A 115,343-nucleotide genomic window follows, 5' to 3' on the forward strand; every position below is an offset into this window, starting at 1 on the left:
TAACAAGAAATGGGTTGGTTTTGTGGTAAAAAAGAGCGGTCTATGTTTATTCCAATCAACCGCTCAATCAATAATGCTACCCAAATTCTATCACAGTTGCCTTAAGAATTATCTAAGTGAGTCTCAACTTCTCACCCTAGAAATTTTACTGTGGCTGCTTCAAGTACATAAACAAGTCAAGATTGAGAGATTAGCCGCGCTCTTTCCTGTACCCATCCTTTATCAAAGTAGGAGGAAACATCTGCAAAGGTTTTTAGTTCTTCCCAATCTTAGTCTACCATTAATTTGGTTTCCGATAATTAAATATATATTAACATCAACAGCTAAGTGAGTTGGGTTTAACTCCAGGGATGAAGTTATTTCATTCGGGAGTTAATTATACAAAGAAAAAGGGGTTTGGTCGTTTTAATTTAGCCGCTTATTGGAAACGAAAGTATCGAGGTAAAGGAAAAAAAGGGCTGGTTTATTCTAACCAATTTAAGTAGTATTGATGAATTGATTCAGGTTTATCAATCTCGAATTGGCATAGAATCCTTGTTCAAAGATTGTCAGACAGGTGGCTATAATTTAGAAGGGACTAAGGCATGTATAGAACGTTTAAATCGTTTAGTCTTGTTAATTGCCATGGCTTATACTATAGCTTTTTTAAAAGGTAACAAAACTCGTTGTCAAAGACAACAAAAATATATTTTTCGTCTCAAAGAGGTAGCAAGAAGCCAGAGACGACATAGCAATTTCTGGATTGGTCTTTATGGATTGACTTGGACTATTGGATGGGATTTTTGTCGAGTAATGGTTGAGAAACTTATGCACCTTAATCGCTCTAAAATCCATTACTTTCAACAAGGATTAAAAGCCATGTACTTAATTGAAAATCATTAACTTTTTGGGTTGGGTGGAAACTGAGCTGGCTTTCCTGGGGACAATGATGAATTCAAATAATTCTAACGCCTTACAGATAATTTGAGGGAGTATCCCGTTGGGGACAAAGCATTACCTAATGTAACGCTTTTTGCTTGGGTTTCAGCCCTATTCAAAGAGCAAACGTGCCAAATTTGGATGCTCCCTAATTTGATGATTCACTTAGATTTAATCCAAGTAAATTTGCGGAAAATATACGCAAATTTGTTTTTGTCCGAAAAAGACAACCAAGATACTCAGAGAATCAGGTGATTATCATTCTCATTTCATTTTTTATTATCAATAAACCTGTCAATAAGCTCTCATCTTTTTTAAGCTTGAGAGGAAAAATGCTTTGTCTACCAAGCTTTTGAGCTGCTTGTCACCCCTTCAGCTCGCTAGCGGTGTAAAATTTCCTGGTAATTTGTGCTGCCAAAGACTCATTTTATTGACCAACTAAAGGAAGCAAAAGCTGACGAGTTTCATCTAGGATGATATCTGCTGCGATTGGTCCACGCATATTACTCCCCCAGGTGTAATATTCAACAAAGTACACCCGACCTTCTTTACTGGCTTGCATAGATTGGGTGAGAGGATTTTGCTGCCAAACCTGTTTAACTTGCTCCATCGCATCGTTGCGGCGATGATTTGACACGATGACAATGATGATATCTGCCTCAAGTTGTGGCAAAACCTCCAAAGAAATGGGAATGTCGCTAAACTCAGCCTTCTGATTTTTGGGCAATACCAGCTCAAACCCTAGCTCTTGAAAGAGTAACCCGCTGATACTATCGCCAGTTCTCACGTAAATAGAACCAGATAATTGAGAAGTTGAAAATAGTAAAACTCGTGGATAAGTCTCTGTGACAGGTGCTAATTCTGTGCGAAGTTTAGCTAACTTTTGATTATGTGATTCGATAACAGTTTGTGCCTGCTCTTCTCGATCAAAAACTTGGGCAATTTTAGGAATACTGCGTTTCCAGTCATCTTCTTGGCCACTAAACAATAGAGTTGGCGAAATTTTTGAAAGCGTCCCGTAGTCTTGTCCATCTTCTCCCAAAATTAAGTCGGGCTTCAACTGTACGATCGCTTCTAGGGAAGGAGTATTGCGAAGTCCCAAGTTAATTGGATTGCTAGTAACACGCTCCCCCAAGACAGGTATCTCTGATACCGGATTTCCAATCCCTTCTGTGTACCACTCTGCATATCCAGCAGGTTGTATTCCCAAAGATAACAAGACATCAAGCATATGAGGTCCGAGAACGGCAACCTTTTTGGGTATGCCGCAGATTTCGGTTTCACCTGCATCATGCTGAATGATTCTGCATTCAGATGTTGACGCCTTTTCACTTTGAGACACCAGATTTTGAGAAGTCTTGCTGTGGCAAGCCGAAATTAACCAGAAAGTTAGCGTTACAAGAAGCAAAAGCTTAATAAACCGATGGAGCCGTTGTATCATCTTCATACTCCAACGCTCAACGGTTCAATTTCTATCAAATTTTGAACCTGAAATTGAGGGGTTTTCTCAGCTTGATTTCCTTCACAATCTCCAATCAAATAAAGACATTTATTCTCATCTTCAACAACATCAGCTCGATATCCTTTCAGCACACCATCAGGTGTTTTAAAAATCAACTCGATCCGGCTAAAAGTTTCTTCTTCGTTTTGCTCAATAATCTGACAATTAACGCTGTAATCAAACCATTCCCATCCATATCGAAATATGAGTTCTCGCTCTAAAACCTGTGCCAAATACGGCAACAAACTCCAGCCGCGATAAATATCCTTGAAACAATTAATATCGCCCGTCTTAGTCAAGACTGAAGTCAATGAAGTAGCGTCGAGCCTAGCGTAGTATCGGCTTTCGGGAAAATCGATAATCGTCGGCGCAAAACGATGACCACCAAAATGACTGCATTCCCAAATCCGCACCTGATCAAGAGATAGTTGCTCAACCGTTGCTAAAGCCTGGTAGTAGAAAGGCTTGCCATATTTAGCACAGCATTTGTCATGAGTACCGTGGGTACAGACCAAAATATCGCGAGTTTGGGGTTGAGTGTTTTTACTACGACGTTCCCAATTGACTAAGCAGTCTTTCACCGCTGGAGCCACTTCTTGGAGATCGGAGACTTGCAATTCTTGTCGTTCATAAGTTGTCGCTAATCCTTCAGGTTTCCGAAAAATTAGCACCCTTGTGTAGTTCTCTTGCTTGAGACGATGACTGTGAATTAACAAAAACCTCACAGACAATTCCGCCTGTTCTATTTCCTCTTTTAATTGTCGTAAATTGGCAGGAATTGACTGAGACGTTAGTGCCATCGCAGCCCAAGGTGGAGGACATTCTATCAGCACATAGAGGTGTTCATCTCCTGCCATACCAATCGGTTCTTCACCGGCTTGACGCGATTCATGAGAGCAAAAGAAAGGTTCCATGACAAACGTTATGTTTAACAGTATTTATGGATCATTTAGCTGTAGGGTGTGTTGCGGTTTTAGCCCAACGCACCCCCCAGATAAAATTCCGGTGCGTCACTTACCAAGTAACGCGATAGCCAAGACTCAAGGTTCTGCCCGGTGCAGCCCGATTTTGTACATTGGAAAAGCCTCCTGGTATTTGCGATCTCAATGGAAAATATTGATTGTCAAACAAGTTTTGAATGCCGATTTGTATTTCTCCTGTGCCTAGTTGAATACTGCTGATGTAATCGACGACAAAGTAGCCCTCAATCGGCTGAGGATCGCGGTCGGCATCAAAACCGCGATCGCGATCGCCCACATATAATGCTTGCAATCGATTGCGCCATCCCGGTAGGGTTTCGTTTTCCACATAGACGGAGATTTTAATCGGCTGAATGTCTCGCGTACTCAGCGCCACAAAGTCGCCATCATCATCTTGCTTGTCTTCCCCTTCATTCCAACTGATTAAACCGCCCAGTTGCCAGGTTGGATTCGGTTGCCAATCAACGGTTGCTTCAACCCCATAGATGCGCCGTGGCGCGCGAGCCACCCTAACTTCAGTAAATCCATCACCTATTTCAACCACGTTGAAACTAACCCCGGAGTCGGAGTAGTTGTAAAAACCAGCCAGAGAAAACTGCACGTCCTGCCAATTTCCCCGAATGCCCAGCTCGTAATTGTCAATTTTTTGAGGCTGGGTAAAGATTAGATCTTCATCTACGGATCTGAATCCGCTTGGTGGACTGCGGAAAATGCGCCCTAAGTCGGGCACGCCAAATCCTTGAGCAAAGCTGGCAAATAGACTCAATTCATCAGTGACTTGGTAGACGGCACCCACATTAAAGACAACGTCATCGGCGTTAACGCTTCCCCCTTCAATGTCTCGGTCGGGTTCAAACCCAATCCCAAAAACAGTATAGTCATCAACGCTAGCGCTAATGTTTTCGTACCGGGCTCCACCACTCAGCAAAAGGCGATCGCTAATGTCCCACGAGAGCTGAGCAAACAACCCCAAGTTTTCAACTTCATAGGGAGGCGTGGTGAAATTTTCTGCAATAACTCGAAAAACTCGTCCGCCGCTTCGATCAAATTCATCAACATCAAAGAATTGCTGAGGTTGAGACAGATTTTCCTGACTGTAGTCGGCTCCCCATAATAAACTCGCTGCCTCTGAAAAGGGCGTATCAATTTGTAGTCGTCCGCCCCAGCGCTCGGAATCTTGTTGATTAAACGCAACAAAAGGGGGATCGCCACCAAAGTCTCTGTTATCAAAGGGGAGTCCAATCACACCAAAATTTTCTCGATAGAACCCCTGTAGAGCAACTTGTGACCCCAGTAAATTGTCGTGAGTGTAGTTCAAATTAACAACTGTATTGACTCTCCTGGGATCGCCGTCTATCCCGATGAACTCAGGTTCTTCAATCCTTAATGCCTCGGCTTTGCGAGTAGCCGGCGGGAAGTCATTCAGACTTGGATCGGAAGTAAACTCGACCTCTTGCGTATCGCTGAAATGGTTGACGCTGATTTGTAGACGTTGATCGTCTGAGATATCAAAGCCAAGTCTGCCGAGAACATTGATTGTGCGTCCATTCTCTTGGGCATTCTCAAAGTTGGGAATGCGATCGCCTTCGGCATCAAAAGAGTAGCCAAACGTTTCCCATGAGAGATTAAACAAACCGTCAACAGGACCGCCTAATGGACCGGAAAAACCATACTCAACATACGTCCCAAAGCTCTCTGCTGCCAAATCCCCCCGAGAGGTGACGCGAGTTTCTACCGTCGTCCTAAGTTCGTCTCCGGGTCGGCGCGTGATGATGTTAATAATGCCGCCGGTTGCGCCTTCCCCAAAAACTGCGGAGGGACCGCGTACCACTTCAACCCGTTCAATAGCACTGGGGGCAATACTTCTGAATTCTTGATTAAATGCTGTATTTTGATTCGTACTAATGGGTACGCCGTCTACTAAGATTTGAATGCCGCGTCCCCGCAATGTTTGAAGAGCATTTCTGAAGCTCTGAGTCGGTGGCCCCAAGCCTGGAACAGTTTGTCCGAGAATGTCTTGGAGATTAGTAGTTAAGTTGCTTTGCTCTTCAAGCTCCTCACGGTCAATCACCGTCACAGATCGCGGAATATCCTCTTCTTCTTCTGCGGTACGAGTGGCAGTAACAATCAGTTCAATTTCCTCAACTTCCTCCGCTTCCTCTGGCATCATCCCCGGTACCACACTCAGCACCAAATTTCCTGCCTCTGTCCTCACGTCTGCGGTAGGCGGTGCCTCTGTACCTGTAATCGATACCTGCACCTGCTCTCCTGGTAAGCTTGTCACCCTCACTAGCCCAATTCCTGGGGCTGGGTTAAACTGCTCAAACGCTTCCCCATCTGGCAGTGCCAGCACCGCATTGGGAATCTCTACAATTAGAGCATTTCCCACCACCTCTGTACTCGGTGTCACCACTTCGCCCTCTGCTGTTTCCAGCACCACCTCAATGCCATCCGTTGTTGGGTTAATTTGTATCCCTGTTACTTGTACAACTGAGTCTGACTCTACCTGAGTGGGAGGAAAATCTTGACTCAACCACTCGGCACGGGTTAAGGGAAACTCAATCTCTGACAGGCGTGGCGTTTGGGACGTTGATGCATCGGTTGAGACTCGGGTCATCTCTGCCCTGACTGACCCCGCCGCGATCGCTGAAATTGCACCTGTTAAGTATAGAACTTGAAGCAATTGCCCTTTTTTCACACTTGACACCCTCACACTGAATAATGACCGAAATTGTGATGCCCCCTGTCCTCTGACCTGAAAAAGCCTTGTCAAATCAGTGGGGCTATTAATTGAGATTTAATCTCAATTATAAGATTTAAATTATAGATGTCTCTATGGGGTTTTGGCAATAGGAGAATTGGAAAATTATCCCGAACCCAGCTAGAGGTCTTGACCTATACTCCGGGTATTCAGCTTAATTAACCCGAAATTAGCGATCGCTTTACATCGGGCGATCCAGTCAAGCTAAGGGGGGTAGCTAATTGATATATTATTTCAATTGAGTGGTTACTTATCCACTGCTCATACTGATGAGGATATCGATTACATCATTCAAGCCGTGAAGGATAGTATAGGGGAACGGCGATAGGGAGGGTATTTGCTCAGCTTAAAGGGGAATTGCATTATCCCAGATGTTCGGAATATTTAAGCTGAAGTTCCCCTTTGACTACAGCTTCATGACTCCTGCCCCGCTACCAAATACTTGAATAAATCATCAATCACAGCATCCGCTGCGAGAGGATTGCCTCCACGCCACGTAGCAAGATTGACAGGATAAACCTTACCCTCCTGCACCGCTTCGAGTTTGTTCCAGAGCGGATCATTTTTTAGTTGCTCAAAGGCTTTTTCAGAATCATCATCGTCATCGACAATGGCAAAAATGATGTCTCCATCTAATTTTTCAGCGATCAATTCTTCTGAAAAAATAACTAGACCACCTGGTGCTGAATCTTGGGATGGAGGACGACGTAGTCCAACATCATTGAGAATGATGCCACTAAAGGAATTTTTCACGTCGCTAGCTAGGTTGTTGCAACACACTCTTACAACTGATACATCGATGTCTTGATAATTATCACCCAAGGCTTGCCTAAGTTCCTGAATGCGTTGTTCGTAATGCGCCCAAACTTGCTTAGATTCCTCAGTTTTTCCTAACACTTCAGCGACAAAGTTGAAATGCTCTTTCCAATCCGAATAACCGTACCAATTATCTACAACTGTTGGCGCAATTTGAGACATTTGATCATAGGATAATTCTGAATCATTCATGGCTATGATTAAGTCAGGCTCTAGGATCAATATTTTTTCTAAATTGGGTTGATTGCCTGTTCCCACAATTTGAATTCCTTCTAATTTCCCTTCTAAATAGGGAGGAGGAGCCTTTTGATCAAAGTAGAGGATTGTCCCTACTGGCTTAACTCCAAGGAAAATGGCATTTGCCATTGTCGGAACACCCAGTACAACCGGACGTTGAGGATTCAGCGGAATGCAGGTTTCTCCAGCCAGATGATCAACCCTACGGCAATTCGTTGAGGTTGAAGTTTCAGAGACCGAAGAATGATTACAAGCCACAACCAAAACCGCCATAAACCCAAATAAGACTATCTGTTGATAGATACGTTTTATCTGAGATTTTGCACCATACCCAAATTGACTTCTCATAAAACTCATTAAAATCTTAGGGGTATTGTAATACGTTAATGCTTGAGGCGAGCCAGACGCTCCTCTCGACTCATCAGGGGACAGTTACCGCAGTAGCCTTCACCTTCAGGCATTCTAAAGAGTAAGCAGCAAACTCGACGAATGGTAACAGGTTCTGAGAAATTTGGCTCTTCAATGGATTCGCAGACGACTGTTTGATACAGCGGATTGCGTCCGATTCCAGCAGGACTGTCGAATTGCTCAAAAATTATAGCTCTATCTTCCTGAGTGGCAGTAAAAGTTCCTGGGCAGTTGCTCAACTCTTCATACAAATAGTCACAGATGTTGCCCGTATTCCCCCACATGACTGAACGGGGGAGCTTAGTCAGAGCATTCACTTGTTTGTTTAAGAAACGCAAATGCTCAAGCAGAGATGTAAAGACAAAAGCATGGAGTTGAGAGAGTTCCGTAACTGTTGGGAGATTTGATGCTGTAGTTTCCTCGAAGCGGGGAGGATAGACTACTGTTCTATCCAATCGGTTCAGCACAATCGCCTTTGGTGTTTCATCCTTGAGAATTAGGCTGACGTTCTCTAGGGAGGCATCTAAGCCGATGCCCAACAGTGTCATAGCAGGTAGTATGGCTGGAATGAGTGCATTATTGTAATTCTTGTTCCATAAAGAAGTGGCTACAGGTAAATCAGGAATACGATGCACTTTTGCAAAGATTTCAAGGCTCGTTTGGAGGCGCTCTGGTGCTAAATATTCCCTGGCAGATATAACCTCAATGGATTCTGAGGGTGATGTTAGCTGTAAGCGGTTTTGCAAAAACTCATTGAGGTAAGGAGAAAAACGAGCGAGTCGAGTTTGTAAAACTTCAGGAGTTAGCATGATGAGATGGATTTAATCCAACAGATGTGTAAATCGACCGTCTAGTATTGACATGAAACCCAAAAAAACAATCGCTCTACAATCAGGGCGACTGCCGCTAGGAAAAAACCGAGTAGGGGTCAAGCGACGATTCCGCCTGCCTGGAATAATGGGCATAGCCTCTCTTGCAACTTTAATTTAAAAAGCTCAGCCAGCTTTCCAGGATACTGTGGGAGAACAAGTTGATAATTATTTTCAATAAAAATATCGCTAAATCGGTTTCTTTGTCAAGGAGTTGAGCGAAATATTTTTTGGTGCGGGAGAGTCAGCTAGGATGTTCAGCGATCGCCCACCCAGGAAAAACCACGGATAAGAGAGCTTTTGGCGACTATTGCCGAGAGAAGACCTCTACACCGCCGGAACTCTTCCCACTTGACATCGGTGGCGAATAGTTGTAATTATTCTAAAATTATTAAAAATAAGTTGCAAAAATTTTTTATGGCTAGTCGTGACCAAGCTGTCATGGTATGCTTGCCAAGTTCATTTATCGTTTCACACTTAATGCAACTTATATGCAATAATTTGGAGCAGTTGATTACATCATTCAAGCGGTGAAGGATGGTATAGCGGAACTGCGTCTTTATGCCACTACTGCGTAATCTTCTTTTTATCTGCAATCATGGGATTGGGGTCAAATCTTTAATCATTATGACCAGTTACCAATTTCCAGAGGAGTTCTGCTGGGGAAGTGCTACCGCTTCCTATCAAATCGAAGGTGCAGTAAACGAAGGTGGGCGCAAACCCAGTGTCTGGGATACATTTAGCGCTACCCCTAGACGTACCCTGAACGGTGATACAGGTGCTGTGGCTTGTGACCATTATCATCGCTACGAACACGATATAGACTTAATGGCACAACTGGGTATTCAACACTATCGGTTTAGTATCGCCTGGTCACGAATTATTCCCGATGGTCGTGGTACGGTGAATGAACAAGGGATTGACTTTTATAAGCGTTTGGTGGATTGCCTGCGGGATAAGGGAATTACGCCCCACGCGACTTTGTTTCACTGGGACTCCCCCCAAGCGTTAGAAGAGGCTTACGGTTCCTGGCAAAGTCGGCAAATGGCAATCGACTATGCTGATTATGTTACCACCGTTGTCAGTCGATTAGGCGATCGCATTACCCATTGGATGACGCTGAATGAAATACCCTGCTTTACTCACTGGGGTTATGGGGTTAATTCTGATCCGCCTCATGCACCGGGAACGCGGGTGAGTTCACTCAAGCAGGTGTGGCAAACTTCTCACCACGCCCTTTTAGCCCATGGTTTAGGGTGTCAAGCCATTCGCGCCGCATCTCCTGTTCCCTGTTCAGTGAGTTTAGTGGATAATTTTGCAGTAACCGTACCGATTAATGAATCTCCTGATCATATAGAGGCGGCTAAAAAAGCATTTCATACTGTTGGAAAAAATGGTGGGATTATTTTTCCCGCCTTAACTGGAAAGTATAGTCCGGCGTTGTTGGAACAGTTAGGCGAGAATGCGCCCGATATTCAGGATGGAGACTTAGAAACCATTCATCAACCTTTAGATATTCTGGGGTTTAATGTTTACTTCGGTGACTATGTTCGCGCTGTTGATAATGAATGCGGATATGAGGTTCTCAACTTTCCAGAACATTATCCGAAACTAAATATGCCATGGTTGCATATTTTACCCGATTGTATTTATTGGGGCATTCGCCATATTAGTGAAACAGTAGGGCGTCCCGATTTACCCATTGTGATTACTGAAAACGGTTGTGCTGTTGTGGATGAGTTAAATAGTCAGGGGGAAGTGATCGATATTGACCGCATTTTTTACCTGCGTCAGCATTTGCGATCGGCTCATCGGGCTATTTCTGAAGGATATCCTCTAAATGGATATTTCCTTTGGAGTTTGATGGATAACTTTGAATGGTCTTATGGTTATGATCGTCGATTTGGATTGATTTATATCGATTATCGCACTCAAAACCGGATTCCGAAAGCCAGCTTTGATTGGTATCGAGAATGTATTAGAACCAATCGCGTGGTGTAGGATGGGATTAATTATACCAAATAGGGCTTTCTCCACCTTGAAGTTTATGTCCCTCTACTGGCGTGGCACAGCTAACATGGTGGTAGAGATTTTACCATTGAATCGGGCGCAAGTCTTTGCGCCCCTACAGTTTCGCGGCGTAAGGTTAATTCCTAAAATTCGGTGGTCACGCCACTATTTAGGGATTGCTGAATCAGTTTGGCGGCGGGAGTAGGGAGCAGGGAATGTTGTAGAGACGTTCCACCGGAACGTCTGGAAGTTGGAAAAGCTGCAGTACATTTTCCCTGCTAGCAGTGTAAGGGGTTTGATGAATTTTACCCTCTTTCTTTGAATATGATCCAATGTCAATCCCAACATAATAAATTATAGTTGACTTTTATAAACGTCATCTACCCATAGACATAAATGTTTTAATGAACTATTAACAATGACTGATTTAGTCTATTTTATTTTTCAAAAAGTAAAGCTTTATAAACCTTTCTAGCCTATCGCCAGAACAGTTAAGAATCAGCGGTAACATGATACCGTTCAAATTCAAAAATTAATCATGTTCAAGAAACTGACGATCGCGGCGGCGGGAACTGCATTAATGGCGTTTGGTGTCTCAGAAACAGCACAAGCAGCCAGCTTTAACGTTGACGTATTAGCCAGTGGTTTAAATAGTCCCAGAGGTTTAACGATTGGTTCTGATGGCGCTCTCTATGCGACAGAAGCTGGTAAAGGGGGTTCAGGTGCCTGTATTCCCTCGCCAAGTCGCCCTGATGTTGACCTGTGTTATGGAGCAACAGGTAGGTTACTCCGCATTCAGGATGGAGTCACAGAACCGATTGTGACGGGTTTACCCTCGATCGCATCACCACAGGATGGCACGGAAGCCACAGGTTCCCATGATATTGCCTTTGATGGGACGGGACAGGCTTATGTTTTAGTAGGGTTGGGTAGTAATCCAGGGAATCGTGATCAACTCCCGACGTCTGACTTTGCTCAGTTACTGGCGATTAATGACCTGAATGGAGAACCGTCTTGGACTGCGATCGCGGATTTGGCGGCGTATGAAGCTGTCAATAATCCCGATGATGGAGATCCGGCAACTGGGGGAATTGATACCAACCCTTATTCTCTGCTAATTGAAGATAGCACAGCTTACGTAGTTGATGCAGGTGCGAATGCCCTCTTAAGTGTAGGCTTGGATGATGAAGAAATTGCCACAGAATCTGTCTTTAGCGATCGCTTTGTGACTAATCCCTTCAGTGGTGCTATGATTCCCATGGAATCGGTTCCCACATCGATTGCCGTTGGTCCAGACGATGCCTTTTATATGGGCGAACTGACAGGTTTCCCCTATCCCGAAGGAGGGGCGAGGGTTTTTCGCCTCAATTCAGAGAATCAGCCAGAGGTGTATGCTGAGGGCTTCACGAATATTATTGATCTGGATTTTGATCCAGAGGGGAATTTATTGGTTCTCGAATACGCCGCTAATTCCATATTGTCTGGAGATCCAACAGGTGCTTTAATCCAGATTGCCCCTGATGGAACTCGGACAACTCTACTGGATCAGGAATTACGTTTTCCCACTGCCCTAGCCGTAGGTTCTGATAATTTTATTTATGTCTCGAATCAGGGCTTTGTTGGTGGACAAGGGGAGATCCTGCGAGTTGATCTGACTGATGAAACTTCAGTTCCCGAATCAACTTCTATTGTGGGATTATTTGCGATTGGTGCTTTCGGTGTCGTTGCCCAGTTGCAACGCAAGCAAAAGTCGGCTACTGTGATAAAAAAGTAAGATGCAAGCGAGATATCGCGTGTAAACTTAAGACTTTGTATCACTAACCCTCAAGGTTTAGATCCCCCTAAATCCCCCTTCAAAAGGGGGACTTTGATTACAGCGCTTTTCACGTTTATGGAATACAAAATTGTATCGGTTTGCTTTTCAGCGCAATGATCGTCTGTAGTCTACTAACTTGAAAACTGCTGTAATTTCCGGTTCCCCCGTGCAACAAAAAGCGAAGCATCCGCCAATTTAACAACAAACAAGGGCGTGAAATTGCTGTTGTGCATAATTTTTCTATTATTCGTAGTTTAGTATTAACTATCTTGCGCTACGATGGATATTCATCTATAGCCACTGGAATTCGCCTAATTCATCAGCACTGGGGATTGCTATGATATCGCTTTTTTTCACTCCCTTTATCCCTTGGGTACTTTTGCCTTCTACCCCTTCTGCCCTCGTGCTGAAGCCTTCTGCCTTGTCCCAACCCAAACAGGGAGAATTACCCAAATTGAATATGACAGCCAATTCTCAGAACTTAATTTCAGTGTTACGTCACGGTTTGATTGTCTCTTGTCAAGCCCCTGTTGACTCACCACTCCATGATCCATTGGTGATTGCGGCGATGGCGCAAGCCTCTGTGAATCAGGGCGCGGTTGGTGTGCGAATTGATACCCCTGCCCATGTTCAAGCGGTGCGGAAGCAATGTCCGACAACGCCGATTATTGGGTTATGGAAACAGCAAATACCGGGTTCTGAGGTTTACATTACTCCTCAGTTTAATCATGCCCGTGCGATCGCGTCAGCCGGGGCTGATATTATTGCTATTGATGCTACGTTACGACAACGCCCCGGCGGGGAAACCCTCTCTGACTTAATTCCCCGAATTCACGCGGAATTGGGTAAGCCAGTTATGGCGGATATCGATACGATTGAAAGCGCAACCGCCGCCGTGAACGCTGGGGCTGATGTTGTAGGAACAACCCTATATGGTTACACCGCCTCAACCCAACATCTTCAACCACCGGGATTTGAACTTTTGTCCCAAATTGTCGAACAGTTAGACGTGCCAACCATCGGTGAAGGGGGGATTGCTTCGCCCCAGATGGCACAACAAGCCCTCCAGTTAGGCGCTGATGCTGTGGTGGTAGGTACGGCGATTACGGGGATTGATTGGCAGGTTAAGGCTTATCAAAAGGTGATGAGGGATGGTTATGAATGATGAATAATGAATTTGAATTTCCTATTTTATCGGATTTACGGTAAAATGGGGGATTTTTTTCAGGTATTTCTATTGCCCATGCGATCGCAAAAGTGAAAAAATGTAAATAGAGCGGTAGTCCGCGACTAGGGGTATTCGAGTTCAGGTGCGAAACAGTCCCAGGTTCAGCGCAGGGTAGTAGCGATTGGCACACAGACTTGCGATCGCTCAACCGGGCGTTGACCAAGATTGTAAAGAATTGCAACTAATGTGCATAACCTCTAGCCAAGTGGACGTATGAAATAGTGGAGGTGATGGTTATGCTGACATTCTTGATTTTGATTGCCTACCTTACAGGTTCTGCAATTTTCCTCGATGTGTTGTTTAAAGAAGAGTTAGAACATTAAGGAGGTAGATGCGGCGACAAATTTTTCCGAATTAGGCAGTGGGTTGTTCGGGTTTAGTGCAACTTTTCCATTCTAGACTTTGGTTCAGTTATCAAAACGCTTGGTATCTTTCATGACCCATACTATAAGACGGCGGTGGGGTAGCTTGTCTTTCATTCAAGAAACGGGCTTCCCCGCCGTCTTTTTAGGGTGTGGCGGTTGAACTGAATAAGACAGCGCTTTTGGTAGTAAGTGAGGTACTCTAGATCCCCGACTTCTTAGAGAAGTCGGGGATCTGGCTTGGATATATAGCACTACGCATTGAGGTTAGGACAATAAAATTGGGTGAAAAGGCAACAGGCAACAGGCAACAGGGGAATGTCCTAACGTATCCTCGTAGTGCTATACTACCCTTTTATCGTTGGTAAATTGTACAAAAGTTGTTTAAACTGTTCCTGAAAAGCATCTCGGCTAAATTGAGCCAGACATTGTTCTCGCAACCACTTCCCATCACAGCGCTGATCCTCTCCTTTAAGGATTTCAATACAGGCTGCTGCTACGGCGTCCGGATCACGGTGGGGGACTCGCCAGCCTAAGCGCCCATCCTGTAAGGGATCAGCCGATCCATCGGCGTCCCCAGCTAATACAGGTTTACCACATGCCATGGCTTCTAGATAAACAATACCAAAGCCTTCTTGAGAGGGCATGATATAAGCATCAGCCACGCGGTAATGTTCCACTAAGTCAGTGGTGGGAACAAACCCAGCAAAAACGACGCGATCGCGAACACCGAGTTCTTGAGTTAGTTGTGCTAATCTAGGCTGGTCATCACCGCGCCCAATGACTAAATAGTTCACCTCTGGGAAAACCGCCGCGATTTTGGGGAGGGCGCGAATCGTCACATCCACTCCCTTGTAAATATCCCCTGACCACAGACGTGCTACAGTCATTAATACTTTAGCCCCTGCCAAATCATATCGCTGAATTAACCCTGGAGACTTGTCACCCGGAGTAAAGGCATCACCATCCACCATACAGGGTAAAATCTTTATCTGAGAGGGATTTAAGTCATTCGCCGCACAAGCGCGATCGCGACTGTAGCGACTAATTGTCCAGATTTGAGCCGCCCCAGCTAACGCCTGACGTTGGGAATCAGGTAATGGCTGCCAAACTTCCTTACCATACGTCAAAACGGTGTAGGGAATACCCAATGGCTGACAAAGAAACTGCATCAGAGGGGCTAAGTTAATATGACCACAGAATACATGCTTGGGGCGTTTTTGCCACAAACGAAGCCCCAGCGCTGCGGCTAGCCTGAGACGCCCTAACATTGGGGGTTTGGTTTTCAGGTAATGGAATTGTAGACAGGGAACATCAAACGGATTGTCGCAATCTGGGCTATCCCGGAGTAAAAATACCTCAGTCTCTATCTCCGCTTCAGATTGAGCCTGAATGGATATATACGCTTGTAATATATTTTTGACGTAGGATTGAATACCGCCTTCAATGGCAAAAATTTCTAGAAAAACAAATACATCATGAGTTGGGGTATTCTTTAGAGTTGTCAATTGTGTCTGTGTCCCCTACTGACAAGTTCAACTGAAGAAAGCGGAGTGTCCTATCTGTCTCAACGACGGTTCAGGAAAGGAAGAGCAAGTTCCAAGTGAGGTATATTGCCAAGGGCGCAAGCCTTGCGACCCTACAGTTGGTTGTACCCCATCGGCTTGGAAACCGCTATATGCGGTTTGACACTTTCTCGATGGCGCACCCCCACAAGAAACTCTACACTTAGAATCATGCCACACTTTAGCTTTTTCTCTCCCATATCACTGGCGCTTCCGAAGTGAAAGTGATAAGAAAATCTGATAAATCTAGCTAAAGCACCACGGTGTAATGCTTGTCGGTTGGGTTGACAAAGGAAACCAATCTTATTAGCCTGAGAAGCTGGGTTTTCCTCAAATCAAGCTAATCGACACACACATTAGTAAAATTTATAACCCTAAGTCAGGTAAATCAATGGCTTTGCGTTATCACCAAGCTGATCGAACAACTAGCTGAACCAGGAATAGGATTCTTGTTCAATTACGTTAATCCGTGTTTTCACGGATGTACAACCGATGACTATACCGTATGTTAAAAAAATAAACCTTCTAACTTTCTCTCAAAGGAGGCAAAAATTACTGTTACAACTACTGTTACAACTAATACAACTAATTTCTGGCGAGATAATAACTTTCGTCTTGAACCTTGGGGGACTGACTACGAACCCCCGATTGAGCTGAATCAAGAACTTTCTATCTCGGAAAGCGAAGTTGATCCCACCGTCGAAACAAAAGACTGGACAGCATTTAAACCTCGACAACCGCCTGCACTCCCCAATCGGCTCATCTTTATTGATGGGCGTCGCCGTATCGATGCGGCTGTTGTGGGTGGAGAGAGAGACAGCATTTATTACGGAGCCTTTGGCACGATCGCAGTTGGTGCTGTAGACGTGTATCGAGCCACAGGTACAGCCACCTATTCAAACTTGACAATTCGCAGGATTGTTGGTTTTGGTGGCAACCAACAAGCTGAACTGACTCGCATTCCTTGCCCTCTGGGTAGCCAAGCTGAATTAGTCTACGAACCCATTCCGCCTAGTGATGAAAATACGCCTCAAGTTCGCAAGTCTCTGATCCAGAATGTCATGCTCAAAGCCGAGGATCGACTGGCGGCGGAATTGTTGGCAAAGCAACCGGAAACCTTAATTATTCGGGATGGGCATTTGCGCTGGTATGGTCAACCGGATACCACACTAGGTTACGTCAAAACGATGCGTAAAACCTACCTATCCGGAGACTGTGCGGCTCTCCTTTGGACGTTGGCACCCGGAGAGAGAACTCCAATTTTCGCGATTCGAGACAAAAGTGACTTAAGACGACGCTGGAGTTGGTACCTACGCTCTGGCAGCTCCGATATCTGCCTGAAGCGCTTGGGTTATCATGAGCTACAAGGACTTGTCCGCTTAGAGTTGTATAGCGAAGCGGTTCCCTTAGACCAGGCAGTAGAAATCGCTGACCAGAGTACCGACCTAATTCCCCAGTATGCCTCCCATCCTTGCCGCGATCCCCGCGCCCCACAAAATCTGACTCCCGTTGGTGCCTTGGAGCGAGAGTTGGGACGACGGATGGGTGATAGAGCTGTGATTGAACGGCGTCTGCGAGGTTTCTTTGCCTCTTTAGGAGTAATGTCATGACGACAACTATTGGTTTTGTTCTCGGCACCCTGGAAGCCACTCCTTTGGAGTTTTGGGTTGCCGTTTCACCGGGTCATGTTTTGCGATTAGATGATGTGGTGGAAGTGCAAACGTCTCGTCCTGATGGTGCAGGAGTGGTTCGCTTTTATGGTGTGGTGGATTACGTCCGCACCATGTATGAAGGAGCGCAATTTGATACTGACACATTCTTGGTTAAAAGTGGCAGTTTACCAGCAAACATATCCTACGCGGCTCATGTCCAAGTAACCCGGATTGAACCGGAGGACTACTTACCACCTCAGCCTGGAGATCCTGTCGATCTAGCTGTGGATGAAAATTTGAAGCGTGCCTTACACTTTGATGGCATGGAAAAACGCATTCCAGCAGGCATGATGCGTAACAGTTTTCCGGCTTACTTGAACTTTGAATTTATCAATGGCGAGAAGGGCGCTCACATTAATATTTCTGGAGTATCAGGCGTCGCAACCAAAACATCTTATGCGTTGTTTTTGCTGCACTCCATTTTTAACTCGGCGGCGCTTGGCGCTCAACGAGCCAATACGAAAGCCCTGATTTTCAATGTTAAGGGTGAGGATTTATTTTTCCTGGATAAGTCTAATCGCAAACTCCGAGCTGAAGATTACGCCAACTATCAGACATTGGGAGTCCCCGTCGAGCCGTTCAACGATGTCCGCTTCTGTGCCGCTCCCAGGAAAGGTTCTCACGATGTCGATCCCCATTTAGACCAGCGTTCCGATAATATCTCAGTATACCTGTGGAGTATCCGAGAACTGTGTCGCGATCGATTGTTTAGTTTTCTCTTTGCTGGAGAAGACTTAGAACGCGGTAATTTGGGCTTTTTAGTGGCGGGTGTTCAGGAAAAACTGGCACGGTTAGCCGAAGATAATGACCGAGCCGATAAAAAAGCGAACCGTCAATTGGGTGTACGTTTGGACGTTGAACCTTTTGGCGCTCTCGATAAACAAGAGATTGAAACCTTCAGAGATTTACTGGAGTTTCTAGAAGACAAACTGGTAGAAAATCCTGATAATAGCTGGTTGGGGCGTAATGCTGCGGCTACGGCTGAGGCATTAATTCGCCGCCTGTGGGGAATTCACAACGAAATGGGTCATTTGATTCGGGGAGACTTGCCAAGAGAGCAACTGAGCAAATAATGCGTCTAATTCATACCTCTGACTGGCATTTAGGACGACGACTTAAAGGTGTTGATCGCACCCCAGAAATTGAGGCAGCACTCAACGAATTACTGGAATCAGCCAAAACTCTAGACGTTGATGCTGTCTTAGTCGCTGGTGATATCTTCGACGTACCTAGTCCCACGGCTGATGCAGAAAAGGTTGCTTATAACTTCTTTTGCCAACTACGAGATGCTAAAATTCCAGCGGTTGTTATTGCTGGAAATCATGACTCAGCTTTTCGCATTGATGGCGTATCCAGACTCCTTTCTCATGTGGGTGTTCATGCCTTAGGTAGACCCCGAAAAGCCAATCAAGGGGGAGTTATTCAGCTCGATACATCTAGCGGTAAATTGTCTGTAGCTGCGATGCCTTTTGCCTCAGAACGCAGATTGCTGAAATCTGAAGATTTGTGGGACAAAGATGACTTAAAACAACGCCAACATTATAAAGATAGAGTCAAGTATTTACTTAAAAATTTGGCTAGCATTTTTAGAGAGGATAGCGTCAATATCGTGATGGCACACCTGACCCTTGATGGTGCGATCAGGGCGTATTCGGAAGTGGACTATTACACACGAGATACCTACAGTCTGGCTGGGCAAACTCTACCATCAGAAGCTCAATATATTGCCTTGGGACATATTCACAAACCTCAACAGATTTCCAACTCGGCTCCTACCTATTATTCTGGTTCGTTGATTCAAGTAGATTTTGGGGAAGCTGGAGAAGAAAAGGGCTTTAATTTAGTGACCGTTGAACCCGGAAGACCCGCTAAAGTTGAGTTTAAGCAAATTTCCTGCCAAAAACCGTTAAAGGTTATCCGATGTGATGAAACTAACCTAGATGAAACGTTGGAAGCGAATCGAGAACATCCAGGTTTTTTGAAAGTAATTATTGAACTTAATACCCCCAAAATTGGTTTAGCAGACAGTGTGCGAAAAGTTTGTCCTCAAGCCTTGATTATAGAACCACGCTACCCAGAAGCTAAAGCACAAAAGCGGCATCAGTCCCAAAGCGCTAATCAGTTTGACGCGGTTGAAGAGTTCCGCAACTACTGGCGCGATCGCCAAGGAACAACGCCCGATGATTCGGTTTTAAAAGAATTTGAAACGTTATATCAGGAATTAAGCGATGCGACCCATTAAACTTACACTAGAAGGATTTACCAGCTTCCGTACTCGTCAAACTCTCGACTTTTCTACCCTTGATTTATTTTCAATTACAGGATTAACTGGAGCTGGGAAGTCATCATTACTGGATGCCATTACTTATGCGTTGTACGGAAAAGTTGCTCGAAAATCCAATATCGGTGAACTGGTGAGTCAAGGAGCCAGTGAGTTAAAAGTAGAGTTTCAGTTTTTTGTCAAACAAACCGAATATAAAGTAACCAGAACGTGGCGGTATCGTCCCAGTACTCCCCTTACAAAACTTCTGTTGGATAAAGGGCAAAATGGGACATGGGAACGCTGCGATCTGAAGATAGAAGACATTTTAAGTATGGACTTCGACACCTTCACTCGCGTTATTGTTCTGCCACAAGGACAGTTTGACGAGTTTCTCAAAGGAAACGCCACCAAGCGTCGAGAACTTCTGCGTCAGTTAGCTGGATTTGAGATATTCGAGCGGATGCGAAAAGAAGCGAGTGATCGTGTTAAAGGCTTTAAAACTGAAAGCGAAACAAGAGAACGATTATTAGCTGAAATTAAAGCGCCAACAGAAGCTGAGATCCAGGAAAAGCAAGCGCAACTGAAAGCTTTAGAAGCAGAAATTCCTGGATTAGCTGAAACAGCTACCACTGCCCAAAGATTACTCGATGATCAGGAAAGATTGTATGAGCAAATTAAGCGTAAAACTGAATTGCAAGAGGATTTAGCGAAGCTAAAGGAGCAAGCGCCTAAAATTGCGTCGTTGCAGCAAAAATTAAATGAAGCTCAAGCGGCTAATACTCTTCAGGCGGATTGGAGATTACTACAAGAGGCTAAAACTCAAGCTGTAAAAGCAGAAAATGCTGTCAAAGCCGCTGCTGAAAAACTGACTCAAACTCAAGCCGATTTAGAATCTCAGCGTCAAAAATACGAGCGTTTCCAAACTCAGCAAGCAGAAAGAAGAGAACAGCTAGAAGTTCGCAAACGTAACTTAACGACGGCTAAAGCTTACGAGGAACAACGTCAACAGTATGAGCAGGAGGTGACACAGGTATCAAAAATTTCTAAGTCAAAAGAGCAAAAATGTTCGGAAGCGGAGAAAGAATTACAATCGGCTCAGAAAAAAGAAAAAGCGGCTCAAACACAGCTTGTTGCGGCTAAAGAAACATTAGCCAAGTCATCTCCAGGAGGCTCTCGCCTAGAGATACTTAACCAAGTTATCTCCTCGTTAACTCAATGGGAAGCCATCAATAAAACCACCCAAGCAGTCTGTAAGAAATGGGACAAAGCTGCTAAAGAGCGGCAAAAAGCTGAAAGTGATTTGAAAAAGGCTACCTCGCAGCACCAACAAGCTGAGGCTAATTTTCAAGCAGCTAAAGCCTTACTCAAAGAAGCTGAAAAAGCCAATGTGATCGCAACTCGACACAATCATTCTGCTGCCCTGCGTGCTTCACTTCAACCCGGAGATATTTGTTCTGTCTGTGGTGGTGTTTACCCCGAAGCTGATCAACTTCCCCCACTGTCAGAATCGGCTGAAGTCGATATTACCCCATTGCAAGAATCAGCGACAGCAGCAGAACAGGTATACCATCAAGCCTCTACTGCACTGGCAAAGGAACAAACGAAGTTAGAAGCACTCCAGCAGCAAGAGTTGGAGTATCGCCAGGATTGGGAAAGCCATCAGGCTGAATTAACTCAATGTCACAGTGAAATTAGTGCTGTTTTAGATACCGAAAACTGGGAAATTTCCGCCCTCAAGCAGGAACATCAAACGCTGATTGATAGTAACACTCAACATCAAGAGGCATTAGCAGTAAAAGACAAGGCAGAGAATGAACTGGAAAAGTGGGAACAGAGGTTACAGTTTGCCCAGAAAACTTATGTCACACGATTAGAGGAGGTACAAGCTACTAGCCAAGAGGTTGAGCAGCGTCAGCGTAACCTTGAGGAAGTACAAGCCAAGCTAGATCAGTTGACGAATGGTAAATCTTACGAAACTCTACGCCAAACCCTAGATCGAGAGAAGAAAGATCTGGAACGCCAACAAAAAACTGTTGAGGAGGCTTATCACGCCGCGCAAAGACGTGCGATTCAAGCTGAAGAGACAGACAAACAAGCCAAAGAGGTAGCTGAATCTACCCGTGCTGAAAGAGAACAGCGTGAGGCTCAATGGATTAAGACATTACAATCCGTCAACTTTTCTGAGGAGAGCTTCCAAGATGCTCAAGTAACTCCGGAACAACAGGAAAAATGGCAGACTGCGATCGCGGATTACGAACGCCAAAACGTTCAGTTATCTACCCTTCTCCAAGAGATATGCCGCTCCACTGGAGAAAGGACAACCGACGAGGAATTAGTAGAGCAACACCGCCAAGCCAAACGTTCTGCCGATGATCAGGTTAAACAGGCATCTGCAAAACAGGCAAAACTATCAGCAGAAATGAAGGTTGCTCTAGACAGGCAAAAGCAAGCCAAAAAACTCTTAGAGGAGCAATCCCAGTTTGCCGAACAGGAACAGATTTATTACACCCTATCACGCAATCTCAAGTCAGATGAATTTCAAGATTACATCTTAGAGAATCTACAAGCCGAGTTAGTTACTTGTGCCACAGAGCGACTTAAAGAGTTAACCGATTCTCGCTATGCCTTGAGAATTCAAGATGGAGAATACTGGGTTGAGGATAATTGGAACGGAGGGGAAATCCGGCGGGTGCGAACGCTTTCTGGTGGTGAAACCTTTGCCACGTCTCTATCAATGGCGCTAGCACTATCGGAAAAACTGTCAATGGGCGTCGAGTTAGGCAGTCTGTTTTTAGACGAAGGATTCGGAACGTTGGATACAGACACCCTAGAAAGCGTTACCCAGATTTTGCGATCGCTGGGGCAGCAAGATCGACTGATTGGGGTAATTACCCACATTCGAGCCTTAGCAGAGCAATTACCAACCCAGGTTAAGGTTCACAAATCCCCAGAGGGTTCACGGCTGGTAGTCGAAGCATTGTAAAGCTAGTACAAGAAGGCAGAAATCCGAAGGCTCCAGGGCAGAAGGCTATAAGGAACCTATGGTAAGCTGTTCGGCATTTAAACCTTAATGTCAAGAATGGCTCTCATCCTTGTAGTGCGTTAAGCGAAGCCATGCCGTAGGCTTTGCATCTTGCTCGCTGCTAATATCCAATTTAAATGCATTACAGCTTAGCTGCTTTTAGGGAGCTTATTAACTGGTTAGTTATTTCTGCCACGATGCACTAGTTTTTTAAACACAATATAACACCTGTCATTGCCTTAGCTTGAAAGATAACTAAGACAGCGACAGGTGTTAAACTCAAATTCTTTGAACCGTTTAGAACAGACCCAAAGTAAACGATTTGTCAATGGGGAACGTCGCGCCAATACCCATCCACAGCGTAACCAGGGTACCAATCATAAAGACAGTGGTTGCTACTGGACGGCGGAAGGGGTTTTGGAACTTGTTGACGTTTTCGATAAAGGGAACCAGGATTAGACCAAGTGGAATCGCTCCCGTTAACGCAATCCCCAAGAGTTTATTGGGAACAACACGCAGAATTTGGAATGAAGGATAGAGATACCATTCCGGTAGGATTTCTAGGGGAGTGGCAAACGGATCAGAGGGTTCGCCAACCATAGCTGGATCGAGGACAGCTAGAGCAACGCAGAGCGCGATTGTCCCCATAATCACGATTGGAAAGGTGTAAAGCAGGTCATTGGGCCAAGCGGGTTCACCGTAATAGTTGTGACCCATGCCTTGAGCCAGTTTTTCGCGTAATTTGGGATCGCTGAGATCCGGCTTTTTCAGAATTGACATGATTTTAAATGTCCTTAATCAACAAAGAGTAGCACGTCTTTGCCAGGAATCGCAGTTTAGAGGGGACCGGAGATACCCTGCTTACGAATCATGATAAAGTGCAGCAGCATGAAGACGGCAATGAGCCAAGGAAGAACAAAGGTGTGCAGGCTGTAGAAGCGAGTCAGGGTGGCTTGACCAACACTTTGACCGCCACGAATGAGTTCAACGATTAAGGAACCCACTACAGGAATCGCATCAGGAACACCGGAGACGATTTTGACCGCCCAGTAGCCCACTTGATCCCAAGGTAGAGAGTACCCTGTCACGCCAAAGGAAACGGTAATGACTGCCAAGATTACGCCTGTTACCCAGGTTAATTCCCGTGGCTTTTTGAATCCGCCTGTCAGATAAACCCGGAAAACGTGCAAAATCATCATTAGCACCATCATACTGGCAGACCAGCGATGGACGGAACGGATCAGCCAACCAAAGTTGACATCCGTCATGATGTACTGTACAGACGAAAATGCCTCTGTGACCGTTGGTCTGTAGTAAAAGGTCATGGCAAATCCAGTAGCGAACTGGATAATAAAGCAAACCAGAGTAATTCCACCGAGACAGTAGAAGATATTAACGTGGGGAGGAACGTACTTTGATGTTACGTCTTCAGCTAATGCCTGAATTTCTAGACGCTCCTGAAACCAGTTAAAAGCTTTTGATTCAGTTACCTGCTTAGAAAACATGAAGCCAGAATTTTTAGAAGGATATTGCTGTTTGTGTGTGAGCTAATCCTGGATAGGGTTAAGTCTATCAGGAAATGAGATAGCTCTGGGACTAGCGTTTAATACCGCTGGGGCGGAATCTAGATCAACGTATCGGGAACACTGACCCGATTTGAAATTGCTCTATGAGAAATGTAACATAACTTGACAAGAGTAGTCCTTTGTCATTCGTCATTCGTCATTGGTCATTCGTCCTTTGTTGAGGAAATCGCTTCCCCAGCTTCCCCAGCTTCCCCATCTCCCTCGGAAAACTGTACCCCTGGCACACTTATTTTCTCAGACTTTGCCAAACTAGATAAATGAGAGCATCAAAGCCTAGCGTTAATTTTTGTTGAGTTATGCCAAAACGATCATTCTGGGTTGGACTGATAATCCTTTGCCAAATTGTCCTGCTATGGGTGGGGTGGACTCCCTCAGCTTCAGCATCGACTCAAGAACAACAACTCTTTTCCGAAGCGTGGCGGATTGTCTCGCAAGCGTATGTGGATGACTCCTTTAACGAGCAAAACTGGTGGCTGGTGCGCCAGAAAACTCTGAAGAAGGATTTAAAGAACCGTGATGCCACGTATAAGGCAATTGAAAAGATGTTGGCAAGTCTGGATGATCCCTACACGCGACTGCTGAAACCGAGTCAATATCGCAGTCTTAAGGTGAATACATCTGGTGAACTGTCTGGTGTGGGGTTACAAATTGCCCTGGATGATGAAACTGGTCAATTAGCGGTTGTCGCGCCCATCGCTGGATCTCCCGCCGAGGAAGCCGGAATTCAACCGCGCGATCGCATTGTGGCAATTGATGGCGAAACCACAACCGCCTTAACCCTTGATGAAGCCGCCGCCCGGATGCGTGGACCCGTTGGCACAAGTGTTACCCTCTCGATTCAGAGTAAAGACGAAGAACCTAGAGTGATTGAACTCGTGCGCGATCGCATTGCCCTCAATCCAGTTTATGCCGCACTCGATTCTGAATCCAACAGCATCCCCATTGGCTACATTCGCTTAACCCAATTTAGTGCCAATGCGCCCACGGAAGTCGAAGCTGCCATTAACCAACTCGAACAAGAGGGAGCAAATGCTTACATTCTCGATCTGCGGAATAATCCCGGCGGTTTATTGCAGGCGGGTTTAGAAATTGCGCGTCTTTGGCTGGATCGTGGCACTATTGTCTATACCGTTAATCGCAATGGCATGATGGGCAGTTTTGATGCTTTTGGACAGGCAGTTACAAAAGCGCCATTAGTCGTATTAGTCAACCAGGGAAGTGCCAGCGCCAGTGAAATTTTAGCGGGCGCACTTCAAGACAATGGTAGAGCGGAACTTGTCGGGGAACGAACCTTTGGGAAAGGGTTAATTCAGTCCTTATTTGACTTATCCGATGGATCAGGTTTAGCCGTAACCGTTGCCAAATACGAGACGCCCAATCATCGAGATATCAACAAGTTAGGGATTACGCCGGATTGGGAAGTGTCTCTTGATCCGATTCCTGTGACTCGTGCGGGTACAGCCTCAGATCGCCAATATCAAGCCGCCGTGGAGTTATTGAGGGGGGATTCTGTCTTAGCCGCTAAAGCCGCATAAGTCAGAGATGAGGGAGATGAGGGAGATAAGGGAGATGGGAATGCAGCCAATTCTGTAGGGGCGGGTTTTACCCATAATGTTTTGGCATCAACCGATAACTGAACTAAACCCGCCCTTCTTGGGATTCAGGGGACGCAAAAGTTAAATTAGAACTGATCTGAACCGTCAAAATTTAGTCGGGGCGGGTTTAGTGACATCAGGGTGAGGGAAGAAACGGTAATAGTGAAACCCGCCCCTACACCATCAAACTAGGTCAATTTGAGACAGGCGTTGATAAGCCTGATTGATCGCGCCTTTCCCCCGCAGCGCCCCGGTGTTTGCCCCAGGACAAATATAACTTAGAGTATCTGGGGTAAAGCGATCCAGGATACCCTGGAGGCTGCGAAGTTGTCGTTGCCAGTGAAATGTTTTTGACACTCGTAACGGGACAGGTTCTCCTTCTGAATTCGGTAGCACATGGCGTCCAGTAAACAATACGCCCCCTTCCTGGTTGTAGTAAAGGCACGCTGAACCCGGAGAATGACCCGGTGTCCATAAGGCAGTACAGCGATCGCCAATTGCCAATTCTCGCTCAAAGGGAGTAACGTTGGCACTGGGTAGCAGGTAGGCTTCTTGTTCTTGAATCACCAGCTTACAGCCAAAGGCGTCCTGAATTTCCTGGGCTTTGCCAATACCGCCGCGATGGGTAATGAACAGACAAGAGACACCGCCGTGATCCCGCAAAAATTGGTGAGTGCCATCATGCCAAGCTGGACAATCAATCAACACTCCAGTCCCATTCTCTACAATGAAATAAGCTGTACCTCCTAAGGTGTCACGATTGGGTGGAAATGCGAAAATGTGATTAAGGACTAGGCGTGGGGATTTGAACACAGTAGCTTTTAGATTAGGCGACGATCTGGAACGAAAACCACGATGATCCGTTTGATACAAATCGGGTTGCACAATACGGATTGGTCTGTAATCATTAGCCACTTGGACTAATCGGACTCATCGGGGTCAAGATTTTGCTTTTATTACGAATGGGTATCTGTACATCATGGAACTCTGGTTACTCCTAATTTTACTTGTTTTCATTGCCTACTTTATTGGCAGGTACTCGGTTACCAGGATGAACCGGATGCCGACACCCCCTGACAACTCAGCGACTGGATCAACCGTTTCCCAGGCGGCTGAAAAGTTAGGGCTGCGTCCAATAACTAAGCAGGAAGAAACGGAACTGCGAAATTGTTTTCCCTGGGGGGTTTACTATCTCCAAAATCTGGAGTATCGTCCCCAAGCGGTTTTATGTCGGGGTAAACTCCGTACCAATCCGGATGCGGCTTACAAAACAGTGCGGAAAAATGTTGAGGCAGAATTTGGCGATCGCTTCTTTGTGATTTTTCAGGAAAGCTTCAGTGGAAAACCGTTCTTTGCCTTGGTTCCCAATCCCTACACCCAAGGTCGAGGGAAACGGTTGCATGATGAGTTAACCCGACCCGGTTTAGCATTAGCTTTGGTCGTCATTACCTTGTTTACCACAACCGTGGTGGGCGCGACTCAGATTGCTGGACTGTCTCCGGAACAAGTGCAATCCAACCCAGAGGCGCTACTCAGAGGATTGCCCTATGCCTTAGCCCTGATGGCAATTTTAGGGATTCACGAACTCGGTCATTACCTCGTCGCCCTGTATTATAAAATACGGACAACTCTGCCCTACTTTATCCCTATCCCCTTTTTCCTAGGCACATTTGGCGCATTTATCCAGATGCGATCGCCTGTACCTAATCGCAAAGCCTTATTTGACGTAGGCATTGCCGGTCCCGTGGCGGGGTTACTGGTTGCCCTTCCCCTTCTGTTCTGGGGGTTAGCCCATTCTAGTCCGGTTCCGTTGACAGAGGAATCGGGATTGGTGAATATCCAATCCTTAGATCCGCGTTTTTCCCTATTGCTGTCAGTCCTCAGCAAATGGGCATTAGGTAGTCAATTCATGCCAGATATGGCAATCAACCTGCATCCAGTCGCTGTGGCTGGGTATATTGGGTTAGTCGTCACGGCGTTTAATTTAATGCCCGTCGGTCAACTGGATGGCGGTCATATTATCCACGCCATGTTTGGACAGAGAACCGGTGCCGCCATTGGTCAACTGAGTCGCTTATTGATGTTGGTTCTGGCGTTCTTACAACCCGATTTACTCCTGTGGGCGATTATTTTAATCTTGCTACCCGTCATCGATGAACCCGCGTTGAACGATGTTTCAGAATTGGATAACTGGCGGGATTTTGCTGGATTGCTAGCGCTGACTGTTTTGGTGAGTATTCTCTTACCCGTTCCGGGAACCCTGTCGCAATGGTTGAATTTTTAGGCGTCGTCACTCCTGTAGTTTTCGATGTAGCATGAAAGAAACAACAAAATCTTATTTCTTCTACTCGCTAGAGCCTTCTCCAGGGACGCCTAATACAGAGTAGCTGCAAATCCTAACCTGCTAAAATATTTGTTGTCCCCTTGTCTCCCTTATCTCCCTTGTCCCGAAGAGTTGCGATCGCCCAATGGTTAAACTAGATTAAACCACTGTGGGTTATTCGCTTGTCGTTGTTACCGCCTTCGGTCAACCCAAGGATAAAAAAATGTCTCAAACACAAACGTCTCAATTCCATCAACCTCCAACCAACAACACGCCCAAGGACTCAAATCAGTCTTCAGAGGCTTCAGATGCTCAAGAAAGACACCTATTGCTGGTGGATGATGATAAAGGACGCCGAGTCTTTCAATTAGACGCGGAAGTCTATTCGATTGGTCGAGATCCGAGTTGCCCTATCCGCTTGTTCTCCATGTTTGTCTCTCGTCAACACGCAACGTTACGACGGATGACACTCGATGACGGTTCATTCCGTTACCAAATTGTCGATGGGAATCTTCAGGGTCAACGTAGCACTAATAAAATCTCGATAAATGGTCGCCCAATCAGTACTTATGAACTCAAAGATGGCGATAAAGTCATGTTCGGCGGTAATGCAGGCGTGAAGGCGGAATACTACCGACAGAAGGAAGATAACAAGAGTGGACCGCTCGACCCTTATGATGTTACTCTAATTGACCCCAGCACGTTAGACAACAATGAGGATGAGTTAAAACAAGGTAGCAGTATGGCAAGGGAAGAAGATAAAACTTCCGACCCTATATTAGCCAACGATGAGGATGAGTTAAAACCAGGTAAGAGTACGGCAAGGAAAAAAGATAAAAATCCTCACCCTAGGAATGTTTAGACTAACCAAACCCGTAACTTTTATCGGTGCTAGTCAGTCGTAAAACGCTTACTCGATCAAATCCGTTTAGGGGTTTGTTGTTATTGGTCATTCGTCACTGGGGAGTAGAGGTGACAACAAAAAAATTATGGAACAACAGACAATTCAGGTAATTGGTGGTGGATTAGCGGGTACAGAAGCCGCGTGGCAGATTGCCCAAGCAGGTGTGTCTGTGGTACTCCATGAGATGCGTCCGGTGCAAATGAGTCCTGCCCATCATACCGGAGAATTGGCGGAATTGGTCTGTAGTAATTCCTTTGGGGCGCTATCGAGCGATCGCGCGGCGGGGTTGTTGCATGAAGAGTTACGCCGTCTGGATTCTATTGTTATCGCTAAGGCGGATAACCATGCAGTTCCGGCTGGGGGGGCGTTGGCGGTGGATCGGGGGGTATTTAGCCACGATTTGACCGAAACCCTTGCGAGTCATCCCTTGATTGAGTTACGGCGGGGGGAAGTGCCACAAATTCCCCCAGATGGGGTTGTGGTGCTGACAACAGGTCCGTTGACGAGTCCAGCTTTAGCAACAGACTTGCAGCGCTTCACTGGAATGGACTATTTCAGTTTCTTTGATGCCGCGTCGCCGATTGTCGTTGGGGAGTCGATTAATCAAGATATTGCGTTTATGGCGTCCCGATATGACAAAGGAGAAGCCGCTTATCTGAATTGTCCCATGAATCGGGAGGAATATTTACGGTTTTGGCAGGAATTGTGTCAGGCAGAAAAAGCCGAATTAAAGGATTTTGAGCAAGAAACAGCAAAGTTCTTTGAAGGCTGTTTACCGATTGAAGAAATGGCGCGACGGGGGGAAGATACGATGCGCTATGGTCCCCTAAAGCCGGTGGGATTATTTGATAGCCGTCAGGGAGATTTTCGCGCCCCAGAAAATCAGAGTAAACGCCCTTATGCGGTGGTACAGTTACGCCAAGAAGATAAGGCGGGTCAGTTGTGGAACATGGTTGGGTTTCAGACAAACCTGCGTTGGGGTGAACAGAAGCGGGTGTTTCGGTTAATTCCAGGATTGGAAAATGCCGAGTTTGTGCGGATGGGTGTGATGCACCGGAATACATTTATTAATTCGCCAGAGTTGCTGTATCCCACGCTACAGTTTAAAAATCGTTCGACCCTATTCGCGGCGGGTCAATTAATGGGAACAGAAGGGTATACGGCTGCATCGGCTGGGGGGTGGTTAGCGGGGACAAATGCAGCGCGGTTGGTGTTGGGATTGGAACCGATTACGCTACCGCCAACGACAATGATGGGGGCATTATTTGAGTTTATTAGTTCCGCCTCACCGAAACACTTTCAACCCATGCCACCCAATTTTGGTATTTTACCACCGTTGGGAGTACGGATTAAAGGCAAAAAAGAACGGTATGGGGCGTATCGCGATCGCGCTTTAGCTGATTTGCAGAGTTGGCGACAGAAATGCCAAGTCTCGGCGGCTTGATTTAGACCAAATTGGCTTCGAGGTATCCCTGACGATGCTGATTCAAGAAACTAGAATCGCTGCTTCTATTTCTGCTGAATAAGTCTCAGCATAAGCCCAAAAAGTCACTCAGTCACGCTACGCCAAAGGCAAATAAATATTACATTCGTAGATATGACTTGACTCTTGAACTGTGGTGATACTCATCACTTGACTGAACTGATATTACCATCACAATAATAATTCATTAACTGGGCAACTATCAGAACCACTATTTACACAAAACGCAAACGAAAAAAAAATACTTTTATCTTCTTCGACAGCCTTATAAATGGCATCAAACGTGTGGTAAATGTGACCAATTTTAGCCTGTTCTTGAAGCGGCTTTTCTGAAAACCCTTCACGGGAAGTAATTATGTTGAAAGTTATGTCTTGATTCTTGGCATATTCTAAAGTCAGCCAGGAAACAAGTCTTTGTTCGGATGGCGATAAGCCTTTATACCATGTTGCATAGAGTCTGAATAATTTTTCTTTTTTGTGGGACTGATCATCTTCATCCTCTTCATCCTCTTCATCATCATCTCCATTAATCCCTAAAAAATCTGTGATTTCATTTATCGTTTCCCCAGTGCGATTAATTTCCTCAATTCCATCATTTATGCTGTCTATAATATCGTCGATTTCCTCCAGGGGAAGTGCTAAGACTGGACTTTGACTAAACGTAACTGAGCAAATAAGACAAAAAGAGATAAAGCTTAATAAATCGAATTTACTAAACATCATTTCTTGCTTCATGACAATCCCGACAATAAAACAGGATAAAAATTTGCCAATTTTTAAGGATATATATCCTCCTAGTCTAGTTTAATGTAAAAACACCCCTCGAACTTAGGTATAATTACTTAAGGATTAGGTGACTCGTAATTGTCAGCGGGTAGATACCTCATTATATTGACAAAAGAACCTTTTGCTCTTCGCCATCGAGTCCCTCAATTAGTTCGCGATCGCAATATATAATGAGTTGTCCAGATATTATTGTTATTGGTAGCGGTATCGGCGGTCTAAGCTGCGCCGCAATGCTTGCCCGCTATGGCTTAGATGTCACGGTTTGTGAAAGCCACTCGATTCCCGGTGGGGCTGCACACAGTTTTACCCGCAACGGTTATACCTTTGATTCGGGTCCCTCGCTATACTCTGGTTTATCCTATAGTCCTTCTCCAAACCCCTTACGCCAAGTTCTGGATGCGATTGGTGAAGAACTCCCCTGTCTGACTTACGATACCTGGGGATGTTGTTTACCGGAGGGAGATTTTGACACCTCAGTGGGGGCGTCGCAATTTGCTGAGGTATTGGCAAAGTTACGCGGAAATCAGGCGGTAGCAGAATGGCGTTCATTACAACAGGTAATGGAACCTTTGGGACAAGCTGCGATCGCAATTCCCCCAGCGGCGGTACGCTGGGATTTGGGGGTAGCGTTGACGGTGGGGCGATTTGCGCCATCAATGTGGCAACATGGGCTGAATGTGATGAAGCTGACGGAACCCTTTAGCCAGATTATGGATGATGTGGTGGTTGACCCCTTCTTACGCAACTGGCTAAATCTCCTCTGTTTCCTCCTATCGGGACTCCCAGCCAATGGAACCAGCGCCGCAGAGATGGCGTTTATGTTTGCGGATTGGTATCAACCCGGTGTTGTCTTAGATTATCCCGTGGGGGGAAGTGGCGCACTTGTGGAAGCCTTAGTACGGGGGTTGAAAAAACACGGGGGTCAACTGAGATTAAATGCACATATCGAGCAAGTTTTGGTAGAAAATAATCGGGCGGTTGGGGTGCGATTACGCGGGGGAGAGGAAATCCGGGCGCGTCAGGGGGTGGTGTCCAATGCCTCGGTTTGGGATACGCTGAAATTGATACCCGACGATGCGGTTCCCAAAGCGTTTCGCCAATCTCGACAAGCTACACCCACTTGTGAGAGTTTCATGCATCTGCATCTAGGAATTGACGCCCAAGGATTACGTTCAGATTTAGCCTGTCACCATATTGTGGTCAATGATTGGGATAAAGGGGTGAGTGCGCCGCAAAATGTGGTGTTGATCTCAATTCCTTCGATTCTTGACCCCTCCCTCGCGCCACCCGGAAAACATACGATTCATGTATATACACCGGGGAATGAACCTTACGAACTTTGGCAGGGACTTGATCGCCATAGTGAAGACTATTTACAGCAAAAGCAAGTGCGATCGCAAGTGATGTGGCAAGCCTTGGAAAGAATTATACCCGATGTGCGATCGCGGTGTGATTTAACCTTAGTGGGTACACCGTTAACCCATGAACGGTTTTTGCGACGGTATCGGGGTTCTTATGGACCAGCGATTCCAGCCGGGGTGGGTTTCTTTCCGGGAGTGGGTACACCTTTACCAGGATTATACTGCTGTGGCGATTCCACGTTTCCCGGAATTGGGTTACCCGCAGTGGCGGCGAGTGGGATGATTGCAGCGAATACCCTTGCATCGGTACAGAAGCATTTAGATATGCTAAGAGAGATTGGCTGTATTAGAGGATAGTTGATGGTTCTCGTAATAAGTGAATCAGCGATCGCGGATTAGTGGGTTTCGATTTGGGCGATCGCCTCTTCTGGTGATGCATCTCCCTGAATCACAGACTTGATTCCCGGTAGATATTGATCCATCATCGCCACGTTGGTGTCAACCAAGCGCTTCATTTGAGGAAACGTGAGTGTTGACCCTTCAACGTCAATGCTGGTTTTGTAGGCAACTTCTCCTTCAGCAAAGTCCAACTCAAAATTGCCAATAACCATGCCATAATTGGCTCTAGCGATGAATTCTGCTAACCCTCGACGCTTGGCTTTGGGGACTGTAACTGGGCAAATTGAGTAAAAGACGAATTGTTGTTCATTTTCTCTGGCTCTAGCGTAGCAAGTCCATTGACCATTTTTTCCCTGGAATCCCATTTGTAATACAGGTTGTCCTTTTATCTGGTAAAAAGACCAGTCGTCCTGTTTGAAGAAATTGACCATTTCCGCCAAAATTGGGATGCTGGATGGTTCTGGTTCGGTAATGGTGTTAGGTACTTGCTTTTCTATGGCATCCAGACTGACATCAGCTAATTCATCGAAGAAATTGGTTATTCCTTCAAGCATCTGGGAAGTGGTTTTCTGCGTTACTTCAGATAGATTAGCCTCTGTCCAATCTTTGAAGAAGGTAGTAATTGCTTCTGCAATTTCTTCGCTTGAACCTGAAGTCGTGGCTTGAGCAAGGGCGGCTGGACTAATATAATCCCAGAGGGTGCGGTAGCCTGTTTCACCTGATTCCTGTTGCTGTTTGACGGATAGGGCTAACCAATTCTCAGTAGAGAGTAACGGGTGATTGGGTTGTTGTTGGCTGAGATTCAGGATATAGGTGGCAGCTTCGTCAATGGTTGTAGTGTGTCGTGCTAGGCGAGGCAGCAAGTCTGGCTTTAAAATGGTTTCGATTTGGATGTCGGGTTCGGGTAGGAATTCGACCGCCGAGAGGGGGTTACGCACTTCCGGCTTGAGATTGAATAGTGCTTCTGTGTCGATGCGCTGGTAGAGTTGGGGGTTGACGTGGAAGGTGAGACGACATTCAATGAGTTCGTTGTCTTGTATGGTTAGGGTTAGGGTTATTGCGTGGATAGGTAGGGGGGATGGAGTGCGATCGCGTAGGATTAACTCGCTATTTAGGTAACAAGTTTCAGTCTTAGTAGTCATGTTTAGTCGGGGCGACACCATATTTGATTGTCTAGGCTAAAACCCGCATTTATCAAAGCAGCGTTACCTTCACGACCAAAGATATTACCTTGTAAATCCAACTCGACAAGTTTTGAGAGATGAGAGGATTGTGCAAGAGCTACCACACCCTCATCCCCAATCTGGGCAAAAGCTAAATAAAGTCCTTCCAAACTGACAAGGTGGGTAGACTGAGCAAGTGCCGCAGCCCCCTCATCTCCAATTAAGTTTTTGGACAGATCCAACATAGTCAATTTTGAGAGGTTTGGAGATTGGGCTAATGCGGTTACACCTGTCTTTGTAATTGCGTTATCAAATAACTCCAAGTGGGTAAGAGTGGTTAAGTAAGGTGATTGCGCCAGTGCAATTGTGCCTTCATCACCCACCTTATTGTTATACAAATTGAGTTTGGCAAGCTTGGAGAAGTTAGTTGATTGAGCTAGTGCCTGCATTCCGTTGAAACCAATCTGATTATCAGGCAGTTCCAATTTTTTCAGGTTAGTCAGGTAAGGGGAATGTGCTAGTGCGATCGCACCAACATCAGTAATTTGGTTATCTTCCAGAGAGAGTATGGTCAGATTTCTAAGGTAAGGCAATTGGGCAAGCTCTGATACGCCCTCATCACCAATTTTACGGGCGAACAGACTCAACTCTCGCACAATCTGCAAACGGGGATTAGGCGGCTGAAGAATGTTTTTTCGCCAAGACCAAGGTGCTTTGCGGTAAAAATCAAACCAGTTTGTCAACCGTTGCTCTGCATAATCAAGTGCTTCAGCTAATCCCTCATTTTCAGACCAAGTATCCAGCAACTCACATAACTCATTCCAGGTTTTGTCACTGGGTTCCTGATTTAAAATCCTCTGAAGTTGGGCTAGTCGTTCATCGGTTTTTTGGAACTCATTTGACATAATTTCATCTCCTTGGAAGACATAGAAGTAGGAACAGGAATCAATTCTGCCTACTCAGCCTCATATTCCTTCAGATGCTCTGGATCTGTCGGTGCCTGAAATTTGCGAACTTCAACAAGTTCACCCAACTTATCCAATTTGAGACCACCTCGCCAATTCCAACTGATACCGTTACCTGGATCGCTGGAGACATTATACTGGGATACGATTTTCAACCCATTTTCTGTGTTGGCAAGATAAAAACAAGTAGAATAGGTACTCCGTCCGCGAAGTGTGGAGCTGACATAGCAACGGTAGAGATTCCCGTGGGTGGGATGTTGGTATTTCTTTACCTGAAAGAATATTCTTGGTTGCGTTTGCTCTAGCTGTTCTTTTCCCTCTTCAAAATAGGACTCATCAACTTGTCGAGGTCGGTATATGTCCGACTTTAAATCCCCCTCATACAACGTATTAAGTTCTGAGCGCTTGGGTCTGAACACATTATTGTCAGGCTCACTCCAACAGGCAACCCATGTCTCATATTCTTTATCAATAAAATTACGTATAAATGTGATTGCTTCTTCCATAATTCAATTTCCTATGAATGATTTAGTCCGAGCCAAACATCTGCTCCTATGTTTCTACGGAAGGTTACAGGCTTGTTAGTGACTCCATTTACCACAGTAACTTTATATCTCACATTCATACAACGTTTAAAGTTAGGCTGAACACGATTTACAAAAGCTTGCACTTCATCCCTGACTTCATCCTTATCCTTTTTGGGTAGTTCCTCAAGAATTTCCTCTATAACCTCCGGAGAGCTTAGTTTACCCCAAGTTACATTTACCTCCATATCAAACTCAACAGCGTTGTTTTCTTGGACAAACTCTTTAATGGCATCCTCTGCTCCTTTCATAACCACCTGGTTATAGTGGGCACTCGTGGTGATCAGGTTTGCACTATCCTTGTATCCTGAACCCAAAAACTGATCAGCAATCAAGTGACTGGCATTAAGATTCTCATTTCTTTCGTATCCAGGTGATCTCGCAGTATAACCCCGCCCTGTTACTCCAGCATCAGCCTTTAGTTTGAGACTTGTACCCTGAACAGACTTGACCATTTTGTTTGGAGCAAGCTCTACCCGGAAATGAGCGCCACCATGGGTATCATACTCGATCGCTGTTGAGCCATCATCACCTACGTCATACCTAGTTAAGTTTTTCGGCTCATACAGATTGTGGGTAGATTCTTTGCCACTGAGTAGATTACCCAAGAACTCATCTATGAGAATATCTTCAGCTTGGTTCCGTTTGCCCGCGTCAAAGATGTGTTCTTGGAGACGAGTCTTCGATTGTGGAAAACTCCCTTGGCGATTGTGCAAAGAACCTTTATGATCGCTCACATACCCACCGGGATTGTTTTTTGCTTTCTCCGGCACTGGCTTACCCTGGCTTTCCACGTCTTCAACCGCTAGTTCGAGAGCTGGAACCGCCATATTGTTATGCCCATAGGTACCGTAATCATGGTCTAAATTCAGCGGACTCTGTAGCATCTTGCCTGCCTTATTAGAAGTTCCCGATGTCATAAGAGTGTTCTTAACGGCATTCCAGTCTGCATAATCTCCACCAGCTTCTTGCAGTTGTTCTAGTCCAGTCTGCAAGCCTGCCTTAGCTTGTGGAGCAGCGGCTTGTAGCTGGCTGGAGAAACGTTCGACTAGATTAACACCATCGAGAGTATCACCGAACAAATCACATAGCTGCTTGAGTACATCTGCTAGAGTCTCTTGCGCCGCCTCCGTCTGATTATCTGCCTGTTCCGCCTCATTAATAGCCTTCTCATCTGTTGAGTTTTGCTTCGCCTCCTCCATTTCTTTAGCCGTCTTTTGGGCTTTTTGCTCCGTTGTACCCAGATGCTGACGAGCCTTACCCAGCAATGACTGAGCCTGTGGGCGCTTCTCTTCTGGCACAGAATCGAGCTTTCCTTGCCACTCATTCAGCTTCGCCTCAACAGGAGTGGGGGTACTGGCAACCATTACAGTAGTTGAGGTTCCCTGAGTTTTTATCCACAGACGATGACTTTCATCTCCACCACTGAAGTTAACGGTTTTACCAACTTCACTATCCTCAAGCTGCTCACCCTCGTTTTCACCTTGCTGCTCACCCTCTTTCTTACCTTTGTTTTTACCCTTACCAAATCCAAGTTTCTTACCAATCTTCTTGGCAAACTTCACCGCTTGAGCAATTAGCCAATCAATTGCCTTATCAATCGGCTCTTTCACCTTCTGAATAATTTCCTGAATCTTCTTACTAATACCACCTAAGCCCAACAGACTCGCCATGAAGCTAATCACCACAGGTAGCGCCTTAGACAAAGCATTCTCAATCAACTTCGCGGCTCCACCCAGCGCCCCATTCGCAATTGCTTTTACCGACTCCATCACCGCGTTCACCAACTCCACAATCTGGCTACCGCGCTCAATGAAGAACATGATGATGTCGTAAATCATCTTACAGGCTTTGGCAAATGCTGAAGCTGGGTTCAACAGGCTAATTACCCACAGCACACCCTGCTTAATCACACTCTCAATCACAAAATTCTGGATGGTATCAACTACCATCACTTTCAGGTCACCAATCTTATCCTGAATGAACTGCCACAGACCCGCTAATCCCTCATTCTTCAAGATAACGAAGACTTCAAAGGTCTTTTCTAACCCATTGAACATCTTCTCTCCGTTCTTACCCAGAGCCTTGATTGTCCGTGACTTAATTGAGTCATACGCTAACCCTAGCACCTGCATCACTAAGGTGAAGATGCCTTTGAGGTCAAAGCTTTCTGGCATTTGAATGCCTGCCTTTGCCATCGTACCCGTCAGCCAACCCAACAACCCTTTCTTCAGATGCTCCCAGATATTACCGACAAAGTTTTGGAATCCTTGCTTAATTCCGGAAACCAAATTCCCTAAGAACTTAATCGGGTCGAGAATAATTTTCTCCACGGCACCAGCGGCTTTTGCCAAGACGCCCATCAGCATATCTTTCAGTTGCATGATGGTTTGAACGGTTCCCACAATGGCGTCTTTCGCTTTATCTTTCAGACCCTTATTTGCTTCTTTCCGTTTCTCAATGTCGGCATCAAGCTCTTGCAGGTTCTCACTGTATTTTTGTGCCAGGGAGTCAATTAACTCATCTTGCTTACTATTAACACTCTCTTCTAATTGCTCAAACTTTCCTTGAATGTTCTGTGCCGCGTCCTGTCCGACTTTCCGGAGATTTTCCGGCAAACCCGCAACGTGTTCCTGAATTTTCTGCTTGCCTTCAGCAATTTTCTGTTTAGCTTCATTCAGTTTTTGGGCAACAAAATTAGCAATATCGGTCAGGGTTCCATCCATTGAATCGAGATACTTTTGCCGCCCATCGACAAAGAATTGATTGACCTCCGGTGGCAACCCATGCCAACTATCACTAATTCGCTCATCCCATCCAGTTACGTCATACCATTCACCATAGCGCTCATCCTCCCACGCCTCCATTTTCTGGTCAACGTAATTCTCAAATATCTGCTTGGCAGTTGCAGCACCCGCATCAAACTTCTTGGTTACTTCGTCATCTATGTTACTAAGAACGTCTTCAACCTTTTTCTTCGTATCTTGGTAGATACCATTAATATGGTTGGCAATTTTAGTCCGTTCCTGGGTATCCTTGCCCTGAGTTTCACTCTGAGCGCCCATCACCTGATTCAACAGTTGTGAACGCTCACCATGCATTCCCTGGAGCTGAGTTTGGCTCGTCGTTTGTGCCTCAGCTTCAGCCTTATTGATAGTGGCTTTTTCATCCCGACTATAGGTTTGTGGGGCTTCTTTAGCGTGGGTTTGTGCTTCTTTCTTCGCACTTAGCGCGTCCACAAACTGTGGTTCATTTGATTTTTCCAGTGTCTCTTCCGGGACTTTCGCCTTGGCTAACTCGTCATCTAGTTCTTGACTATTTGCCTCAAACGGTGCGGATACTTCAGAATCAGGTTTTGGCTTAGGTGCAGCTTTCTCGGCATTAATATCAGTTGGCGCTGCTCCCGCCTCTGGCGGCTGCATTGGCGTGACGGGTTTCGGTTCAACACCACTGGTATCCGGGGCGGCTTTGGTTTTCTCCTCAATCGGACCGGCTGCTTTTTTCTCCTCGTCAGTTACCTGAGAGGAGACATCCTGCTTCACCGCATCAAGCTGATTACTCTCCTTGAATTTTTTAGCGTCTTCTTCGTTATCAGGAATAATTGCGCCAATTTTTTCCATCAGCTTTGCCTTGAAAGCCTTCGCATTAAAGGTTCCAGGCTGCTGCTGGTTCATTTCCCCAACTTGTTTGTCTTGCGCCTTACTCTCTACTTCGTTACCCGGAGGTTCAGCGGCGTCTTGGGCTTCTTTGGATTCAGCTTCGGCGGGGTCATGCTGTTTTTCTTTCTCAGCCACTCCCTTTGCCTTATCGACCACACCCTGGAATTCTGGGTCTTCTTCTGGGGAACTGGGAGATGTTGCTCCCCCGCCGCCTGGGGTAGCTGATGCCCCACCTGATGCTGCACTTTCTGCTGCCGTTTGTTGAGTATCACCTTCTGTTGTTGCTACATTGCCACCCGCTTCTGCCATCTCTGGTGCGGCTGCTGCACTCCCAGCTTCATTAGCTACCTGGGGAGTGGCTGGAGCGGCGTTACCACCGGATGCTGGCGCGGGTGCGGGTTGTGCTGGTTGGGGTTTATTCTCTTTTACTGTTTGTTCTTGGGGATTTTCTCGGCGTTGGATTTTCAGTTGTGTCGGAAAACCCGATACCAGGCGTTCTTTTGTCTGTAACTTATTTCCCTTTGTCCCAACTTGGCTATCGGTTTTCGCCTGAACTTGACTGCCATTTTGCTGAACAACATGAGTTAATTCATGCGCCAATAATTCCTGTCCTGGCTGATTATCCGGTTGATATTCTCCCTGTTTAAAGAAGATATCTGTACCTGTGGTAAATGCCTTGGCTTGAATTGACTCATTCAGTTTGTTGGACTTACTGTCAGTGTGAACCTGAACTTGACTAAAATCCGCCCCAAACGCCTGCTCCATTGGCTGGCGTATTTTATTAGAGATTGGCTGTCCGCTACCTCGTTTTTGTTCAATCTCCTGTTCTATATTTGGTGCAGCCTCGGCTTCACTGTCGGCTATTTCCTGACGCTGGATAGTACCATCTGATCCGGAACCATCGGAGGCTGCTGCTAGAGAAATCTCGTCACGCTCTTGAGTTTCTTCTTGCTCTTGAGTCAGAGGCAGAAGTCCCCCTGTTTAACCCCAGACAAGATAATTGGAGCAATCATTTTATTTGGTCAGCGGATGGACTATTCATCATCGGTTTAACCCCAGTTGGACGGACTACGGTTACAGCATTAGCCTTAAATCGAGAAAGAGTCATTAATATTCGTGCGGCGGATAAAGCTGTAGGGCGACATCCACCACCAGGCGATCCAATTCAGTCAGAAAATTGATAGCACTTGCCATCTGAAGCGATCGCGTATTCTAGATTTGCCGCGTTCGGTTACCGCATAACGAGAATCAGGTTGTTCGCTGCGATCGCGTGAGGCTCCGGTTATCTGTTCGGTCGAATGTTAAGATAGATGTCCGACATCCTACAAGATTAGCATCGAGCAGTTCCCTATTATGTCCCCTGAGCAGTCCCCACCCGATCGCCAAAATACTCTGGAAGAAATTCGTGCTACCCGTTTGGAGAAAGTCCAACAGCTTAAAGCGTTGGGAATTGAGCCGTATGCGTATCACTGGGAGTCTACTCACCAGGCGGCTGAACTGCAAGAGAAGTTCGCGGATCTGGGGAATGGTGAAGAGGTTGATTTTGAAGTTGCGATCGCAGGTCGTATTTTAGCCCGTCGCGTCTTTGGCAAGTTAGCCTTCTTCAATCTCCAAGACGAAACGGGAACGATTCAACTGTATCTGGACAAAAAGCGGATTACCGCAACCATGACAGATCTGCCGAATCCGTTCACCCCTCTCAAGCAACTCACGGATATTGGCGACATTTTAGGCGTCAAGGGGACAATTAAGCGCACCGATAAAGGGGAACTCTCGGTCTATGTCAGTGAATATGCTATTCTGACCAAATCCCTATTACCTTTACCCGATAAGTGGCATGGTCTCACCGATACCGAAAAGCGCTATCGCCAGCGTTATGTTGACTTAATGGTGAATCCCACCGTTCGGGAAACCTTCCGCCGCCGTGCTAAAATTACTGCCGCCATTCGCCGTTATTTAGAGGATCGTGGCTTTATTGAAATTGAAACCCCTGTCTTTAGTACAGAAGCAGGCGGTGCTGAGGCGCGTCCTTTTATCACCTATCACAATACCCTAGAGATGGAGTTGTACCTGCGAATTGCCACAGAACTCCACCTGAAACGGTTAATTGTCGGCGGATTTGAAAAGGTATTTGAGTTGGGGCGAATTTTCCGAAATGAGGGAATTTCCACGCGCCACAATCCCGAATTTACCTCAATTGAGGTGTACCAGGCTTACGCCGACTACAACGATATGATGACGTTGACGGAAAATTTAATAACTACCGTCACTCAAGAGAGTTTGACAACTCTGGAAATTACTTATCAAGGTGAAACAATTGATTTCACACCGCCCTGGCGTCGTATCACCATGCATGAGTTGGTGCAAAAGGTGACAGGGTTAGATTTTAATCAGTTCAAGACATTCGATGACGCCAAAGTTGCGGCTAAAAAAGTGGGGATTGAAGGGGTAGACGACTGTCCATCCCTAGGGAAACTCCTCAACGAATGCTTCGAGCAAAAATGTGAAGAAACCCTGATTCAGCCGACATTTATTGTTGATTTCCCGATTGAAATTTCTCCCTTGGCGAAACCCCATCGTTCTAAGCCAGGATTAGTGGAACGCTTTGAGTTATTTATTGCTGGGCGAGAAACGGCGAATAGCTTTTCTGAATTAACTGATCCGATTGATCAGCGGGAACGTTTAGAAGCGCAAGCAGCCCGGAAAGCGGCTGGAGACTTGGAAGCCCAAGGGGTTGATGAAGACTTTCTGGCGGCGTTAGAGTATGGAATGCCACCAACTGGAGGGTTAGGAATTGGCATTGACCGCTTGGTGATGTTATTAACGGATTCGGCAAGTATTCGGGATGTGATTGCGTTTCCCTTGCTCAAGAGTAGCAGCCGCGATGGTTCTCCTGCACCCTGAGTGAGTGATAAAAACGGAGGAATAACTGTGTGAAGAGATGGCTTGTCTTCAAAACTGAATCCGCCTCATCGCAGGGGTGGAAGGAGCGCAAGTTGCAACCTGCTGGACACTTAACCCGAATGCTGGCTGAGTATTTGGATTGTTCTGATAAGATGTTGCCAGAATCAGGCGATCGCCCGCGTGAGTTTGCTCGTTTTGAAGAGTCGGTTGATCCAAACTTCCCGGATGCTAGCACTCATGTTCGTTGGTCTGACTGGGAAGTGAGTCGGGTTGAGCGATTCAAGTCGGTTGATTCGGCTGAGTATGACGAGATTGTTGTGTGCTATTGCCGTTATTCACCCATTGAGCCGGAGTGGAAGGAGTTACCTAAGATTGGCGTTTTGCAAGAGGGTAAACTTTAACTTTTTGCTATTTGACTGCTTATTGGTGAGTGCGATCGCTCGCAAGGTCGTGCCAACGGCATTTGAAACCTAGTTCCGCAATGCTCTGCTAAAGTTGGGTTATAGCCTACCGAACTAGATGCTCCGAAGGGGGCGATCATGACTGTAACGACTAAGAAGCTAACCTTTGAAGAGTATCTGACCTACTCAGACGGGACTGATACCCGCTATGAGTTGGTGAACGGGGAATTAGTAGCAATGAGTATTGGCACCGGGCAACATGGAGAAATCATTGACTTTCTCTATCGGCAAATCGATGCTGAGATCGGGCGTAGCGGACGCGACTGGATTGTTAGACCCGTGGCGATTGGTGTGCGATCGCCTCGTGCTGGCAAGTGGGATACCTCTCGCATTCCCGATTTGACTATTATTCCTAGCCAGCAGTGGCGCGAATTAAGAACCCGTGAGGCTGTTATTGAACTCAACGAACCCCCTCCGATTTTAATGATAGAAGTCGTTAGCGAATCGACAAAGACCGCAGATTATCGGGCTAAGCGGGTTGAGTACAACGTTTTAAACATTCCAGAATACTGGGTCATTGACCCACTGACATCAAAGGTGACGATTTTTACCCTGGTTGAGGAACTGTATGAAGGTATGGAGTTCGTTGGTGCTGAGCAGATTGTTTCAGGCACTTTCCCAGAGTTGAATCTGACAAGTGAGCAGATTATTTGGGCTGGAGTGATTCCTAGCGCTGAAGAAAACTAATGAGATGCGATCGCTCTTTGGTTGTGCCGACGGCATCTTAAACCAAGTTCCGCAATGCTCTATTGAAGCTAGGTTACAGCCTACCGAACTAGATGCTCCGAAGGAGGCGATCATGACTTAGTTAAGGAGAGCGATCACCTTCGGTCGTAACAACGGTAAAGGTTATACAGCATTTCTCAATCTAGTGAGGTACAGTAACAAGACGAGGTTAGCCTCTGTGAGCGCAAAAGTCTTATTTTCAATGTACCTCGCCAGCATGGAAAACGCTGTATAGGAATTTGGCTTGAGTAAGCTGTCATACATTTAAATTGGGAATGGGTAGCGAGCAAGATGCTCGCACTACAAGGATTTCGCCATTATTGACATTAAGGTTTAAATGCCGAACAGCTTAAACTAGTCATAGTCGTTTATATACTCGTCCATTAGCTCGTATAAAATTCGTTCGTCAATATAAGTATAGTTAGCACTTTTTTTGCAGAACTTAGCCGCATTTAAAAGATCCATCCCGGCTAAATCTAAATGTTCAGCTAGGTAAAAATCTCTAAATTCAACATCATCATTTAAGTATAAATTTTGCAATCCATATTCCTTAATTAACTTAGACAATAAAGTTCTGTTTAAACCATCACAGTCATTATAATAATCTTTGGCTCTATAGCATTTAGAATTATCATATAAATCAAAAAACTTTTTTTCGTTAGAAATTTTCGTGTAAACCTTAAAATCGTCAACAGCGAAGCAATATTCTTGAATCATTGAAAAATCAAGTAACGATGCATCGTGATATGTCTCAGATCCCCATGCAATTTCATCAGATATATCTATCAGTTTTTGTGTATACCATAAGTCGTTAAACCAATTCTTGAGTTCTTTTATTCTTGACTCCTCTTTTATCTTAAGCATTAGTTCCATGTTGCTGGTAAGTCCATTTTTTGTAAAATTACTACTTCCTACATAGGCAGTACGGGAGGTATTGAAATCAAAGGCGTACATTTTTGCGTGAATTCTACCTTCGAGGTGGTACTTAACCTGCATTCCTCCTGTTCGTATGGCTTCTTTAAAAGATTTTGCTAAATTTTTTTCATTGTCATTCTTGGTATTATTGAAAAATTGAATAATTTTTTCTTTTTTTGATTCCATTCCTATGATTAACTTAGCATCCCAGTGTTGAGAAAATGAATCAGAATCACCGGAAAACAGGTTCTTCAACTTCTCCCATCCCCATAAAGTAAAATATCCAGTACAAATGCAAGCGGATATGCAAGGATTGAAATCGTCCGTGAATTGTAAGAATTCAGACTTGATATCATCGTCAAGTTTTGTATTAATGTTATCAATAATCATCGTTATCTCCTGTTTTAGGTCAGAGGTATCAATATTCTCATCGTTCATAGCATCAACTCTAGTCCAGTCGGTTTTTGAGGTATTGCTCATAGCGTTTTCGTTCATAAGATAATGCTTTTCGTAGTGAAATGATGCAAGTTGTTTTGTCGTCAGGCTCGGTGTATACAATAACTACAACTCGTCCATCCAGTAACCCAATACCAATCTATCGATCTTCGCCATAGTCTTCTCGGTCATCGAGGGCGATAAGCATTGGTAGATCAAAGACACGAGGGGCATCAGCGAAATCAAAACCATGTTTAGCAATGTTAATCTCGTTCTTGCGCTCGTCCCACTCGAAATTCATGGATTCAATTTAACACACGTCATGACTTAGTATCCCCTCTAATCGACAACGAAAGGTTTTAAGCAAAAAATCTCTTAGCTGATCGCACTATCCTCCTCAAAGTCCACTTCATCAAAGCCAAAGCAGCAAGAGAAGCGATTGCTTCCCATAAGCTACGATGAACCCAAACACCGTTACACAGAAAACCCATGTCTGAGCAAGTGCGTTATATTACCAACGAGCAGGGGGAGCGAGTTGGCGTCTTGTTAGATTTGGAAGCCTATAATCGACTAGCGAACCCATTAGCTCTAGATGACGAGTGCTTAATTGGCTTAAGCCAAGATGAGCTGCAAGCGTTAGCCGATAGTAAGCTAGCTCCCGCAGCACAGAATCAATTGAACGATTTGCTAATTCAGAATGCAGAATCTCAGCTTTCTGCCGACGAAGTTGCAAATCTAGACCGTTTGCTAGCACAAGTCGATCAACTGACAATCCTCAAAACCAGAGCTAGATATACTCTGCACTGCTTAGAAACCTTGGCAACAGAGGTAGTGGCATGACCCAGCTAAAATGGTAATGGTGCAATAGGAAATTAGCGCAAAGCCTTTCCGTAGAAAGAAACAATAGTTAAAAAGCTACAGTTGCGGCTAAGGTAATCTAAGCCCTTAACGGTAGCATGGTATGTTAATACAGCCCTTCCCCCTGTAAATGGACTATCAACCTAAGGCTGGTTAATGCTGCGGCTTCCCTCTCTTAAAAAACAGGTTGCAATACCTCCACCTGCTTCAACTCCAAGCCTTGCTCAAATATCTGATCAATCGGTAACATTTGATCCTCATCTGTCATAAACTTATGGTCTTTTGTCGCCCGAATCGTAGCACCATCCTCTAACAGATATTCAAACACCTCTTGTTCACCGCGATTATGCCATTGTGCAATGGGTTGCGTGTAAACATAACCATTCTCATCCACACTATAAACCGTACACTCAATCTGCTTTTCGACAATTTCCCCAATCGCCACAGCACCATATTCAACCGTGAGAATCTGTGTATCATAACTCAAGCAGTATTCAGCAAATAAGATCATCTGCTCGAATAACTCTTCCGCAATCCGTTTTGCTACACCATTTTTCGCCGCACCATCGATAAAAATCTCTCGATGTTTCTCCATTTCTGCCACTTTCTTTTTACCCATACAGTTATGAGCAATAAAATCATTGGCAATCAAGTTATGGGTCTGGGAAATACTTAAGTCGAAAACCTCCTCTTGACCAACATATTCAATCGAGACAATTTCATCCCAGAATACATCGGATTCCGCAATTGCTATCAGTGCTTTATCCTGCAAAGCCGTGGCAAAATTCTGGACTCGATAAGGACTCTTTGTCGAAAGATGACCATCACCTATTAGATAAGCAGTTAGCTTAATTTGAGCATCTGATATATCACTCTCGGTAGTCAGTGGCAATATCTTAGCTAGTCCAATCCGACTACCAACCTTAAACTGATCCAGAGGCTGCCATCCTAACAGCGAATAGAAACGATGATCCGCCGTCGCTCTAATTTTACGATTGGTTTTCGTGGTAATTTCCCAAACATCTCGCACCCCGTTTGGATGAATTTCGCTAATCGGTTGCTGAGTAATCTTTTGAGTCACCTGATCCAGAGACAACACCTCTCGTCCCAACCAATACTCAGGTTTGGATGCAATGTCTTTGAGAGACACTAAACGCCCCGTTTCTGCATCAATAATCTCCGTTGAACCACTCAGACATCGGCGTAGTAAATCCGCTTGACCCAGAGAATACCCCGCCAAATCCTGAGCCATTTTCATGATCTGCTCTTGATAACAAAGCGTACCATACGTTTCTTTTAAAATTGGCTCTAATAACGGATGTTGATATTCAACCTTTTCTTTGCCATGTTTCCGATTAATAAATTTAGGAATCAGACCTGCATCCAAAGGTCCCGGACGATACAATGCCAAAATCGAAGAAATATCTTCGATACTCGACGGTTTCAACTCCCGCACCACCTGGCGCATCCCCGATGATTCTAGTTGAAAAATTCCCTCTAACTCGCCTTTCTCTAAAACCGTATAAGTCTGTTTTATGTCATCGGGTATTTTCTTGATTTCCCCTTTTGCCACAATCTCAAACGCCTTACGTTCATCTAGGGGTAACTGATCCAGATCTAACGTTATATTTTGATGTTGGCGAATCAATTCTGCCGTTTTCTGAATCGTGGTTAAATTTTTCAGACCTAGAAAATCCATTTTCAAGAGTCCGAGGGATTCTAAGTCCTCCATAAAATACTGAGTAATCACCGCCCCCTCATTATTCACCTGCAAGGGAACAATTTCATCTAAAGGTTCAGCAGAAATCACCACCCCCGCCGCGTGAACGCCAAAGGTTTTGTTGGTTCCCTCAATCCGGATTGCCATATCCAGCCAGCGCTGCACTTCGGGGTTATTTAAGTAAGCATCTCTAAACTCTGGTGTGGGCGTTTTCTCAGAAATCATTACCTTTAACTTAGTGGGTTTTCCCCGTGAAACCGGAATCATTTTTGCCATCCGATCTGATTCCCCATAGGGAATATTCAACACCCTGGCGACATCTTTTAATACCGCCTTTGATGTCATCCGGTTAAATGTAATAATTTGTGCCACCCGATCTGCCCCATATTTGTGGGTGACATATTCAATTACCTCATCCCGGCGTTCAATACAGAAATCTGTATCAATATCAGGCATAGATTTCCGTTCCGGATTGAGAAAGCGCTCAAATAAAAGCCCATGATGAACCGGATCAATATTGGTAATTTTCAGAGAATAGGCAACTAAGGAACCCGCCGCCGAACCCCGCCCTGGACCAACAGGAATCTTCTGATCTCTGGCATATTTAATATAATCCCATACGACTAAAAAGTAGGTGGAAAATCCCATCTGCTGCATCATTTTCAGCTCATATTCCAGCCGTTCTTTATAGACGAGATCGATGTCACTGCGAGAACGACATCCCATGCGCTCCAATAATCCATCCCAAGTAACTTCTTCTAAGTAACTATCAGCACTGTGACCCTTGGGAACGGGATAATTGGGGATGCGTGGTTCCCCCATAATGTCGTAGCGTTTGACCTTATCCGCGACTTCTAATGTATTCGCGATCGCCTCTTGGATCACCTCATCGGGCAAATGATCCCGAAATAGCTGTGCCATCTCCTCGGCGGACTTGAGATACTCGGTTCCGGAGTAGCGCATCCGCTTCTCTTCTGAAATTAATTTCCCTATTTGAATGCAGAGTAAGGCGTCGTGGGCTTCGACATCGTAACAGGAGATAAAATGAGAATCATTGGTGGCGACGATTTTAATCTCTAACTCACGGGCAATTTTCACAATTTCTACGTTAACAATCCGGTCTTCAATTGACCCATGATCTTGAATTTCTAGATAATAATCGTCACCAAAAACCTCTTTATACCATTGGGCAAGCTCTCGTGCCTTTTGCACGTCACCCTTGAGAATCGCTTGGGGGACTTCTCCGCCCAAACAACCACTGGTGACGATTAATCCATCACGGTACTGTTGGAGGAATTCTTTATTAATACAAGGACGCTGAAAAATTCCTGTTCCTTGGATTCCTTTCAGATGAGAAATTGTCGTCAGTTTAACTAAATTTTTATAGCCTTGGGTATTTTTCGCCAAGACAACTTGATGGTATTTGCGCTGTTTCTTCTTCGTCTTATCTTGAATATCCCCATTAATCACATACATCTCATTGCCGATAATCGGCTTAATCCCTTTCCCCCGACAAACTTTAATCAACTCGATCGCGCCATACATCACCCCATGATCCGTCAGTGCGATCGCGGGCATACCCAATTCCACCGCCCGATCCACCAGTTGCGGGAGTTGGGACGCGCCATCAAGTAAGCTATAGTCACTGTGAATATGTAGACCGACGAAGGACATAGAACAAAGAGAGATAAGGATTCAGTTAAGGGGCGCGATCGCTCACCTTCATGGTAAGCTGATCGGTCTAATGGTATTCCCGATTCATCCAGATTGACTCTGGCTACCCCACATATAAGGATACATCATCCAACTACACCCTATATGTAGTCACACCCCCCATAGGCTTGGTAGGGGCTTGGTAACTAAGCCCCTACGGTTTAGGCGATCGCACTCGATAGTTCATGCCAGCGCTGATGCCACAATTGCTGCATCTTTTGCATAATCTCAGGTAAATCCTGAAACTCCTGACTTTGTTGATTGATTTCCCCGGCTAATCCCTGAAGTCGGTTAAAATCTCGGCAACAGTAGAGTACCCGTTTCCAAGCCCCATACCAATCCTGTGCAGCTTCCTGATGGGCGCGAATGGGTTTCAGGCGTTCTTCCTCGTTTCTGAGAGATTCAGCCTGTTTTGCCCACGCTTGACGCCAAGGTTGCACGGCTTCTGGTTGCTCATGCTGATCATACCAGTCACGTTCACGACGGAGGATTTCGCCTAATTCATCCAACTGGGAACGCGAGGTACAGCGCCCAATCGCTGTTAATCCGGCGTCAATCCACAGGGGCAAGTTGCGATAACTAACAAAGATGGCGCGGGATTCAACTAGCTTGACCCAGATTTGGTGGTGCCAGCATTCCACGCGATCGATTTGCTGGAGGGGAATGTTAAGAAATGTAGCGACTTGTTGGCGTACTTCGTCGAGAGAAAATTGGCAAGGATCAACAACTCCAGCCTTGATCAAGTTCCGGGACATGGTGAATCACTCCTGATTTGGGTATGAGTGGTAGCGTTGGCTTGATTTAGGAGAGTTGATGCTGGATTTGTGGCGATATCGGCTTTTTTGCCAGGAAAACGCCCAAATCCTCAATCCTAAATCAATTGACCCAAAATCTTAGCCACCCCGCACAAGTTGCCATAAGAAGTCGGAGTGGCTAGAGGAGTGTTAGTATTTCTTCTAGCTTCCAGACTGGTGCTTCAGTTTGGGGGTTAGCTGCTCAGAGCTGCGGGAACAGCTTTGAGTGGCGCTAAGAGTTTTCGGTTTAATTTGGATTATCTTAGCACTTTGAAGGATGGATGCCCCAGCGTCAAGGCTTTGTTACAAAAGTTTATTAGGCAGTCGTATTTTCATCCAAACTAGGACTTACGTAAATTTACGGCACATACTATATGTGTATGTGGCTCTTCAAAAAGTCTCGCTTGTGAATGGGATTCAGGACTGCCTACCCGACAACTACAATGAGAGAATGTTGAATTTTAATTTTGCTATGTATGAAATTACACTGTCCATATCTGAAGAAACAGTACAGGCACTGAAGCTAACTCCTGAAAAACTCGATAGTGAGATCCTTTTAGCCGCCGCCGTTAAGCTTTATGAATTAGGGCGACTTTCTTCTGGAGCCGCAGCAAATCTAGCCAGAATTCCACGAGTCGTATTTTTATCTAAACTTGCTGAATTCGGTGTTGATACTTTTCGCTTAACTGAATCAGAACTAGCGGAAGATTTAGCTAATGCCTGAAGTCATTACCGATACGTCACCAATCCAGTATCTTTACCAAACCAATTTACTGAACTTACTCCCTAGTTTATACAATCAAATTATCATGCCCCAAGGCGTTGCTGAGGAATTGGCTCAAGGGCGTTCTCTAGGTATAGCACTACCTGAACCTGACTTGCTTTCCTGGATAACCATTCGTTCAGCGCAAGAATCACCACTTTTGCCATCCGCCTCTGATCTGGAAGGGAGCGAGAAGCCTTAACCTTAGCACTAGAAGTTCCCGATTCTCTTGTCCTACTTGATGATGCTCTTGCCAGACGTTGCGCCCGTCAACTAAATATCATTTTTACAGGAACATTGGGTATAATTCTCAAGGCAAAACAGTCTGGATACATTGAGGCAATATCACCCATTTTAAATCAGCTTGAGACACTTGGCTTTCGGTGCGATCGGGAAACCCGCGCTGCTGTGTTGAATCTGGCTGGAGAATGACCTTGTGCGATCGCTCAAACTCTTCAAAAAGTCTCGCGATTACCTTCGGCAGTGTGCGAGAACCTACAATAGGAAGAGTCGTGAGGAATTGAGCTATGAGCGTTGTCGTCCCTGACGAAATTTTAACCATAACTCGCATGACTGAGGCTGAAATGCGTCAAGAGATTGCTGTCATGCTCTTTGAGCGGGAAAAGCTTACTCTTGCTCAAGCTAGCCGATTTGCCGGGATGCACCGTGTCGCTTTTCAACATCTACTGGCTAGCCGCCAAATCCCAGTTCATTACGGGATGGAGGATTTTGAACAGGACATTCAAACCCTGCGGGAGATGGATACCCGATACAGGGCGACCCGATCAGATTAATGGGTGGGTCGTGTTAATTTTGTGCGGCGGGTCGCCCCTACGAATGCATCTGCTTCCCCATCTCCCCCATCTCCCCTATCTTCCCTGTTTAGACGAGGCGATCGCAACAATACCATATACGGCTATTCCTTGCTGGCGTAACACTTCTGTGGCTGAACGGGCGGTTGCGCCTGTGGTGTAAATATCGTCTAAAATCAGTACGGGTGAATGATGTGAACGCTTGCCAAAGCGCTTACCCACAGCAAACGCTTCCGTGAGATTTTGCGATCGCTCTTTTGCAGATAAGCCAAACTGGGCTTCAGTTTCCCGAACTCGTTCTAAACCGTGGGGTTGATACTGATACCCTGTAAATTGACAAAAACTCTCGGCAAGGAGTTCGGCTTGATTAAATCCCCGTTGTTGGCGCTTACTGGGGTGAATCGGAATGGGTATGACAGTTAACTTTTTCCTCTGTCGCGCCGCCGTAGAGTTTAGCCACGCCTCACCCAACCAGAATCCCAAAGGACGAGCTAACTGGGTATGATTCTCATATTTTAGCGCCGCGATCGCCCGTTTCAATGTGCCGCCATAATGTCCCCAGACAAACACGGGTAACTCTCCTTGCCAAAATTGACTCGGATGCTTCAGTTGACAGCGCTGTAACTGACGCTGACAGTATTGACACAATTCAGCATCAGTGGCGCGATCGCATAATGGACAGTTTGACTTGAGGAATAAAGACAGTAAGCTATTTGTCAACTGTCCGATTCCTAGTTTCATCTCGTCTTGTCTTTAAATAACCTCCATAGAATTATACCTTTAGTTTTTTCCCCAGCTTCCCCAGAGCCCAGACGCGCCATGGCACGTCTCTACATTGCTTCCCCTGCTCTCTATTTCCTCAAGCCACATCCAATAAAAACATCGACAAAAACGCCAAATACAACAGAAGGGCAAGCAAAACCACCACAAATGGCGGTGTAAAAATCACCGGAAAACTCGCTTCTTCCAAAAGATTGGGTAAAAACCCTTGATAGCAGATCGTATCGCCACATGTCCCGTAATTAAATAGAATGACAAATGTTTGCAGTCCAATAATTTTTGGCAAAAAACTTCCCTTTATTTTTACCTTTGTGCGTCTCTTTGCTGTCCGAGCCGTTGCACTAAAAAATAAAAATATTGTTGTGGTGATGTAGAACAATCCCGCAAATGCAATGTAGAAAAAAATTGACATCCAGCCCCCCGATGTCATAAAAAAGAGTGGGATACTAATTAACGCATAAATCAGGTAAACAGTAAAGACCAGCCAGATATTGGTTGTAATCATTGAAGTTATAACCCTTACCGATTTACAAACAGTTTTGTTCCAGCCTCTAGAAAAATTAGAGCTGGATGTAAATAGGTAGAAGCTGAAGCCTGGTTTAGTAATTATTTGTACAAGATGCAATACTCATTTATTTCTTCAAGAGAGTGATTACAATCGTTTAGCCCATTAGATCTTGCACCATTAGATCATCGTTAGTTCCGCTAGTCTTAAAACCCCCAATACTTCGTCAAGTTAGAGGGCTTTATGTTTATACCTACTAATAAACGAACCATTATCCGGAATCACCCTTGATGTGGCGGAGTCGAGGTGCAGGGGAAGCAGGGGGAGCAGGGGGAGCTGGGGAAGCTGGGGGAGCAGGGGAAGCTGGGGAAGCTGGGGAAGTTAACTCAGAATTACAGCTCTTTGCGCTGTAATACAGTAGATCAAAGTCCCCCTTATAGTTCCCCCTCCCGTCCCCCTTCAAATGGGGGAAGCCACAGGATGCTTCGCTTTTTTGGCTTATGGGATTGAGGGGGATCGACAATGTTCCGCATAGCAGAGCAAACTGCTGTATACCTTACCTGATACCTGATAACTGATAACTGATAACTGATAACTGATAACTGATAACTGATAACTGATAACTGATAACTGATAACTGATAACTGATACCTGATAACTGATACCTGATAACTGATAACTGATAACTGATAACTGATAACTGATAACTGATAACTGTTCCCTTTAAATCGATACTTCCTCAATATCAGCTAAATTGGGTAATAAATTATCTTGGCTAACCTCACTTTCTCCCGTTCGTTGACAGCGCACCGCAAAGCTACAGTTTTCACATTTACCCGCCGATATAGGCACTTGAGGAAAGGGGATATGATCATGTTGATAGCGGTGTAACCATCCAGATAGTCGAGTCAGCAACTCCGTTAAATCCGCTCTCGTTTTTTCATGTTGGACTCTATCGTAGGGAAACGTCAGACATTGGGGACGAGGTTTAGATTTAACAAACCAGTACGTCATCGAAATCTGTTCGGGTAAATAATCACTGGTTTGAAGCAAAACATATCGGTATAAGCGCGTTTGCCAGTCTTTGGCTAACCGATGACGATTTGTCGGTAGAGGATAGGTTTTCCAGTCAAGTATTTGGGCGCTTTTTTCGTCTTCAATAAATAAGTCGTAAATAACCGTTAGTAAATAGCCTTGCATCGTTACCGTGCGACAATGTTCAGCATCACGAAAGGATTGAGAATGATGGGCAAATACCTCCGGTGCTGCTTCCATTAGCGCCGTCACCCAATGATTGAGTTGGGGATTATCCTTCAGCAACGAGTCTATCGGTAAGCCCAGTTCTCGTTGTTGCATTAACAGGTGAAAGTAACTTCCCCATGTCAAACGTTCTTGTTGTTCCGGTGAAACAGGACTTCCGCACTGATCCACATAAATATATTGAAATTTACGCGGACAGGTTTCTAATAGATTGAGTTGTCCTTGGGATAAGCGAGTTAGGGAAACCGCCGTAGTTTGAGCATTCATGGTTTGGTAAGGACAAATACACTGTCTTTATTCCCGCGTCCAATCCGCAGATTTTCGTCGAGATAAGTAATCTCCAACCAGCCCCGTTGCTCTCGACTTTCAATGTTAAAATCAAGCGCCTTAAATTTTTTACCCGTTTCAATTTGCTGGATAAAGTTAGTCGGAGATTTATAATCAATTAAGCGTTGTAATCCGACAACAGACCGATCAAAATTAACATTAACGCGGCGTTCGGAAACGGGTTCAAACTGCGCTCCAACACTGATAATTCCCTCTAAGTAAGGCAAGCTGGAAACCTCGGCAATGTTATAAATTTTAGCGTCGGCGGTGCGAACACATTGGTAAATTTGACCCAATTGCCACAGGGGAAACCGACCTAGGTTTAACAAATCGCTACTGGTTGTGTAGAGTAATCGCCAGTTCCCTTCCAGTAAGTCCTGCGCTTCCAGTGGACGTGGCGTAGGGTTGCGGTCTTCTAATTGGGCAACGGCTGCCAAAATCGCTGTTTTTTCAGTGTCCGTTGCCAACAACCCCCGATTTTTTCCCGCGATCGCTTCTAATAACGTGGCTTTGCTAACCATCTGTAGTCCTGACAATCCACCGTTAAATATGGTATCATTTTTATCGACTTACTGAAATTTATTATGTATAATCCTTCTTTGCGTGAAGAATCTCGTGAGCAACTGGCTCCAGTCATTGCCGTTCAACGTGAAACCTCAGTTTTAGAGTGGTTAGAATCAACGAATCGTCTGCTGGCGCGTGATCCGAGCGAGAAGGAGAGCGGCGATGATGAAGAGGAAATCACTGAATTGATGGGTGTCGAGGATAATGACTATGATGACGAGGAAGATGATGATCTAGATGAAGATTAACGGACGGGCTTAGAAGCTGTTGGCGTTATTTCTGCCTTCTTGTACTAGGGCGCGATCGCTTAATTCACAGCCTGCGCCCTGATCCACACAGCTAGCACCATCAAGAAAGCTAACCCCATGACTCCCGCGATCGGGTTAGAATCGACTCCGGTTATCCAAGGAGATACTTGACCCGAATACTGCACCAGTTGTCCCACATTAATCATGTAATAGCCCCAAACTAACCCCGCATGTAACCCAATGGGTAAACCCAAACGCCCTTGTCCTCGCTTTGCCCAAACTAAAGTTAATCCCAACAGCACTAATCCTGGAAATCCCGGTAACGTGCGAATAATTTCTCCGAGGGGTTTGAGAAAATGCAGCGTGGCAAAAATTAGCGCATCTGCCCAAAGAGATAGTTTATGAGAATAGTCTCGCTCCAACTCATCTAATAACCAACCCCGAAAGACTAACTCCTCCGCTAAGCCAATACCCAAAGCGCTAACCAATCCTTCTAAAATAATCCGCCCCAATTGTTCTGGAGGAGGTTGAAACGTTAGCCATCCTAATCCCCCCTCTAACGCAAACAAAGTTAGGGTAAATAATAAACCAATACTTAATCCATTGAGCCAGTCTATTCCATTGCGCCGAGAGATGTATAACCCATACTGCTTTAACAGTTGAGGTTCTCCATAAACAAAGCGTCCCCAAACTTGTAGTAGCCCTAAAAATTCCCCAAACAATAACGCCATCGTTAGAATAGTGACGAGGTTTGAGTCATCGACTAAAAGGTAGATTGGCGCAGCTAAGGGTAACCAAAATAGCCCTAGGGTAAAAACAAACAAACCCAGCCGCACAGGTGCTGGGTATTGAGCTAATTTCGGGAGGTTTTGTCTTAAAATGTTCAGGACTTACGTCTCCCTATTCATCCGGTTCAATCGTACTGGTTAAGCCGTGATTCTTCAACGTTTCACAATAGAACTCTGCATGTTCCAAAGCGCAGGTAATGACTAGAGCAATTCCTGAGTTATGCGCTTCCATCATAATATTGACAGCTTGCGGCTGAGTCAAACTCGGCACCGTCTGTATCAAGGCTTGCACCACATATTCCATCGGGTTGAAATCATCATTGTGGAGCAAAACACGATAGCGAGGTGCGGGTTTCCGAACGGTTGATGTTGAACGCTTTTCAATCGTTTCCACAGACACGGCTAGGCTTCTCCCTCTCGTTCAAGTGTTTACAAAAAAATAGTTGCCGGGATACAGTTCCCTATTTTAGCTTTTTCTTTATATTACTCAACAATTATCAGACCAATCACCCGATTTGGCGAGTAGAGATAGCCGAATCTTGACTCGATTCCACCATCCTTATAGTCTTACTGTGTGACTAAATAACGTAAAGTGACGTATAGTTTATCGTTTAAACTCAAGTTCTCCCAATGCCTCGCTCTTTTTATAAAGCTTTTTCTCTCAAAAATAGGAGTGCTTATCTAACAACTTTTGAAACAAGTTGTCGGAAGCCCAAAAAGATGTATTCTGAAGGCTTTGAACAGCAACAGGTAGATCGATCAATTTCATCGTTGCTGCTTGATCTAGAATTCCTAAGATACCCGTAATGGCAAACCCTCTTTCTGTCGCGGTACGCCTTGCTTTCATATCATCAAGTAACAGTAAATCTGCGTTGATTTCTTGGGCTAGAATAATAGCGGCTCGTTCTCCGGGATCGAGTAGATCAAGAATTGTATCCGAAGGTTGGTTGACAGGCTGGATTTTGAGCCAATCAGGTGGAGTGGCAATCCAATTTTGGACAGGTGAGGGCGCAGAGACATCGGACAGTTCGCGGTAGACGGCTTGGGGAATAATGATTTGTTGAAATAATTCGGGCAAAAGATGGATGTAACCAATCAAGATGAGGTAGTTGATTGGGGAGGTATTGGAGACAATAATCATTCTTGGGATAAAACATTGCGAATCGCTTGTGAATCCTGCTCTAGGTCGTCTTCCGTGTAAGGCAAGTAGGCTTTTTCACGCTTTAGAAATTCATAAGTTTCCCACCGGGATGAGAAGTTGAGCATCTGGCGCACTTGGGCGGCTCCAATGTGTCCTTTCCGATAGTTATCAGCCACGATAAGTTCTAAAAATCGGCGGGAAATGTTGGCAGGTTGTAGTTGTAGTTGATTGGCGATGTTGTCGGGAATTTCGAGCGTGATTTGCATGATTTATGCTCATTAACTTATATGATATTCGGGAAATAACCCATAATAAAAAAGCCTGCGACAATGGTGGTTACAGCATTGCTATTATGGGCAGTTCAGAGGATTTGATATTACGGTTGACCGTAACGTTTTTGCACGACTTCATAGAGGCAACGTGCCATTTCAACAGGAATTCCGGCAGGAGGACAGAGAATTTTTAGCCTTTCGATGCCACCTGCTAGGATAAATTTTATAAGGTCAGGAGTAGATTCAAGCCGCTCTAAGAATTTTTGGATAAAGGTCTGTTGTTGGGGTTCGGATGTAGGGGGATAGGTTTGAGCGAGTTGATTCAGCAGAGCTTGAATCTTTTGGGCAGCTTCAGCAAGATCCTGCTCGGAGATGTTGATATTCTGCTTGGCATGTTGAATGAATTTAATATTGCTGCCTTCGCTGGCGACATTAACACCGATGCTTGCTCCACGTTGATCGAAATTGTTGGTCATGTTATTAACTATTTTGATGCATTCATTTTCTATTTTATCAGTTATATTGAACTCTGGTGGTGAGTATTGAGCTATTTCGTAGTTGTAGAATCCGCAGCGTGATTGGATACCAGCGATCGCAGTAAGTAAATTTTCTCGAACTGTAATTTTTGGTTTTAACAGAAGCTTATTCAGTTGAGGTAACTCTTCAGAGTCCCAAATTTTACCTATTGCCTCAATAACCTTTGGATGAACAACAAGAGGATCAAGAGGGGTTTTAACTTCAATTGCTTGAAATAAAGCAGGAATTACTTTTTTGCTGCCAATTTCTCCCAATGCCTCAGCAGCACTGGCGCGAATCTGATGATTCTGATTTTCTAAAGCTTGCAATAGAGCAGGAATTTCATCTTCCCCTCCAACTCTACCTAACGATCTAGCAGCACTGGCGCGAATATTAGGATTTTTATTTTTCAAAGCCTCACATAAAGCTGGAATTGCACTCTTGCCAATTTGCCCTAACTCATAAGCGACGATACGACAAACCTCAGTATCTTCATCATCTAATGCTTCAAGCAGAGTAAGAATTGCCTCTTGATTACCAATTTGCCTCAAAGCCCTAGCAACCTGATAACAATTCTCGTGGGAGCAATATTTTAAGAATTCTCGAAGAGTAGGGATTGCTTCTGGGATGCCGAGTTTTCCCAATGCAATAGCAGCACTCCAACGGTCAGTATCTTCCTTTTTTTTCAAGGCGTGAAGCAGAACAGAGACTACTTCAGTATTTTTATTACCAATTTCTCCTAAAGCAATAGCGATACTCCAGCGAACACAAGGAAAATTATTCTCAAAAGCTGTGAGTAGATAGGGAATTTCTTCCTCACTGCCAATCTTACCTAATGCCTCGGCAGCTCTAGAACGAATAATACAATTTTCTACCTCCAAAGCGTTAAGCAGAGAAAAAATAGTAACTTGATGATCAATTTCCTTTAAATTGTCAATGGCTATTCTGCGAAGAAAGGACTCGTTCTGCTCCAAGGCAACTTTAACTAGAGTGAGAACGGCATCTTCAGCCTTAATTTTCGCTAGAGCAAAAATAGCGCTACTGCTAAACGAGTCATGAATACGAATAATAGGGTTGACATCTGTCTGAGAGTTCCAATCTTCCAGAGCTTGTTGTAGTGTAGGAATCGCAGCTTCATGACCCATTTTTCCTAGTGCAAGAGCAGCATATTTACGAACTTGGAAGTCTTGATGCTTCAAATGTTGAACCAGAGCCTGAATTACTGCTTCACCATTAATTGCTGCTAATGCAGAGGCAGCATTCTTACGCACTTCGAGGTTATCGTCTTCCAGAGCTTGGAGCAGAGCAGGTACAGCCTCTGGATTTGCGATTTGACCTAACGCAGAAGCCGCAGCAGCACGAATATGGGAATTTTTACCGACCAAAGCTTTCCTTAAATTAGGAATTGCTTTCTCACTACCTATCTTTCCTAAAACTCTAGCAACTGTGGAACCAAGCCAATAATTTTTATGTTCTAAAGCTTTGATGAGAACAGGAATTGTAGACTCGTTACCTACTCTTGCCAATGCTTCTATAACTCTGTAATGAAGACTAGAATTTTCGCTTACGAGTTCTTGCTCTAAAAGAGGAATTACCTTCTCAGAGCGAGTCATGCCATATAGATGAATCTTAAGAGAATGAGGAACATTCAATACATCAATTAAACCAACTGTCTCCTTCTGCCAATCAGGTTTTACTTCCCCTGCCAACCTTGCTCCTAAACATAGATCTACCTTCAACGCTAGGTCTATTATTTTTATTGCTTGGTTTTTAGCTGTCTCTTCATTTATTTCTAATAGCCCAAGCATAAGTGCAATTGGCTCTGTCCATTTCAGGTAGTTGAGATAATGACACTTCAGTTTTTTTACACCTTCCTCATCTCTCAGAAGATCAGGTACATATTCCAGCAAGTATTCCGCCGCGTAATATTCCTGAATTAGTTGATGGTGAAAACTAACTTCTCTATCAGAGACTCTTTCTAAAAGGTGATACTTAAGCAAGTCTTCAATCCGGGAGGAAGTACCATAACGCTCACCAAACCTTTCAGTAAGAACTTTTTCTGCTCGCTCATCAGAGATAATCAAGCCAGGATCGGTTGGCTCCGGATTGTTCAGCATTGTAAACGCCAGATGTTCCAACCAACGATTCCAAGCTTGACGACGCTCATCTGTAACGGGTGCGTCTTCCTTATATTTTTTGAAAGACCGGAAAAATTGACGGAATGCCTCTCCTAACGTCTCGACAACAGTGTCCTTTTCCTGAAACAATTGATACAGCATCCATAAAACAAATGGCGTGCGGCTCAACTCTCGATTGTCTCGGCTCAATAATTGCAATATTTGTTCCGCTTGAGCGGGCATACATTCTTGTAAAAAGCGATTGATTTCTGGAGGGCTAAGCGGTTGAACTTCTAACCTTCTTTTGATGCCCAAATCGCCGCTGCCTAGCTCTCGCGTTGTGCAAATGAATGGTATTTCTGAATCTTGGCACTCCTCTCGAAATGCTTTAAGTTCTGTACGAACTGTGTCTGCTGGCATCTCGTTCAAGCCATCCAAGAGCAGAATCAGCCGTTTCTGAAACAATAGTTCTTCAACTTCGGGAATTTTCAGTTGTAGTTGTGGCTTAAGAGCATTTCTAATTAAAGTCAATATCCCCGAAGGATCTTCAGAGTTAGAAAAACGGATATTGTACCTTTTCAACGGAACCAGCACAGGAATTCGAGGTTCTGGTTTTTCAAGCTCCTTTTTTGCCAAACTGACTAAACAACGCAAAAGCGCGGTTGATTTGCCGACACCGGGCGAACCTACCAGTAAAATATGCTCGGATTCAACATAATTCTGGATTCCTTTAAGTATGGGCAGTGAAACTATCTGTGGCTTCTCTTCTCGTCTCTTCTCTTCAGTTTGCACCATCTGCTCAAATGAGAAGGTTGCCTGTTTAGCCGCAATTGTTTCAGTCAACGCATCCACAGCCCACCACTGTTCGTAGCGGTGGCAGATGTTTCTTAGGTAATCCTGAAACTCGCTAGGGGCAATCATGGGAGAGTGATGTTATATCCATCTTAAGAGGAATGGCACGCTCAAATGAGGCTGGTGGGCAATGCCCACCCTACGGTCTATCAAGGGTTTCGACGATCCGAAAAGGCAAATTTTTAGTGCCATTCATCTTAAGAGAGTCTTCTCTATGATAGGCTAGCTATCTGGCATAATGCCTCGATGATTAAACTGGAGACAGTTAGGAAACTGTTTGTGATGGTGAATAGCTGTAAAAACCCAAGCCGCAGGGTGTCCCAACCCACAAATTAATCTTACCAAAGTCACCCCTAACTCTCCTGAGTTGCCCAGTATCCGGTTCATACAGAAGTTTGTGATCGCACGCTTCTAAAGCTACAACGAGGTGAATCTATGATCCAAGCCTTGCAACCGCCGATTACGTTTGATGAGTTTATTGAGTGGCTACCAGAAACCGCTGAATGCCGCTATGAGTTACACCATGGGGTAATTGTTGAGATGCCCAAACCGAGAGGTAAGCATTCAAAGTTGTCAGGGGATTTAGCTTACAACGTAGGCACTGCAATTCGTCAGGCTTCCTTGCCCTATTTTATCCCTAAAGAATGTATTGTTCGTTCTCTGGATGGTACTTCTGGATATGAACCGGATGTCATTGTCCTAGATGAACCTGCACTGATTGATGAACCGGATTGGGAAAGTGGTTCTATCATCACTCTGGGCAAATCGATCAAGATGATTATAGAAGTCGTTTCAAGCAACTGGCGGGATGATTACTTGATTAAGCTGGGAGAGTATGAAGCCTTGGGTATCCAGGAATATTGGATTGTGGATTATGCCGCATTGGGTGGGCGACGCTTCATTGGCAATCCCAAACAACCTACTTTAACGCTCTGTCAATTGGTAGAGGGGGAATACGAGTTACAGCAATTTCGAGCAGGCGATCGCTTGATATCGCCCACTTTACCAAACCTAACGCTGACTATTGATCAGGTTTTGAAAGCAGCCCAGTAGAGCGCGATCGCTCTTTTGAATACTTATTAGATTCGTCCGCCCCCATTCCTTAACGCTTACGCTATATTAAGATTAGTTAACGTTACTTAACATTATCGAGAACCATGCAGGCGACCCCCGTTGCAGCAACGGCTACTATTCCTGGCATCTATTGGCAGTGGCGAGGACAGTCCATTTACTACGTCAAAGCGGGTGAGAAGCGATCGCATCATCCTCCTCTGTTACTGATCCACGGATTTGGTGCATCGACGGATCACTGGCGCAAGAATATCGCTGAACTCCAACAAGACTTTGAAGTTTGGGCAATTGACTTATTGGGGTTTGGACGATCCGCTAAACCAGACTGGCAATATAGTGGGGAGTTGTGGCGCGATCAGTTGCATGATTTTATCACTCAGGTGATTGGTCAGCCTGTGGTATTGGCAGGGAACTCCTTAGGCGGTTATTGTGCGCTATGTGTTGCAGCACAACGTCCTGATTCTGCGGCGGGAGTGGTGTTACTCAATAGTGCAGGTCCGTTTACCGAGACGAAAGTTCCAGAGTCCGCGAATTCTGAGCGAAAGGGGTTCAAGAATATGACGCGATCGCTCTTATTGCAACCTTGGGCGAGTTTCCTTCTGTTTCAGTACCTGCGGCGACGGGCGATCATTCGCAGAACCCTCAAGCAAGTTTATTTAGATCACAGCGCCATTACCGACCAACTGGTAGAGGATATCTATCGCCCCTCCTGCGATCGCGGAGCGCATAAAGTCTTTGCCTCTGTCTTCAAATCGCCCCAAGGGGAAAAAATCGATGTGCTGCTTTCCCAATTACGCTGTCCCTTATTACTCTTGTGGGGAGAAGGTGATCCCTGGATGAATGCCAAACAACGGGGAGCAAAGTTCCGTCAGTATTATCCTCAACTGACAGAATACTATCTCCAAGCGGGTCATTGTCCCCATGATGAAGTTCCCGACCAAGTGAATGAACTACTACGGTCATGGGTGATTAAAAATTGCTAAAGATTCGGACATTTTCGTACCACAACGATGTTAGGTGGAATGGCACGCTCCTTAAGCCCTGAACTAAAGTTCTCCTCTTAAAGCTCAAACCCGTTAAAACGGGTTAAAAGCCCTTAATGTAGTAAGCTTGAGCTTACTTAAGCTTAAAGAGTGGAAAGACAAATAGCCTAGCACCGATGAGCCATGATCACATCCGAAAACCCACCCCCCCAGAATCCACCACCGCCTATTGTCACCGATCCTGGCATTCTCCAAAAAACCCTGTTTGACGATTTTATTCAATCGGTGTTGGCAAATGGCGAAATGGTCATGCCTTGTATCCCAGCATTAACCGAGTATTACATCTGGCGGATAGGGGCGCTGTTTCAGGCGATTGATTCTCGTTTTAGCCAGGAACAATTGCAGCAAGTGGGTCAAATGATTGCCAAGAATCTGGTCGAGGGATTTCGGATTTCTCCCCATAGCAGATTGCGTCTGAAATACGAACCCTCCCAACCCACGAATGAGGGATACAAGTTCAAAACATCAATACTGGCTGCATCAGTTGTCGAGGAGTATCAGAAATGGGTTGACTCCCGACAGCCTTTGTTGTTTGGATCTGAGCCAAATGCGAAAGTGATGCAAGTAGCGGCACAGTTTGAAGATCCGACAACGGTAACGGTGTTAGATGTCGGTGCGGGAATAGGTCGCCATACCTTGGCTTTAGCCAGACAGGGTTATTCAGTCGATGCGTTAGAGTTATCCCCAACCTTTGTTGAACGGTTAAAAAATGCCGCCTCAACTGGACAAATTAACGTTACCGTGGGTGATATCCTTGATCCACTGGTGAGAATGCCTCTGGCGCATTATCGTTTCGCGATCGGTGTAGAAGTCATTGCTGCTCATTGTCGAGATGTTGAGCAACTGCGATTATTTTTAGTCAAAATGTGCGATGTTCTCTGTTCAGAAGGACTATTACTCTTTGCTATTTTTCTATGTCAAGACGATTACGAACCTGATCCGTTAACTCGACAGATTTCTCAACTCCACTGGACTTCTTTCTTTACACCGCAAGACTTAGCCAGTGCTATGGAAGGATTACCCCTTCAGCTCATTTCTAATGAATCCTTTTTAGAGTACGAACGTGAACATCAATTGTCGGAAACAGGAACATTAACCGAGCAATTCTGCAACTGGGCAACAGGGGGGAATATATTAGTTCCTTCAGTGGAAAAACCTGTGGTGGAACTGCGATGGATTCTGGGTAAACGGATTTGATTCAGGGCGTAAAATGCTTCAATATGATGTTTTCAGATACACAAAAACTGTAGGGGCGCACTGACGTGCGCCCGCTTGAATTTAGTCCTGATTTTTGCGCTTGAGTATTTCTTGGTCGATATAGTCATCTAGATGGGGAATATATTGCATGGCTTCCGCTTGGAGAACCTGATTGAGGCGGCAGATAATAACTGGCAATAATTGCCACCATCAACCACCATACTGTACTCACCTGAGGACGATACCAAACTGTGTCCACTAAACCATGAGACAACATTCCCGCCATGGTAGCGATCGCGGCAATTAACCAGAAGCCTTGAGGATTTCGCAGGGTGCGGAGTCGGTTGATCAGTTGTACACCACGATTTACCGTAACCACAAGTAACCAGAGAAAGCAAAACAAGCCAATAAAACCTGTTTCTACCGCCACTTCCAAAAAGATAGAATAGGCACTCAACGCGGTATATTTAGGACGTTGGTACAAGGGATAAATCTTATTAAACGCATCATTTCCCGAACCAATACCAATAATCGGGCGATCGCGAATCATATCAATCACCGCCGCCCACACATTCATCCGGAAATTATTACTACTATCTTCCCGCCCCGCAAAAATACTTGCCACTCGCACTCGCACCGGTTCAACAAATAGCACCGCCAGAATAATTACCGCCGCACAACTCCCCAGCATCGCAGGCATTGCCCAAGAACGCCATTTTTCTGGTAATTGGATACTATACCAATACACGACCAGAACGGAGAAGATAAACAGACAGGCGACAAACCCAATCCAGCCGCCGCGACTAAACGTAAGAACCAGACAAGCGGAATTCACCACAAACATGGTTAAAGCTAACGCTTTTGGAAGCCATCTCGTCCAAGCAAACACCGCCGCTAAACTCAACGCCACAGCCGGAATCAAATAACCCGCTAATAGATTCGGATTCCCCAAATAGCTATAAACCCGCGTCAAATCCGCCGCCGCCGAATTAGTATCAGTCCAGGTTGCCAACGCTTCTGCGCCGAAAAACCACTGTCGTATCCCGTAAACGCTAACAATTAACGAAATATGCAGGAAAACGCCGATTACCCACGAACGCAGACGGGTTGATCGGAGTACCCGTGCCATTAGCGCAAAGAGTAATAAGTATAGCGTTAGTTTCACCAACCCCTGACGGGCTGCCACTTTCACCGGGGACATGGCTGTGGCAACAGTGGCAATTGACCAATACAGTAACACCAACAGATGAATCGGTGTCACCTGGGGGCGTTCTCTCTCATCCGAGACAGTCAGCAGTAGCCAAAACCCTGCACAAGCAATTAACAACACGCCGATGAGGGCGGTAGAGACAAAGGGCGCAAGCGCAAACACAATCGCCACAAGCAACGCGCCCAAGGGTTCCGCCCACTGAAGCAGCCAACTTCCCCGCCGCCAAGCTTGCAGCAATCCCACGACGCGATATAAATAGCTAGCGCCGCGCCACTGATAGAAACGTAAGTTCGATAGAGTAACCTGTTGCCACACTGAATTCATAGATTGGTGATTGGTTGATTGTTTCCGATTTAGCCCACGATCGCACCTAAAAGCGATGGCACTGAAAATTTACATTTGGGAATCGCCGAAACCCCTGATATACCGTAGGGTGGGCATTGCCCACCAGCCTTAATGAGCCTGCCATTCCACCAAGCGAGCGATGCGTAGTTAAAATCCTGAGTAAGACATTATTCAATCAGCTTACTCCAGATGAAGTTAATCGACTTCAGGATAAGTTTTGGCAAGAGGCGGTGAAGCCCTGGAATGGTGCAAGATTTCAGGAGATATCACATCTGAACGTAGGGGCGCATAGACATGCGCCCTGATTGATGACGCCGCTGTGCGCCCTGATTCAATCAACCCTATATCAGGAAAACATCTAACTCTCAAGCAACACTTTCTAAGACAAAGGGTTGAGTAAAGGGCGACCCGATCAAAGTGAGTGGACGCCGTTGTTCATTTGGGCAAGCGGGTCGCCCCTACAGGAAAACTTATACTCGATCATGATGCGATCGCGGATTCTAGATTCTCTGCCTTATCTCCCTGAATCCGGTTACTATAGGCAGATTATATTGATTCGGTAGGGACACGATACTATCGTGCCCTAATCTCATCTAATGTCTGACTCGTTCTAATAGCAACGCCTGAGTATCTCGCAACTCAAACGATCGCAGATCACTCACCTCCAATCCCGGAGAGGCGATCGCAATCTGCCATTCGTCCAAATCCAGTTGCAGCCAGTCTCCCAGCGTCACGGTAACTGGATCACCACCCATGTGAGACACCATCGCCATCTGATACGGCTGATCACTCGCCCCCTCCTCTGTCGGTTGTGTGCGTAAGCCATAGAAAAGGGTATAGTTATCCTCACTAATTCGATTAAACCGATCCAACCCCGATAAATTATGCCGCAGCCAGGGATGATCATGACGGAAACGCCGCAGGGTTAAATTAAACGCCGCTAATTCTGGCACCAAATACTCCTCATAATTCCATACATTACAAGCTTGGTGCATATCTTCCATAAACGCCCTAGCAAATACCTTCAGTTTCCCGACATCTAACTCAGTTAATACCTGGGATTTTTCTGGTACATTTAGCTTCTGTAATTGTGCCGCTGATTTCCGCTGGGTTGCTTCCTGTTTAACGTCTTCTTTCTCTGACTCCGCCCCCAGATAACGCTGACATAAACTTGCCACTTCTTCTAAATCATAATTCGTTTCTTCAATGGCGTCATAAAGTCCCCGCATAAACTGACGTAATTCATCAATCTTGCGGAACCCCATTTGCTTCAGCCGGGGGAAAATAGTGTCTTGGTCATTGTAAACATATTTTTCCACCTGCCAATCCAAAAATCCGGCTTCTTCCGCCGCCACTTTTACCCCATAGCGATCATCGGTATTGCGGAAAAAGCCCCAGGCGGATTCCAGGGTACAGTTAATAAAGTCCATCGGTAAACCGGGACTAAACCCATACACCCATAACGTCACCGCCGGATTATTATACGCCGTATTCAACACTTCCGGTAAACTTTTCCCCAAATTCCAATTAATCGGTAATCCGGGTTCTACCTGAGTTCCTCGGCGTAAGGTGTCATGGTTTCCACAGCCAGTAATCCAGTTTTCGCCAACCTGCATCACATCACAGACGCGACGCCATTTCTTATCCCAAAACTTCTGCAAACCGGGGGTATTATGGGCAAAGATTAACGGACCCCACTGAAATGCATCGGGCATAAATTCAACAATATCCCGATAGGTGGAAATCTCTTCCCACCCTTCAGCGGGCCAGGGGCGTCCATCTTCAAAAATAGCAAACAGTCGCCGCTGATGTGAGCCAATGTCTTGCACCACTTCGCCCATATCTTTGAGGTAGGCGTCATCATATTCGACTCGCCCGGATAAGGGGTTAAAAAACTTGAAATCTTGGGCACCATCTACGCGAATCCCATCAACGCCAAAATTATTTTTCCGCCGCTGCATTTCTAATAAGATAGCCCGCACAACTGGATTTTGATGGTTTACATCTTGACCGTACATATTCGGTCCCTTGAGGAAGCGCCCATTCAGGACATCTAACGCCTGGTTATCTGCATGACCATACACAATATCAAAGATGACTTGGATTGGACCCGTGGGGAAGGTGTGCAGGGTACTAATAAACTCCACTAATTCATCCGGGCGCAAGGTTTCCAGGACAGAGGGATTGGTCGCTGAAGACCCAAAAATAACGATATCATAACCCCAGTTTTGGATATCCGGTTTTTTCAGAGTGATTTTAATGTCCTCAGTTTCGTAATCTACCTGTTCAGTTTCCGGGTCGATTTCATCCAAGTCATCTTCATTGAAGATAAAAAAACCTTGTCCCAACTCATGTTCCATCCGATATTCTACCGTGGGTTCAATCGGGAGAAGTTGCACCGCGTCATAGCCGATGTAACATTGTTCGGCTGGGGTTAAAGCGTCATTGGCGTTAATTTTTTCCGCAATCCGTTGATAGATACGGGTTAATCCGGCTAGCGTTCCTTCTTTAGCGGCGGTGGTAATATGAATTTGTAAAATATTACGCGGTGGATGAACGCGAATAATCCCGGATTCATCGGCGTCCCCTTGACCTAAATACTCCAAGTCGCTACGTTTTTCTTGCAACTGATTCAGGTCATAGACTTCGGCGGGGGCGTAAACACCGTAAGGTAAGGAATAGGCTAAAACATCGCCAATGGTTTGGATTTCATTCTGGAAATCTAAGTATTTTAGCCAATAGAAGGAACCCATCTGGTCTTTGGTTCCCGGACGCATTCCAGAAACGACGCCCCAGAAATATTCGCCGTGTTTTTCTAGTTGCAGGTGTTCCCGATGAACTTTGACCTTTTGGTTGGGTAAGGTGGGGTCAATTTTGTTCAGGGGGGTGAGAACTTCTAGATAAATGTTCTTGGGTTGGAACATATCTGCCCCTAATTCCGGTGCCCAGAAGCCTATTTCGGTAAGTCCATCGGCACGATAATGGGCACCGAGACGGGTGGCTAATGTTTTGGCTTTGTGAAATATGGTGTCGTTGGATTGTTGAACGCTATCTGCCCAATCGAGGAGTTTTTGGGTTTCGTCGGCGATTAAGGTGATGGGTGTTCTTTTGGTTGCAGTTTTTGTCATGTTTCCCTGGTTATTGATTAACAAAAGATTCGTTTTTATCCTGTAAGCGGTGGCAGGATTTTTCAACGCAGAGGTTCGCAGAGGTTCGCGCAGAGGGGCGCAGAGGGTTTTTGGGTAAGGCTACATGACCGTGCGCCTACTGTCCAGTTAAACCTTTACAAAGGACAAATGACTAATGACTAATGACTCTCTCCGACTACTTATTCCGATCTAATTTCAGAATTAAAACGCCTAAGGGTGGCAAGCACAAGTCAATATAATAAGACCAGCGAGGATGAGACCATTCCCCTGTCCATCGACCCCCCATATTCCCCATATTGCTACCGCCGTAATCTTCAGCATCGCTGTTCAAGACTTCCGCATAGAAACCGGGTTCGGGGACACCCACCCAATAGTCGGGATGAGGTTGAGGGGTAAAGTTACAGACGGTGACGATAAAGTCATCCGAGTCTTTTGCTTTGCGAATAAATGAGACGACGCTATTGTCGGCATCGTTACAGTCAATCCACTCAAACCCTTGATGGGAAAAGTCTTGGCTATAGAGGGCGGGTTCACTTTTATATAGGTGATTTAAATCCGCCATAAATCGCTTCAGTTGTTGGTGGGGTTCATGTTGCAACGCGCCCCAATCTAAGTCTGCCCAAGCATTCCACTCATTCCGTTGTCCAAATTCCATGCCCATAAATAGGGTTTTCTTACCGGGATGGGTGTACATGTAGGCATATAAACAGCGGAGATTGGCAAATTTCTGCCAGTCATCTCCTGGCATTTTACTCAATAGGTTGCCTTTTCCGTGGACGACTTCATCATGAGATAGCGCCAGCATAAAGTTTTCACTGAAGGCATACATGATGCTGAACGTGACATTATTTTGGTGGTAGGGACGATACAGGGGATCTTTGGCAAAATAATCCAACATATCGTGCATCCAGCCCATATTCCACTTGAAGCTGAAGCCTAAGCCGCCCAAATAGGTGGGACGAGAGACGAGGGGCCAAGCGGTGGATTCTTCAGCAATGGAGAGGATACCGGGATAATAGCCGAATATCTGATAATTCAGATAGCGCAAAAAGTCGGCGGCTTCTAGGTTTTCGTTACCCCCATACTGATTCGGTACCCATTCCCCATCTTTGCGATCGTAGTCCAGGTATAACATGGACGCCACCGCATCCACGCGAATCCCGTCAATATGATAGCGGTCAAACCAGAACAGGGCATTGGCAACCAAAAAGTTGCGAACTTCATTCCGGGCGTAGTTGAAGACTAAGGTTCCCCATTCCTTATGTTCCCCTTTGCGGGGATCAGCATGTTCGTAAAGATGCGTACCATCAAAGAAGGCTAACCCGTGAGTATCTTTGGGAAAATGACCCGGAACCCAATCCACAATCACGCCAATATCATTTTGGTGACATTGGTCGATGAAATACATCAAGTCTTGAGGCGTGCCATACCGGGAGGTGCAGGTGTAGTATCCGGCAACCTGATACCCCCAAGACCCATCATAAGGGTGTTCGGCAACGGGGAGAAGTTCGACGTGGGTGAATCCCAGTTCTTTGACATAAGGAATTAGGCGATCGGCTAATTCCCGATAGGTGAGGAAGCGTCCTTCGGGTTTCTGGGAGACTTTCACCACGGGGCGAGTTTCCCCATCCGGGAATTCGGGCGGCGTCTCGGCACTCTCATGCAACCATGAACCCAAGTGAACCTCATAAACAGAAATGGGTTGTTCTTGGGGGTCAGTATGGCGACGCCGTTCTAGCCAGTCTTCGTCGTGCCAAGTGTAGTCTAGGCTATTGACAATTGACGCGGTTTGGGGTCTAATCTCCTGTTCAAAGCCGTAGGGGTCGGATTTGTGATAAATATGTCCGACGTGGTTTTTCACTTCATACTTATAGTGTTCTCCGACACCAATTTCCGGGATAAACAGTTGCCAAATCCCGTTCCCCAGTTGGCGCATCTGATGTTCGCGTCCATCCCAGTTATTGAAATCACCGATAACGGAAACATTACGGGCGTTGGGTGCCCAGACGGCAAAGTGAACCCCTTGGACGCCATTAAATTCTGTAGGGTGAGCACCCAATTTTTCGTAAATGCGATGATGATTGCCTTCGGCAAATAGGTGAATATCAAAATCTGTCAAACGCGGTGAACGAAAGGCGTAGGGGTCATAGATGACTCGTTCATGTTCGCCTTCTTTAATCCGCAGTTGGTAGTTGGCTAATTCCGGTATCTCAATCTCACATTCAAATAAATGAGGATGACTGACAGCCTGCATCGGGTATTCTTCCCGTTCCGTGGGACGAATCACCCAAGCGGCGTCGGCTTTCGGCAGGTAAGCCCGCACAACCCAGCTTGTTTTACCCTCCCGTTCAACGGGATGAGACCCAAGAATTTCAAAGGGATCATGGTGTCGATTACTCACAATCCGATCGATTTGATCTGGGGAGATGGTTATTGTCATGGCGTTACCTTGTTTAACTTCCCAGACTTAATAGTAATCAAGATTTCTCCACTGGTACAATTTTGGGGGATTGGGGAAGGTGAGAGAATTATACCAAATCCGAGGACAGAAACCCCCCTTATCCCTTGGCGGCTCTTGCCTGTTGCCTGTTACCTGTTGCCTGATAAAATCAGATAAAACACCATTTCCCAGGTCAACATTGAAACAACTCGTTGAATTTTCCCTAGACGATGACTCTACGTTCTTAGTCGAGGTAGATGAACCCGAAACGACGGCGGTTGAACGAGTCGCGTTACCCTCAGGACGTTTAGCCCTCAAAGCCCAACGTTCCTTTGATCAAGCACTAGATACGATTAAGCCTGTCGCCTCTAAAATTATTTCTAAACTAAACGATCTCAACACGCCCGCCGATGAAGTGGAAGTCAAATTTGGACTAAAGTTAACCGCTGATGCAGGGGCAGTCTTTACCTCAGTCGGCGGCGAAGTCAGCTATGAAATTACATTGAAGTGGAATCAGTCTCAGTCAAGGAAACGCGATGGCAGATAACTCCGCTTACCTAAATGCCTTTAAAACCGGGATTATTCGCATATCCCACGCCAATGGAGTTGTGGTTGGGGCAGGGTTTCTGGTATTTCCTAATTATGTGCTAACCTGCGCCCATCTGGTAGCTCAAGCGCTGACAATTCCCCCAAATACTCCCGATATGCCAACGGGTTTGATTGATCTAGATTTTCCTTTAATTGCACCGGGAAAGAAAATTAAAGCAAGGGTAGAGTTTTGGCAACCCGTGAATCCTGCGGTAGCTGGAGAAGATATTGCCGGATTAAAGTTGGAGGATAAATGTCCGCCGGGAGTGCAACCTGTGCGATTGGTTACAGCAGACGATGTTTGGCAACATTCAGTACGGGTGTTTGGCTTTCCCAGTGGACATCCTGATGGCGTTTGGGCGACAGGGGTACTGCGCGGGGAATTAGGCAATGGATGGATACAAATGGAAGCGGTTAATGTCCCCGGTTATCGAGTAGAACCGGGCTTTAGTGGTGCGCCCGTGTGGGATGAAACCTTGTCGGGAGTTGTCGGGATGGCGGTGGCGGCGGAACGACAACGGGATGGGGTTAAGGCAGCGTTTATGATTCCCACAAAGGTGTTGAGTCAAGCTTGGTCGATGCTCGGTCAATTTGTTCACACGGCAATGAAACCTAAACCCGCATTGAGTTTAGTTCAGCAAGCAAAAGCTAGAACTCGACAGAAAACTTTGGAAAGTTTAATAGCTGATTATGAAAATACTTATAATCAATTGAATTATACATCAAATGCCGCTGAGCGCAACATGATTAAACGACAGTGTGATGTTCTTGAGCAGGAAATGACCGAAGTCGCCAACGTACTTGATGCATTATGAATCATGAATTAAAATTTTCTATTCCCTGTATTTCGACCAGCCTGTTGGTAGAGACGTTGCAGGCAACGTCTCTACAATCTAGGAAAAAATGGTTCTATAATAATGTCAGATTGGGTATGATCAATGACCAATGCCATAAGCACTAAGAAAAAGATGCTTCAGGCTCGGCTTGACCAATTAATAGTGGATTATGAGAGTCTATATCAGCAATTAAATTACACCCAAAATCAAGCCGATCGCAATCAGCTTAAGCGACAAGCAGAGGATGTATTTCATGAGATGGAAAGGGTGGAAGCCCAACTGAATCAATGTCAGTCATCTAATACAACTTACAACGACAATTATAAGAACTGGGAAAACCATTTACCTAAGATTAATTATTCTCAAGCCAGTAAACTGTTTAATCGCATTTTTGACCACTTTGGCGAAAAAGGGGGCGCTGTCTTTTTCTTACTCCAGAATTGTCATCCCATGGGTGGAAAGTGGTGCATGGAAAAGATTAAAACTTCTCTCAAGGATAAAGGGGTGTGGAGTCCCCGTGCGGTCGGCTTTGCCGCCTGGGAACAGCCGAATCCCACAGATTTTATCCAGCGCTTGGGGGCTAGCTTTAACCTGGAAGATAATACCAGTCCGGTAGAAGTCGCGACTCAACGCCTAATCGATAAAATTTATAACTCTTTGCAAATTGACAGCACCGTATTTCTGGAGATTCGACTCTTCTCCCTGGATAGCCAATCTGACTTTTTAGCCTGGTTAATTCCTCAATTCTGGATTCCTTTAATCAGCCGCTTACCATTAATTCGCCAAGACCTTCCCTTGGTTAAATTTGTTACCGTTATGGTGGTGGAGACGAAAATTCCTCAAACTTGTCGGTCTCCCGCTCTATTTTGTCAAGGGGGTAAGTTGAGTAGCAAGAAGATTATTGAACTAAAATTAGGCAACTGGACGGAGAAAGAAATCAGAACTTGGTTATATCGATACTCCGGTTTGGCGACGCCTAATATAGGGCGGACGCCAAGGGAAATTGAGCAGATGTCTCGTATGGTTTACCAAGTGAGCCAAGGTAGACCGATTGATGTTTATAGTTACCTTATGAACGAGTTGACTCGGGCTTTCGGAGTTGGAGGGAATTGATGTCATGAATTCGACCACTGAATATAAGTTTCAAGGGAATCCTAACGCTCGACCGAAATCAGCTCATCCGGATTCTCCCCAAACCCCTGAACCGTATATTGCCCCGGATGAATTGATTCAGGCGGTAAATTTGGCAATTTATTTGCGGCGACCGTTATTATTAGAAGGAGAAGCCGGGTGTGGGAAAACGCGATTGGCTCGTGCGGTAGCCTATGAATTAGGATTACCATTTTATCGTTGGGATGTGCGTTCGACGAGTAAAGCTCAAGAGGGTCTTTATCACTATGATGCTATTTTACGTTTGCATGATGTCCAGATTCAGCAGTTAGAGACGCTGGACAAGAGTGACCAAAGCCGCAATCCCAGTAATCCCAAATACTATCGCAAATTGGGCGCATTGGGGAAAGCGTTTATTCTGAAATCCTGTCCGGCGGTGGTTTTAATTGATGAAATTGATAAGGCAGATATTGATTTTCCCAATGATTTGCTTGCGGTTTTAGATGAGCCGTGGGAATTTACGATTCCGGAGACAAGGGAAAAAGTTCAGGCTGATTATCCGCCTATTGTGATGATTACCAGTAATAAGGAAAAGGGGAATTTACCTGCACCGTTTTTACGCCGTTGTTTATATTATTTTGTTGAATTTCCCAGTCAAGAGCGCTTAAAAGAAATTGTCGCGATTCACTACCAGATGCAGCAAATGACGGCTCCGGCGAGGGAATTAGTGGAGACGGCAACAGAACGATTTATTCAAGTGCGTCAGGAGGGAGGGTTGTTCAAGCTTCCCGGAACGAGTGAATTTTTAGATTGGTTGAAAGCACTGCAAACCTTTGAAAAGACGCCCTATAAGGCGGAAAAATTAGCCAAGGAGAAGCGGCTTCCTTATCGGGAATTGTTATTTAAGCTGCGGGCAGATTGGCAAAACTATGCTGTGTAGGGTCATTTATCTTATGTCATGTATACGCAAAATCGTAGGGTGCGTTAGCGTTCGCGCAGCGTTCCCGAAGGGTAGCGTAACGCACCATTTTTCTAAAAACGATAGGTAAAAATCAACCCTGTAGGGGCGACCCGTTGCATCAATTAACAACACCAATCCACTCAATAGGCTTGGGTCGCCCTCTCTTCTCGCAATGGGTAGCGAGCAAGATGCAAAGCCTGCGGCATGGCTTCGCTTAACGCACTACAATGAAACGGGTAAACTCACCCCGACAATTGACGACAGACGTGCCATGGTACGTCTCTACATGATGTGAAAAACGATACCATTCAGCCCATCCTATCTCGCCTATTTAACCGCTTACGCCAAAGCGGATTCAACTTGGGTGTGGGTGAATATCGGGCAGCGCTAGAGGCAATTGAAGGGGGCTATGGGTCAAGTAGCTTAGAAGAACTCGAACGGGTGTTAACATTACTCTGGTGTCATTCCCGCGCCGAACAAAGCCAGTTTCAGTTCATTTGGGAATCGGTAATCGCAGACACCTCAACGGTGGAACCGAAACCACCACGCCGCACCTCTAAACCGGAACCCTCACCAGAACCCCAAGATAAACCGCTAGCCGCTCCCTCACCTCAACCTGTAGAATCCGTGCAACCCCAACCCGCTCTAGAGTTAGCGCCGTTGCCGATTCGCGCTCCCTTTACCCCGGTTGAAACGGAAGATACCCCCCAACTACAAACCGATAGACCCATTTCCCGCCGTGCGATGGTGTATAGTTGGCGTTATCTGCGCCGTCCGATTCTAGATGGTCCAGAGGATGTTGTGGATGAGCGGGCGACAGTGGAAACCGTGGCGCGTCAGGGATTTTTTCTCACCCCGGTTTATCGGCGTCGGGAACGGAATGCGGCTCATTTGCTGTTGTTAATCGACCAAGATGGGTCAATGACACCCTTCCATCGCTTTACCCGTGACTTGGTGGAAACGGCGCAATATGAAAGTTCGATTGGGCAAGTGGATGTTAGCTATTTTCACAATATTCCGGCAAAAAGCGTCTATCATGACCCCTATTTGACCCAACCTGTCCTGTTGGAGCGGGTGTTAGCCACCTGTGATAATAACACCAGTGTTTTCATCGTCAGCGATGCAGGGGCGGCGCGGGGATATCGGCGGTTAGAGCGAATTCGAGCCACGACGGAGGTATTATTTCAAATTAAGCAACAGACCAATCTGATAGCCTGGTTAAATCCCATGCCCCAAGAGCGTTGGGGGAGTACCTCAGCTCAACTCATTGCCCATCTTGTGCCAATGTATCCCATGGATAACGATGGATTAAGTCATGCGATCGATATTGTACGCGGACAGCCGTTGTCACCGTAGGGGCGCACCGACGTGCGCCCTTTACCGACGTGCGCCCTTTGCTGACGTGCGCCCTTGTACCCATTACCATGCCGCTATGGTGTGTTACCGTTTGCGAGCCAGTAGGATAAGGAAAACAATGATTAAATCAGGAACGGGTGACTCCTTGGATTATGACCCAACTAAAGAAAACGTTCACGCAGCAACTGATCCAGATAAATGTAGGGACATGGAACGCAGAAATGGGTGGAGATTAAAGAAAATCAAGCCAACACGCGATCCGACATTGAAAGTTGATTGCGTATTCTATGGTGAACAAACAACATTTGAAGATGAACGCTATGACTAAAGTTAAAGCTGAAACCTGGATTGTTTACAAAACCGAGACAATGAGCGCTCCCGGATGGGAAAATCGTCAACTGCTACCAGCCGGATCGATGACCGACATAATCAGCGAAGAATGGGATAGTTCCGGTCATCTCCCCAAAATAGGCGATCGCATCCGCGAGTATACAAATTTAGACAATCCAGAACAAGGCGGAATTACCCATAGTCGGGATGGAGACTGGGTTGTCACCACGATTCACCAGTTTTCTTCCCCCGACACTCCTACTCATATTGTTGTTTGTTACTGTTCTTACCAACCCATCACACCTAACTGGGTCAAACTCAAGCGCGGGAAACCGGTAAATGACATGCTCGAAACGGTTAGCACTGGGGTTGAGTGAACTATCACAAGAGAGCATGTCAAGGAAAGCAGATAATGTTTAGGCGTTGGGTGATTCACCTAAGAAGGCTGACGCTGCTTACGTCGCGATCGCGCTATATAGTTGTAGGTTGGGTTGACGCTTGTTACCCAACAGAATCTAGGGCTAAAGCCCTGACTACGAACGAGTTGTAGGTTGGGTTGACGCTTGTTACCCAACGGAATTTAGGGCTAAAGCCCTGACTACGAACGAACATGAATACCGCCACTGTAGCTAACCGAGATAAGGAAATTGCCAGACAACGGGTGAACCAATTTGTCCGGCGATTTGAGGAATCTTATCGGCTTTTGGCGTATCATGCGGCACTTCCTTTGGTGCTAACCCCGGAACTGCTCAATTATCTGCGGAATCAATTTCTGCGCGGACAAGTGCCTTGGCTGGCGGAAGTGGATTTGTTGCTGTCGGATTTGTGTAGTCCGGTGGGGTACGAACTCTATGCTATGGATACCGCCGTTCGTGCCTATTTGCTGGAGGAAATGCATAATGATGCGGCACTCTCCAGCCAACGGATGCAGGAGGTGGCTCGATTATTATTGGGGTATGTTCGCCATCTGGCACAGACGAATCCGTTTATTAGTAAACAGGAATTAGAGGCGCAACAGTGGGCGGCAATGGTGTACCTTGATAACCAGCGAGAAAATGCTGTGCGTCAGATTGTGCAAGCGTTTCAAGAGAGTCGGGCAATCGGGGGAAGTCGCTGGCAAACTGAAATGGCGCGTTTGTCCCGAATTACGCAGGAACTTGCCCCTCAATTAAGGGCTTACCCAAATCTGTTGGAGTATGCTGAGTTAATTACTCGCTTTGTGGCTGAACCTGAATCAGTGAATCCCGAAGCTGGGACGCATTCCTACTCAGTTCTAGGGGAAAATCTGGACATCCCGGAGGAATGGATTGCTGAAGGTACGGGTTCATTTCCTCCCTTGCAGGTGTTTGAGTTTGAGGTGGTGACGGTTGATAAACAGGGTAATATCATTGACAAAACTCAGGAGCAAGGGCAATATTTTCGGGAAGATTTGGGCAATGGTGTCACCTTGGATATGGTGGCGATTCCAGGAGGGTCATTTCTGATGGGTTCTCCCGATACGGAAGCAGGACACAGAGATAGTGAAAGTCCCCAGCATTCGGTAACGGTTCAACCCTTTTTCATGGGGAAATACCCGGTAACTCAGGCACAATGGCAGGCGATTGCTAATCTACCTCAAGTCGATAAAGAACTTGACCCTGACCCGTCTAATTTTAAAGGATCAGATCGACCCGTTGAGCAAGTATCGTGGTATGATTGTGTAGAGTTTTGTGCGCGGTTATCGCAGTACACAGGACGAGACTACCGACTTCCTAGTGAAGCCGAGTGGGAATATGCCTGTCGTGCGGGAACAACAACGCCGTTTCATTTTGGTGAAACGATTACTACGGATTTAGCCAATTACGACGGCAATTATACTTATGGTGAAGGTCATAAGGGTAAGTATCTTAAAAAGACTACCCCGGTCGGGAGTTTTCAGGTAGCGAACCCCTTTGGCTTATTTGATCTGCATGGAAATGTGTGGGAATGGTGTGCTGACCATTGGCATGATAGTTATGAAGGTGCGCCGCCGGATGGTCAAGCTTGGTTATTGGATGAGGATGAGGATGAAAATGATAATCATTCTCGGCTGTTGCGCGGTGGTTCGTGGATCCTCAATCCCAGGTACTGTCGTTGTGCTAGTCGCGACAGGGATACCCCTGTCATCAGGTTCAACTACTTCGGGTTTCGGGTTGTCTGTGGTGCGGCGTGGACTCCTTAGCCCTTGACACTTTTGCCCTTTTCCCCTCTGTCCTTTATTCTTTTCCCTTTTCCCGCCTGCGGCGGGTCGATTTTTTTTTTTGAGATTTATACGCAAGGGTGGCAATAATCGTCTGCCAGAATACCTCCTGTAACTTTTTAATGTACGATTGAGTCTGTGAGCGATTTACCGATTATCCAGAAAACCTACGATTTAATTCGCTGGTACATCCCGATTCTTAACCGCCTGCCGCGAAATCATAAATTTCTGTTAGGTACTCGGGTCATTAGCAGATTGTATGATCTCTTAGACAGACCGAGCATAAATTATAGCACGGTAATTTGTAAGGGTATGGCAATGCTGTACCCCTACCATTGGTAATACCAAACCGCCTTTGATATCATGTCCGGTCAAACACCCCTAATAAAAACGCCTGAAACCCCTGTTATTGCAGCATTGCAATTATGGGCAATCGTTAGGACATGATATGAAACCCCCTTTTTGCCTTGGCGACTGGAAGTCGCAGCTACACAAGCAAAGTCCGCCTGCGCGGACTAGATTATAAAGGGGGCGGCTAACCCGGATTTGGTATTAGATATCGGGGTATTTTCTCGCGTTATGAAGAACACGGAGGATATGTACCTGATTGTTTTTAACTCGGTAGACCACAAAATAGGGTGTCTTTGAGATAACCAACTCCCTTGTCCCTTCAACGCGCCCGGTTCTTCCCATATATGGGAATTTTGCTAACTGCTCAACCGCTGCTTGTATTTTTAAAACAGTATTTGTTGCAGCGTCTGGGTTATCTTCGCAAATGTAGGCATGAAGCTGCTCAAGGTTGCGTAGTGCTTTGCGTAACCATCTAACTTTCATGGGTCAACCGAGCAAAGACGGCGGTTACCTCGTCTTCACTGGCAAAATCCCCAGCATCAGCTTCAGCGATACCCTGCTGAATCTCTTTGAGTTGCCACTGATGCATTTCCAGGTAAGTATTAATTGCCTGATTCAATACGTAGGTTAAATTACGATCCATACCAGCAGCAATAGCATCCAGTGCAGCTCTTTTATCAGGATCAAGTCGAAAGGTTACATTTTCCTTGCTCATCAGACAGGTCCTTCGTTGAGGGTTGGTTGAAATGCAGCGGCACTCTTTTATCATGCACTGTATTGCATTGCATTGCAAGAAGAACGTTACCTGACTGGATTCGGGTACGAACCGAACACCTGCGCCGCGCCAGACGTCGCATCCGCTTACAAAGGGACTGCAATCAGGGTAACTTGAGAGGGCGCAGGTCCTTGCGCCCCTACCCAAGATACGATGTCACTCTTGAACGGTAGAAGTCACCGCATCCGCATCAAAAACTACCTCGAACTGTGCATCAGGTATCCACTTTGCCAGAAAGCGCTGGTGATTTTGGGCTTCTGTGCGACTGTAGAAGCGAGCAACCGTATAATGTTGAGCATTCGGCAAAAGCCTCACCAGTGTCCAAGGATAATACTGTTGACTCCAAAAGCTGTGGTTAGACTTGGGTGATGGTTCGGCTGTGCGCCCACATCCCCGATGCTCCAAAATAGAACGAATCATCGCTAAAAGTCGCTCTCGCTGTGGCGTTCCATCATTGGGTAACAAACTCCACTCGTTGATTGGTGTGGGTAGCCAAGTCAAGCGATAGGTCATCGAATCTTTGCGAATATGCCAAGACAGGCGGCGTGGCTGTTTGCGACAGTTGAACCCATCGGCGCGAAAAGACGCAACAATCCTGTCGCCTTCAGCTTGCAGGCGAAGCCATTGAGAATGTTTCATTGTTATGATGATTGTGATTGTTTTTTGAGAAAGGGCGATCAGGCACAAAACATAAGCGATCGCCCCTTATCTATGGAAGGCTTTCTCAAAACTTACACACGAGGCGATTGAAATCGCAGCTACACATAACATAAGTTTGTATAGCTCCATGATGGAACATGAGAGCAACGTGCTTCGTGTGAGAAACTACACCATAGAGAGACAGGGAAACAAGAAGTATCGGGACTTCTAATAGCGTTTCCCCCGTCAGTTTTTTGCTGTTAATGCACCACTGTGGTGCATTGCTAAGTATGATAATAGACGATCAGAATCCAGATTTCAACCCCAATGTGCCAACTCTCAAACAAGTTCGTGAACGCTTAGGTATGACCCAAGAGCAGTTTGCAGATGCACTAGGATTATCGCGAAACACGATTAATCGGTACGAACGCGGTATACACCAGCGCATTGCTCTTTCTGTGGGTCAGATCAAACGACTTGTCGAACTCATGAAGCAAGCAGGATTATCAATAGAAGACTTACCCGACGATATCGAATGAGTTAGCATCAGCTAGAGGCTTGAACTATAACTCGTTGTCTTTCCCATCACCTCCTAGTCTTGGCGTCGTGTGAGAAACTTACCCATAGACAGATAGGGAAACAGGAAGTATGGGGACTTCCCCAAACGTTTCCCCATCCTTTTTGTTTTGTTGTCCAATTAGGACAAGTTGTCCTTTGCTGATTAAAATGGTAGACGATACAGATTGGAATAGCAACCCTCACTTGCCAACTCTTAGACAAGTTCGTGAACGCCTGAATATGACTCAGGAAGAATTTGCGCGTGAACTGGGGACAACAACCAGAACCATTGGACGTCACGAACGAGGGGAACACAAGCTGAGGCTGACTTTAGGGCAAATCAAACGTTTGAAAGAACTTCTCGAACAAGCAGGAATGTCAATCGACGACTTACCCGACGATATAGATTGAGACAATATCAGTTCATCCGGTGTCTCAAGACTAGGCAGAAACAGGGATAGAGCAAGACTGAGAGACGGTATGCGATCGCGTGTTTTGGGGTGGAGAATGCGATCGCACATCCAGCCTTCCCTCGTTTAAGTGTGACAGATAGTCCGTAGACTGATCGTCAACTTTAGATGATCATAATTTTTATGAAAGACTCTAAAGTAAAAATCTTGAAAGCTTTGGGATTATTGATTAGACAGCACAGGGCATCTATGGGAATTTCTCAGGAAGAGTTGGGATTACGTTGCCATCTTGATCGAACATATATATCAGGATTGGAGCGTGGTGTGAGAAATCCTTCTCTGACTGCACTTGTTACTCTTGCCAACGGTTTGAACATGACCGTCGCTCAACTTTTAGAAAATATAGAAGTAGAAGCAAGGAATATCCAGTGAATCCAGAGTCAGCGGAGAACTTCAGAGCAAAGTTAAAAGTATGTAGGGTGGGCAAGAATGATAAATAGGGAAAGGTTTATATTATCATTTATTGCTTTTGCCCACCTCACGGGAACCGAAAATTATCCCCCGTCATTTTATACCAAATCCGGGGAACGCTACCCCCGTTAAAACCCAGTCCGCGCAGGCGGACTTTGTTTGTGTAGCAGCGATTTCAATCGCCATGGCAAAAGGGGGTTCCTTTATTTATCTCATATTGGCAGAAGTTGATAGATGAATAAGTTTTTTTAAGATTCTCAATACATCACCTAAACCATTTTTGCGATTGCCAATTCCAAACAAATCAGACATGGCATACATAGGGGTAGCGGCTTTGACTAATTTGAGGAATAGAAAACTCCCCTCAGGCAGAGAGAAGTCTAGAGAAAATCTGCTGTACAATGTGCCTATGATTCAACAGGCGATCGCACTCCTTAATCGGCTTCTGTGGGCGCACGTCGGTTATGGGTGTCAAGTTAAGCTACAGCCGCCACGCCTATGCCTGTTTCCCAAGGGTGACAGAGGAGGGCAATAGGGCAGACGTAGCCTCATTCTCAGGTTTGAGAAGGGAATGAATCGCCGCCAAATCATTGCATTTGTTTGCCTGGTAATTTTAAGCTTACAATAAACCCAGAAAGCCGTTCTATGAGCAGAATATGGAAGCCATCAATATAAAAGAAGAGGCACGACGATTGATTGATAGATTGCCAGAGAATGCGACATGGGATGACTTAATGTATGAAATTTATGTCAGAGTCGCGATAGAAGCGGGACTTGCTGATAGTCAGGCGGGTAGAATAACCTCTGTGGAAACAGTGCGTCAGCAATTCGGATTACCAACGTGAAGGTTTTTTGGACAGACACAGCCGTCAAGCATCTTTCCGGGATTTATGCCTACATCGCCCAAAATTCACCTCAATATGGGCGTCGAATGGTTGATCGTCTGACGAGACGAGACGTTTGAACAGATTGCTGCGTTTCCGGCTTCAGGTCGAATGGTGCCAGAGTTTGAGAGGGAAGAAATTCGTGAAATGATTGAGGGGTCTTATCGGATGATTTATTACATTAAACCTGAGCAAATCGATGTACTTGCTGTGATCCATGGTTCACAACAAATCACTGAAGATTATCGCCCATCATCGGAGTAAAATATTCTGATGATTCAACAGGCGATCGCACTCCTCAATCAGGTTGGCTTAGAACTTACGGCAGAAGAGATGCGCGGTTATCGCAGTACACAGGACGAGACTACCGACTTCCTAGTGAAGCGGAGTGGGAATATGCCTGTCGTGCTCGAACAACAAAACCGTTTCATTTTGGCGAAACGATTACTACGGATTTAGCCAATTACAACGGCAACTCTACTTTTGGTGAAGGTCATAAGGGTGAGTATCGTGAACAGACTACCCCAGTTGGGAGTTTTCAGGTAGCGAACGCCTTTGGCTTATTCGATATGCATGGAAATGTGTGGGAATGGTGTGCTGATCATTGGCATGATAGTTATGAAGGTGCGGCGTGGACTCCTTAGCCCTTGACACTTTTGCCCTTTTGCTCTCTGCCCTTTATTGTTTTCCTTAAAACTGATAGTTTAGCATACGCTTGTCCGGAAGACCCAAAGTTAGTCGTCACGCATAAGTCAAAAGGAACAAGTCAAAAGATGGAAGATTTAATATCTAAGTGTTATTGGTTTTGGAGAATTGCAGCGGATGATTCGATTACTGGGCTGGTGTTCTAGTTCCTCCGCGTACCTCTGCGCCACCCTCTGCGTCCTCTGCGTTAAAAAATATAATTCTGATACCAACAGATTTGATATCACCTAATGTGTGGATGAGCAAAACCTAGGAAAAGGGCGGGTTTTGTTGAAAAGTTATCAGTGATATGTTTATTGAATCCCTAAACCCGCCCCTACAGTATTTCTAAACTAATAAACCCTGGCAATACTTCCTCCACTGAGTCTGGCAATTCCAGATGACTACTTTAGCAATTAAGCTGGCTTCTCGGATACCATCTTCTCCACCAAAATGCCAAACCGCTTATTGTTTACACTCCCCCACAACTAACTACGAATCTAACTTAGGCAAACTGATGATATAACGATCGCCTGATTCCGACAAACCCTGTACCGACAGTTTCCCGTGGTGGAGTTCGGCTAAATGACAACTGAGAAATAAGCCCAAACTTTCACGCGAATCGGTTTTCAGTAGCATTTCCCTCCCATTCACCATCAAGGTTTTGGACATGGAGACACTGGACAGAATGGGCGTTTTCAATGTCGCTGCACCGGGGGACTCAGCCTTACCGTTTTGCTTGTGCTTCTCGCTGTCTCGCCCCATTAAGGATACATCAGTTAATTCCTCATACACGGTGGGAACGCCTTCTCCTAGCCATGGATGAGACACCCAAACCGCAATATTGAGCCTGTTTATTTTACGAGAAACATGAAGGCGAATTTCTCCTCCCGCTTCCGCCGAATAAATAACGCTGAGGATGACGTAGTACAGCATTTGCTGGGCTTTTTCCTTATCCAGCACCCAAAGCCGAGTTCCTGGTTCTATGGTCAAACGAATCTGTTGCTGATTTTGCTCAGCGGTTTCAACCAGAGAATGAATTGCCTTTTGACAAAGCATTTCGATATCGACTGGACTCAAATTCAGATACGGTGGATTATTAATTTCATCGAACACATCCAGAGCCATAATTTCCTCAACCAGGGAAACCAGATGCTGACCACTTTGATGGATAATTTCTAAATATTCTTTTTGTTTATCCGTTAGTTCACCATAAATTTGGCGATTGAGAACACTCGCCATGCCCATAATTGAGGTTAATGGTGTGCGGAGTTCTTGGGTTAGATGGGTGAGCAGTTGCAGCTTGATTGAGTGAGTTGAGCAGAAAGGAACAGAGGATTCGCTAACCCTACTCTGAGGGAAATTGGACTCATTGGGGGTTAGGGATTCACTCGAATGAGGAAAATCAGGTAGAATCGGGGTGTGCGATCGCAACATCTTATTTCGCTCAAATTCACTCAGACACCATCGAGCAGTCATTGCCAGAAACTCACTATCTCTAGGGGTAAAAGAGCGAGGGACTAAATCCATCACCGCCAACGTCCCCAAGCACAATCCATCGGCTGTGAATAAAGGCGCTCCTAAATAAGCGCGGATACCGTAGTAACCCACAAGCAAACTTTGGGCAAAAACCGGATTACTTGCTGTATCGTGAATCGCTAAAACCTGCTGACTCTCGACAACATAGGTACAAAAACTTTCCTGACGTAACAATTGACGAGATTGGGCAAGGGGATTCATCAAACCCACCCTCGATAAACCCACGGCGGATTGAATTAAAAGTTGATCACTTGTCAGAAAACCCAACCAACCGATAGGAACCTCTAAAAATCGCACCGCCGTCTGAGTCGCTTCCTGGAAAACGGCGATCCCTTCAGCTTCCAGTAAACCGAGTTCGTGGAGAGTCGCAAGCCGTTTCTGGTCTTGTGCGGTTGAGTTCAAACCATTCAGATGACAACCAAGTCTCGTTTCCAACTCTGCCATAACTCCCCTTTGCCTATAGACTCTAGAAATAGACCAATTCAACGTATCTAAGCCAACCCCTAGTGTTACGCTTCATACATAAGGTTCCCCTGTGAGGTAGAAAAACCAACATAATTTGTAAAAGCATGTAGAGACGTGCCATGGCACGTCTGGGGACAGGGGAAGCGGGGGAAGCGGGGGGAGTAGGCGAAGATAAGGGAGAGGGAGATAGGTAATATGAGGGCGCTAACTCAAAACCAAGAAGCGAAAAGTCAAAACCAGGTTCCCTTGAGCCAAGCGAAGGGTCAAAACTCAAAACTTCCCCAATCCCCTTAAATGGCAAACTGGAAATAATGCAAGTCCAGAACTTTCTCACTCGTTATCGCCAAGGAGACCGTGATTTTGCCCAGGTTGACCTGAGTGGTGTTAACCTGAAGGGGGCAGATTTGCGGACGATTAACTTAAGTGGGGCTAACCTGACGAATGCGAACCTCAGTTGGGCATCCCTTGACTACGCGAATCTCAGTGGTGCTTGTCTGCATCAGACAGATTTACATAACGCGATCCTAAAACATAGTAATCTTAACCAAGCCATCTTGACCCGTGCAAATCTCAGCAAGGTGGATGGGCAATCCGCTAGTCTTTGCCAAGCCAATTTAAGTTGGGTAGAAGCCCCCTATTGTAACTTGAGTGGTGCAAACCTCCAGGCAGCCCAGTTGAATCATAGTAATCTTACAGAGGCTACCCTGGATAAAACTCAGCTAATTAGCACACAGTTAATGGCGGCTAACCTCTACCAAGCCAGTCTCATTGCTGCCAATCTTACCACAGCCAACCTGCGGGAAGTTCTACTAGAGAGAGCCAATTTACGAGACGCGATATTAGTCGGTGCGACATTAACCGAAGCGAACCTGCGTCAGGCTTGTTTGCGCTGTGCCAACCTGACTCAGGCAGAACTCTATCGAGCTATTTTAACCGATGCCGATCTCAGTGAAGTCACAGGCGATCGCGTAAATTTGAGTCGGGCAAATCTGATGGGGGCGTATTTACTCAGAGCCAGCTTAGTGAACGCTAATTTGCGACGCACGGTTCTCCAAAATGTTTATTGTTTACAGACGAATTTGACATCGGCTAATCTGCAAGGGGCGGATTTACGACAGGCTGATTTAAGTGGGGCTTATTTAAATGAAACGATTTTAACCGAGGCAAATTTAACCGATGCCTATTTGATTGGTAGTTATTTAATTCGCCCCCAACTTGAGCAAGCCCAACTCACTGGATGCTGTATCCACAACTGGCATTTAGAAGAGGTAGATTTGACAAACGTGAATTGTCGTTACCTCTTTACCCAGTTTAATTGGGAAACGAAAACCCCGAATAAACGCTATCCGCCTACAGGTGATTTGATACCGGGACAACTGAGTCAAGAGAAAACGACTGATTTGCTCTTAATCGAGGTTCCTTTCTTAGAAATGCCAAATAGAGAGGTATTGGTATTTACTCTCGCCCAAGTGGAGCAGGAATATCCTGATCTAAAACTGTCGCTGAAAGCCTTGAGTAGAGAATTCGATCACTATATTCTTCACCTATCGGCAAAACAGGGAGTCAATCCCCAAGCGGTGAACCAACGCATCCTGCAAGTTTATCCCCAGATGTACCAACGTTTTGCCCATCACCGTCACAGAATTTGGCAATTACTAGAGATAGATAAGTCAGGAGCCTCCCAGGTCAACTCGTCGTTAAATTCGGCTACTTCACCCAATCCAACTCAAGTTTTAGCCAATAATCGCCGCCGTATCTATAAGGAAGTTATTCATCAAATCCAACAAATTATTCTATTCCAGCCGCCTGATAAATGCGCCGAAGGTATACAGCGACTGTTAGATTTTTTACGTCAACAGAATATTCCCACCCAAGATATTGTGCAAAAAATCATTCGTCAAGCCATGCTCAGGCGGGCGAAACGCGATCCTTTATTTCAAACCCAGTTATTAGCATGGGAAAAAACGGCGGATCAATCGGCTCGTCTGTCTTTAACCGGGCAAGCCATGCATAGTGCGATCGCGCTGATCCTGTCTCAAGTCCAGCCCCCTTAGACAACCATCCCTGACTTAATTACGAATTAGGGCTTGTTGCCAAAACCGGAAAAAAAAGCATTTGTCTAAGGAAAAGCTTAACTAACACTTGACAAATAAGCGAATTTTCAGTATAAGAATGATCAGTCTTAGGTGAGAGAGGCGGTAAAGTTTTTTTAACATTCAACAGTTCTGGATGGAGAATAGAGCAAATTCTGTTAAAGTTCTGTGATCAGTGGGTAATCCCCTCTCTGTATCGTGTATGATAACAAGCTACAACCCTCAGGAACTATCAAAACCGAGGCTGAGAACCCCCGTGTTTTAACCGGGGGATGAAAGCCTCGACAAGGTTTTAACCTTGCGTCTCCTGTGGCTTTCCTTGTGCAGATTCCTATTTTATAGGAAATAATAAAGGGGGTGATTAAACTGTATAGAACCATTCCAATTAAAGCCAAGTTTACTGATGAAGAGAAAGCGTACCATCTAGACCAATGCCAGAATGCTAATAGCTTAATTAATTGTGCAATTTATCACACCAGGCAGACTCATTATCAGTGGAGAGAGGAGCAATCTAACGCTTTTTCTGTCTATTGGCGGGGTGATGAGTTGCGTTGTGGGTGGAAGCTGTACAAATGTCGTACAACTTACCCAGAGTTAGATAAGGCGCTTAAACTTAACCCACATTACAAAGCGTTAGCCGCCCAAGCTGCACAGCAAACATTAAAGTCTGTAGGTGAATCAATCAAAAGCTACAACAGCTTGGTTGACGCCTATTACCAGGGGGAGGTTAACCGCCCATCGTTACCTGGCTACAGAAAGAAAGGTGGCTTGGCTGCGGTAACTTTTCCCAGGCAGGCTCTAACTTACAAAGATGGGTGTTTTAGCCCGTCCATTAGCCGAGAAACTAAGCCTGAACTAATCACTCAGATTGAGTTACCATTGCCAGAGTTTATTGACTCAGATTGGGTTAAAGAGGTAACGATTCGTCCTTGCTTAGGTGAGCTTTGGATTGATTGGATAATAGATGACGGGAAGGAACCCATCAAGGTCAACCCTAACTTGGATTACTCTCAAGCCTGGGGATTTGACCACGGTGGCACTAATTGGTTAACCGGAGTATCAACCCACGGGGAAAGTCTGATCATTGACGGGCGTAAGCTCAAGTCGATGAATCAAGGGTATTGCCGCTTAGTTGCCAAGTATAAGCATGGCAAGTCCGAATTTTACTGGGATACCAATTTAGACCGAGTGCAACGTAAGCGAAATAACCAGATGAGGGATGCCATTAACAAGGCAGCTAGATTTATCGTTAATCGGTGTTTGGTTGACGGCATTGGTAATCTGGTTATCGGCTGGAATGAGGGACAAAAAAACGGTTCCCAGATTGGGAAACGGGGAAACCAAAACTTTATGCCCATTCCCACGGGGAGGTTAATTGAACGCCTCAAACAGCTTTGTACAGAGTATGGGATTGTGTTGACCCTGACAGAAGAAGCATATACCAGCCAAGCATCATTCTTAGATGGTGATTCGTTACCGAAACACGGTGAGAAACCCCAAAGGTGGACACCATCGGGGAAAAGAGTGAAACGTGGACTGTATAAAGCATCTGGCAATCAGCTAGTTAACGCTGATTGCAATGGGGCGGGGAATATACTCAGAAAAGTAGCCACACAGCTAGGGTTAAATCTAGCCAAGGTGGGTAGAGGTAGCTTGACACTGCCAAAACGGTATGACTTGTTTTCTAAGCTAAAACGATCATATCGTGAGAAATGTGAAGCGACAGTCTTTCAAGCTGTCGCGTAGCATCAACTCAGAATCCACTCTCTTTTAAGGAGTGGAGATGTCAACCTAAACCCTTAATTCAGTGTAGCTGCCGTTTCTTAAGGAGATTAGTCCATTGCCTCGTCGCTACCTATTCACGTCTGAATCGGTTACAGAAGGTCATCCCGATAAAATCTGTGATCAGATTTCCGATACGATCTTAGATGCTCTACTCACCCAAGACAACCGCAGCCGTGTTGCCGCAGAAGTGGTAGTTAATACCGGATTGGTCTTGATTACGGGTGAAATTACCTCCCAAGCCAATGTAAATTACGTTGATATAGCCCGCAAAAAAATTGCCGAAATCGGCTATACCGACGCAGATAACGGCTTCTCAGCCAATAGCTGTTCTGTCTTAGTCGCCCTGGATGAACAATCTCCAGATATTTCCCAAGGTGTCACCACCGCCCAGGAAACGCGAGAAAAGTTGAGTGACGATGAACTCGATGCGATTGGTGCCGGGGATCAAGGGTTGATGTTTGGTTTTGCCTGCAACGAAACCCCCGAACTTATGCCCATGCCCCTGAGTCTGGCACATCGCTTGTCTCGGCAGTTAACCGCTGTCCGTAAGTCAGGACAGTTGCCTTACCTGCGTCCCGATGGCAAAACCCAAGTGACGGTACTCTACGAAGATGGCAAACCCATCGGTATTGATACCATCTTAATCTCGACCCAACACACCGCCACCATTGGTGAGATTACCAGTGAAGCGGCTGTCCGAGACAAAATTAAAGAGGATCTCTGGTCAGCAGTGGTTGAACCCGCGTTTGGAGATATTGAGATTAAGCCCGATAATAATACCCGTTTCTTAGTCAACCCCACCGGGAAATTTGTGATTGGTGGACCTCAAGGGGATTCAGGTCTCACGGGGCGAAAAATCATTATTGATACCTACGGTGGCTATTCCCGTCACGGCGGCGGCGCATTTTCGGGCAAAGACCCCACCAAGGTAGACCGTTCGGCAGCCTATGCTTGTCGTTATGTTGCCAAAAATATTGTGGCAGCCGGTTTAGCCGAAAAGTGCGAAGTTCAACTCAGTTATGCCATTGGTGTTGCCCACCCTGTCAGTATTATGGTGGAAACCTTTGGTACGGGTAAAGTTGAAGAAGAAAAATTGCTAGAACTGGTACAACAGCATTTTGAACTGCGTCCAGCCGGGATTATTCAAGCCTTTAATCTGCTGGAACTCCCTAAATTAAGAGGGGGTCGCTTCTATCAAGATGTCGCGGCTTATGGTCATTTTGGACGTCCTAATTTGGATTTGCCTTGGGAACATACCGATAAAGCGGAACTCCTTAAAGAAGCCCTCAAACCATCGTTAGCCAGCGTGTAAGCCGATTAATTTAATAGTTAGATCCCCGATTCTTGAAGAAGTCGGGGATCTGAAGAAGTTGGGGATATGTGCAAGAGTAGGAATTGATTTTTTAGGCTCTATCAGAAAAGATTTCCATCTATTGATAGATGCGTCTTCGCAACGTTTCAACTAGCTTGAGAGTGAGAATTAAAGAAAAGAAGGACAAGTTAAAGTATGGCAGCTTCAAATCCGCTCAAAGGCACTGATTTAGTTGATTGTGCTAAAGCGAACGCCAAGCAAGGACCCGAAACAGCAGCGAAACTCTGTGGCTACGGAGACGATATCTCAACCTTTACAGCGGAACTCAAGAAAGCCTGTGAGGGTATGGGTATCGAAATTGATCAAGTCAGCGATTTAATGACTGAGCAGCAGGCTCGAATTAAAGGTGACACTGAAGTTATTGCTCCGGAAACACCAACCAACCTTTAAGAGTGGGAGAGTGGGAGAGTGGGTGCATAGTGTAGATTTTTTACTGTATGGCGGCGACGCTTACTTAGTGGACAAGATGACTTGCTGGCGAAAAACGTACAAAAGTCGGGGGAAGGTGACAAAAATATAAATGGAAGCTTAGTTGTTCCCGAAAAATCTTCCTAGTCTACTTTCCTTGTTTGTCTCATGCTTATCCCTCTCACCCCATCACCCCATCACCCCCTCACCCCATCTCTAAACCTTAAACCTTCGCCGTTTCTGCAAAGCGAATCTTGAGATAATCTTCCTCAATCTTGGCACCAGCAGGTTTCAGTGCAGCTAAGGCTTGCGGGAGGACAAGATTGCGGCGGTGATTGCCAATCCGTACATTTAGCTCATCGCCTGTTTTATTCAATTGGATATGGTCTTTCGGTATACCGGGTAGATACAGTTCTAAACTATACTCGTTTTCGTTTTGAACAACCCGAATTGTGTTTTCCTGGTAGTAAACCTGAGTTGGGTCTTCGTCTGCATACAAGGTTTGCTTGAGTCGTTCTAGCGCCTCAAGTCCGCACATCTCTTCCGCAAAGAGGGGAACTTCTTTAACCGGAAGCGGACTAAAGTTTTGGTGGATTTCCTGGCGATATTCTTGCTGATGTTCTTTCCAATGTTGGAAGAAGGGGTCGGTTACTTGGTCGGGGATAATCCGATTGGCAACGACTAAATCGGTGGAAACATTGTACAAGCTGAGGTAGGCGTGGGCGCGGAGGGATTCTTTAATCACCATTTTTTCCGGATTGGTGATTAAGCGGACTGAGGTTTTGGTGTTATCAGTAAGAACCTTTTCAAGCTGTTCAATTTGCTCGTAGAATTCATAAGGAGCATCCATTACCTCATTATCAGGTAACGAAAATCCCGCGATGGGTTTGAACAGGGGTTCAACCAGGGGTCTCAACGCCACGGACATTTTTTGCAGGGGTTTATAAAAGCGACGCATATACCACCCTCCCACTTCCGGTAAGCTGAGAAGCCGCAGTGCGGTTCCCGTGGGTGCTGAATCAATAATTAGCACCTCGTACTCCCCTTCGTCATAGTGACGCTTCATCCGCACCAGACCGAAAATTTCATCCATTCCCGGAAGAATCGCTAATTCTTCCGCCTGAACCCCTTCTAGTCCCCGTGCTTGCAGTACCTGGGTAATATAGCGCTTCACCGCCCCCCAGTTTCCTTCCAATTCCATCAGCGCATCCAGTTCCGCCCCCCAAAGGTTAGGATGAACGAGTCGGGGTTCGTGACTGAGTTCCAGGTCGAAACTATCAGCGAGGGAATGAGCGGGATCTGTACTCAGCACTAAGGTTTTATAACCCAATTCGGCACAACGCAGACCTGTGGCTGCGGCTACGGAGGTTTTACCGACTCCGCCTTTGCCTGTCATCAAAATTACTCGCATAGATAATTTCGCTCACCTGAGAAACCTTTACATTTATTTACTGTATCGGGTTTTCACCGAAACAGTTGCTTGAGAACATTCAAGCGGGGGATATCCCAATAATCGATATGGGAAGAAATTAGTCCATCTGCATTTAGACGTAATTCGCTCCAACCGGGGATAGAAATTCGTGGTTTCCAGGGGAGGGGTGTTGTCCAGCTTAAAGTCCAGCGCGTTTTGATGGTATCGCCGGATTGGGAAATGTCGTGTAGGTCGAGTTGGGGATTGATGAACCAGGTTTGGATGAATCCCAGCATTTGTTTGTAGCGATCAAGTCCCCGGAACTCGTTGAGGGGGTCTTTGAAAAAGACATTGTTGGCGTAGATGCTGTAGGTTTGGTCAACGGGAAAGCGTTGATAGTCCTGTTTGAGGATTTCAATAATGTCTCTATTTGTCATTTATTATCGCTGAGATGTTATTTTTTTTACGATACCATACGTAGTCGGACACAATTCAACTTAAGCGTGAGGACAAGAGAACAGGGAATAGGGAATAGGGAATAGGGAACAGTTAGGATTTGCTCTTAGTCCAGCGCACCGAATGCATATCCAGATAATTCCGATAATAGTAAACTCATCCCACTGAGTCTTTGATGTGGAATGAGTTTAAAAGTTGACTAAAGGTTTATTTAGGGGGTCGTGCCAAAAATTTGTTCCTTGAAAGACTTCACTTGTAAAGCTAAGTCTTCACGGTGGGCAGCATTGAGCAAATAGCGGCAAATAAACCAACTTACATAAGCAATGCCAATTATCTCTAGGAATAAGCCTAAGAAGGGAATCGTATTAATCGCATTCAGGACAGCCAGACTTAGCTTGAGACTGGTTAGGGCAGCTATAATCCAAGCAACCGCGATAAAAATTTGCTTGGTGTTCGTAACTCGGTCGTTTAGGTGATCAGAGAGAGTCTCTATCGTCTCGATCAAGGTGGAAATGAGTTGAACCCAAGGCTGTTTTTTTTCTTCTGTGAGAATTTCGCTGGTGATTTCCGGATGGCAGGTTTCCGAGTTGGAGTTAACTGGCTGTTCAGGGATTGCCATTTTAGCAGTCATTTTTTTATTTGGAGAACGACAATGCGCGAATGATGGAAGTGAGGGAATGTCGAGAACAAGGAGAGCGTCTTAAAGTTAAGACTTAAACTCTGATTTTGCTCAATCTATTACTTTACCCCTCGCTTTTCTTTAGTGTATTTATGAGAAGTGGTACGGGTCAATATTATTGCTAAATCAACATAAAAGCTTAGCTATTTATTTATCATTACTTCAAAGTATTATGCTGCAATTTAATCTCTCTTGAATGGTTATAAGTAGTCGGACAAAATTTATGTCCAGGTACTTACTCAGATCTTGTGTCCTTGGCGTTAAGTTGTTGGGTTTCGTCCCTCAACCCAACCTACAACGTTGACATGTACCCTGTAGGAGGGCTTAAGCTGTCATGCATTTAAATTGGGAATGGGTAGCGAGCAAGATGCAAAGCCTGCGGCATGGCTTCGCTAAACGCACTACACGGCTTTCGCCATTATTGACATTAAGGTTTAAATGCCGAACAGCTTAGTCTTCTACAATGTCTAAGTATTGAATAGTCTTGTGGGGGGGTAAGGAGCAGGGGAAGCTGAGGGAGCTTCGTCCCTTCCTTCACTAGGATTAACGCTACGTCTGGTGTCAAGTTACTTACACAAATCTTAATGGAAAAACCTAGCTGTCAATCATGGCGATCGCGAATCGCTATCATCGATTAGTTCTGCTACTGCAAGTCATCATAGCCATAATAATCAAAAACCGAATAACATACCATTAGTCATTCCCACTTCTCAACTATGACGTTCTATCGCTGGCTGCCTATCCTTTCCACCGTGATTTGCCTGGTTGCCCCAATCTCCAATCCAGCAACGGCACAATCATCCTCACCGTCTGAAAATACCTGTCCAGCACCTGCCCTTTCGCGCTTGCAGAAACACAAAGTCGCGCCGGGTGAAACATTAGATAGTATTGCTGAACGATACAGTCTAATCCCAGAAACCTTAGCAGAACTCAATCCTAGCTTGTCAGGGAAATCCATGCCCGTGGGTCGAGAGATTCTGATTCCTCCCTTTAATGGAATTCAGGTGCAAGTTCCGGCGGGGGCTAGCTGGCAAGACTTAGCTGGGGCTTATGGTATCCGTGCTGATATTTTATTTGAGGTCAATGGCTGTGTGCTACAACCACCAGGAGTTGTTTTTGTCTCAGGGGTGAATTGGGTACTGGCAAATCGCAAGCCTGTGGAAAACTATACTGGATTTTCTGGTTATCCCTTGCCCCAGTTAGCGCCCATGGGGTTTAATTACGGTTGGCATCAAAATGGCGATGGACAAACTCAGTTTCACAGTGGTATTGATCTATTGGCAGACCCTGGAACCACGGTGTTAGCGGTAGATTCCGGTACAGTTGCCTTTGCGGGTCAACAAGGAACCTATGGTAATTTAGTTGTGATCAATCACCAAGGTGGACGCCAAACCCGGTATGCTCATTTAAGTCGTCTTTCGGTGAGAACGGGTCAACGGATCAAACCGGGAACACCCTTAGGGGCGGTGGGTACTACAGGAAGTCCAGACATTGACCAACCTCATTTGCATTTTGAAGTTCGCTTCAACGCGCCTGCGGGTTGGGTAGCCCAAGACCCGGAGTTACATTTGACGGCAAGACCGATAAATGACGAATGACGAACTTTATCATATCATTACGTCGCAGCGGAGCATTGTTGCTGTCAGTGGGTACGGTCAGCTTCTTGTGTGGTATGGGTTATGGTGTTGTCCAAAGCTATCCTGAACCCCCAGCAGAACCAATCATTCAACCTCAATCGGATATCCCCACAGAACCCCCGCCGCCGAATGTGACGGTTCAGATTAAAGCCGTGGGGGATATTATTCCGGGTACGAATTATCCTCAGAATAAACTGCATCCCAATAAAGCGGTTCTTTTCCAAGCCGTTCAACCCAGCCTGCAAGGTGCTGATTTATTATTTGGTAATTATGAGAGTACTTTAACGAATTATCCCTATTCTGCTAAGTCGATAGGGGGATTAATTATCGCCTTTCGCACGCCGCCTGATTATGCCTCTTTGTTAAAAGAGGTGGGCTTTGATATTATGAGCGTTGCCAACAACCATTCTTATGATTTCTCACGTCAAGGATTTGCAGATACTATTAATAATTTGGAACAGGCTGGAGTTAAAGCATTAGGCGAAAAGAATCAGATTTTATATGCTAACATTAATGATCTATGGATTGCTTGGATTGGTTTTAGTTATTTTAATTATCACAATTCGTTGAATGATTTGCCTGCCGCTATAGCATTAGTGGAAGAAGCCAGTCAAAATGCTCATATCGTGATTATTTCCGTTCATGCAGGGGCAGAAGGTACTGGGGCAATGCACGTTCGCAATCAAACGGAGTATTTTTTTGGCGAAAATCGTGGCAATCTGGTTAAGTTTTCCCGGACGATGATTGACCATGGCGCTGATTTAATTCTCGGACATGGACCTCATGTTCCTAGAGCTTTGGAGCATTATCAAGGGAAGTTAATTGCCTATTCTTTAGGTAATTTTATGGGATATCGGACGCTCTCGACTCAAGCTCAATTGGCGTATTCTTTGGTATTGGAGGTAGAGTTGGATAACCAAGGTGATTTGGTTTCGGGTCAAATTATTCCAATTCTGCTCAATCGTCAGGGGATTCCTTACCCGGATTCCCAAGGGCGCACGATTCGACTGATGCGCCAGCTTACTCAGAGTGATTTTCCGAATACTCCTTTACAGATTGATTCAACGGGTAAAATTATGCCCCAGTAATTGTCATTGGTTATTGGTCATTGGTCAAATAATTATTCACTTGGAAAGGGCGGGTTTAGTTACATCAGGGTCAAACACAAAGGATTATAGTGAAACCCGCCCCTACAAATTAAAAAACTCATGCGCCAGGTTCCCTCGAAGGTCGTGAAGGATCAAAACTATTTCATTCTCCATCCTTTTTTTGACTCGAATTTTTCCCTTCAGAGAATCGTTCTTTGAGTTTATCCCCAGCGGCTTTGGCTTGGTCGGTGAGATTATCTGTAACCTGGGGAACACCTTGTTTTAGGGATTCTACATGCTGAAGGGTTTTCTTGTAGTCACGGCGAATAAATTCTGCGGCTTGACTCATGCGTTCATGGACGCCTTCGGTATATTTCTCACTGTTTTTTACTGCCGCCTCTAGTACAATAATTCGCTTTTTTCCCACACTAGAAACGGCGGCGGGTGCAAGGGTATAAATCCCGTCAATGATTCCTTGCCAACCACTGGAGGAATATAAGTAATTCACGATGGCTCCGGTTTGGGGTTCAATTATATAATCAACCAGTTTGCCGACTTGGTTTCCAGCATCTGTCCAGACTTCTACACCAATGCGAGACTCGAGGGGTTCAGTGGTTTCCGAGGCGGTTTCTTCCTTAAGGCTGTTGACAAGAATGCTATCGCTGCCAATAGTATTGACTTGTTCCCAGGTAAAGTGGTGTTTTTTGCCGCCGAGAAACCCGGACTTGCAGGTTAACCCAACGACGCAGTGGGCTTGCAAATCAAGCCATAGCTGTGTCACTCGACCGACTTCTTCAGCGGTATGACGATTTAAGACTAATCGGTTTAGGAGTTCGCTTTGCTTGAGAACTTCGGCTTTTGCGGACATCAGATACCTCGCTTGAGCTATTCTTGAGACAATGTGACTTGCTGTTCGATCAAGTGCTTTGTGTTGTGTATTTAAATTTTAGCTGACAACGGATGCGATTATTTTTAATTTTAGCGGTTGTTATCGCCATCTTAGCAATTATTTTTGCGTTGCAAAATGCTGTGCCTATCGCCGTTACTTTAGGGATTTGGCGAGTCGAGATATCTTTGGCGTTAGTTCTAGTCTTAACGCTAGGGGTTGGCGTTGTGGTGGGATTATTGGTATCGGTCCCATCCCTGATGCGGCAAAATTGGAAACTTGCTCATCAGAAGCGACACAACAAAGACTTAGAGAAAGAATTAAATGAGCAAACTCAGCAACTGGCGAATCAGCAAAAACGGATTGAATATCTGGAAAATAGTTTAAAGTTCAATCTAGATTCTTCTGAATCAACTGATCGGGATGTAAATGCATAGGCTATTTATGGGGGAGGTTTTGCCTATAATCCCTTCTTGTGGCATTAGCAAGGAGAGGAAACCAGAAAATCGAATGGCTTTAGGTTTCCCCCTACAGAGAATACGTGATGCGATCGCGGTATCAGTCTCTTCTGCCTTTTACTTTTCCTTGAACAGCGAGTTAAACTGGGCTTTAAGCGATGGCATATCGGCGATTCGTGACACCAGTACACTGGCGTTCCCGGCATCCTCTAGACGATCTTTCCAATAGCGAATCCGATCCGGGTGATTCATCCAGAATTGAATCACGGTGTCCACCGCTCTATCCATATTCCATCCCTTCTGAGTAGGAACGGTTTCAACCGATTCTAAGAAGGCATCCAAGGTACATTGATAGGTTCCCAAATATTCAACGCCTGGGGGAGTTGCCTTTTCACCGATCCGCTGTTGATGATTAAAAAAGTCCAGGATAGGCGAAACGCCAAGGATATCAAATGTATAGTTCATGGAATTTAATCTCTACTTTTACAGCCGTTATCCCCAATTTTAATTAAATAAATTGATTCTAGATTATCATTGTGAACAGTTTTATGAAAATTTTATTTAACGGTCGAGGGTAAGTTAAAGTAAGTCGTGAAATTAGCACTCGATGCCATTGAGTGCTAATAAAAACCAGAGAAATTCGGTAGTTTAGCAACAACGAATGACCAAGAACTAAAATGAACATACTCCTGGCGGGTCACTATCAAATCATCAAATACTTAGGCGGTGGCGGTTTCGGTCAAACGTTTCTGGCTAGAGATAGCCATTTACCGGGGAATCCCTGGTGTGTGGTTAAGCAACTCAAACCTCAGCTAAACCAGCCGCAAGCCCTGGAAACGGCAAAACGCTTATTTGAACGGGAAGCGCAAACCCTGTATCGCTTGGGAACCCACGATCAAATCCCCCGATTGCTGGCGCACTTTGAGCAAGATGAGGAGTTTTACTTGGTGCAGGAGTTTGTCGAGGGTCAACCCCTGAACCAAGAATTTGCTCTGGGTCAAAAAATCACTGAATCAGAAGCGATCGCACTGCTTAACGATATCTTAAAGGTCTTAGCCTTTGTTCACCAACAGCAGGTGATTCACCGCGACATTAAACCCGCCAACTTGATTCGCCGTCGTCGCGATCGCAAAATTGTGTTGATTGATTTTGGTGTGGTCAAAGCCGTTAGTACGCCCGCCTCTAACCTTTATGGCGCAACCAGTATCACTGTAGCTGTGGGTTCTCCCGGTTATATGCCCAGCGAACAACAAGTCGGTCAACCTTATTTTAGTAGTGATATCTACGCCGTGGGGATGGTGGTGTTGCAAGCCTTAACTGGATTAAGTCCCACCAGTAAGCAAACCTCTCAGAGACTCCCTCGTGATCAGTATGGAGAATTTTCTTGCACCTTACTGCGCGATCGCATGACGATTCATCCCGGTTTAGCCGCTATTCTAGATAAGATGGTGCGCTATGACTATCGACAGCGATATCGAGACGCCAGTGAAGCCCTGCAAGCCCTAGATCAATTCCGCCACCATACCCAAGGCGATGAACCCATTACTCATCCGCAAACCCTGGTTGTCCCCACCACTCATCCTCAATCACCCATCACTGATCACCAAACCCCCACATTACCCTTTTCCTCACCTCAGACGCTAGATGAACCCGAAGGACAGGTAAGTTTGAATTCTAGCTTTTACGTCGAGCGTCCTCCTGTAGAATCAGACTGTTATAATGCTATTCTCAAACCCGGTGCTTTAATTCGGGTAAAAGCGCCGCGACAAATGGGCAAAAGTTCGTTACTCTCACGGATTCTCAACTATGCCAGTCAGCAAGGCTATCGCACCGTTTGCCTGAATTTTCAATCGGCTGATGCAGAGTTTCTCACCAGTTTAGATCAATTTTTACAATGGTTTTGTGCCAGCGTGAGCTGGAATTTAGGCTTAGACGATCGCTTAGACACCTATTGGCGAGGAATTTTAGGCAGTAAGAATAAATGTACCGATTATTTTCAACGCTATTTATTATCGCAAACCACTCGTCCTTTAGTATTGGGATTAGATGAAGTGGATCAAGTTTTCCAATATCCAGACATCGCCACAGACTTTTTTGGACTGTTGCGAGCATGGCATGAGCAGGGGAAGAACCAGGCAATTTGGCAGCGACTGCGATTAGTGTTTGTTCATTCTAAAGAAGTTTATATTCCCCTGAATATTAATCAATCCCCTTTTAATGTTGGCATACCGATTGAACTCCCGGAATTGAATCCGGTACAAGTCTGGGATTTAGTCCAGCGCCATTCTCTAGATTGGCAACCCAACCAGGTGGAAGAACTGATGAGTATGACTGGAGGACATCCCTATCTGGTGCGAGTCGCACTTTATCAAATCGCCCGAGGGAAGATGACATTGGAGAAATTGCTGCAAGTTGCGCCGACGGAAGAAGGACCCTTCTATGACCATTTACGTCGCCATTTATTAAATTTAGAAGAAAATGCCGAATTGGTGGCAGCGATTCAGCAAGTTGTGGCGGCGAATCAGCCTGTTGAAATTAAAGCCGCCGCTGCGTTTAAATTACGCAGTATGGGACTGGTGAAGTTTCAGGGAAACGCTGTCACACCCTTGTGTCAGATGTATCGCCGCTATTTTCGCGATCGGCTCAAAAATTAATCGCCAATCTGAATACAGCGTTAACATTGCGCCACCCACTGATAACGTGACTCAATCCGCCCATCTCACGTTTACTTTTACCTTCTACCTTTTGCTAGATTATCAAATTCAGGTTTATCATAGAGAATAAGTCTCTACGAATTAATTAATGGTATCTGCAACCTGTTCTCTATCCATCATGGTGGCGCGAACTGACATCCCCTTCATGATGCATACGATTCCTCATATTGTAAGGATGTGTAATTATCCGTTTACGCAACGCCTTTTAGCTGTAGATACAGCGCCCTTGTCCGGTGACAAAGTGAATCGTCCGGGTGTGGGAACAATGGAACAACTCCGGGATTATTGTGATCAACTATTAACAGCAGGTGTAGTTGACAAGGTTGTTGATATTGATTACTCTCCAGAGTATCAGAAACGGATTTATCAAAAACATTTTGGCGATCGCATACGCCCGAGTCATAATTACAAAGGGTATCCAATTCTCGGCACAATTTTCTCCATTGAAGAAGTTCCGGGAGACTATGTGGTTCACTTTGATAGTGATATGCTGATTCATCAGCAACCGGACTACAGTTGGATAGAAGAGGGGATTAAGTTACTGCAAAACCATCCTGATGTGATGTCCGTTAGACCCCTAACTGGTCCCCCCAAAGAAGATGGAGACATTAATCAACGGGTTCCTTACGAACGAGATCCGGCGGGGTTCTATAAATTTAAGTTTTTTAGCAGTCGTGTTTATTTGAGCGATCGCAAACGTTTTGATAGCTTACTTCCCCTCTCCGTTCTCTGGAGATCTTACAAAAATAAAGCTTTGAATGGATTACCTAACTCGATAAAAACCAAACTAAATTATTTGACCGGGAAAGGGAAATTAGACTCTTGGGAAATTATGGTATCACAACGCTTGGAAGAAACCGCCTATGTGCGAGCAGTTCTGGATTCCCCCCAAGCTTGGACGGTTCACCCCAAAAATCGAGAACCCGAATTTATCGCAGCGCTCCCCAAACTGATAGAGAAGATTGAGCAAGGATGGTATCCACCCGAACAAGCTGGGTATTATGATCTCATTTTTGAGCATTGGTTATAAGTACAAAAGTTCTGAGAAGTTTATTTTAACCTAATTTACTGCTAAATACTATTGAATTTATGAAAGATTATCATGAAGTAAATCCCGCTTTTATGAAATGCTCTTTCAATATATCTTTGTGTAAATAAATATTCTTGCTTTCTGGTTGTGCTGGAGCATTACTAGGTACATCTTTAAGCTGATTATTAGCAAATTTATTAAGCTCATTTAATAGTTTTTTATTTCCCTTAGCGTTTTTTGTTGCCGTAAATTTCCTGATAATATCATTTCTTTTACTGCCGATGAAAGGAGATTTTAAATTAACTAATTTTATTTCATATTCTTGATTAATTTTATCATAAGCTTTCCATAAAGTTAGCTGATCAAGATACTTGCTGTCTTGTGGCTGCTCAAGTAAACGCCAAAGCTGTCTAACCCACTCTCGAGTTAGAGCTTTAGCTGCTGGAGAATTAGATAAACCTAATACATTCATTGTCAATCTTAAAAATTCATATCTCATGTGCGGTCTAGCAAAAATCAAGAAATCTCCCCGTTGGAAAAGACAACTAAATTTATTTAAATTTTGATATACAATTAAGTCAGAATCTAATTGAAGTAAGTTTTCCACCGAACTATCTTGTCTAAGTTCATCAATTAAAAAAATTCTTCTTGCTAAAGAATATAAACGCTGTTCATAGGCGTGATAGAATTGCCTTTGCTCGTAAATAAATTCTATGTTGTCACAATTACTAAACTCTTGGAATTCCTCCTCTGCTATATTGATAGCTAGAATTATCACCTTTACTCGCGGAGAATTTTTTATAATAGAGCGCAGCAATATTTTTCCATAATCTAAATATTTATTGTCAAAGCTAGTGCTTACTGTGAGTTTAGCATCTTTAGGTTTAAATGCTTGAATTAACTGAGTTATCATTTCTACTCTACCATTACTACCCAATTCTAATCAAACAAACTGGCGATCAGTCCTAGATATATCCATAGCATAGGTATTTACCAACGGTCAAGAGTTTCACAATTACCGATTGAGGAAGGGATAGGGTAATATCATCTGCCAGCCAAATTTGACGCCAGGGATTGTCACCCAATTTTTGCTTAAACTGATAGCGATCGCACACCGACTAATACACTCGTTGAGTGCCACGACTACAAGCAAATTTTCCCTGGGAATAGGTCGGTTCTGGAGGTTTTATCTTACCAGAAACATTGGCTTCACATAGAATTTCTCTGGTTGTCAGAGTACCCGGTGTTTCATGGATATCCAAATCAGTGGTAGGGACGCTAAAAACTCCTCCTACATAACTTTTTCGGTTATTTTTACGGGAAATGGCGTAATTAAAAACAGAAGAACCTTGATTGTGAGTGGAATAGCGATAGTTCTTCGTCTGATTCGGAATACTTCGATTCAGTTGAGACAGGGAATCGGCAAAAACTGAATGTTTTAAATAGTAAGCTTGCTGACTGCGGTTCATCGAACTTACATAATCTTTAGCATCCGGTTCAGGAGTTTTTTGGGTATGCAAAAAATTTGGCACAATCAGGCTGATTGCGATACTGGCAACAATAAACTGAAGGAAGGTCAAGCCAGCAAGACGACCATAGCGCACGCGATCGCGAAAGGTCAAACCATCTTGATGATCATAACGCACGCCAGACTGCCCCGACTTTCTAATGGAGTCTCCGCCTGATTTTAAAGCCGATAGCGCTTGACGCGCCCCCGTAAACCGTCGTTCTGGTGCAGGTTCTGTCAGACATTCCAACCATTGTGCAAAATGGGGAGTGAGATTGACATAATCGCTAAATTGTAAGCGCATCTGATGTTGGGGTAAATCAGCAGGTGCTATTCCCGTTAATAAATGAATTAATGTCGCCCCTAATGCGTAAAGATCCGAGGCGGGAACGACTTTTCCCCAAAGTTGTTCTGGTGGTGCATAGCCACTGGTTCCTACTACTGTAAAGGTTACACCTTCTGCGGTAGCGCGGTCTTGTACCGCACCAAAATCAACCAGATAAACCTGTCCATCCTGGCTCAAAATTAAATTACTCGGTTTAATATCACGATGAAATACAGGGGGCGATAGTTCATGCAAATCGATGAGAATTTCTAAAATACTCTCGGCAATTTGACAAACTTCTGCTTCTGTGAATCGTTTTCCCTGATCCAATAGCGTTTGTAAAGAGTCCCCAGCAATGTAATCTTGGACTAAGCCAAACCAAGGTAATCCCTCTCCGAATTGCTTTTCAATGGTGAAGAAATCACGATACTCCGGAATTCGGGGATGATTAAGATGCTGAAGCACTTGCGCTTCTCGTTCAAATAGCTTTAACTCATCCCAATGCATTTGCGGATTAAACGCTAATAGCTTCACCACGACAGGTTGCGGCGGTGACAGGCTAATATCTTGGGCTAACCAAGTTTGACGCCCCGCATTTTGTCCGAGTTTTCTTTCGAGTTGATAACGTTCGGCTAACATTTGTTTTTTCATTTGCCATTCGTCATTTTCTTCAAATATAAACGACGAGAGGGCGGGTTTTGTTGATAAGTTATCGGTAGACCCGTCAATTAAATCTCTAAACCCGCCCCTACAATACCATATAATTTTTTGTTTACTACCCTTTTCCCATTCTACCCTCCTACCCTTCTACCCATCCTTGAATTTCCTCAACTAACCAGCGCCGCTCGTTTTCGGTTAAGGTTTGCCCAAAGGAATAGCAAATCATCCATGTTTCTAACCGTATCTCGGTAAAAGGAATTAACTGGAGTCTTTTGATGTCAGCAATTTCACCAATATGACGCTGATAGGTTAATCCCAAGAGTTCTCGTTCAATAATGAAGTGTTCTGGAGTCAAATAAAGACAATAACCTCCGAACAGATGACGCAAATTATAGTCCAATTCATCTTGGACTTTACCTAATTCCTGATTGGTAGACCGCCAGAGCCATCCCATAAACACAACCAGGGGGAGTAAGACAAGAAATAATGTGCCATTGTTGGATAAGGTGGCAAATAGCCCGATACCTAAGCCTAAAAAGATTAACCCGAATAGTAATAAAAGCGGGAGTGAACAAGCAGTGAGTAGTAAGTCCCCCCCTAGTTTTAGAATATCCCGGAGCGATCGCTTGGGTTGGGGAATTTTCAGGATAAGCTGCTGGGGTGATTGCTTAAGCTGAACACGGCTACCTTTAGGTTGAGAGCGCTTGGTTAGGGAATGCTGGGGATAACGATGGTGATGCAGCGCCTCTCGCGCCTCCGCCGCGCTACTAAATCGTTGGTCTAAATCCGGTGCAGTCAAGACGTTTATCCAACGAATTAACTGGGGATCAACCGACACGCGATCGCTCCATTGTATCCGTAAATCTTGTTGGGGTAAGTCAGCCGGGGTAATCCCGGTGAGTAAATGGATTAGAGTTGCGCCTAAAGCATACAAATCCGAGGCGGGTACAGCCTTTCCCCAAAACTGTTCTAAAGGAGTATAGCCAGTTGTCCCTACTACTGTAAAGGTCACTCCTTCTGTCACCGCCCGATTTTGCACTGCCCCAAAATCGACCAGATAAATTTGCCCATCATCCGCCAAAATTAAGTTACTGGGTTTGATATCTCGATGTAGCACTGGCGGTTGTAAGCCATGCAGATAACTGAGAATCTCTAATACTGACTCAGCAATACGCTTCACCTCTTCTTGAGTGAACCGTTTACCTTGAGCCAATAATTGCCGTAAGGAAGCCCCCGGAATGTATTGTTGAACTAATCCGAACCAATACAAACCCTCTCCAACCTGGCTATCCAAGGAAAAATAATCCCGATAGCGGGGGATTTGAGGATGAGTTAGCTGTTGAAGAACCTGGGCTTCGCGTTCAAATAACTTAAACTCATCCCACTGCATCTGAGGGTTAAATGCCAACAGCTTAACAATCACCGATTCTGGCGGGGATACAGACTGGTCAAACGCCAACCAGGTTTGGCGTCCAGGGTTATTGCCAAAGGGATGATGAAGGTGATAGCGATCGTATAAGACCTGTTCTGCTTGCAGCATTTCCCGTGTAAGTCCTGATCAAGCCTATTTCTCTACTTTAACGGTATTCCTATCGGTTTATCCTTTCTTAGGAGATGATATGCTCTCCTAGCTCCCAGACGCGCCATGGCACGTCTCTACATTGCTTCCCCATCTCCCCCATCTCCCCCATCTCCCCCAGCTCCCCCGTGTTTTTCCCCCATCTGCTTGAAAACGGCTGTAAATCGGTTATCCTAGCGTAGGATATCGTTCACCAGAAAACCCCTTATGAACAGGAAAAATCGTGTTGGCAGTGGTCATTTTTGGCAAATTTGTGCCAGTCAGCTCGTTACAGCAAGTTTATTTACCCTAGCCTTTCCTGCTAGTCCTGTCAGTGCTGGTGTCGATCAGTTTCAAATCTGCGCCGCAGAACTCCTACGGGCGGGTATCTCTAGGGAAAATGCAGCCATAACTTGTGCTGAGGCGCTTGAACCCAAGGATTTATCTCTCTGTGTCCTAAAAATCGAAGAGTTAACGCCTATTGCGGCTGATGATGCGTTATTCGCTTGTATGCGCGTCCGGCGTCCCAAGGAATTGGCAAGCTGTACTGTTGATATTAATCAGCATACTCAAGGTTCTGATCCGGTTTCGGTGCTGGCAAACTGTCGTCGCAGTCTTCTACCCTTGCGTTTTTCTGAATGCGTAATTGGTTTGAGTCGCGAAATTGATTTTTCTGTAGAGGGTGCGCTAGCTACTTGTATTGATGCTGAGGATTTCCCCCGATAAAGGATTGGCAAGAAAATAAGATACCAGTCAACCGGGGACAATCGTGATATCCCATTTGGGTAAGGTCTCAGAAGGCTGACAGAAGGGCTGGTATCTCCTGAACAGGCTGGTTAACTATGACCTAAATAAAATACTGGTTATAATTATAAGTAAAAAATTGACTGCTTTTTTAAGCTTTATCTAAATCTAATTTTTGTGCTGAGTAAAGTCCCCTCTCCTCCCAGATCTTGTTATGCTAAGAAAACTGCCACCCATTTACTTTTATTTGCCTCAGTCTGATTGGCAAGACAAGATGCCACAAAAGGTAGATGGCTATTGGTCAGGGTTCAGACGCGGGATTTACTGCTGGACTCTACAAACTTATTTAAGGCTAAAAGCGGATGGCTTTCCCTGTGAGTTAGTTGGTACTATACCTACCGAAGGCATTATTTTAGCTCATTGGGATTCTCTGCCAACAGATTTACAGCCGAGTTCAAAGCAACTTATTGTTTGTTTTCAGGCAGACCGAGCAAGACACCCCTATGCCCAAATTCATATCGTGCAAAATCCTCAAGGATTGCTAACACAACTCATGGTGCTGGGAGATAAGTATTTACTTCCCGGACTAATATGTTATATGCCACATTGGCCACAGCCAGGGTTGATTCCACGCTGTCTGGAACGAGGCAATCACTTTGAAAACATTGCCTTTTTTGGACTTGAAGAGAACTTATTACCAGAGTTACAAGGCACAGCTTGGCGGGAACAGGTTAATACCCTAGGCTTGCAGTGGAATATGGTGAGCGATTTCAAGCATTGGCACGATTATAGCAATGTTGATGCAGTCCTGGCAGTACGCAGTTTCACCAAACGGGATTATACCTGGAAACCTGCTACGAAGTTATACAACGCATGGCACGCAGGTGTACCAGCCATTCTGGGTTGTGAGTCGGCATTTCAAGCTGAACGAAAAAGTGAACTTGACTATATAGAGGTCACTTCGATTCAGGAAGTGGTATCGGCACTAAAACGGCTGCGTGATGAACCAAAATTGCGTCGAGCAATAGTTGAAAACGGGCGAATTCGCGCTCAGGAAACTAGCCCTGAAAAGTTGACGAAACGGTGGAGTACGCTAATAATTGATACAATAGTGCCAGCCTACGACCGATGGTGTAAAGCATCAAGCTTGACTCGGCAATCGTTTATACGACGACGCTCTCTGGCAATTCAAACCAGAGAAACTCGTAAAAGTTTGCAGAAGTGGAGAAATCAGATTGGGTTTCGCACAAGGGTGCGATCACTTTTATCTCAATCTAGAGGTTCCTAAAAGTTCAAGCTAGGATGCAAATCTATAAAAAATCGAAAAATGGATATCTCATCTCCGGATAAAATTAGAGACATTCTTCATAAAAATTTAGGAGAAATAGGCAAATTTGAGCAGTGCGCTCTTCTAGACTATCCTGACAATCGCAATCCTGGCGACCAGGCCATCTGGCTGGGAAATGTACTGTACTTGACTGATGTGTTAAAGGTAAAGATTAATTATGCTTCAAGTCCTGCGGATTTTTCCGAAGCAGAGATGGAAAAACGGATTGGTCAAGCTCCGATTCTTCTCCATGGTGGTGGAAATTTAGGTGATATTTGGTCATATCATCAGAAGTTCCGAGAACGCATCATTGCTAACTACTCAGACCGTCCAATTTTTATACTACCACAAAGTATTTATTTTGAAAGTTTAGAAAATGCCCAAAAAGTAGCAGATATCTTCAATTCTCATCCAAATTTGACTATATTTGCCCGAGATAATTATAGTTATGATTTAGCCAACCAATACTTTGGAAATTGTCGCATTCTCAAAAGCCCTGATATAGCTTTCCAAATGGCAAATATGCCAAATTTACCCTTCACGCCTCAGCCAAAGTTACCCATTTTATATCTTTGTAGAAGTGACAAAGAGTTAAATCAAGATTATGCATCTCAATTTATCGATATACCAGATATTGTTGTCAATGATTGGAAAGCTTTTAAAGGTAAGGTGCTTTTAGAAGATCGAGTTTCTTATAAATACGAGGGAAGTCCTAAAAATTGGTCACTTCGTAACCGCTGGAATTTAACTAGAGAATTATTTCAAAGAAATGGTTCTCAAAAAGCTGCTAACTCTACTGAAATAATATCTTGTTATCTAGCACAAACTTTACATCCCTATGTCAGCAAAATTAGTACTTTGTATAATCCTTATATGCATCGTCGATCGTGGGGATTGGTGCATAGTGGAATTTACCAGCTTAAGCAATATCGTTTAGTAATTACAAATCGCTTGCACGGACATATCCTTTGTACTCTATTAAATATTCCTCATATATTTTTACCAAATTCCTATCACAAAAACGAAGAATTCTATAAAACATGGACTTACCAAATCCCTTTTTGTAGATTTATAAAAGATGCTTCAAAAATCAAAAATGCCGTGCTAGATTTATTAGAAATTTAGCCCCTTAGTGAAAATGGGCAATTTTTCCTGAAGTTTAATCAGTTAAATTTCCTTTGTCAAGCCAACCTAAAACTATTGCTTCCCCCGCTCCCCCTCTACCTGTTCCCTTTTACGATTGAATCGGAATCTCAATCACAAACTCTGTACCGTTTCCCCTCTCACTCGTGACCCATAATTGACCTCGGTGCTTTTCCACGATGATCTGGTAACTAATCGTCAATCCTAAACCTGTTCCAGAACCGACGGGTTTGGTGCTAAAGAATGGATCAAATAGCCTCTGACTTACCTCCTCTGTCATTCCTGATCCGTTATCAGCGATGCGGATAATAACCTTCGCCTCGTCTACAGTTTCCGTACTAATCTCAATCGTAGGGGTTTGGGAGTGATCGGGAGTGAGTGGCGATCGCACAAATTTTCTCTCTTCTTCCTGATCTCCTCTAACTGACCACATATCACTCTCTAAATTGAGTTTGCCATACTTCTCATCTAAAGCATCAATAGCATTGGTAAGCATATTCATAAATACTTGATTGAGTTCACTGGCATAACATTTCACAAGAGGCAAACTACCATAATTTTTGATCACGTTAATTTTTACTCGTCCAGCTTTAGCGTCTAAGTGATACTCTAAAAGCAAGAGCGTGTTATCTATATCTTGATTAATATCGACGAACTTCAACTCAGCTTCATGTAAATGGAAGAAATTTTTGAGCAAGGATACAGTTTGGCGAATTCGTTCAGCCCCTACCTGCATTGAGTCCAAGAGTTTAGGTAAATCAGATTGGATAAAATCTAGCTCAATCGCCTGAATTTTGCGAGTAATTGGCTCGGTTGGATGAGTATAGGTTTGTTGGTAAAGTTTGATTAACTCAAAGAGTTCTTGAATATATTCATTGGCGTGGTACAGGTTGCCATAGATAAAATTAACGGGATTATTAATTTCATGGGCAATACCTGCCGCTATCTTGCCAAAGGAAGACATTTTCTCCGCTTGAATTAATTGAACTTCCGTTTGTTGCAGCTTGTGTAATGCCTCTTCAAGTTCTAATGTTCGCTGCTTCTCTTGCCGTTGGGATTTTAATAAGCGTTCATTTTTGGCTTGCAGTTCCTTTTGCAAATTTCGCAGCGTTAGGTGAGTTTGGATGCGGCTAACAACCTCTTCCGGCTGAATCGGTTTGGTAATATAATCAACAGCGCCAATCTCAAATCCATGAACCTTGTTAAGAGTATCTGAAAGGGCAGTCATGAAAATGACTGGAATATCCCGCATTGAAGGATTTTCTTTAAGTCGTTTACACACCTCAAACCCATCAATCCCCGGCATCATCACATCCAACAAAATCAGATCAGGTTGAGCTGCTTCAACACGCTGGATCGCGGTTTCTCCATCCGTTGCAACCAGTACCTTGAATCCGGATTTTGTCAAGTAAGTGAACAGAAAACTCAGATTGGTTGGATTGTCTTCAACAACTAATAGGTTTCCTTTATCTGCTTTTTTATCCATTGTTTTGCTTGGGTATTCTCACAGTAAAAATACTTCCTTTGTTAAGTTCACTGGTTACTTTGATATCCCCCCCAAAACCTTTCAAGATCTGCCTGCAAGTATAAATACCCAGTCCTGTGCCTGTGGGTTGATTTCGCTGTTTTTCCTCACCCTTCAATGGTTTAGTGGTATAAAATGGATCAAAAACTTTGGATAGATCTTCTGGGGCTATTCCACACCCTGTATCTTGGACATCAATGTAAAGATTGTTTTCATCCTGCCGGGTGATAATTGTTAACGTTTGTTCGTCCTTATCCCACATAGCATCTAGGGCATTACCGATTAAATTATCCAAGATTTGGGAGATATCAGTATAAACTAAAGGGATTAAGGGAATATGCTCATCCAAAACATATTTTTTTTTAACCTTGTGTTTAAATTGAAGATTAGCCTGCCAAAAATCGAGTTCTTTTTTTAAGATATCATTAATATTCAGCGGAGTTAACTGCAAGGAGTGATCCATTTTGCTCTTGTGCATGAGATTATCCAGGATTTGACTCATATCCCAGGTTGCTTCCGCCATCTTTTCAATATAAGCGAATGTCGTTTCTGGAGAAACCGCTTCTTCGGTCATTTCTCCCGTAGCCAAACATTTATACGATAAAATAAGCTGAATACGATTTCGTAAATTATGCACGATTCCCTGAGTCAGCCGTCCGATTAAAGCGGTTTTCTCTTGCTCAATGAGTTGTTGCGTTCTAGCTTGAACAATTTCTTCTAGATTCTGATTTAAGTGGGCAAGTTCTTCGGTTTTAGTTTGCAGTTGATTTTGCAGATGATATAGCTTGATGTGAGTCTGAATTCGACTCAGCACTTCTTCTTGGTGAATGGGTTTGGTGATATAATCGACAGCACCTAGCTTAAAGCCTTGAACTTTATCGACTGTGTCTGAAAGTGCCGTCATAAAGATGATCGGAATATCTTGAGTGGATGGATTTTGTTTCAATCGTTTACAGGTTTCAAACCCATCAATTCCTGGCATCATCACATCTAAAATAATCAGATCAGGCTTAGTGACTTTGGTGCGCTGAATGGCACTTTCACCATCTAACGCCACAAATATTTTGAAGCCAGATCGCGTCAAAAAGTCAAACAAAATACCTAGGTTATGAGGTTGATCGTCAACGATCAATAGTTTGGGAGTTTTGGGGGTTGAATTATCCATAAATGGTAATTAGTTAAACCTATATTTTATTTAGCCATTGATACAATATATGAATTACTTTAACATAAGCAATAGTATTTCGTTTATACCTTATGGCTGATTAATTATGCCTTATAAGTTAAGTTTTATTTACGAGGTATATTGATTAATAAGTTGCTCTATTTTTTTTAGCTGAAAACCTCTAGCGAGATGATGAATTTGTTTTGCAAAGGGAATCCATTGACTGTTTACATTTTCCCAATGCTGCGCTTGATCGATCATGCCTTGAATATCCCCCATTACCAACAATTCTGACAAAATAGCTAGTTCTGAAGCCGGTGGAGGAACCAGCGGTATCGTATTGGTTTCCAATTTACCCGTTTTTGAATCTCTGGGTTCTTCATAAATGCCTTCCACACCTAAATGGACAATCAATAATTCCAGGAGTTGCTGGATTGGCACAGGTTTTGATAGAAAGTCTTGGCATCCAGCCGCTAAACTCTCCTGCTGGGTCGTCTCGAAAACATTAGCGGATATGGCAATAATAACCGTCTTTTCGAGCTGAGGCAATTGGCGTAGTCGCCGCGTTGCAGTCAAACCATCTAGTCCCGGCATGATTAAGTCCATTAAGATCAGATCAGGCTGAATCTCAACTGCCTTTTGTAAACAATCTTGACCATCCACGGCTTCAAAAATGTTCAAGTCGAACGGTTTGAGTAATTCTTGTAAGAAAGACCGATTAATCGCATTATCATCAACAATGAGAAGAGTTTGCTGTTGTCCTTTTACGCCAATGAGTCGGCGATCGCTTAATGGATTTGAGGCTTGTCCGCCGGACACATCAGACAACTCTAAATCGAACCAAAATATACTGCCTTGACCCAAAGTACTACTAACCTGAATCGTGCTACCCATCAGTTGAACCAACTTCTGGCTGATAGCAAGTCCCAATCCAGTCCCTTCAACAGCATGGGTGAGATCGCTTACTTGATGGAAGGGTAAAAAGATTTCGCTTAATTGTTGCGGATCGATGCCAATTCCTGTATCTTCGACTTGAAAACGAATCCTGCGAGTTGGAGAAGTGTTGTTCCTTCGCTTCCTAGAGGATGATTTTGATTGATCTTCCCCATCTTCTTCATTAACCTCAATGTCCACATCACCAACTGTAAACGTCACGCTACCCTGATCCGTAAACTTCACTGCATTACTAAGTAAATTGATCAGAACCTGTCGCAACCGTTTCTCATCAGCGATAACAGTCTGGGGAAGAGGAGATAAGAGTTGGTATGTAAAGTCAATCTCTTTTTGGCTAGCACGCAGACGGAAAAGACTGCCGATGCTGCTGAGAAAGGTTGGCAAATGAAACTCAGTGGGGTTAAGTTCTAATTTCTGGGATTCAATCTTAGAAAAGTCTAAAATATCATTAATTAACGTGAGTAAATGTTCACCACATTGGTAAACAATCGTTAAACTCTCGCGTTGAGTTTCAGTTAAATTAGTATCGTTTTGCAGGAGTTTAGCATAGCCTAAAATGCCGTTGAGAGGGGTTCTGAGTTCGTGACTCATCGTTGCCAAAAATTCGCTTTTCGCCCGATTTGCGACTTCGGCGGCGTCTTTGGCGTGTTGGAGTGCCACTTCTATCTGTTTATGCGCCGTAATGTCTCGGGTAACACTTAACACAGACCGAATTGTGCCATCGGCATTAAATTCAGGGACGATGCGAGAGTGAAAAAATTTCATCCCCTTGCTGGTGGCAAAGTCAAACTCAATCAGTTGTTCTTGTCCAGTTGTCAAGACAGATCGTAGGGCTTCATCCCAAAACTGGACTTTATCTGGCGGCATTCCCAACTCCCCATTGGTTTTACCGATAAAAGTTTGAGGGGAACATTTTGTGACTTGTTCGATTGCTGGATTTACATAGAGATGACGCAATTGGTGATCGAATCGGGCAACAATATCCGGTGAATTTTCCACCAACGCCCTAAATTGTTGTTCGCGGTAATAGAGGGCTTCTTCCGCTTGCTTGCGATCGCTAATATCACGGTTACTGGCTCGTTGACCTAGCCATCGTCCATCCTCACTATAAACAGGTTGGCAAGCATGGGCAATCCAACGGATCGATCCGGTGCGAGTAATGATGCGAAAGTCGGTTGAGTAGATATGGGGATTGTCTAGCTGTTGGCGTATATGTTCAGCAATTCTCTGGCGATCATCGGGATGAACAATTGCCTCAAACAAGCGAGGATTATTGAGGAATTCCTCAGCCTGATAACCTGTGATCCGTTGACAAGAGGGAGAAACATAAATAAAGCTGCCATCGGGATCTCGCCAATATTCCCAGTCATAAGTAAAATCGGCTACGGTGCGAAAGCGCTGTTCACTTTCTTGTAGGGCTTGTTCTGCCTGTTTACGTTCTGTAATATCGTGAGCAACAACATAAATTAACTGCTCTTCCAGAAATGGCACGCCAGTCCAAGACAACCATTTGTATGACCCATCTTGACAACGATACCGATTCTCAAAGGACTTAACTGTAATCCCAGATGCCAGTTTTTTCATTTGCGCCTGAGTTGCGAGGCGATCCTCAGGATGAACCCATTGGATAAAGGGTTGGGTGGTTAACGTTTCAGAGGTAAAACCCAGGGTTTTCTCCAAAGCGGGATTGACATCGATAAAGTACCCCTCAAAGTTGGCAATCGCCAGGATATCCAGGGAAAGGTTAAACAAGCGATCGCGTTCTTGTTGGATGTGTTGACGTTCCCTTAATTCGGCTTGAAGTTGGGAATAGAGTTGGGCTTGTTGGATGGCGATTGTGACTTGAGTCGTTAATGAACAGAGGAGTTCAGCTTCCCACGGTTGCCATTTTCTGGTGGTATAGTGATGAGCAATCAGTAATCCCCACAGGGTTTCATTCTCCAGAATCGGCATCACGAGTTTGGATTTAACCCCAAACTGCCTGACAGTATCAGCTAAACAGTATCCGATGTCATCCCGTTCAACATCCGCAATGGTATGAATTCCGCCGCAACAGTAAAATTGATGACAAGCTGGAGGAAAGATTAAGTCAGGGAGAGAATGGTCTTGGGGAACCGAACAGTCTGAGGCTAAGGCTTGGGCGACAAGCTTTCCCGTACCATCGCCATGAGTTTGGTAAATCACCACCTGATCACAAGCCAACAATTGCTGCACTTGGCTTACGGTCGTGTTCAGAATCTGATTTAGATCTAAAGACTGACGAATCTGTTGCGCGATCGCACTGATTAACCGTTCTTGTTGAGCTTGCAAATGCACCGCAGCTTCAGCGCGTTTGCGTTCCTGAATTTCATGTTTTAAGTTGTCATTAGTACGCTGAAGTTCTTGGGTACGCTCAATGACTCGTTGTTCTAACTCAGCATTCAAGCGATAGATTTGGGTTTCAGCTTGTTTGCGATCGCTAATATCGATCACTGTACCGATCATCCGCACCGCTTGACCCATTTGGTTATAGATATATTTTCCCTTTCCCTCAATCCAGTGAATACTCCCATCTGACCACACTACCCGAAATTCATGATCATACTCATGTTGTTCTAACCGAGAACGGTTCACCGCTTGCTTAACGGCTTCTCGGTCATCCGGATGAATACAAGCCTCAAACGTCTTGTATGTGCCATCATAAGTCCCTGGAGTCAAGCCAAACAGCAGTTCATGATACTCTGACCAACAAATCTGATTTGTCAACAGATTCCAGTCCCAAATTCCCATTTGAGCCGTATCGAGAGCCAGGTTGAGGCGTTCTTCACTTTGGCGCAACTCGGCTTCTACCTGTTTGCGTTCGGTAATATCTCGCAAAATGGATAAATGGCGATGGGGGATCACATTAGCGGTTGCTGAATATTCCGTCTCCCGGATTGTCCCATCCCGGCACCGGAGACGAAACTCCCCCTTTACGTGTCCCTGTTCCAGAAAAATACGCCACGCCTCTTGGAAATCAAACTCCAAGTCAGCAAAGTCTGAGATGCGGCATCCTAAGAGTT

Annotated in this window: 98 protein-coding genes and 5 pseudogenes (1 of these 103 running past the window's edge); 57 read left to right on the forward strand and 46 right to left on the reverse strand. The window is 45.1% G+C overall.

Annotation, left to right across the window (positions count from 1 at the left end; translation table 11 throughout):
- Positions 1–73: 73 nt before the first annotated feature.
- Positions 74–882 (forward strand): annotated as a pseudogene (locus RID53_RS09765) (hypothetical protein).
- 463 nt (positions 883–1,345) lie between these two features.
- On the opposite strand, the gene RID53_RS09770 reads toward RID53_RS09765, so the two are convergent.
- The 5 genes from RID53_RS09770 to fhuF form a co-directional block, all read right to left on the reverse strand.
- A complete protein-coding gene (locus tag RID53_RS09770; protein WP_446387922.1) occupies positions 1,346–2,359 on the reverse strand; it encodes an ABC transporter substrate-binding protein in 1,014 nt (337 codons plus the stop codon).
- A gap of 2 nt (positions 2,360–2,361) precedes the next feature.
- Entirely contained in the window at positions 2,362–3,333 is a 972-nt protein-coding gene (locus RID53_RS09775; protein ID WP_446387923.1) for a sucrase ferredoxin, read from the reverse strand.
- A 100-nt stretch (positions 3,334–3,433) separates the two neighbouring features.
- Positions 3,434–6,082 carry a TonB-dependent receptor domain-containing protein gene (locus RID53_RS09780; RefSeq protein WP_446387924.1) on the reverse strand — a complete coding sequence of 883 codons (2,649 nt, stop codon included), beginning with the start codon at positions 6,080–6,082 and terminating at the stop codon, positions 3,434–3,436.
- Between the two features lie 492 nt (positions 6,083–6,574).
- Positions 6,575–7,561 (reverse strand): ABC transporter substrate-binding protein, encoded by a 987-nt coding sequence (locus RID53_RS09785; protein ID WP_446387925.1) that lies wholly within the window; start codon positions 7,559–7,561, stop codon positions 6,575–6,577.
- Positions 7,562–7,596: 35 nt separating this feature from the next.
- Entirely contained in the window at positions 7,597–8,430 is an 834-nt protein-coding gene (fhuF, locus tag RID53_RS09790) for a siderophore-iron reductase FhuF (protein WP_446387926.1), read from the reverse strand.
- A 290-nt stretch (positions 8,431–8,720) separates the two neighbouring features.
- Here fhuF and RID53_RS09795 point away from each other — a divergent pair, with 290 nt between their 5' ends.
- The 5 genes from RID53_RS09795 to RID53_RS09815 all read left to right on the forward strand — a co-directional run bounded on the left by RID53_RS09795 (position 8,721) and on the right by RID53_RS09815 (position 13,481).
- Entirely contained in the window at positions 8,721–8,861 is a 141-nt protein-coding gene (locus RID53_RS09795; RefSeq protein WP_446387927.1) for a hypothetical protein, read from the forward strand.
- Between the two features lie 256 nt (positions 8,862–9,117).
- Positions 9,118–10,491 (forward strand): GH1 family beta-glucosidase, encoded by a 1,374-nt coding sequence (locus RID53_RS09800; RefSeq protein WP_446387928.1) that lies wholly within the window; start codon positions 9,118–9,120, stop codon positions 10,489–10,491.
- Positions 10,492–10,537: 46 nt separating this feature from the next.
- Entirely contained in the window at positions 10,538–10,705 is a 168-nt protein-coding gene (locus RID53_RS09805) for a hypothetical protein (protein ID WP_446387929.1), read from the forward strand.
- Between the two features lie 333 nt (positions 10,706–11,038).
- Positions 11,039–12,274 carry a ScyD/ScyE family protein gene (locus RID53_RS09810; protein ID WP_446387930.1) on the forward strand — a complete coding sequence of 412 codons (1,236 nt, stop codon included), beginning with the start codon at positions 11,039–11,041 and terminating at the stop codon, positions 12,272–12,274.
- A gap of 502 nt (positions 12,275–12,776) precedes the next feature.
- On the forward strand, positions 12,777–13,481 hold the full coding sequence (locus tag RID53_RS09815) for an N-acetylmannosamine-6-phosphate 2-epimerase (protein ID WP_446388033.1): 705 nt from the start codon (positions 12,777–12,779) through the stop codon (positions 13,479–13,481).
- A 772-nt stretch (positions 13,482–14,253) separates the two neighbouring features.
- Here the strand turns inward: RID53_RS09815 and RID53_RS09820 are convergent.
- Entirely contained in the window at positions 14,254–15,414 is a 1,161-nt protein-coding gene (locus tag RID53_RS09820) for a glycosyltransferase family 4 protein (RefSeq protein WP_446387931.1), read from the reverse strand.
- Positions 15,415–16,271: 857 nt separating this feature from the next.
- On the opposite strand from RID53_RS09820, the gene RID53_RS09825 reads away from it, so the two are divergent.
- From RID53_RS09825 to RID53_RS09840, 4 genes are read left to right on the forward strand one after another with little or no spacing between them, the layout of a single operon-like run.
- On the forward strand, positions 16,272–17,081 hold the full coding sequence (locus RID53_RS09825; protein ID WP_446387932.1) for a DNA double-strand break repair nuclease NurA: 810 nt from the start codon (positions 16,272–16,274) through the stop codon (positions 17,079–17,081).
- Complete coding sequence (locus tag RID53_RS09830; protein ID WP_446387933.1) at positions 17,078–18,256, forward strand: hypothetical protein; 1,179 nt, start codon at positions 17,078–17,080, stop codon at positions 18,254–18,256. Before RID53_RS09825 ends, RID53_RS09830 begins: the two co-directional genes overlap by 4 nt.
- Complete coding sequence (locus tag RID53_RS09835; RefSeq protein WP_446387934.1) at positions 18,256–19,425, forward strand: metallophosphoesterase family protein; 1,170 nt, start codon at positions 18,256–18,258, stop codon at positions 19,423–19,425. Before RID53_RS09830 ends, RID53_RS09835 begins: the two co-directional genes overlap by 1 nt.
- Entirely contained in the window at positions 19,412–22,429 is a 3,018-nt protein-coding gene (locus RID53_RS09840) for an AAA family ATPase (RefSeq protein WP_446387935.1), read from the forward strand. The genes RID53_RS09835 and RID53_RS09840 overlap by 14 nt, the downstream gene beginning before the upstream one ends.
- A 336-nt stretch (positions 22,430–22,765) precedes the next feature.
- On the opposite strand, the gene petD is transcribed toward RID53_RS09840, so the two are convergent.
- Both petD and petB read right to left on the reverse strand, forming a co-directional pair.
- The gene (gene petD, locus RID53_RS09845; RefSeq protein WP_006105395.1) at positions 22,766–23,248 is read right to left on the reverse strand and encodes a cytochrome b6-f complex subunit IV; all 483 of its coding nucleotides are present in this window, start codon (positions 23,246–23,248) and stop codon (positions 22,766–22,768) included.
- Positions 23,249–23,304: 56 nt separating this feature from the next.
- Entirely contained in the window at positions 23,305–23,973 is a 669-nt protein-coding gene (gene petB, locus RID53_RS09850) for a cytochrome b6 (protein ID WP_446387936.1), read from the reverse strand.
- 377 nt (positions 23,974–24,350) lie between these two features.
- Here petB and ctpA point away from each other — a divergent pair, with 377 nt between their 5' ends.
- On the forward strand, positions 24,351–25,589 hold the full coding sequence (gene ctpA / locus RID53_RS09855) for a carboxyl-terminal processing protease CtpA (protein ID WP_446387937.1): 1,239 nt from the start codon (positions 24,351–24,353) through the stop codon (positions 25,587–25,589).
- A gap of 243 nt (positions 25,590–25,832) precedes the next feature.
- Here the strand turns inward: ctpA and RID53_RS09860 are convergent, their stop codons facing one another.
- A complete protein-coding gene (locus tag RID53_RS09860; protein WP_446387938.1) occupies positions 25,833–26,462 on the reverse strand; it encodes an MBL fold metallo-hydrolase in 630 nt (209 codons plus the stop codon).
- Positions 26,463–26,628: 166 nt separating this feature from the next.
- On the opposite strand from RID53_RS09860, the gene RID53_RS09865 reads away from it, so the two are divergent.
- The 3 genes from RID53_RS09865 to trmFO all read left to right on the forward strand — a co-directional run bounded on the left by RID53_RS09865 (position 26,629) and on the right by trmFO (position 30,320).
- Entirely contained in the window at positions 26,629–27,933 is a 1,305-nt protein-coding gene (locus tag RID53_RS09865; RefSeq protein WP_446387939.1) for a site-2 protease family protein, read from the forward strand.
- Between the two features lie 262 nt (positions 27,934–28,195).
- On the forward strand, positions 28,196–28,834 hold the full coding sequence (locus tag RID53_RS09870; RefSeq protein ID WP_446387940.1) for an FHA domain-containing protein: 639 nt from the start codon (positions 28,196–28,198) through the stop codon (positions 28,832–28,834).
- Between the two features lie 127 nt (positions 28,835–28,961).
- Complete coding sequence (gene trmFO, locus RID53_RS09875; protein ID WP_446387941.1) at positions 28,962–30,320, forward strand: FADH(2)-oxidizing methylenetetrahydrofolate--tRNA-(uracil(54)-C(5))-methyltransferase TrmFO; 1,359 nt, start codon at positions 28,962–28,964, stop codon at positions 30,318–30,320.
- A gap of 210 nt (positions 30,321–30,530) precedes the next feature.
- On the opposite strand, the gene RID53_RS09880 is transcribed toward trmFO, so the two are convergent.
- Complete coding sequence (locus RID53_RS09880) at positions 30,531–31,094, reverse strand: hypothetical protein (RefSeq protein WP_446387942.1); 564 nt, start codon at positions 31,092–31,094, stop codon at positions 30,531–30,533.
- A gap of 221 nt (positions 31,095–31,315) precedes the next feature.
- Between RID53_RS09880 and RID53_RS09885 the strand changes: the two genes are divergently transcribed.
- Entirely contained in the window at positions 31,316–32,863 is a 1,548-nt protein-coding gene (locus RID53_RS09885) for a phytoene desaturase family protein (protein ID WP_446387943.1), read from the forward strand.
- 38 nt (positions 32,864–32,901) lie between these two features.
- Here RID53_RS09885 and RID53_RS09890 read toward each other — a convergent pair whose 3' ends face one another.
- From RID53_RS09890 to RID53_RS09905, 4 genes are read right to left on the reverse strand one after another with little or no spacing between them, the layout of a single operon-like run.
- Positions 32,902–34,047, reverse strand: coding sequence for a YbjN domain-containing protein (locus RID53_RS09890; protein WP_446387944.1), 1,146 nt, complete (start codon positions 34,045–34,047; stop codon positions 32,902–32,904).
- Between the two features lie 2 nt (positions 34,048–34,049).
- Positions 34,050–34,973 (reverse strand): hypothetical protein, encoded by a 924-nt coding sequence (locus RID53_RS09895; RefSeq protein WP_446387945.1) that lies wholly within the window; start codon positions 34,971–34,973, stop codon positions 34,050–34,052.
- Between the two features lie 50 nt (positions 34,974–35,023).
- Positions 35,024–35,539 (reverse strand): hypothetical protein, encoded by a 516-nt coding sequence (locus RID53_RS09900; RefSeq protein WP_446387946.1) that lies wholly within the window; start codon positions 35,537–35,539, stop codon positions 35,024–35,026.
- Positions 35,540–35,550: 11 nt separating this feature from the next.
- Positions 35,551–40,245: an eCIS core domain-containing protein gene (locus tag RID53_RS09905; RefSeq protein WP_446388034.1), complete on the reverse strand. Its 4,695-nt coding sequence runs from the start codon at positions 40,243–40,245 to the stop codon at positions 35,551–35,553.
- Between RID53_RS09905 and RID53_RS09910 the strand changes: the two are divergent.
- The 4 genes and pseudogenes from RID53_RS09910 to RID53_RS09925 form a co-directional block, all read left to right on the forward strand.
- Positions 40,233–40,457 (forward strand): annotated as a pseudogene (locus tag RID53_RS09910) (HNH endonuclease); the annotation flags it as partial. The gene RID53_RS09905 and the pseudogene RID53_RS09910 overlap by 13 nt on opposite strands.
- Before the next feature lie 172 nt (positions 40,458–40,629).
- Positions 40,630–42,180, forward strand: coding sequence for a lysine--tRNA ligase (gene lysS / locus RID53_RS09915; protein ID WP_446387947.1), 1,551 nt, complete (start codon positions 40,630–40,632; stop codon positions 42,178–42,180).
- A 29-nt stretch (positions 42,181–42,209) separates the two neighbouring features.
- Positions 42,210–42,581, forward strand: a complete 372-nt coding sequence (locus tag RID53_RS09920; protein ID WP_446387948.1) for a hypothetical protein — start codon at positions 42,210–42,212, stop codon at positions 42,579–42,581.
- 138 nt (positions 42,582–42,719) lie between these two features.
- Positions 42,720–43,328 (forward strand): Uma2 family endonuclease, encoded by a 609-nt coding sequence (locus tag RID53_RS09925; protein ID WP_446387949.1) that lies wholly within the window; start codon positions 42,720–42,722, stop codon positions 43,326–43,328.
- 393 nt (positions 43,329–43,721) lie between these two features.
- On the opposite strand, the gene RID53_RS09930 is transcribed toward RID53_RS09925, so the two are convergent.
- A complete protein-coding gene (locus tag RID53_RS09930) occupies positions 43,722–44,762 on the reverse strand; it encodes a phospholipase D-like domain-containing protein (RefSeq protein ID WP_446387950.1) in 1,041 nt (346 codons plus the stop codon).
- Positions 44,731–45,018: pseudogene (locus RID53_RS09935) on the reverse strand (BrnT family toxin). The gene RID53_RS09930 and the pseudogene RID53_RS09935 overlap by 32 nt, the downstream one beginning before the upstream one ends.
- A 188-nt stretch (positions 45,019–45,206) precedes the next feature.
- On the opposite strand from RID53_RS09935, the gene RID53_RS09940 reads away from it, so the two are divergent.
- On the forward strand, positions 45,207–45,557 hold the full coding sequence (locus RID53_RS09940) for a hypothetical protein (protein WP_446387951.1): 351 nt from the start codon (positions 45,207–45,209) through the stop codon (positions 45,555–45,557).
- Between the two features lie 193 nt (positions 45,558–45,750).
- On the opposite strand, the gene dnaE is transcribed toward RID53_RS09940, so the two are convergent.
- Both dnaE and RID53_RS09950 read right to left on the reverse strand, forming a co-directional pair.
- The gene (gene dnaE, locus RID53_RS09945; protein ID WP_446387952.1) at positions 45,751–48,969 is read right to left on the reverse strand and encodes a DNA polymerase III subunit alpha; all 3,219 of its coding nucleotides are present in this window, start codon (positions 48,967–48,969) and stop codon (positions 45,751–45,753) included.
- A gap of 200 nt (positions 48,970–49,169) precedes the next feature.
- Complete coding sequence (locus RID53_RS09950) at positions 49,170–49,763, reverse strand: hypothetical protein (protein ID WP_446387953.1); 594 nt, start codon at positions 49,761–49,763, stop codon at positions 49,170–49,172.
- A gap of 511 nt (positions 49,764–50,274) precedes the next feature.
- Here RID53_RS09950 and RID53_RS09955 point away from each other — a divergent pair.
- The 4 genes from RID53_RS09955 to RID53_RS09970 all read left to right on the forward strand — a co-directional run bounded on the left by RID53_RS09955 (position 50,275) and on the right by RID53_RS09970 (position 51,359).
- Positions 50,275–50,526, forward strand: coding sequence for a UPF0175 family protein (locus RID53_RS09955; protein ID WP_446376703.1), 252 nt, complete (start codon positions 50,275–50,277; stop codon positions 50,524–50,526).
- On the forward strand, positions 50,519–50,767 hold the full coding sequence (locus tag RID53_RS09960) for a hypothetical protein (RefSeq protein WP_446387954.1): 249 nt from the start codon (positions 50,519–50,521) through the stop codon (positions 50,765–50,767). The genes RID53_RS09955 and RID53_RS09960 overlap by 8 nt, the downstream gene beginning before the upstream one ends.
- A 95-nt stretch (positions 50,768–50,862) precedes the next feature.
- Complete coding sequence (locus RID53_RS09965) at positions 50,863–50,997, forward strand: DUF3368 domain-containing protein (protein ID WP_446387955.1); 135 nt, start codon at positions 50,863–50,865, stop codon at positions 50,995–50,997.
- A 95-nt stretch (positions 50,998–51,092) separates the two neighbouring features.
- Positions 51,093–51,359, forward strand: a complete 267-nt coding sequence (locus tag RID53_RS09970; protein WP_446387956.1) for a UPF0175 family protein — start codon at positions 51,093–51,095, stop codon at positions 51,357–51,359.
- 75 nt (positions 51,360–51,434) lie between these two features.
- Here RID53_RS09970 and RID53_RS09975 read toward each other — a convergent pair whose 3' ends face one another.
- Together RID53_RS09975 and RID53_RS09980 are read right to left on the reverse strand one after the other, a co-directional pair.
- Entirely contained in the window at positions 51,435–52,118 is a 684-nt protein-coding gene (locus RID53_RS09975; protein ID WP_446387957.1) for a ComF family protein, read from the reverse strand.
- A 118-nt stretch (positions 52,119–52,236) separates the two neighbouring features.
- The gene (locus RID53_RS09980) at positions 52,237–52,662 is read right to left on the reverse strand and encodes a hypothetical protein (RefSeq protein WP_446375611.1); all 426 of its coding nucleotides are present in this window, start codon (positions 52,660–52,662) and stop codon (positions 52,237–52,239) included.
- A 290-nt stretch (positions 52,663–52,952) separates the two neighbouring features.
- Between RID53_RS09980 and RID53_RS09985 the strand changes: the two genes are divergently transcribed.
- Positions 52,953–53,075 carry a hypothetical protein gene (locus tag RID53_RS09985; protein WP_446387958.1) on the forward strand — a complete coding sequence of 41 codons (123 nt, stop codon included), beginning with the start codon at positions 52,953–52,955 and terminating at the stop codon, positions 53,073–53,075.
- Positions 53,076–53,385: 310 nt separating this feature from the next.
- On the opposite strand, the gene RID53_RS09990 is transcribed toward RID53_RS09985, so the two are convergent.
- Positions 53,386–54,189: a PD-(D/E)XK nuclease family protein gene (locus RID53_RS09990; protein ID WP_446387959.1), complete on the reverse strand. Its 804-nt coding sequence runs from the start codon at positions 54,187–54,189 to the stop codon at positions 53,386–53,388.
- On the reverse strand, positions 54,186–54,770 hold the full coding sequence (locus tag RID53_RS09995; protein WP_446387960.1) for a PAP/fibrillin family protein: 585 nt from the start codon (positions 54,768–54,770) through the stop codon (positions 54,186–54,188). The genes RID53_RS09990 and RID53_RS09995 overlap by 4 nt, the downstream gene beginning before the upstream one ends.
- Before the next feature lie 63 nt (positions 54,771–54,833).
- On the opposite strand from RID53_RS09995, the gene RID53_RS10000 reads away from it, so the two are divergent.
- Positions 54,834–55,061 carry a DUF3134 domain-containing protein gene (locus RID53_RS10000; protein ID WP_446387961.1) on the forward strand — a complete coding sequence of 76 codons (228 nt, stop codon included), beginning with the start codon at positions 54,834–54,836 and terminating at the stop codon, positions 55,059–55,061.
- A gap of 59 nt (positions 55,062–55,120) precedes the next feature.
- On the opposite strand, the gene RID53_RS10005 is transcribed toward RID53_RS10000, so the two are convergent.
- From RID53_RS10005 to RID53_RS10025, 5 genes are all read right to left on the reverse strand, one after another.
- Positions 55,121–55,897 carry a CPBP family intramembrane glutamic endopeptidase gene (locus RID53_RS10005; RefSeq protein WP_446387962.1) on the reverse strand — a complete coding sequence of 259 codons (777 nt, stop codon included), beginning with the start codon at positions 55,895–55,897 and terminating at the stop codon, positions 55,121–55,123.
- A 64-nt stretch (positions 55,898–55,961) separates the two neighbouring features.
- Entirely contained in the window at positions 55,962–56,249 is a 288-nt protein-coding gene (gene clpS, locus RID53_RS10010; protein ID WP_044208648.1) for an ATP-dependent Clp protease adapter ClpS, read from the reverse strand.
- Positions 56,250–56,510: 261 nt separating this feature from the next.
- A complete protein-coding gene (locus RID53_RS10015) occupies positions 56,511–56,990 on the reverse strand; it encodes a DUF3368 domain-containing protein (protein WP_446387963.1) in 480 nt (159 codons plus the stop codon).
- Entirely contained in the window at positions 56,987–57,256 is a 270-nt protein-coding gene (locus RID53_RS10020) for a UPF0175 family protein (protein WP_446387964.1), read from the reverse strand. Before RID53_RS10020 ends, RID53_RS10015 begins: the two co-directional genes overlap by 4 nt.
- Before the next feature lie 110 nt (positions 57,257–57,366).
- Positions 57,367–60,747, reverse strand: a complete 3,381-nt coding sequence (locus RID53_RS10025; protein WP_446387965.1) for a HEAT repeat domain-containing protein — start codon at positions 60,745–60,747, stop codon at positions 57,367–57,369.
- 435 nt (positions 60,748–61,182) lie between these two features.
- Here RID53_RS10025 and RID53_RS10030 point away from each other — a divergent pair, with 435 nt between their 5' ends.
- From RID53_RS10030 to RID53_RS10040, 3 genes are all read left to right on the forward strand, one after another.
- Entirely contained in the window at positions 61,183–61,800 is a 618-nt protein-coding gene (locus tag RID53_RS10030) for a Uma2 family endonuclease (protein ID WP_446387966.1), read from the forward strand.
- 104 nt (positions 61,801–61,904) lie between these two features.
- Positions 61,905–62,801 (forward strand): alpha/beta fold hydrolase, encoded by an 897-nt coding sequence (locus RID53_RS10035; RefSeq protein ID WP_446387967.1) that lies wholly within the window; start codon positions 61,905–61,907, stop codon positions 62,799–62,801.
- Positions 62,802–62,984: 183 nt separating this feature from the next.
- On the forward strand, positions 62,985–64,058 hold the full coding sequence (locus RID53_RS10040) for a class I SAM-dependent methyltransferase (protein ID WP_446387968.1): 1,074 nt from the start codon (positions 62,985–62,987) through the stop codon (positions 64,056–64,058).
- A 124-nt stretch (positions 64,059–64,182) separates the two neighbouring features.
- On the opposite strand, the gene RID53_RS10045 is transcribed toward RID53_RS10040, so the two are convergent.
- The 3 genes from RID53_RS10045 to glgB all read right to left on the reverse strand — a co-directional run bounded on the left by RID53_RS10045 (position 64,183) and on the right by glgB (position 71,202).
- Positions 64,183–65,592 carry an IctB family putative bicarbonate transporter gene (locus tag RID53_RS10045; RefSeq protein ID WP_446387969.1) on the reverse strand — a complete coding sequence of 470 codons (1,410 nt, stop codon included), beginning with the start codon at positions 65,590–65,592 and terminating at the stop codon, positions 64,183–64,185.
- A 614-nt stretch (positions 65,593–66,206) separates the two neighbouring features.
- Positions 66,207–68,741, reverse strand: coding sequence for a glucosylglycerol hydrolase (gghA, locus tag RID53_RS10050; RefSeq protein WP_446387970.1), 2,535 nt, complete (start codon positions 68,739–68,741; stop codon positions 66,207–66,209).
- A gap of 196 nt (positions 68,742–68,937) precedes the next feature.
- Complete coding sequence (gene glgB, locus RID53_RS10055) at positions 68,938–71,202, reverse strand: 1,4-alpha-glucan branching protein GlgB (protein ID WP_446387971.1); 2,265 nt, start codon at positions 71,200–71,202, stop codon at positions 68,938–68,940.
- Between the two features lie 199 nt (positions 71,203–71,401).
- Between glgB and RID53_RS10060 the strand changes: the two genes are divergently transcribed.
- The 9 genes and pseudogenes from RID53_RS10060 to RID53_RS10100 all read left to right on the forward strand — a co-directional run.
- Positions 71,402–71,749: a CU044_2847 family protein gene (locus RID53_RS10060; RefSeq protein WP_446387972.1), complete on the forward strand. Its 348-nt coding sequence runs from the start codon at positions 71,402–71,404 to the stop codon at positions 71,747–71,749.
- The gene (locus RID53_RS10065) at positions 71,739–72,605 is read left to right on the forward strand and encodes a trypsin-like peptidase domain-containing protein (protein WP_446387973.1); all 867 of its coding nucleotides are present in this window, start codon (positions 71,739–71,741) and stop codon (positions 72,603–72,605) included. Before RID53_RS10060 ends, RID53_RS10065 begins: the two co-directional genes overlap by 11 nt.
- A 123-nt stretch (positions 72,606–72,728) precedes the next feature.
- Positions 72,729–73,739, forward strand: a complete 1,011-nt coding sequence (locus tag RID53_RS10070) for a hypothetical protein (protein WP_446387974.1) — start codon at positions 72,729–72,731, stop codon at positions 73,737–73,739.
- A 4-nt stretch (positions 73,740–73,743) separates the two neighbouring features.
- The gene (locus RID53_RS10075; RefSeq protein ID WP_446387975.1) at positions 73,744–74,676 is read left to right on the forward strand and encodes an AAA family ATPase; all 933 of its coding nucleotides are present in this window, start codon (positions 73,744–73,746) and stop codon (positions 74,674–74,676) included.
- 312 nt (positions 74,677–74,988) lie between these two features.
- Positions 74,989–76,053 (forward strand): VWA containing CoxE family protein, encoded by a 1,065-nt coding sequence (locus RID53_RS10080; RefSeq protein WP_446387976.1) that lies wholly within the window; start codon positions 74,989–74,991, stop codon positions 76,051–76,053.
- Positions 76,054–76,171: 118 nt separating this feature from the next.
- A complete protein-coding gene (locus RID53_RS10085) occupies positions 76,172–76,381 on the forward strand; it encodes a hypothetical protein (RefSeq protein WP_044206711.1) in 210 nt (69 codons plus the stop codon).
- On the forward strand, positions 76,374–76,760 hold the full coding sequence (locus tag RID53_RS10090; protein WP_446387977.1) for a hypothetical protein: 387 nt from the start codon (positions 76,374–76,376) through the stop codon (positions 76,758–76,760). Before RID53_RS10085 ends, RID53_RS10090 begins: the two co-directional genes overlap by 8 nt.
- Positions 76,761–76,993: 233 nt before the next feature.
- The gene (locus RID53_RS10095) at positions 76,994–78,583 is read left to right on the forward strand and encodes a formylglycine-generating enzyme family protein (protein WP_446387978.1); all 1,590 of its coding nucleotides are present in this window, start codon (positions 76,994–76,996) and stop codon (positions 78,581–78,583) included.
- Positions 78,584–78,739: 156 nt separating this feature from the next.
- A pseudogene (locus RID53_RS10100) lies at positions 78,740–78,874 on the forward strand (diversity-generating retroelement protein Avd); the annotation flags it as partial.
- Positions 78,875–79,153: 279 nt separating this feature from the next.
- Here the strand turns inward: RID53_RS10100 and RID53_RS10105 are convergent.
- The 3 genes from RID53_RS10105 to RID53_RS10115 form a co-directional block, all read right to left on the reverse strand.
- The gene (locus RID53_RS10105; protein ID WP_446387979.1) at positions 79,154–79,435 is read right to left on the reverse strand and encodes a type II toxin-antitoxin system RelE/ParE family toxin; all 282 of its coding nucleotides are present in this window, start codon (positions 79,433–79,435) and stop codon (positions 79,154–79,156) included.
- A complete protein-coding gene (locus RID53_RS10110; protein WP_446387980.1) occupies positions 79,425–79,667 on the reverse strand; it encodes a CopG family ribbon-helix-helix protein in 243 nt (80 codons plus the stop codon). The genes RID53_RS10105 and RID53_RS10110 overlap by 11 nt, the downstream gene beginning before the upstream one ends.
- Before the next feature lie 216 nt (positions 79,668–79,883).
- Positions 79,884–80,366, reverse strand: a complete 483-nt coding sequence (locus tag RID53_RS10115; RefSeq protein ID WP_446387981.1) for a hypothetical protein — start codon at positions 80,364–80,366, stop codon at positions 79,884–79,886.
- A gap of 290 nt (positions 80,367–80,656) precedes the next feature.
- Here RID53_RS10115 and RID53_RS10120 point away from each other — a divergent pair, with 290 nt between their 5' ends.
- From RID53_RS10120 to RID53_RS10150, 7 genes and pseudogenes are all read left to right on the forward strand, one after another.
- Complete coding sequence (locus RID53_RS10120) at positions 80,657–80,905, forward strand: helix-turn-helix transcriptional regulator (RefSeq protein WP_446387982.1); 249 nt, start codon at positions 80,657–80,659, stop codon at positions 80,903–80,905.
- 187 nt (positions 80,906–81,092) lie between these two features.
- On the forward strand, positions 81,093–81,335 hold the full coding sequence (locus RID53_RS10125) for a helix-turn-helix transcriptional regulator (protein ID WP_044208189.1): 243 nt from the start codon (positions 81,093–81,095) through the stop codon (positions 81,333–81,335).
- A 182-nt stretch (positions 81,336–81,517) separates the two neighbouring features.
- On the forward strand, positions 81,518–81,766 hold the full coding sequence (locus RID53_RS10130) for a helix-turn-helix domain-containing protein (protein ID WP_446387983.1): 249 nt from the start codon (positions 81,518–81,520) through the stop codon (positions 81,764–81,766).
- A 349-nt stretch (positions 81,767–82,115) separates the two neighbouring features.
- Positions 82,116–82,340: a hypothetical protein gene (locus RID53_RS10135; protein ID WP_446387984.1), complete on the forward strand. Its 225-nt coding sequence runs from the start codon at positions 82,116–82,118 to the stop codon at positions 82,338–82,340.
- 121 nt (positions 82,341–82,461) lie between these two features.
- Entirely contained in the window at positions 82,462–82,650 is a 189-nt protein-coding gene (locus tag RID53_RS10140; protein WP_446343928.1) for a hypothetical protein, read from the forward strand.
- Positions 82,647–82,953, forward strand: a pseudogene (locus RID53_RS10145) (type II toxin-antitoxin system RelE/ParE family toxin). The gene RID53_RS10140 and the pseudogene RID53_RS10145 overlap by 4 nt, the downstream one beginning before the upstream one ends.
- The gene (locus RID53_RS10150; RefSeq protein WP_446388035.1) at positions 82,944–83,333 is read left to right on the forward strand and encodes a formylglycine-generating enzyme family protein; all 390 of its coding nucleotides are present in this window, start codon (positions 82,944–82,946) and stop codon (positions 83,331–83,333) included. The pseudogene RID53_RS10145 and the gene RID53_RS10150 overlap by 10 nt, the downstream one beginning before the upstream one ends.
- Before the next feature lie 532 nt (positions 83,334–83,865).
- Here RID53_RS10150 and RID53_RS10155 read toward each other — a convergent pair.
- Positions 83,866–85,356 (reverse strand): GAF domain-containing sensor histidine kinase, encoded by a 1,491-nt coding sequence (locus RID53_RS10155; RefSeq protein ID WP_446387985.1) that lies wholly within the window; start codon positions 85,354–85,356, stop codon positions 83,866–83,868.
- A 332-nt stretch (positions 85,357–85,688) separates the two neighbouring features.
- Here RID53_RS10155 and RID53_RS10160 point away from each other — a divergent pair, with 332 nt between their 5' ends.
- The 4 genes from RID53_RS10160 to RID53_RS10175 all read left to right on the forward strand — a co-directional run bounded on the left by RID53_RS10160 (position 85,689) and on the right by RID53_RS10175 (position 91,017).
- Positions 85,689–87,431: a pentapeptide repeat-containing protein gene (locus RID53_RS10160; RefSeq protein WP_446387986.1), complete on the forward strand. Its 1,743-nt coding sequence runs from the start codon at positions 85,689–85,691 to the stop codon at positions 87,429–87,431.
- Positions 87,432–87,836: 405 nt separating this feature from the next.
- The gene (locus RID53_RS10165) at positions 87,837–89,216 is read left to right on the forward strand and encodes an RNA-guided endonuclease InsQ/TnpB family protein (protein WP_446388036.1); all 1,380 of its coding nucleotides are present in this window, start codon (positions 87,837–87,839) and stop codon (positions 89,214–89,216) included.
- 94 nt (positions 89,217–89,310) lie between these two features.
- Positions 89,311–90,567: a methionine adenosyltransferase gene (gene metK, locus RID53_RS10170; RefSeq protein WP_446387987.1), complete on the forward strand. Its 1,257-nt coding sequence runs from the start codon at positions 89,311–89,313 to the stop codon at positions 90,565–90,567.
- A 195-nt stretch (positions 90,568–90,762) separates the two neighbouring features.
- Complete coding sequence (locus RID53_RS10175) at positions 90,763–91,017, forward strand: hypothetical protein (RefSeq protein WP_006101696.1); 255 nt, start codon at positions 90,763–90,765, stop codon at positions 91,015–91,017.
- 241 nt (positions 91,018–91,258) lie between these two features.
- Here RID53_RS10175 and RID53_RS10180 read toward each other — a convergent pair whose 3' ends face one another.
- The 3 genes from RID53_RS10180 to RID53_RS10190 all read right to left on the reverse strand — a co-directional run bounded on the left by RID53_RS10180 (position 91,259) and on the right by RID53_RS10190 (position 93,533).
- Positions 91,259–92,446: a TRC40/GET3/ArsA family transport-energizing ATPase gene (locus RID53_RS10180; RefSeq protein WP_446387988.1), complete on the reverse strand. Its 1,188-nt coding sequence runs from the start codon at positions 92,444–92,446 to the stop codon at positions 91,259–91,261.
- A gap of 53 nt (positions 92,447–92,499) precedes the next feature.
- A complete protein-coding gene (locus tag RID53_RS10185; RefSeq protein WP_446387989.1) occupies positions 92,500–92,883 on the reverse strand; it encodes a DUF2358 domain-containing protein in 384 nt (127 codons plus the stop codon).
- 230 nt (positions 92,884–93,113) lie between these two features.
- Complete coding sequence (locus RID53_RS10190) at positions 93,114–93,533, reverse strand: CAAD domain-containing protein (RefSeq protein ID WP_446387990.1); 420 nt, start codon at positions 93,531–93,533, stop codon at positions 93,114–93,116.
- A gap of 764 nt (positions 93,534–94,297) precedes the next feature.
- Between RID53_RS10190 and RID53_RS10195 the strand changes: the two genes are divergently transcribed.
- Both RID53_RS10195 and RID53_RS10200 read left to right on the forward strand, forming a co-directional pair.
- Complete coding sequence (locus tag RID53_RS10195; RefSeq protein WP_446387991.1) at positions 94,298–95,179, forward strand: LysM peptidoglycan-binding domain-containing M23 family metallopeptidase; 882 nt, start codon at positions 94,298–94,300, stop codon at positions 95,177–95,179.
- Entirely contained in the window at positions 95,176–96,306 is a 1,131-nt protein-coding gene (locus RID53_RS10200; RefSeq protein ID WP_446387992.1) for a CapA family protein, read from the forward strand. The genes RID53_RS10195 and RID53_RS10200 overlap by 4 nt, the downstream gene beginning before the upstream one ends.
- A 163-nt stretch (positions 96,307–96,469) precedes the next feature.
- Here RID53_RS10200 and RID53_RS10205 read toward each other — a convergent pair whose 3' ends face one another.
- Entirely contained in the window at positions 96,470–97,174 is a 705-nt protein-coding gene (locus RID53_RS10205; protein ID WP_446387993.1) for a PRC-barrel domain-containing protein, read from the reverse strand.
- Positions 97,175–97,266: 92 nt separating this feature from the next.
- On the opposite strand from RID53_RS10205, the gene RID53_RS10210 reads away from it, so the two are divergent.
- A complete protein-coding gene (locus RID53_RS10210) occupies positions 97,267–97,629 on the forward strand; it encodes a lipopolysaccharide assembly protein LapA domain-containing protein (RefSeq protein ID WP_446387994.1) in 363 nt (120 codons plus the stop codon).
- A 138-nt stretch (positions 97,630–97,767) separates the two neighbouring features.
- Here RID53_RS10210 and RID53_RS10215 read toward each other — a convergent pair whose 3' ends face one another.
- Complete coding sequence (locus tag RID53_RS10215; RefSeq protein WP_446373108.1) at positions 97,768–98,115, reverse strand: hypothetical protein; 348 nt, start codon at positions 98,113–98,115, stop codon at positions 97,768–97,770.
- 212 nt (positions 98,116–98,327) lie between these two features.
- Between RID53_RS10215 and RID53_RS10220 the strand changes: the two genes are divergently transcribed.
- Entirely contained in the window at positions 98,328–100,304 is a 1,977-nt protein-coding gene (locus tag RID53_RS10220) for an AAA-like domain-containing protein (RefSeq protein WP_446387995.1), read from the forward strand.
- Positions 100,305–100,452: 148 nt separating this feature from the next.
- Positions 100,453–101,394, forward strand: a complete 942-nt coding sequence (locus RID53_RS10225) for a hypothetical protein (RefSeq protein ID WP_446387996.1) — start codon at positions 100,453–100,455, stop codon at positions 101,392–101,394.
- A gap of 70 nt (positions 101,395–101,464) precedes the next feature.
- Here the strand turns inward: RID53_RS10225 and RID53_RS10230 are convergent, their stop codons facing one another.
- From RID53_RS10230 to RID53_RS10245, 4 genes are all read right to left on the reverse strand, one after another.
- Positions 101,465–102,307 (reverse strand): hypothetical protein, encoded by an 843-nt coding sequence (locus RID53_RS10230; protein ID WP_446387997.1) that lies wholly within the window; start codon positions 102,305–102,307, stop codon positions 101,465–101,467.
- A 52-nt stretch (positions 102,308–102,359) separates the two neighbouring features.
- Complete coding sequence (locus RID53_RS10235; RefSeq protein WP_446387998.1) at positions 102,360–102,509, reverse strand: hypothetical protein; 150 nt, start codon at positions 102,507–102,509, stop codon at positions 102,360–102,362.
- Positions 102,510–102,512: 3 nt separating this feature from the next.
- Positions 102,513–103,877: a protein kinase domain-containing protein gene (locus tag RID53_RS10240; RefSeq protein WP_446387999.1), complete on the reverse strand. Its 1,365-nt coding sequence runs from the start codon at positions 103,875–103,877 to the stop codon at positions 102,513–102,515.
- A gap of 148 nt (positions 103,878–104,025) precedes the next feature.
- Complete coding sequence (locus RID53_RS10245) at positions 104,026–105,426, reverse strand: serine/threonine protein kinase (RefSeq protein ID WP_446388000.1); 1,401 nt, start codon at positions 105,424–105,426, stop codon at positions 104,026–104,028.
- A 246-nt stretch (positions 105,427–105,672) separates the two neighbouring features.
- Here RID53_RS10245 and RID53_RS10250 point away from each other — a divergent pair, with 246 nt between their 5' ends.
- From RID53_RS10250 to RID53_RS10260, 3 genes are all read left to right on the forward strand, one after another.
- A complete protein-coding gene (locus RID53_RS10250; protein WP_446388001.1) occupies positions 105,673–106,170 on the forward strand; it encodes a hypothetical protein in 498 nt (165 codons plus the stop codon).
- A gap of 232 nt (positions 106,171–106,402) precedes the next feature.
- Positions 106,403–107,476: a glycosyltransferase gene (locus RID53_RS10255; protein ID WP_446388002.1), complete on the forward strand. Its 1,074-nt coding sequence runs from the start codon at positions 106,403–106,405 to the stop codon at positions 107,474–107,476.
- 39 nt (positions 107,477–107,515) lie between these two features.
- Entirely contained in the window at positions 107,516–108,640 is a 1,125-nt protein-coding gene (locus tag RID53_RS10260) for a polysaccharide pyruvyl transferase family protein (RefSeq protein ID WP_446388003.1), read from the forward strand.
- Positions 108,641–108,749: 109 nt separating this feature from the next.
- On the opposite strand, the gene RID53_RS10265 is transcribed toward RID53_RS10260, so the two are convergent.
- The 3 genes from RID53_RS10265 to RID53_RS10275 all read right to left on the reverse strand — a co-directional run.
- Entirely contained in the window at positions 108,750–110,144 is a 1,395-nt protein-coding gene (locus RID53_RS10265; RefSeq protein ID WP_446388004.1) for a hybrid sensor histidine kinase/response regulator, read from the reverse strand.
- Positions 110,137–111,348 (reverse strand): hybrid sensor histidine kinase/response regulator, encoded by a 1,212-nt coding sequence (locus RID53_RS10270; protein ID WP_446388005.1) that lies wholly within the window; start codon positions 111,346–111,348, stop codon positions 110,137–110,139. The genes RID53_RS10265 and RID53_RS10270 overlap by 8 nt, the downstream gene beginning before the upstream one ends.
- Positions 111,349–111,477: 129 nt before the next feature.
- A protein-coding gene (locus RID53_RS10275) for a PAS domain S-box protein (protein ID WP_446388006.1) crosses the window boundary here: on the reverse strand, positions 111,478–115,343 show its 3' portion. The gene runs 148 nt beyond the window's last position; only the last 3,866 of its 4,014 coding nucleotides appear in the window; its start codon lies off the right edge, out of view — the gene reads right to left on this strand; the stop codon is at positions 111,478–111,480.

Source organism: Coleofasciculus sp. B1-GNL1-01, assembly GCF_040220235.1.
GTDB lineage: Bacteria > Cyanobacteriota > Cyanobacteriia > Cyanobacteriales > Coleofasciculaceae > Coleofasciculus.

Coding starts and splice junctions, on each gene's coding strand:
- RID53_RS09770 (WP_446387922.1), bottom strand. CDS start 2,359: ATGATACAACGGCTCCATCGGTTTATTAAGCTTTTGCTTCTTGTAACG.
- RID53_RS09775 (WP_446387923.1), bottom strand. CDS start 3,333: ATGGAACCTTTCTTTTGCTCTCATGAATCGCGTCAAGCCGGTGAAGAA.
- RID53_RS09785 (WP_446387925.1), bottom strand. CDS start 7,561: ATGAGAAGTCAATTTGGGTATGGTGCAAAATCTCAGATAAAACGTATC.
- fhuF (WP_446387926.1), bottom strand. CDS start 8,430: ATGCTAACTCCTGAAGTTTTACAAACTCGACTCGCTCGTTTTTCTCCT.
- RID53_RS09800 (WP_446387928.1), top strand. CDS start 9,118: ATGACCAGTTACCAATTTCCAGAGGAGTTCTGCTGGGGAAGTGCTACC.
- RID53_RS09805 (WP_446387929.1), top strand. CDS start 10,538: ATGTCCCTCTACTGGCGTGGCACAGCTAACATGGTGGTAGAGATTTTA.
- RID53_RS09810 (WP_446387930.1), top strand. CDS start 11,039: ATGTTCAAGAAACTGACGATCGCGGCGGCGGGAACTGCATTAATGGCG.
- RID53_RS09815 (WP_446388033.1), top strand. CDS start 12,777: ATGACAGCCAATTCTCAGAACTTAATTTCAGTGTTACGTCACGGTTTG.
- RID53_RS09830 (WP_446387933.1), top strand. CDS start 17,078: ATGACGACAACTATTGGTTTTGTTCTCGGCACCCTGGAAGCCACTCCT.
- RID53_RS09835 (WP_446387934.1), top strand. CDS start 18,256: ATGCGTCTAATTCATACCTCTGACTGGCATTTAGGACGACGACTTAAA.
- RID53_RS09840 (WP_446387935.1), top strand. CDS start 19,412: ATGCGACCCATTAAACTTACACTAGAAGGATTTACCAGCTTCCGTACT.
- petD (WP_006105395.1), bottom strand. CDS start 23,248: ATGTCAATTCTGAAAAAGCCGGATCTCAGCGATCCCAAATTACGCGAA.
- petB (WP_446387936.1), bottom strand. CDS start 23,973: ATGTTTTCTAAGCAGGTAACTGAATCAAAAGCTTTTAACTGGTTTCAG.
- ctpA (WP_446387937.1), top strand. CDS start 24,351: ATGCCAAAACGATCATTCTGGGTTGGACTGATAATCCTTTGCCAAATT.
- RID53_RS09865 (WP_446387939.1), top strand. CDS start 26,629: ATGGAACTCTGGTTACTCCTAATTTTACTTGTTTTCATTGCCTACTTT.
- RID53_RS09870 (WP_446387940.1), top strand. CDS start 28,196: ATGTCTCAAACACAAACGTCTCAATTCCATCAACCTCCAACCAACAAC.
- trmFO (WP_446387941.1), top strand. CDS start 28,962: ATGGAACAACAGACAATTCAGGTAATTGGTGGTGGATTAGCGGGTACA.
- RID53_RS09880 (WP_446387942.1), bottom strand. CDS start 31,094: ATGAAGCAAGAAATGATGTTTAGTAAATTCGATTTATTAAGCTTTATC.
- RID53_RS09885 (WP_446387943.1), top strand. CDS start 31,316: ATGAGTTGTCCAGATATTATTGTTATTGGTAGCGGTATCGGCGGTCTA.
- RID53_RS09890 (WP_446387944.1), bottom strand. CDS start 34,047: ATGACTACTAAGACTGAAACTTGTTACCTAAATAGCGAGTTAATCCTA.
- RID53_RS09895 (WP_446387945.1), bottom strand. CDS start 34,973: ATGTCAAATGAGTTCCAAAAAACCGATGAACGACTAGCCCAACTTCAG.
- RID53_RS09900 (WP_446387946.1), bottom strand. CDS start 35,539: ATGGAAGAAGCAATCACATTTATACGTAATTTTATTGATAAAGAATAT.
- lysS (WP_446387947.1), top strand. CDS start 40,630: ATGTCCCCTGAGCAGTCCCCACCCGATCGCCAAAATACTCTGGAAGAA.
- RID53_RS09925 (WP_446387949.1), top strand. CDS start 42,720: ATGACTGTAACGACTAAGAAGCTAACCTTTGAAGAGTATCTGACCTAC.
- RID53_RS09930 (WP_446387950.1), bottom strand. CDS start 44,762: ATGAGCAATACCTCAAAAACCGACTGGACTAGAGTTGATGCTATGAAC.
- RID53_RS09940 (WP_446387951.1), top strand. CDS start 45,207: ATGTCTGAGCAAGTGCGTTATATTACCAACGAGCAGGGGGAGCGAGTT.
- dnaE (WP_446387952.1), bottom strand. CDS start 48,969: ATGTCCTTCGTCGGTCTACATATTCACAGTGACTATAGCTTACTTGAT.
- RID53_RS09950 (WP_446387953.1), bottom strand. CDS start 49,763: ATGTCCCGGAACTTGATCAAGGCTGGAGTTGTTGATCCTTGCCAATTT.
- RID53_RS09955 (WP_446376703.1), top strand. CDS start 50,275: ATGTATGAAATTACACTGTCCATATCTGAAGAAACAGTACAGGCACTG.
- RID53_RS09960 (WP_446387954.1), top strand. CDS start 50,519: ATGCCTGAAGTCATTACCGATACGTCACCAATCCAGTATCTTTACCAA.
- RID53_RS09970 (WP_446387956.1), top strand. CDS start 51,093: ATGAGCGTTGTCGTCCCTGACGAAATTTTAACCATAACTCGCATGACT.
- RID53_RS09975 (WP_446387957.1), bottom strand. CDS start 52,118: ATGAAACTAGGAATCGGACAGTTGACAAATAGCTTACTGTCTTTATTC.
- RID53_RS09980 (WP_446375611.1), bottom strand. CDS start 52,662: ATGATTACAACCAATATCTGGCTGGTCTTTACTGTTTACCTGATTTAT.
- RID53_RS09985 (WP_446387958.1), top strand. CDS start 52,953: ATGTGGCGGAGTCGAGGTGCAGGGGAAGCAGGGGGAGCAGGGGGAGCT.
- RID53_RS09990 (WP_446387959.1), bottom strand. CDS start 54,189: ATGAATGCTCAAACTACGGCGGTTTCCCTAACTCGCTTATCCCAAGGA.
- RID53_RS09995 (WP_446387960.1), bottom strand. CDS start 54,770: ATGGTTAGCAAAGCCACGTTATTAGAAGCGATCGCGGGAAAAAATCGG.
- RID53_RS10000 (WP_446387961.1), top strand. CDS start 54,834: ATGTATAATCCTTCTTTGCGTGAAGAATCTCGTGAGCAACTGGCTCCA.
- RID53_RS10015 (WP_446387963.1), bottom strand. CDS start 56,990: ATGATTATTGTCTCCAATACCTCCCCAATCAACTACCTCATCTTGATT.
- RID53_RS10020 (WP_446387964.1), bottom strand. CDS start 57,256: ATGCAAATCACGCTCGAAATTCCCGACAACATCGCCAATCAACTACAA.
- RID53_RS10030 (WP_446387966.1), top strand. CDS start 61,183: ATGATCCAAGCCTTGCAACCGCCGATTACGTTTGATGAGTTTATTGAG.
- RID53_RS10035 (WP_446387967.1), top strand. CDS start 61,905: ATGCAGGCGACCCCCGTTGCAGCAACGGCTACTATTCCTGGCATCTAT.
- RID53_RS10040 (WP_446387968.1), top strand. CDS start 62,985: ATGATCACATCCGAAAACCCACCCCCCCAGAATCCACCACCGCCTATT.
- RID53_RS10045 (WP_446387969.1), bottom strand. CDS start 65,592: ATGAATTCAGTGTGGCAACAGGTTACTCTATCGAACTTACGTTTCTAT.
- gghA (WP_446387970.1), bottom strand. CDS start 68,741: ATGACAAAAACTGCAACCAAAAGAACACCCATCACCTTAATCGCCGAC.
- glgB (WP_446387971.1), bottom strand. CDS start 71,202: ATGACAATAACCATCTCCCCAGATCAAATCGATCGGATTGTGAGTAAT.
- RID53_RS10065 (WP_446387973.1), top strand. CDS start 71,739: ATGGCAGATAACTCCGCTTACCTAAATGCCTTTAAAACCGGGATTATT.
- RID53_RS10070 (WP_446387974.1), top strand. CDS start 72,729: ATGACCAATGCCATAAGCACTAAGAAAAAGATGCTTCAGGCTCGGCTT.
- RID53_RS10075 (WP_446387975.1), top strand. CDS start 73,744: ATGAATTCGACCACTGAATATAAGTTTCAAGGGAATCCTAACGCTCGA.
- RID53_RS10085 (WP_044206711.1), top strand. CDS start 76,172: ATGATTAAATCAGGAACGGGTGACTCCTTGGATTATGACCCAACTAAA.
- RID53_RS10090 (WP_446387977.1), top strand. CDS start 76,374: ATGACTAAAGTTAAAGCTGAAACCTGGATTGTTTACAAAACCGAGACA.
- RID53_RS10095 (WP_446387978.1), top strand. CDS start 76,994: ATGAATACCGCCACTGTAGCTAACCGAGATAAGGAAATTGCCAGACAA.
- RID53_RS10105 (WP_446387979.1), bottom strand. CDS start 79,435: ATGAAAGTTAGATGGTTACGCAAAGCACTACGCAACCTTGAGCAGCTT.
- RID53_RS10110 (WP_446387980.1), bottom strand. CDS start 79,667: ATGAGCAAGGAAAATGTAACCTTTCGACTTGATCCTGATAAAAGAGCT.
- RID53_RS10115 (WP_446387981.1), bottom strand. CDS start 80,366: ATGAAACATTCTCAATGGCTTCGCCTGCAAGCTGAAGGCGACAGGATT.
- RID53_RS10120 (WP_446387982.1), top strand. CDS start 80,657: ATGATAATAGACGATCAGAATCCAGATTTCAACCCCAATGTGCCAACT.
- RID53_RS10125 (WP_044208189.1), top strand. CDS start 81,093: ATGGTAGACGATACAGATTGGAATAGCAACCCTCACTTGCCAACTCTT.
- RID53_RS10130 (WP_446387983.1), top strand. CDS start 81,518: ATGAAAGACTCTAAAGTAAAAATCTTGAAAGCTTTGGGATTATTGATT.
- RID53_RS10135 (WP_446387984.1), top strand. CDS start 82,116: ATGGCATACATAGGGGTAGCGGCTTTGACTAATTTGAGGAATAGAAAA.
- RID53_RS10140 (WP_446343928.1), top strand. CDS start 82,462: ATGGAAGCCATCAATATAAAAGAAGAGGCACGACGATTGATTGATAGA.
- RID53_RS10155 (WP_446387985.1), bottom strand. CDS start 85,356: ATGGCAGAGTTGGAAACGAGACTTGGTTGTCATCTGAATGGTTTGAAC.
- RID53_RS10160 (WP_446387986.1), top strand. CDS start 85,689: ATGCAAGTCCAGAACTTTCTCACTCGTTATCGCCAAGGAGACCGTGAT.
- RID53_RS10175 (WP_006101696.1), top strand. CDS start 90,763: ATGGCAGCTTCAAATCCGCTCAAAGGCACTGATTTAGTTGATTGTGCT.
- RID53_RS10180 (WP_446387988.1), bottom strand. CDS start 92,446: ATGCGAGTAATTTTGATGACAGGCAAAGGCGGAGTCGGTAAAACCTCC.
- RID53_RS10185 (WP_446387989.1), bottom strand. CDS start 92,883: ATGACAAATAGAGACATTATTGAAATCCTCAAACAGGACTATCAACGC.
- RID53_RS10190 (WP_446387990.1), bottom strand. CDS start 93,533: ATGACTGCTAAAATGGCAATCCCTGAACAGCCAGTTAACTCCAACTCG.
- RID53_RS10195 (WP_446387991.1), top strand. CDS start 94,298: ATGACGTTCTATCGCTGGCTGCCTATCCTTTCCACCGTGATTTGCCTG.
- RID53_RS10200 (WP_446387992.1), top strand. CDS start 95,176: ATGACGAACTTTATCATATCATTACGTCGCAGCGGAGCATTGTTGCTG.
- RID53_RS10205 (WP_446387993.1), bottom strand. CDS start 97,174: ATGTCCGCAAAAGCCGAAGTTCTCAAGCAAAGCGAACTCCTAAACCGA.
- RID53_RS10210 (WP_446387994.1), top strand. CDS start 97,267: ATGCGATTATTTTTAATTTTAGCGGTTGTTATCGCCATCTTAGCAATT.
- RID53_RS10215 (WP_446373108.1), bottom strand. CDS start 98,115: ATGAACTATACATTTGATATCCTTGGCGTTTCGCCTATCCTGGACTTT.
- RID53_RS10220 (WP_446387995.1), top strand. CDS start 98,328: ATGAACATACTCCTGGCGGGTCACTATCAAATCATCAAATACTTAGGC.
- RID53_RS10225 (WP_446387996.1), top strand. CDS start 100,453: ATGGTATCTGCAACCTGTTCTCTATCCATCATGGTGGCGCGAACTGAC.
- RID53_RS10230 (WP_446387997.1), bottom strand. CDS start 102,307: ATGATAACTCAGTTAATTCAAGCATTTAAACCTAAAGATGCTAAACTC.
- RID53_RS10240 (WP_446387999.1), bottom strand. CDS start 103,877: ATGAAAAAACAAATGTTAGCCGAACGTTATCAACTCGAAAGAAAACTC.
- RID53_RS10245 (WP_446388000.1), bottom strand. CDS start 105,426: ATGCTGCAAGCAGAACAGGTCTTATACGATCGCTATCACCTTCATCAT.
- RID53_RS10250 (WP_446388001.1), top strand. CDS start 105,673: ATGAACAGGAAAAATCGTGTTGGCAGTGGTCATTTTTGGCAAATTTGT.
- RID53_RS10255 (WP_446388002.1), top strand. CDS start 106,403: ATGCTAAGAAAACTGCCACCCATTTACTTTTATTTGCCTCAGTCTGAT.
- RID53_RS10260 (WP_446388003.1), top strand. CDS start 107,516: ATGGATATCTCATCTCCGGATAAAATTAGAGACATTCTTCATAAAAAT.
- RID53_RS10265 (WP_446388004.1), bottom strand. CDS start 110,144: ATGGATAAAAAAGCAGATAAAGGAAACCTATTAGTTGTTGAAGACAAT.
- RID53_RS10270 (WP_446388005.1), bottom strand. CDS start 111,348: ATGGATAATTCAACCCCCAAAACTCCCAAACTATTGATCGTTGACGAT.